This window comes from Sinorhizobium garamanticum (genome assembly GCF_029892065.1).
Lineage (GTDB): Bacteria > Pseudomonadota > Alphaproteobacteria > Rhizobiales > Rhizobiaceae > Sinorhizobium > Sinorhizobium garamanticum.
Genome location: NZ_CP120373.1, coordinates 789,002 through 902,890, shown reverse-complemented (window position 1 = coordinate 902,890; position 113,889 = coordinate 789,002). Strand labels below are relative to the sequence as shown.

Here is a 113,889-nt window from a genome sequence, read left to right as displayed (position 1 = left end):
GCCGTCCTTCAGGACCTCGTAGGGCGCTTCGAGCCCAAGTAGGACGACGCCACGGCAGAGCGGGTCGCGCGTTTCGATTACGGCGTCGATCGCCGCCCAGGCTCCTCGGCTCGCCTGTGGTTCCAGCTTCCACCAATCGGGCTTCAAACCGGCATCGTAAAGTTCGGCGAGCGCCCGTGGAACGGTCAAATCGTCGAGCGTGCCGTGTTTGCTGGCAATGATCTCGATCAAGATCTCGCGTCCGACCTTGCGCGCCGCTTCGAAGGCGGAGCGAAGCTTGGCGATCTGCGCGGCCTTGAGCTCGGCCGGATCATCGGGATGGAAGAACGAGAGCACCTTGATGCAGTGGTCGACCGGCCAGTCGATGAGGCGGCTGCCGAGGTCCTGGCTGAATTCGAACTGTAGCGGACGCGAGCCGGGAAGCTCGATCGGCTTGGCGATCCAGAAATCGCGGTAGGCGCCGGCGGCATAGAGCGCGTCGCGGCCATATTTGTCGTCGATCAGCATGCCGAAACCGGGCCGGCCAGCGGCGACCTGGGCGGCTGCCTTGACCGCCAGGACCTTGAAGGCCGGAATGCGTGCCAGAAGTTCCGGCTTGCCTTCCGCAATATCCTCCAACTGGCTGCGGTGATCGATGGCAAGCGCCATCAGGAGCGGGATGTCGCGGCGGCGGGTCGTCGCCCAGTGAACGTGGTTGATCGCCTCGTCCTTGCGGAGCGCTTTTTCCTTGCTGCCGTTTTCGAGGAAGAATGTGAGTTCGGTCCAGGTCGGGATTTCCGGCGCGCAGAGCAGGCGCGACACCGCGAAGGCGCCGCAGGCATTGGCCCAGGTGGCGGACGTCGCATGCGGTTCGCCGGTCAGCCAGCCGCGCAGGAAGCCGGACATGAAGGCATCACCCGCGCCGAGCACGTTATAGACCTCGATCGGAAAACCCTTGCCGACGATGCCGTCCTCGAGATTGTCGGAGATCGGGCCGTCATAGACGATGCAGCCCATCGGCCCGCGCTTCAGCACGATCGTGGCTTTGGACAGGGAGCGGATGGTTTTGAGCGCCTTGAGCAGATCGTCCTCGCCGGACGCGATCAGAACTTCTTCCTCAGTGCCGACGATGAGATCGCAGTCGCCGAGAACGGTCTTCAGGTGGGCGGAGACGCGGTCGGAGGCGATATAGCGGCTTTCGCCGGCGTCGTGGCCGGCAAGGCCCCAGAGATTGGGGCGATAATCGATGTCGAAGACGACCTTCGCGCCGCTCTCCTTGGCGATGCGTATCGCCTTGCGCTGGGCGGCATCGGTATTCGGCTTGGAGAAATGCGTCCCCGAAACAAGGATCGCGCGCGCCGAACGGATGAAATCGTCCGCGACATCGTCCTCGCAGAGCGCGTTGTCGGCGCAGTTGTCGCGATAGAAGAGCAGCGGGAAGGACTTGTCGTTTTCGACGGCGAGGATCGCGAGCGCCGTCAGCCGCTCGGGATCGGTGACGATGCCGCGGGTCTCAACACCCTCGCGTTGCAGCTGCTCGCGGATGAAACGGCCCATCTGCTCATCGCCGACACGCGTCAGCAGTGCCGATTTCAGCCCCAGGCGCGCGGTGCCGACCGAAATGTTGCAGGGGCAGCCGCCGACCGACTTGGCAAAGCTCCCCACATCCTCCAGCCGTGTGCCGATCTGCTGGCCGTAAAGATCGACCGAGGCGCGCCCGATCGTGATGAGGTCGAGGGGCTTGGCTCCCTTTGCCGACGGGCTTTGGGGCGATGGACTCTGGCTCACTGCTTCCTCCCCGCGGACGCCGCACCGGCGCCGACAATTATGATTATGTCATGGGCGATGAGGTTATGAAACATAAATTCCGTCGTTTCGTCAATATGGAATTTTCATTCTATTGAGCGCCGCCGTCCGCCACCCGCTGCCGCTTCTCGGCGATCGCCACCGTCAGTGCCATCGCAAAGGCCATGCTTGCGGAAAGGGAACGGAAACCGGCATGGTCGGCCTCGACCAGTTCGAACCAGATCTTCGACGATTCGGCGAGTGGCGAGAAAGCCGAATCGGTAAGCGACACGACCGGCACCTTGCGGCTGGCGAGGAATCGCGCCTGGCTGGCGCTTTCCGAGGCATAGGGCGAAAAGCTGACCGCGAAGGCTGCATCCTGCTTCGTCGCCATCGCCAGCATGTCGTCGTCTATGCCGGCCGCCGTCCCGACATGCTGATACTTCACTTTCAGCTTGCCGAAGGCGTATGCCATGTAACTGGAAATCGGGTAGGAGCGGCGCTTGGCGATGAGATAGATCGTGTCGGCCTTGGCGAGGATGTCGACGGCGCGCTCGAAGGCCTCCGGGTCGACGGATGTGGCAACATTATCCAGCGATCGATGCGCGGCGGCGACGAAGCCATTGAAGATCGAGCCGCTTTCGAGCTTGCTGTGTTCGTTCTGGCTCAGCGCTTTCAGCCGCTCTTCGTATCCGGGCGTGCGTTCCCTGAGCCGCGCTCGAAAAATCTGCTGCAGGCTCGAAAAACCCTCGAACCCGAAATGCTGCGCGAAGCGCACGAGCGTCGACGGCTGGACATCGGCGGACGTGGCGATGCTCGCTGCGGTGCCGAAGGCGATCTCGTCCGGATTGTCGAGCGAATAGGCGGCGACCTGTTTCAGCCGCTTCGGCAGCTGCGCCTTGCGCTCGAGGATGACGGCCTTCAGCGCCTCGAAGTCCTGAGGGACATCCATGGTCGTTTCCGGCGTTGGCATCATTCAGAATCTCCGGGTTTCGCGCGTTCTATTTGCCTCATTCTAATCGATTGATGACGATCGGGATAGAACGGACGTTCCATTTTCGCGTTCTTTGCTTCGGGCGGTTTTCGGTTACTCCGCCCCCAACTGCCGGCCACCTTCTCTCCGCAAACGGGGCGAAGGTGACTCGCGGCAAGCGCCGGCGCAAAGTCCCACTCGCCGCTTGCGGGGAGATGGTTAGGTGAGGAGCATTCCCCAAGTATCGACACCCTCAGCCGATTTCGACCCATTCGTTCGTCCGCGCCGATTGGTAGGTCGCCGACAGCACCTTCTGGACCTCGTAGCCCTCGCGGAAATCGGTTGCGGGCTTGCCGCCCTTGGCGATCGCGTCAAGAAATTCGTGGACTTCGATCGCCTTCAGATCGTTGAAACCGATCTGGTGGCCCGGCGCCACGCAAAAGGCGCCGTAGGGCGGGTGCTCGGGTCCGGCCCAGATCGTGCGGAAGCCACGGCTGCGAATGTCGTCACCTGCATAGTAGACCTTGATTTCGTTCAGCCGCTCCTGAGTGAAGACAATGCTGCCCTTCGATCCGTAGATTTCGAAGTCATGCTGCATCTTGCGGCCGGTGGCGATCCAGCTTGCCTCGAAGCTGCCGGTCGCGCCGTTCTCGAATCGCACGAAGGCGCGGGTGATGTCATCGACTTCGACGGTGCGCGTCTCGGCCGCGCCACGCGAGACCGGGCGCTGAGCGATCTGGATGACCGTTTCCGCGAGTACCGACCTGATCGGTCCGACAAGATGGCGCATGGAGGCTATGATGTGGCTGCCGATATCGGCGAGCGCACCGCCGCCGCTGCGCGGATCGAGTCGCCAGCTCCACGGAACGTTGGCATCGGCCATGAAGTCCTCGGCATGAATCCCGCGCATGGAGCGGATTTCGCCGATCTCGCCGCTTTCGATGATGTCCTTGGCGAGGAAGATCAGCGGGTTCTTGAGATAGTTGAAGCCGACCTGGGTGACGATGCCGGCCCTCTCGGCCGCGGCGACCATTTCCGCGCAATCGGCGACCGTCGGAGCCAGCGGCTTCTCGCAATAGACGTGCTTGCCGTGGGCGATCGCCGCAAGCGCCATCTCCTTGTGCAAAAGGTTGGGCGTGGTGATGTCGATGATGTGGATGTCCGGATCGGTCAACAGCTCGCGCCAGTCCGCCGTTGCCTTGCGGAAACCGAGGTGCGCTCGCGCGGTCTCGGCACTTTCTTCTGTCACGTCAGCGACGGAAACAAGGTCTAGTTCGAAGGGAAGATCGAACACGCGTGCTGCGATCGTGAAGCCGAGGGCGTGGGCCTTGCCCATGAAGCCCGTACCGATCAGGCCGACGCCCAGTTTGCGTTTGCCGCTCATGTCAATCCTCCCGGGCAAAAAGCCATTGCGTTCGGTGGAAATGAAATGAAATGTGCGAATGATGTCAATATGGAATATTTGTTCGAAATCTCCCTGGCACGGCAATGTGCCGCGAGAAACAACGCAGGTGCAGCGAATCCGCCACGAAGCAAGGAGAGGGGTGAATTTGTTAACGCATTTTTACCATGTTTCGTTGGAACATCCGGTAACGATGGTTAACGAATCGCCTCGAAAAGCCGGAGTGAAGGACGCATGTGCCGTTGGGCAGCCTACCGCGGAGAACCGCTTTATCTTGAGGAACTCGTAACCTCTCCGGCGCACTCGTTGATCGAACAGTCCCATTGTGCAACACGCGCGAAAACCGCGACCAACGGCGACGGGTTCGGTATTGCCTGGTACGGTGATCGTCCCGAGCCTGGCCGCTATCGCGACATCCTTCCCGCCTGGTCCGACTGCAATCTCAGGAGCATCGCCCGCCAGATCCGTTCTCCGCTGTTCCTTGCCCACGTCCGCGCAGCGACCGGCGGCGGCACGCGCCGCGACAATTGCCACCCCTTCGTATTCGGGCGCTGGTCCTTCATGCACAATGGCCAGGTCGGCGATTTCGAGCATCTGCGCCGGCCGATGGAAAACATGCTCGACGATGAGTTCTACGCTGCGCGCACCGGCACAACGGATTCGGAACTGCTTTTCCTCCTGGCCCTGCAATTTGGCCTTGACCGTGATCCGGTCGGCGCATGCGCTGAGGCGCTGGGCTTCGTCGAACGGCTTGCCGTGCACCTCGGCCGTCCGGTGCTCGTTCGCTTCACCGCCGCCTTCTCCAATGGCCATGATCTCTATGCTGTCCGCTACGCCTCCGACCGGAAGGCGCCGACGCTCTATGCCGCCCCAATGGGGCCGGATGGCGGTTATTGCCTTGTCTCCGAACCGCTCAATGACGACAACGCATGGGCGGAGATCCCGGACGGCTCGGCCGTTATCGTCGGCGAAAATGGCGTCGACGTTCGTCTTTTCGGCACCGCAGACGCTCCGATCCGGGAACACGTTCCCCTGACGTCGCTTCCTGCGGGTGCAGGAAAAGGTGCTCTACTCGCCTGATATTCAGTGTGCGCTGTTTAAGGGGCAAGCCTCGCGGCAATAAGCGCCGCGAGCTTTTCGGCCACTTCGTCCTTGCCCATCTCCGGCCAGTCCTCGGTGCTGTCGCGGCCGATCAGCTTCACTCGGTTGCGGTCGCCGCCCATGATACCGGTCGCGGGCGAGACGTCGTTCGCGAGAATGTAATCGGCGCCTTTCCTTTCAAGCTTTGCGCGGCCGTTCTCGGCGACGTTTTCCGTCTCGGCGGCAAAGCCGATCACGAGCTTTGGCCGGGATGGATGATGGCCGATCGTCTTCAGGATATCGGGGTTCTCCGCAAGCTGGAGCGGAGGAGGGGCTTCGCCCGGTTTCTTTTTGATCTTGTTGCCGGCGGCGGAGGCAACGCGCCAGTCCGCAACCGCCGCCACCATGACGGCAACGTCCGCCGGAAGCGCCGCAACCACCGCATCGCGCATTTCCTCGGCGCGCTCGATATGGACCACGCGAACGCCCGCGGGATCGGGAATCGTCACCGGACCGGAGACCAGCGTGACCTCCGCTCCAAGTTTCGCGAGGGCTGCGGCAATCGCGTGGCCTTGCTTGCCGGAAGAGCGGTTGGCGATGTAGCGCACAGGGTCGATCGGCTCGTGCGTTGGTCCGGAGGTGACGATGGCCTTTCGCCCCGCCAAGGGTTTTTGTCCGCCATTCAAGAGTTCCTCGACGGCGGCGACGATCTCGATCGGCTCGGCCATCCGGCCTTCGCCGGCTTCACCGATTTCGGCCATTTCGCCCGCGGCCGGCCCGACGAAACGAACGCCGTCGCTGCTTAAGGTCTTGCGGTTGCGGCGCGTCGCCGAATGCGCCCACATTTTCGGGTTCATCGCCGGAGCGAGCAACACGGGCCGGTCGGTCGCGAGAAGGATGGTCGAGGCGAGGTCGTTGGCGAGGCCGTTCGCCATCTTGGCCATCAGATCGGCGGTCGCCGGCGCAACGACGACCAGATCGCATTCGCGCGCCAGCCGGATATGGCCGACATCCTGCTCGTCCTCGCGCGAGAAAAGGTCGGTGAAGACATGGGAGGCGGAAAGGGCGCCGACGGCCAGCGGCGTCACGAACTCCTGCGCAGCCGCCGTCATCGCCGGCCGGACCTCGGCGCCGCGCTCGCGCAGACGGCGAATGAGGTCGAGGCTCTTGTAGGCGGCAATGCCGCCGGAAATGATGAGAAGTATGCGCTTGCCGGAAAGTGTCATTCCGCTTCGGCTCTTGGCCGCTCCTGGTTCTTTAACGGCGACCCTACCCGACGGGCCTGCCGTACGCAATTGGAGCGGTGCAGCCGCTATCTTGCCCGCTGAAGCTTCTGCCACGCGGCATAAAGCGGCACTTCATCTTGCGCTTCAAGACGTACATGGCGAAACCGCATGGCCTGTTCCGTGATCGGCTTGGCCAGTTCCGCGTAGATCGCCGAGGTCGACAGACCGTAAGGCTCCGCTTGCGCATTCGAATGGACGTAGGCGATCTCGTTGATGCCGGCCATGCGCATTGCGGCAAGGCACATTGGGCATGGCTGACCGCTGGCGTAGACGGCGCAGCCATCGAGCCGCAGCGACTGAAGAGCCTTGGCCGCCGCACGCAGCGCATTGAGTTCCGCATGCGAGGTCGGATCGCCTGTCCGACCCATCTCGTTAACGCCGGTCGCAATCACTTCGCCATCCTTGACCACGACGGCGCCGAAGGGGCGGCCGCCGCTTTCCATATTGCTGCGCGCGAGCGACACGGCCTCGCGTAGAAAGCGCTGTTCCTCTGGCATCATTCTCTCCGGTATCAGTGGCGCCGGCGGCGACAAGAGGGCGTTCGATCTCGCCGAAGCCACGCTTTTACCGTCGGCAAGCTTGACGTCAGCGCCGACCTCGACCATCAGCCTGACGATTTAAGGAAACATGCAGTAGCAACTCAAAGCATCGACCGGCTCAGACCGCCGTCGACCGGCAGCGCGATACCCGTGACATAGGCGGCCTGCCGGCTCGCAAGGAAGGCGGCGGCCGCGCCGAATTCCGCGGGCGTGCCATAGCGGCCGATCGGGATTTCGGACTGGCTGCGCGTGGCGACGGTTTCGACGCTGACCCCTTCGCTTTCGGCATCCATGCGGTCGAAGGAAAGCGTGCGATCAGTCGCCAGCCGCCCCGGCAGCAGCATGTTGACCGTGACGCCATCGGCCGCGACCTCGCCCGCGAGCGTCTTCATCCAGCCGGCAAGCGCGCTGCGCAAGGCGTTGGAGGCGGTGAGACCCGGGATCGGCTCGCGGATGCTGGTCGAGGCAACCGCGATGATGCGGCCGAAGCGGCGCTGTCGCATGGCCGGCAGCAGGCGGTGGGTGATGCGCATGCCAGCCAGCACCATCGCCTCGAATTGTGTCCGCCAGAAATCGGGATCGATGTCGGCGGCGCGCGTCGGCGGCGGTCCGCCGCCGTTTAGGAGCAGAATGTCGACGAAACCGAATTCGGCGGCCAGTCGATCCAGAAAAGCGTCGATCGTGTCCGGTTTCGTAAGGTCGAGCGAAAACCCCGCAGCGGTCGAGCCGATCTCGGCCGCGACTTTGCTGGCTGCCTGCGCGTCCCGGCCGGTCAGCGCGACGACAACACCTTCGGCGGCAAGCGCTTCGGCGATGCCGCGTCCAAGTCCCTTGCTCCCGCCAAGCACGAGCGCCCGTTTCCCTGCGATACCGAGATCCATGATCCGATCCTCCGTTCCCGTTGCTTCTGTTGGAACGCGCTTGCGCCGCGCGGTCAATAGGGAGGAAGGACCTTCCTCATTCATGGGCGCAGCCGCGCCATCGCCATTACGTCGGCAAGGACCCCATCGCGCAGCGCCCAGGATTTCAGCACGCCCTCGGTGACGAAACCCGCCTGGCGGTAAAGTCCGATCGCCGCTTCGTTATCGGTAAAGACCGTCAACTCGAGGCGGGAAATGCCAAGCCACCGGTCGGCCGCGTCGATCAGCGCCTCGAGCAGCGCCCTGCCGATGCCGCGCCGCCGGTAGTCGTCGTGCACCGACATGCCGAGATCGGCGGCATGCTGCCGCCGGCCCTGGTGGCGGTGCAGACCGGCCAGCCCGACGATCCGCCCTTCCAGCTCGGCGACGATGACCATGTCGGCTTCTGTGAGGTTTTCGAGCCATTTCCGCGTCTGTTCCGGTCGCGCGAAGGGCAACCGCAATGTGCCCGCCCGAACGCCGGGCAAGTCCCGCAAGGCGGCGAGCGCCTCCCAATCTGTGGCGGACGCGGCGCGGATCAGCAATTCGGGTTGGTTAGCGGTCATCGTTTCCTCTCTCGTCATGATGTAAGACCGAGGAAACAGAGCCAGAACCCTGCTTGCCTCGGCAGGGTTGGCGTGGAGACGGTCCGCTTAGCGCAACAGGCTCCCCGCACACCCTGGGGTCTGCGTGGTCACCATCATCACGAGCGCAAAACGACTGTCCATGGCTGGATGCTACTTCAGGATGCGAGGAATCGGAAGGGGGCGCAAAGTTTCCGCGGTAGGCCCCTCATCCCCGCAGGCGGGGCGAAGGAGACTCGCGACGCCCTCTCAGGTCCCATCGCCCCGCTTTGCGGGAAGAGGGTTAGGGTGAGGGGCAATTGCAACCAGTCACCCAAGCTGCCAGGCGATATAGATAAGCGTCGCCGCGATGATCCAGAGCGCAATGCGGCCGGAGCGCGTGTGGCGCGCCTCGGCCTTGCCGATCGCCTGCGCGGTTTCGGCATCGAAGCGCAGGCCGTTCTCGCTCATCGCCATGATTTCCGATGAGAAGCGCTCGGTCCGGGCGGCGATCTCTGGCACCGCCTCGGCAACTCTCAGCGCCGCATGCAGACCATCGCGAAGGTCCGCCACGATACGCTTCGGCCCGAGATTGTCCCTGATCCATTTGCCGACGACCGGTTCCGACGCCTTCCACATGTTGAAACGCGGGTTGAGCGTACGGGCAACACCTTCGACGACGACCATGGTCTTCTGCAGCATGACGAGCTCCGGGCGCGTCTGCATGTCGAAGAGCTCGGTCACCTCGAAGAGCAGTGTCAAGAGCTTCGCCATCGAGATGGTCTCGGCCGGCTGACCATGGATCGGCTCGCCGATCGCTCGGATCGCCTGGGCGAAGCTCGCGGCATCATGATGCCGGGGCACGTAGCCGGCCTCGAAATGCACGTCGGCGACGCGCTGGTAGTCGCGCATGATGAAGCCGTAGAGGATCTCGGCGAGAAAGCGGCGTTCCTTCTTGCCGAGCCGCCCGACGATGCCCATGTCGACGGCGACGATATGACCGGCGTCGTCGACGAACAGGTTGCCCTGATGCATGTCCGCGTGAAAGAAACCGTCGCGCAGTGTGTGGCGCAGGAAGGACTGGATCAGCGTTTCGGCGAGCCGGTTGAGATCGTGGCCGGCGGCTCTCAGACCGTCGATGTCCGACATCTTCACGCCGTCGATCCATTCCATGGTGACGACGTCGCGGCCGGTGCGTTCCCAGTCGACCTTGGGCACGCGGAAGCCGGAATCTTCCTTGGTGTTTTCTCCGAGTTCGGAAAGTGCTGCCGCCTCGAGCCTCAGGTCCATCTCGACCTTGGTCGTCTGCTCGATCGTCTTCGTCACCTCGACCGGCCTCAGCCGCCGCGTATAGGGAAGGAACCGCTCCTGCATGCGGGAGACCAGGTACATGGCCTCGATGTCGGCGGCAAAGCGCTGGCGCACGCCCGGCCGGATGACTTTGACGGCCACCTTTTCGCGCTTGCCGTCGCGCAGGACGACGGCGGGATGGACCTGTGCAATCGAGGCGGCCGCCATCGGCTCGGAAAATTCGGCAAAAAGCGCATCGACCGATCGGCCGAGCGAGCCTTCGATCGCGGCCCTGGCGTCGCTCTCGGGAAACGTCGCCATCCGGTCCTGCAAGAGCGAGAGATCGGCGGCGAGTTCGGCACCGACGACATCCGGGCGCGTCGCCAGGAACTGGCCGATCTTGACATAGGATGGACCGAGCCGTTCGACGGCCCGGGCAAGCCGGCCGCTGCGCGCCTCCAACCGGGCCCTGCGGCGGGCAAGCAATCCTGCGAGCCGCTGCACGAAACGCGCAAGCGGAGGAAGATGCTCGGAAGGGACGGCAGAAAAGGCATCCTCGCGCGCAAGGACCCAGCCGATCCGCACGAGGCGGAAATATGCTCCAGGCGTGCTCATTGCGTTCAGATTTTCCAGCCGGAATGAAGTGCTGCGATACCGCCGGTATAGTTGGTGAACGAGACGCGTGAAAAGCCGGCATCCTTGATCATCGCGGCGAAATTGCGCTGGTTCGGAAACCTCCGGATCGATTCGACCAGATACTGGTAGGGAGCATCGTCACCCGTGATCAGCTTGCCGAATTTGGGAATCGCGTTGAACGACCAGGCATCATAGAAACGGTCTAGGAGCGGTATCTCGACCTCGGAAAACTCGAGCACCAGCAGTCGTCCGCCGCGCTTCAATACGCGATAGGCCTCCTTGAGCGCCACGTCGATGCGCGGCACGTTGCGGATACCGAAGGCAATCGTGTAGGCGTCGAAGGAATTCGAAGCGAAAGGCAGTTCCTCGGCATTGGCCTCGACGAAGTCGAGATTGGGCGCAAGCTTCTTCTTTCTTGCCCGTTCGGCGCCGACGGCGAGCATCGAGCCATTGATATCGAGCACGGTCGCATGGGCCTTGCGATCGGAGGCTTCAACGATGCGAAACGCGATGTCGCCGGTGCCGCCGGCCACATCGAGCACTCGATAGCCTTCCCGTCGCGGCGGATTGAGCGCCGCGATCATCGCATCCTTCCAGACACGGTGAAGCCCGGCCGACATCACGTCGTTCATGATGTCGTAGCGCTTGGCGACCTTGTGGAAGACATCGTTGACAAGCGGCTGCTTTTCGCCCGTGCCGACCTCGCGAAAACCGAAGGAGGTTTCCATGCCCCCATTGGCCGATACGCGCTCATCCGTCATGCGAAAACTCCACTTCAACCAAATTTGCCGGCACCATAGCGAAATCGCCCCGTCCGCGCTATCTCAGCGGTGAGGATGGTTGCGGCCTACAGCGTTGTGCGTCTTTCGGACGCACAAGGGTCGCTGTAACACTTTAAATCGCTGCATCCCTATAGGACATCAATGCCGTGAAGGGAATGCCGTGCACGACCGGTGCGCGAGCGCAAGAAGGAAGACGAACAATGCCGGAATTGCCCGAGGTCGAGACGGTGAAGCGGGGGCTGGCGCCGACCATGGAGGGGGCGATTCTCGTGCGGGCCGAGTTGCGCAGACCGGACCTGCGCTTTCCCTTTCCCGACAATTTTTCAGCTTCCGTCTCAGGGCGCCGCATCGTTTCCCTGTCGCGCCGCGCCAAATATCTGATGATCGATCTCGAAGGCGGCGATGTGATCATCGCGCATCTCGGCATGTCCGGTTCTTTCCGGATCGAGGCCGGCGACGATCCCGCCGCACCGGGCACGTTCCATCATCCGCGCGGTAAGGACGAGAAGCATGATCACGTGATTTTTCATCTCAACGCCCGATCCGGCCCTGCGCGCGTGATCTACAACGACCCGCGCCGCTTCGGCTTCATGGATCTCGCCCGGCGCGACGGGATCGCCGATCACGTGTTCTTCCGCGACCTCGGCCAGGAGCCGACGGGCAACGCGCTCGATGCCGCCTATCTCGCCGCGCGCTTTGCCGGCAAGGCGCAGCCGCTCAAGGCAGCGCTTCTGGATCAGAAGATCGTTGCCGGCCTTGGCAATATCTATGTTTGCGAAGCGCTGTGGCGGTCGGACCTGTCGCCCTCCCGTCCGGCCGGCTCCCTGGTGGACAAGCGGGGGCACGCGAAGCAAGGCCTGGTGACGTTGACGCGGGCGATCCGCGACGTGATCGCCGACGCCATCGCCGCCGGCGGTTCGTCCTTGAAGGACCACATCCAGGCGGACGGCTCGCTCGGCTACTTCCAGCATTCCTTTTCGGTCTACGATCGTGAAGGCGAGACTTGCCGCAAGCCGGGCTGCGGCGGTACGGTCGCCCGCATCGTTCATGCCGGGCGTTCGACCTTCTACTGCCCGCGCTGCCAGAAATAGGGCGCTCGACCGGGCGCATCGCAATGGAGGAGATTTAGAATGAGTTACGAGACGTTGCTGGTCGAAACACGTGGACGCGTGGGCCTGATCACGCTCAACCGCCCGCAGGCGCTGAACGCGTTGAATTCGACCGTGATGCGGGAGCTCGATGCGGCGTTTAAGGGCTTCGATGCGAACAAGGACATCGGCGCGATCGTGCTGACCGGTTCGGAGCGCGCATTCGCGGCCGGCGCCGATATCAAGGAGATGCAGGCGCTCGATTTCGTCGATTCCTATCTTGGCGATTTTCTCGGCGGATGGGAGCGGGTCGCCGGCGCCCGCAAGCCAGTGATCGCCGCCGTTTCCGGCTTTGCGCTCGGTGGCGGCTGCGAGCTCGCGATGATGTGCGACATCATCATTGCGTCGGAGTCGGCGAAGTTCGGCCAGCCGGAGATTACCCTCGGCGTCATTCCGGGCATGGGCGGTTCGCAGCGCCTCACCCGCGCCGTTGGCAAGGCGAAGGCCATGGATCTGGTGCTGACCGGCCGGATGATGGATGCGGCGGAAGCCGAGCGGTCGGGACTCGTTTCGCGTGTGGTGGCGCCTGAAAAACTGATGGAAGAGGCGCTCGCCACCGCCGAAAAGATCGCCGCTTTCTCGCTGCCAGCGGTGGTGATGGCCAAGGAGGCGGTCAACCGCTCGCTGGAGGTTACCTTGGCCGAAGGTCTGCGCTTCGAGCGGCGGCTTTTCCAGTCGCTCTTTGCGACCGAGGATCAGAAGGAGGGGATGGCCGCCTTCGTCGGAAAGCGCAAAGCCGAATTCAGGCATAAGTGACGCGCAATGCGCGCAGTTTTCTCAAATTTGCGCGTTGACGAGAGGGCGGTTTCCAGCTATACGCCGCCCTCAGTTTGGAACGCCGCTTTCTGAGGCTTTCCGATAATGCTCCCGAATTGCTTTGGATGACAGGTCGCAGTGACCCGGCACGGCGAAGGCGGAGTTCATGTCAGTTTTCGAAGAGAGGCATCAATGGCCAATACAACTTCGGCGAAAAAGGCGACCCGCAAGATCGCACGCCGCACCGCAGTGAACAAGGCCCGTCGTTCGCGCGTCCGCAACTTCATCCGCAAGGTGGAAGAAGCCATCGCCTCCGGCGATCAGGCAGTCGCCGCCGCCGCCCTCAAGGCAGCGCAGCCGGAACTGATGCGCGCCGCCACCAAGGGCGTGCTGCATGCCAACACGGCTTCGCGCAAGGTTTCGCGCCTCGCACAGCGCGTGAAGGCCCTTTCGGCCTAACCCGGCTAAATAAAAATCTGTTGATGAAAGGCCCGGCCCTTGCGCCGGGCTTTTCGGATTCATACTTCTGTCACGGCAATGGACAAACAGCCGGGTTTTGGCTTGTGTCACTGCGATGACAAATTTTTTGAAGCAAGTTCAATGGCTTACGCGAGGTCTTTGCGCGAATGTCGTCGAAGATCGGGGACGAGCGGGGTCCGAAGCGAGTCAAGCGAATTTTTATTTTTTTTCTTTTTCGCCAGCTAAGCAAGCGCGTGAAAATCAAAACCCTTGATTCAAAAGCGATTCTTGATGGACTCAGAATGCGGCAAGCAAAAGGCGGCGAGAGAGTCAACCGGCGGCGTTTAACGGTCGGTAAAATTCGCGATTGATCTTGCGGATCGATCCTGCCTAAATGCCTCCCACAGGGGACACGGATCATATCTGTAAAGGGAAGAACAGGGCCATTTCGTTTGAGGTGGCCTCGAGCTTTCTGTTCTCTGTGGCGGGGTCATTCCACGTCGTTCAATCATACAAGTCGAGATAGAAAAACCGGGCCGATGCTTCGTTCCGGAACGAGGATTTTTCGTCTTGTGGTTGCGTAAGTGGGTGGGCAACGGGAGGACGCCGGAAGGCGTTTCCGGGAAAAGGAGAAAGGTGGGCTGTCCGCTTCGTACGAGGGTGCGGCGCAGCCGGTGAGGAATGCGACCCTAACGTGGCTTGAAAGCAGCCGGGTGGAGTCGGTAAAGGCGAGGCGCTAGGGGACATTCGCTCACGGAAGCGAGCGGATGAGCGCAGCGCGCACCGGAACGGGATATGAGGAGCCCGGTTTTCGGTGCGACAGGGCGCCCGTCGGACGCGGCATGGCTTTGAAGGCGGCCGTGGCAGACGGGCATAAGAGATGAGGCCGGCAGCAATGACGGCATCGGAGCGTGAATTTGGAAGGCGGCAACATGCAGATGAATTTGGCGACGGCACCTGACGCGCGTCAGGCCGGAAGCAATCAGTCTCAGGCGGCGGGGGAAAAACAGGACATGCGGCATGACGCACTTTTTGAGCGGGTAAGTGCGCGTTTGAAAGCTCAAGTCGGTCCGGATGTCTTCGCAAGCTGGTTTGGACGTCTCAAGCTCCATTCGATTTCCAAGAGCGTTGTACGTCTTTCGGTGCCCACGACGTTTTTGAAGTCCTGGATCAACAACCGATATCTCGATCTCATCACCAGCCTGTTCCAGCAGGAAGACGGCGAAATTCTGAAGGTGGAAATCCTCGTCCGCACCGCAACGCGCGGTGCGCGCCCGGTTGCCCACGAAGAAGCGATGCCGGCGGCAGCAGAAGCGGCTCCGGCCGCCCCGGCACGCCGTGCGGCAGCGGCCCAACCGATTGCCTCGGTCGCGGCGGCGGCGGTGGCAGCGGTCCAGAGACCGGCCCAGGCACCGCTTTTCGGCTCGCCGCTTGATCAGCGCTACAATTTCGACAGTTTCGTCGAAGGTTCGTCGAACCGGGTGGCGCTCGCAGCCGCGCGCACCATCGCCGAGGCTGGCGCCGGCGCGGTGCGCTTCAATCCGCTCTTCATCCATTCGAGCGTTGGGCTCGGCAAAACGCATCTCCTGCAGGCGGTCGCGATCGCCGCCCTGCAGAGCGCGCGGGCGCCACGCGTCGTCTATCTGACGGCGGAATACTTCATGTGGCGCTTCGCGACCGCGATCCGCGACAACGATGCTCTGTCTCTCAAGGAATCGCTGCGCAACATCGATCTTCTGGTGATCGATGACATGCAGTTCCTGCAGGGCAAGTCGATCCAGCACGAATTCTGCCATCTCCTGAACATGCTGCTCGACTCGGCCAAACAGGTCGTGGTCGCTGCCGACCGCGCGCCGTGGGAGCTGGAATCGCTCGACAGCCGCGTTCGCTCGCGGCTTCAGGGCGGTGTTGCGATCGAGATGGAAGGTCCGGATTACGACATGCGTCTGGAGATGCTGAAGCGGCGGCTCGAGGTCGCGCGCCAGGATGACGCATCGCTCGATATTCCGACCGATATCCTGTGCCATGTCGCGCGCAATGTCACGGCCAGCGGCCGCGAACTGGAGGGCGCTTTCAACCAGCTGCTCTTCCGCCGCTCCTTCGAGCCTCAGCTCTCGATCGAGCGCGTCGACGAACTGCTCGGTCACCTGGTCAACGCCGGTGAACCACGGCGAGTGCGTATCGAAGACATCCAGCGCGTCGTCGCCAAGCACTACAACGTTTCGCGCCAGGAACTGGTGTCGAACCGCCGCACGCGCGTCATCGTCAAGCCACGGCAGATCGCCATGTATCTGTCCAAGACCCTGACGCCGCGCTCCTTCCCGGAAATCGGCCGACGCTTTGGCGGTCGCGATCACACGACGGTACTGCATGCCGTGCGCAAGATCGAGGAGTTGATCGCGGCGGATACGAAGCTCAGCCATGAGATTGAGCTCTTGAAGCGGCTGATCAACGAATAAGCTATCCGTCGATTGGTAGGCTGAAGCTTACGAATTGGCCCGGCTGCGCCGGGCCTTTTTGTTGCGCGCATGCTGCAAGTTAGACTTCTTTGCTGCGCTGATTTTGGACCGGGTCGAACAGGATCGCGAACGCGAACTCGCCATAAGGATTGGAGCGGGATGCGGGCGCAAGACCATGCGCATTTTTGTTATCCGCAGGCGGGCCAATTCCGCAATCGATACATTTTTTTCGCCGCGCTTGTCGGCTATCACTAGCTCCATTCGTCTTCAAACCAGCCGAGGAGTTTTCAATGCTTTATGCGGTGCTTTGCTACAACGATGAAAGCGTCACGAGTGCCTGGAGCAAGGAGGAGGAGGATAGGGTCATGCGCGACCTCACCTCCGTCCAGCGCAAGTATGTCGAAGCCGGCAAGCTTGGGCCGGTTGCGCGCCTCCTGCCGACGACGGCGGCTACCACGCTGCGCCACGCCCCGGGCGAGACAATCGTCATCGACGGCCCCTTCGCCGAAACCAAGGAGCAACTGCTCGGCTTCTACCTGATCGATTGCGGATCGCTCGACGAAGCCCTCGACTTCGCCCGCGACCTGAGTACCGCCAATCCGAGCTCGGGCTCCTACGAGATCCGCCCGCTTGCTCTCTATAAGCCTGGTGAGCTTCCGTCATGACAGACACTGCCTGGATCGACCTCGCTCTGGTTTCCGCCCGGCCGCAGGCGATGGGCGCGCTTCTGCGCTATTTTCGCAATCTCGACATGGCCGAAGAAGCCTTCCAGGAGGCCTGCATCCGGGCATTGAAGACCTGGCCGAAAAGTGGCCCGCCGCGGGATCCCGCGGCCTGGCTGATCTTCGTCGGTCGCAACAGCGGCATCGACAAGGTGCGGCGCCAAGCGCGTGAAACGGTGCTGCCGCCGGAGGAGTTGCTGTCGGACCTCGAAGACAGGGAGAGCGAACTCGCCGACCGTCTCGACGGCTCGCATTACCGCGACGACATCCTGCGGCTGCTCTTCGTCTGCAGCAATCCGGCCCTGCCGGCGACCCAGCAGATCGCGCTGGCGCTCCGGGTCGTCTCCGGCCTCTCCGTCAGGCAGATCGCGCGCGCCTTTCTCGTCAGCGAAGCGGCGATGGAGCAGCGCATTACCCGCGCCAAGGCGCGCGTCGCGGCGGCCGGCATTCCCTTCGAGACGCCCGATGCCGCTGACCGCGCCGAGCGCCTCGCGGCCGTGGCGACGATGATTTATCTCGTCTTCAACGAAGGCTATTCGGCGATGAATGGTCCTGAGGGCGTGTCGGCGGATCTATGCGACGAGGCGATCCGGCTCGCCCGGCTGCTCCTCAGGCTGTTTCCGGCCGAACCGGAAATCATGGGCCTGACTGCCCTGTTGTTGCTTCAGCATTCGCGTGCCAGGGCGCGCTTCGATGCACATGGCGCCATCGTCCTGCTCGAAGATCAGGACCGGCGGCTGTGGAACAGGGGGATGATCACCGAGGCGCTCGCAATGATCGACAAGGCGATGCGGCACCGGCGTCCCGGCCCCTACCAGGTCCAGGCAGCCATTGCGGCGCTTCATGCGCGTGCCGAGCGTCCCGAACTGACGGACTGGGAGCAAATCGACCTGCTCTATCAGACGCTCGAACGTCTGCAACCGTCGCCCGTCGTCACCCTCAACCGCGCCGTCGCAGTGTCGAAGCGCGAGGGGCCGGAAGCGGCATTGGCGTTGGTCGAGCCGCTTGGCGAAAGACTCTCGGGCTATTTCTACTATCACGGTCTGCGCGGGGGGCTGCTCAAGCAGATGGGGCGCGCCCGCGAGGCGCGCGTTGCGTTCGACCGCGCCATTGCGCTTGCGACGAACGCGGCGGAGGCCGCCTATATCCGCATGCAGCTCGATCATCTTGCGGCGGAACCAGGCCGCGCGGACCTTGCCGAGGAAAAACAATAAAAATATCGGCTGTCGCTGTCGGACTCCGATTTTCCCGATCGTCCTCGGATTGAACCCACCACGGAGGAATTGGAAATGACTGCAGCACCCGACATCAAGCCCGCCGACGAGCGCGAACTGGTGCTCACCCGCCTCATCGATGCGCCGCGCGAAAAGGTTTATCGCGCCTTCACGGATGCGGAACTCCTGAAGCAATGGTTTGCACCCTTGCCGTGGACGATCACGGAAGCGGAGCTCGATGTGAGGTCAGGTGGTACCAACCGGTTCGTCATGCGCTCCCCGAAGGGCGAGCTCTATCCCAATCAGGGCGTCTATCTGGAGGTTGTTCCGAACGAGAAGCTGGTCCTGACCGATGCATACACAGAAGCTTGGAAGCCTTCGGAGAAACCCTTCATGACGGCGATCCTGACTTTCGAGGACGAAAACGGCAAGACCCGCTACACCGCCCGCGCCCGCCACTGGAGCTCGGCGGACCGGGAAGCGCACGAAAAGATGGGTTTTCATGAGGGCTGGGGGCAATGCGCCGACCAGCTCGCCGCGCTTGTCGCAAAACTCTGACACGAATGGGCGGTGGCCTACAGCGCCGTGCGTCTTTCAGGGGCACAAAGGTCGCTGTAGAACGTTGAATTTGCTGCATGTTTTGTCCCTTGAATCGGCTCCGATTCAAGGCAACGTGCAGTGGGCTTCCGCCTTCCCATTGATCAAGGAGATGAACCATGTCCGACATCGGAAAGAAAACCGCCGCCGTCGACGAGATTCGTGCGGTGATCGAGGATTGGGCAGGCGCCATGCGCGAGAAGGACGCGCGTCGCGTGCATGCCCACGGCTCGGAAGATTGCATTGTCTTTTCGTTGGCGCCGCCTCTCAAGGAGACAGCGGCGGGTGCCGAGGGCCTTGAGCAGTGGTTCTCGACCTGGAAGGGGCCGCTCGGCTACCGGCTTCAGGAACTGGAGATCTCGGCCGGCGGCGACGTCGCCTTCGCGACGGCGCTCACCCATCTCTCCGGCGAGAAACAGGATGGCGAAAAGGCGGCGCTCTGGTTTCGCCAGACGCTGGGTTTGAAGCGAACTGAGAAAGGATGGAAGATCGCCCATCAGCACGAGTCGGTGCCTTTCTACATGGATGGGAGCTTCAAGGCGGCAATCGACCTCGATCCGACATCAGAGGTCGATTGGCAGGCGCCGTCGCGCCCGCCGATGGCCGGCGTCATCGCCTATCTCAACGTCCAGGACGCGAATGCCACGGCGGAATTCTACGGCCGTGCCTTCGGCGCCAAGGAGGAGGATCGCAAATATGCCGAAGACGGCAAGCGCCTCATCCATTGCCACCTGACGATCAACGGCGGTGCGCTGATGTTGAACGATCCATTCCCGGAACACGGCATGCCCTATGCCGCGCCGCAGGGGATCGTGCTGCACCTGGTTGTCGATGACGCGGATTTCTGGTGGAAGCGTGCCGTCGCCGCGGGCGCGGAGGTGACGATGCCGTTGGAGGTCGCCTTCTGGGGCGATTATTACGGGCAGCTTCGCGATCCCTTTGGCATCAGTTGGGCGATTGTTGCGCCGGTCAAAAAGGATTGAGCGCACCTGACGGTATTTGCCGACGAGTAGCTAGAGCAATTCCAGGAAAAGTGTGTAACGGTTTTCCGTCCGGAATCGTGCACTTTCAAAGACTTAAATCATTTCACTGTTTCAATGAAACGATGAAATGATCTAGCGGGCGGAGCGAGGAGCGATCCCCCCGCAAGAAACAAACTTGCATGGGGGGCTCTGGATCAGAGCGCAATTTTCGCGGCTGATGCATTACGCTCGCGGTCAATTCAAAGACTGCGAGGTAAGATGATCCTCTACTACCAAACCCATTCGCCCTTCGCCCGAAAGGCGCTCGTTTTCGCCCACGAAGTTGGTATCGCGAACCGGCTGGAGGTCATTCACAATGAAACCAGCCCGACACAACGCAACGAGCGTGTCTACGCCGAAAACCCACTCGGGAAGGTACCGGTCTTGCTTCGGACGGACGGACCGGCGATCTTCGATTCTGACGTGATCTGCGCCTTCCTGGACACCGTTCACGACGGCAGGAAACTCATTCCAGAAAGTGGCGAGGCCCGTTGGCACGCCTTGGTTCTGCAATCCGTCGCGCAAGGGCTGGCGCAGACGGCTATTGGTCTCCGCTGGGAGACCGTCCGGCGACCGGAGCGACTGCGCTACCCGGCGCTTCGAGAGGGCTACACCGAAAAAATCGAGGCTACCTACGATTGGCTGGAAACCACGCTGGACCCGGCGGTTCCGTTGCACGTCGGCCATGTTGCGCTGGCGACGGCCCTCTCCTGGATCGAATTCCGCAACTTGCCGTCGTTCCGCTCGCGATCAAAACTGACGCGATGGTTCGACGAATTTGAGCAAAGGCCTTCGATGCTGGCGACGCCGCTCTTCGGCGAGACACATGATTGACCGCCGTTGCATCCCGGCCGTGTGTCAGCAAGCCAGATCGGCGACCACCGCGTCGAGGATCAGCATGCCGGCCGGCGTGCAGCGCAGCCGTGAATTGCCGAGCCGTTCTATGAAGCCGTGCTCGATCAGGAACTGTTCGCGGTCCGGATCGGGATCGCGGCCGGAAAGGCTCTGCCAGCGGGCCAGATCGACACCTTCCCTGAGCCGAAGGCCCATCAACAGCAGTTCGTCGGCCTGGGCCTCAAGGTCCAGTGGTTCGCGCTCGATCATGCCATGGCCGGTCTCTTCGACGAGGCGGAGCCATTCTTCCGGCTTGCGTTCCGTCGCCGTCGCCACCTTGGTGCCGGCGATTGTCAATCGCCCATGGGCGCCGGGACCGATGCCTGCATAGTCGCCATAGCGCCAATAGGTGAGATTGTGCCGGCTTTCCGCACCCGGCCGTGCGTGATTGGACACTTCATAGGCCGGCATGCCGATTGCCGCGGTGATCTCCTGCGTCGCCTCGTAGAGCACGGCCGACTGTTCGCCGTCCGGAACGACGAGCTTGCCGGCCTTGTGCAGCCCGTAGAAGGGCGTGCCTTCCTCGATGGTCAATTGATAGAGCGAGAGATGGTCGACCGCGTAGGAGACCGCCTCCTTCAGTTCGCGCTCCCAGTCCTCGACGGTCTGGTTCGGGCGGGCATAGATCAAGTCGAAGGACATGCGGGGAAAGATTTCCCGCGCCAACCGGACCGCCTTCAGCGCATCCTCGACATTGTGCAGCCGCCCCAGGAACTTGAGATCCCGGTCGTTCAACGCCTGGACGCCGAGCGAGACGCGGTTGACGCCGGCAGCACGATAGCCGTGGAAGCGTGTCGCCTCGACGCTCGAAGGGTTGGCCTCCATGGTGATCTCGATGCCATCCGGCACGTGCCAGTGATTGGCGATGCCGTTGAGGATTGCATCGACGGTCGCCGGATCCATCAGCGAAGGCGTGCCGCCACCCATGAAGATGCTGGTGACCGTCCGCGGACCGGAGAGTTCGCGGGCTTCCTCCATTTCCCGCAGGAAGGCCGTAACGAAGCGCGGCTGGTCCACGGGCTGATGGCGGACATGGCTGTTGAAGTCGCAATAGGGGCACTTTGCCGCACAAAACGGCCAGTGCACATAGATCCCGAAGCCGGGATCCATGCCGTCACCGATCGCCGAGAGCGGGCTCAAATGCATTGTCTTCGTCTTTCAGGCGCCGAGGCAGGTTTCGGCGAACAGCTTGAAGGCGCGGGCGCGGTGCGAAAGAGCCTGGCTGTCGCCGGGCTTCCAGCCGTGCTTCTCTTCCGCGCTCATCTCGCCAAAGGTGGTGTCGTAGCCCTTCGGTTGAAAGACCGGGTCATAGCCGAAACCGCTGGTTCCGCGCGGCGGCCAGACGACGCGGCCTTCGACCTCGCCGCGAAAGAGCTCGAAATGGCCGTCCGGCCAGGCGAGGCAGAGCACGGAGACGAAGCGCGCGGTTCGGCTCTCGGGCGTCACCGCGCCCTTCTCCTTAAGCGCCTTTTCCACCTTTTCCATCGCCATGGCGAAGTCGCGGCTGCCGTCCTCGCGTTCGGCCCAGTTGGCCGTGTAGACGCCCGGCGCGCCATCGAGGGCATCGATCGCAAGACCGGAATCGTCCGAAAGCGCCGGCAGGCCGGAGGCCCTTGCGGAGGCAAGCGCCTTGATCGTCGCGTTTTCCTCAAACGTCGTGCCGCTCTCCTCCGGCTCGATGAAGTTGAGATCGGCGGCCGACTTCGCCTCGAAGCCGAGCGGACCGATCAGGTCGCGGATTTCGCGGATCTTGCCGGCATTGTGGCTCGCGACGACGAGCGTCTTGTCATCTAGTTTGCGCATTCTCTTCTGTTCCATCCCGGCGGCTGGAGCCGCGTTCAATCAATCGCCCAAAGGCCCGGCTCCGCGCATTCCAGGCTGTTGCCGGCCGGGTCGCGGAAGTAGAAGGAGCGAGCGCCGTTGGGCCAGCGGATGTCCGCTTCGATCGCGACGCCAGCGGCTTCGAGTTTCTCCTTCCATGCGTCCAGTGCCTCAGCCGCGACCCGGAAGCACATGTGCCCGTTTCCCGTCGTCCCGTGCGGCGGCACGGGGAGCCCTCCCGGCGCAGGCGGTTTGACCGTCTCGGCGGGATTGAAGATCAGGAGTATGCCTGCGCCGCAGCGGAAGAACACGTGTCGATTGCCAGCACGGGCGATCCGCTGCAAGCCGAGCACCGTGCCATAGAAGTCCTCGGCGCGGTCGAGATCTTCCGCATAGAGCGCAGTTTCGAGAATGCCTTCCAGCGCCGGGGTCAAATCTCGTCCTTTCGATCAGCCGGCGATCGCCTGCTTCTGCAGCGCAATGAGCTCGGCGATACCGTTCTTGGCGAGCGACATCAGGCTTGCGAACTCCTCTTCGGTGAAGGGTTTTCCCTCGGCCGTCCCCTGGATCTCGACAAGGCCACCGCTGCCGGTCATGACGAAATTGGCATCCGTCTCGGCCGCGGAGTCTTCGAGATAGTCGAGGTCGATCACCGCCTGGCTGGCGAAGATGCCGCAGGAAATGGCGGCGACGTGGTCCTTGAGCACGCGTTCGACCTTAACCATGTTGCGCGCCTCCATCCACTTCAGACAGTCGTGGAGCGCGATCCACGCCCCGGTAATCGATGCCGTCCGCGTGCCGCCGTCCGCCTGGATGACGTCGCAATCGATCGAAATCTGGCGTTCCCCGAGTGCCGGCAGATCGACGACAGCCCTGAGCGACCGCCCGATCAGCCGCTGGATCTCCTGCGTGCGGCCGCTCTGCTTTCCGCTCGCCGCCTCGCGCTTCATCCGTTCGCCGGTCGCACGCGGCAGCATGCCGTATTCGGCGGTGACCCATCCCTTGCCGCCGTTGCGCAGCCAGGCGGGGACCTTTTCCTCGAGGCTCGCCGTGCACAGCACATGCGTGTCGCCGAAACGCACGAGGCAGGAACCTTCCGCATGCTTGGAAAAATTGCGCTCGAAGGAAACCTTGCGCATTTGGTCGGTTTTTCTGCCGGATGGCCGCATCGTCAACTCCTATTTTCTCTGCTGAGCCTTCTAGAGCATGGCGAACGCAAAGGGAACCGGCTGATATCGGCTGGGGGGATCGATTTTTCCCTTTTGCCATTGCCGGCTCGGGCCACTATATTTCCGCTGGATAGGAATGACTGCTGCACGGAGTGACATGGTACTGCGCAATTCCGAAGCGAAGGAGATCGCGGCGGCGCTGGATGAGCGTTCCGGTGAAATCTTTCGCCGCATTGTGGAGACCTACCTCGAGAGCGGTGAGCCGCTCGGGTCGCGCAACCTTTCACGGCTGCTGCCGATGTCGCTTTCGCCGGCTTCCGTGCGCAACGTGATGAGCGACCTCGAGCATCTTGGCCTCATCTATTCGCCCCATGTCAGCGCCGGCCGCCTTCCGACCCAGACGGGGCTGCGCTTCTTCGTCGACGCCTTCATGCAGGTCGGCAACCTTTCGGCGGAGGAGCGCGCTTCGATCGAACGCCAGGTTCGCCGGGGTGATCGCGACCAGACGGTGGAAAGCCTGCTTACCGAGGCGAGCCAGATGCTTTCGGGCATGTCGCGCGGCGCCGGCCTCGTCATCACCACCAAGAGCGATCCGGTGCTCAAGCACGTCGAGTTCATCCGCCTGGCGCCGACCAAGGCATTGGCCGTCCTCGTCGGCGAACACGACCAGGTCGAGAACCGCATCATCGAGCTTCCGGCGGGCGTCACGAGCGCGCAACTGACCGAGGCCGCCAATTTCTTGAATGCCCATCTTGGCGGGCAAACCATCGCCGAGGTGCGTGCGCAACTGCAAAAGCTCAAGGCGACCGTGCGCGGCGAGCTCGATGTCCTGTCGCAGGATCTGGTCGAGCGGGGGCTTGCGATCTGGTCAGGCAGCGAGGGCGACGAAAAGCCGACGCGCCTTATCGTTCGCGGCCGCGCCAACCTGCTCGAGGGGCTGGAAGGGGCCGAGGATATCGACCGTCTTCGGATGCTTTTCGACGACCTCGAAAAGAAGGATAGCCTGATCGAGCTTCTCGACCTCGCCGAGAGCGGCCCCGGCGTGCGCATCTTCATCGGATCGGAAAACAAGCTTTTTTCGCTCTCCGGCTCGTCGCTGATCGTCGCGCCTTATCGTGACAGCGACGACCGCATTGTTGGCGCGGTTGGCGTCATTGGCCCGACGCGGCTCAATTATTCGCGGATCGTTCCTATGGTCGATTACACCGCTCAGTTGATGTCGCGCCTGTCGCGTTGAAGCGGCAATTCCGGCGTAGCGGCATTCCGCCCTTGATTTTTCGGCCCCAAACCTCGATATCGGCTTCAAATCCAGACAAGACCAAGATCGAGCAAAGCGACTTGCGCTTGCTTGGCGATGTCGAAGACACAGAAAGACATTCCGGAGAACGTCATGACCGACGACACGAACAAACACGGACCTGAGGCGACTGCGGCAGAAGAACCTGTAAACACCGCTGCGCCGGAGGCTGCGGAAGCACAGGAGGTCGAGACTCCAGCGGCCGCGCCGGATCCGCTGGAGCTCGCTAAAGCGGAGAATGCTGAATTGCGCGACAAATATCTGCGCCTCGCGGCCGAGATGGACAATCTGCGCCGTCGCACCGAGCGTGACGTCAAGGATGCCAAGGCCTATTCGGTCGCCGGCTTCGCGCGCGACATGCTGGCCGTGTCCGACAACCTGCGTCGTGCCCTCGAGGCCATCCCGCCCGAAGCGAAAGAAGCCGGCGAGGCGGGTCTCAACGCCCTGATCGAAGGCGTGGAGATGACCGAGCGCTCGATGCTCGCAGCCCTGGAGCGTCACGGTGTGAAAAAAATCGAGCCGGTCGGTCAGAAGTTCGACCCGAACTTCCATCAGGCGATGTTCGAAGTTCCGAATGCCGACGTTCCGAACAACACGGTCGTTCAGGTCATCCAGGCCGGCTATGTCATCGGCGAGCGGGTGCTGCGTCCGGCAATGGTCGGCGTTTCCAAGGGCGGCCCGAAGGCTGCCGCGACGGAAAATGGGGCGCCGTCGGCCTGAGCGCTGCCGACACGGTAGAAGGACATTGAAACGCCGCGTCTCCAAGGGGAGGCGCGACGTTTTGTCGTTTGATCGATCAACTCAGGCAAAGAGCTGCCGGAGATGATCGTTCAGGAAGCGGCCTTCGGGATCGACCCGTGCGCGCAGCGCGCGAAAGTCGCCGGCGCGCGGATAAAGCGCCGTCACGTCCTCGGCGCCAAGGAAATGCAGCTTGCCCCAATGCGGGCGCGAGCCGTACTGACGCAGGATTGTGTCGACATCCTTCAGGTATTCCCAGTAGTCGGTGCCGGGCTCGCCCGAGACCGACAGCGTAATCGAATCCTGCTGATAGAACGGGCTGATCCAACCGGAATCGCCTGCCGTAAAGCGATACTCGATCGGATAGATGCAGGTCGGATGCTTTTCGAGCATCAACTTGCGCACCGCCTGGACGGCATCCTTGCCGTGGGCGACGGGGACCGCATATTCGAGTTCATGGAAGTTGGGTATGTATTCGATCGGGTAGATTTCGGAGGAATAGGCGATCTTTTCGAATGCCTGCTCCATTGGCGGCCGGTCGGTGATGTCGATCACCTTCATCTCGCAGACATCGGAAGTCTTGCTGGTGGTCGAAACCGCGGCCGTGTCCGGCAGGCAGTAGCAGTGACGGCTTTCGGGCACCGGGCACCAGAAAAAGCCGAAATGGCGGTGCTTGGCGGCGAGTTCGTCGTGCTGTTCCATGCACTCGTCGAAGTCACAGCGCCAAAGCTTTTCATGCAGATTGTAGGCGTCCATCGTCTGAAGGGTGATTTCGGAGATCACCCCGAGCATGCCGACGGAGACACGCGCGGCTTCCAAGAGGTCCGGCGTCGTCTCGTCGACGACGAGAATGCTGCCATCGGGCTGGATGAGGCGCATGCCGACGATCTGCGAGGCCATGTTGCCGAGTTTGGCGCCGGTGCCGTGCGTGCCGGTTGTCAGCGCACCGGCAAGGGCCTGGCTGTCGATATCGCCCTGGTTGATCAGTGATAGCCCGCTCGATTTCAAGACCTTGCCAAGCTGGTTGATCGTCGTCCCCGCCCTCACGGAGACCCGCTTGCGCGCCTGGTCGATATTGACCACGCCCTGCATGCCGGAAAGGGTGAGCAGGAGCCCGCTCGTTGCGACCACCGGGGTGAACGAATGGCCCGATCCGGCGCAGCGCACATTGAGCCCCAGGGCGGTCGCTTCCCGGACCATTTCAGCGAGCGCCGCTTCGCTGTCCGGTGCACCCTTGTGGCGCACGATGCATGATTGGTTCCCGACCCAGTTTCGCCAGTGGCCGCCCGAATCCAGCATTCCTGTCTCCCCCTCTTTCAGACTGCCGTGAAGCAATTGTCGACGAACAGATGCGTACCGTTGACGAAGCTCGCCTCGTCGCTTGCGAGGAACAGGGCAGCGTTGGCGACCTCCATCGGGTCGCACATTCGCCCCTGCTGGGCGGCGATCGCCGCGTCGGACACGTCAACGCCGTATTTGCTCAGGCCGGCGATCTCGCGCTTGCCGTGGTCGGTCGCGATGAAGCCGGGGCAGACGGCGTTGCAGCGGATGCCCCGGTCGCGGAATTCGACGGCGATCGCACGGGCGAACATGTGGCAGGCGCCCTTGGTGGTGTCATACAGCACCTCCATCGGAGTCGCGGCGACGGCGGAAATCGACGAGGTGCAGATGATGCTGCCGCCCCCCGCCTTGAGCATGCCGGGGAGAACCGCCCTGGTCATCAGGAACATGCTCTTCACGTTCACCGCCATCAGCCGATCCCACTCCTCCTCTTGTGTTTCGAGGAACGGCCCGACCGCAAGGATACCGGCGTGGTTGAAGAGCACGGTGATCGGGCCGAAGGCGCTCTCCACGGTATTGACCGCGGCGGTGACCTCGGCCGACACCGAAACATCGGCAGCGGCGAAGACCGCTTCGCCGCCCTCGGCGCGGATGGCTGCCGCGACCTCTTCGCCCTTGCTCTTCGGCAGGTCGACGATGCCGACCTTGGCGCCCTCGCGGGCGAAGAGTTGTGACGCCGCCAGCCCGCATCCGCCGGCGCCGCCGCTGATAAGCGCAATCTTGCCCGAAAGCCTGCCTGCCATCACGCTTCCCCTTTTCGCCCGTTTGAGGCCAAAAGGCCCACTGTATGCAGCAGGCCATTATCGCATGTTCCGGGAATTATTGTTGACGAAGCAGGGGCTGTCGATATCCCATGGGGGATACGGCGAAGGGGAACGCTTGAAGCAATGCTGGCAAGGGAATCGGCAGACATTTCCACGATGATCAGGTTTATCGGCACGCCCGATTTCGGCGCCGCACTCGACGCCATGCTGCGCGCGGTTGCCCCCTTCGACCTGTCGGTCGTTTTCGCCTTTCCCTACGATGCCCGCCCGATCCTGCTGCACGACGGCTACACGCATGGCGTCTCGCCGCAAGCGTTGAAGGCCTATCTTGGCGGCGCCTATCTGCTCGATCCGTTCTACGTCGCCTGCAACAACGGCCAGCCGGCAGGTCTGTGGCGGATGCGAGAGCTCGCGCCCGACCAATTCTTCCAGTCGAACTTTTCGTCGTCGAGCGAGGTCCATCCCTGCGTGTCTATGGAGTCCGGATCACTGATCGAGGAAGTGGGATTCGTCGTTCCGCTCGAGGAGGCGATGCAGGCGACCTATTCACTGATGCGCTGCCGCGATGGTGCGCCGTTCAGTGATCAGGAACTGGAGCGGCTGAGGCTCTACGAACCGATCGTGCGTGAGGCGATCCGGTCGAACTGGCGTCAAAGGGGCATGGCGGTCGCGAGCGCGACAGGAAACGGATCCGATGCCATGGAGGGGGCCTTCGACAGTCTTTGCGCCGACCGACTCACCGGGCAACAGCGCAAGATCGTCCGGCTGATCCTGCGCGGCCACAGCAACCTTTCGATCGGAAGGACGATGAACATCGCCGAAGGCACGGTTCGGATCCACCGCAAGAACATTTATCGTCGCCTCGGCATTTCCGGCCAAGGCGCATTGTTCCGGATTTTCATCGATCATTTGAATCGCCGTCAGCTTTATTGACGGCGGCCGTTCACGCCGCGTGCGAGGTCGTGTCGTCGTTGAGCAGCGTGTAGATCGCGCTGGCGGAATCGCTCGCCCTGATCTTTGCGACCATGTCGTGATCGCGAAGCACGCGGGCAATGCGTGACAGCGCCTTCAGATGATCGGCACCGGCACCTTCGGGCGCCAGCAGCAGGAATACGAGATCGACCGGCTGGTCGTCCAGCGCCTCGAAGTCGACGGGCGTGTCGAGTCGCGCGAAGATGCCGACAATCGAGGGAAGGTTGTTGAGCTTTCCGTGCGGAATGGCGATGCCGTTGCCGACGCCGGTGGAACCGAGCCGTTCCCGCTGGAGAATGACGTCGAAGATGTCACGCTCCGGAAGTCCGGTAAGTTTGGATGCTTTTGCCGCCAATTCCTGAAGGAGTTGTTTTTTCGAGTTGGCCCTCATGGCCGGGATAATTGCATTTTGATGCAGCAAACCTGCCAATGCCATTCTTTTGTCCTCGTTCGCCGGTTAGAGCCTGACAACATCATCACAAATGTGTCTTGATGGCTCTAACCATCTTTATATTGGCGGTTACCATGCACAGAAAAGTCGGGCTTTTCCGGCTGTCCGCGGATCTGAGCGGCGGGGGAATGCCGGCTTCCCCGACATTCCCCTGTCCCACTCATGCCTTGATATTGGCGGCGTCAATCCAGCCAATATTTCCATCGTTACGCCGATAGACGATGTTCAGGTCTTCCTTGCCGGGGCTGCGGAACATCAGCACCGGTTCGTCCGTCATGTCGAGTGCCATGACGGCGGTCGCGACGGACATCGTCCTCAACTGTTTCGTGCTTTCCGCAACGATGGTTGGTGCATAGTCCTCCGGGACCTCTTCGTCCACGTCAGGCACCGAGTCCATCACCGTGTAGGCCACTTCCGCGGCATTCTGTCCGTTGCCGTTGTGGTGATCCTTGAGCTTACGCTTGTAGCGCCGGAGCCGCTTCTCGATCCGATCCGATGCCGCATCAAAGGCCGCCTGCGGCTCATTCGCCTGGCCATTCGCCTGCAATACCACGCCCGTGTCGAGATGAAGTTTGCAGTCGGCGCTGAAACGCGATCCAGACTTTTCCACAGTGACCTGGCTTGAATATCCTCCATCGAAATATTTGGTAACCGCTTGGTCGATCTGCTCCCCGATTCGGGCGCGGAACGAATCGCCGATTTCCATATGTTTGCCGGATACACGCACACTCATGGAGTTTCCTCTCTCGTTCGTGATTTGCGCGTCCAGTCTATTCCAAGCGCCTTCGTCATCCAAGCTTTTCACGCAAGGGCGGCGCATCTGCACCGCGGATCGGCCGCTCGGGAACCGCCGAAGTGGAGTAGGTCCTCGGCAATTGCGGCGCGCTCATATCGCTTGTCTCGCAGGGAGTCAATTGCGGGTCGCAAAAAATCCGCATTCGCGGGCAAAAGGCGCTCTAAAAGCCGGCCGCCTTGGCAAGCGCTCGCTTTTCACGGCGCCGCCGGACCGAGGAGGGGATATTCATCGCCTCGCGATATTTGGCCACAGTGCGCCGGGCTATGTCGACGCCGGACTGCTTGAGCAGATCGACGATGTCGTCGTCGGAAAGCACCGCGTGTGCGCTCTCCTGCTGGATCATGGTGCGGATGCGGTGACGAACGGATTCCGCCGAATGGGCGTCGCCGTTCTCGGCCGAGCCGATCGAGACGGTGAAGAAGTATTTCAATTCGAAAAGCCCACGCGGCGTCAGCATGTACTTGTTCGAGGTGACGCGGCTGACGGTCGATTCATGCATCTTGATCGCGTCGGCGACCATCCTGAGATTGAGCGGGCGAAGATGATCGACACCGTTGACGAGAAAGGCGTCCTGCTGGCGGACGATCTCGCTCGCCACCTTCATGATCGTGCGGGCCCTTTGGTCGAGACTGCGCGTCAGCCAGTTGGCATTTTGCAGGCAATCACTGAGAAAAGCCTGGTCGGCGCTGTTCTTCCGGGTTCCGCGCGAGATCACGGCAAAATAGTCGTGGTTGACGAGAACCCGGGGCAGGGCGTCGGGATTGAGTTCGACCAGCCAGCTTCCATCAGGCCCGGCACGCACGACGACGTCCGGAACGATCGCCTCGATGACGCTCGTATCGAAGCTGGTGCCGGGCTTCGGATCGAGCTTGCGGATTTCGGCAAGCATATCGACGAGATCTTCCTCGTCGACGCCGCAGATCTTTTTGAGGCTTGCAAAGTCGCGGCGTGCCAGTAGTTCGAGATTGTCGATCAACGCCTCCATCGCCGGATCGAAACGATCGCGTGCGCGCAACTGGATGGCAAGGCATTCGCTGAGCGTGCGTGCGAAGACACCGGGGGGGTCGAATTGCTGTAGGCTGAGGAGCACGCGCATCACATCTTCGCTGGCCGTGCCGAGCCTGGCCGCCGTATCGTCGAGGTCTGCGTGAAGGTAACCTGCCCCGTCAAGCTGGTCGATAAGGTGCTGCGCGATAAGCCGGTCGCCGGGGGCGGTCAGCGCGAGGGGCAGCTGTTCCAGGAGAACGTCCCTCAAGGTTTTTCGGCCGGCGACGAAATCGTCGAGTTCGTAGTCCTCGCTGCTGTCACCTTCGCCGCCGGGCATCGACTTCCATTGACCGAGCAGTTCCGGCGCATCGGCGCGTTGCGGTGGCGTGTCGTCCGGAAAGACGTTGGCGAAATCGGCGTCGAGCTGTTCGCTGAGCCTCTCGCCCGGGCTCGACGTCGCGCTATCGTAAAGGTCGCCCTGGCCGGCAACCTCATCCGGCGCCGCCTCGCCGGATGCGAGTGCGGGATCCTCGTGTGCGGAGCGATCGTGGTCCGTGATCGTCTCGTCGCCCGCCTGAAATTCGAGCAGCGGGTTTTTTTCGACTTCCTGGGCGATGAACTGATTGAGCTCAAGGTGGGTCATCTGAAGCAGTTGGATCGACTGCATCAGTTGCGGCGTCATCACCAGCGACTGAGACTGGCGCAGATATAGGCTGGCGGACAAAGCCATGCTGGCGCGTAACCCCCGTCACGATCTCCGAAGGCCGTGTCGCCAGGTGGTCCAGACAGGCCTTTTTATTAGTTGGCCCAAAAATTGCTTATTAAGGAGTTTTGGTCAAGCGCGCTTGCGGGCGGAAGCAGCGGATTCGCCCGCAATGTCGCCTACAGGCTGAAATTATCGCCGAGATAGAGCCGGCGGACATCCGGGTTGGTAACGATGTCGTTGGCGCGGCCGTGCGTCAGAACTTCGCCGGCATGGATGATGTAGGCCCGGTCGATGAGACCTAGGGTCTCGCGGACATTGTGATCGGTGATGAGGACACCAATGCCGCGCGAGGTCAGGTGTCGCACGAGCGCCTGGATGTCGGCGACCGAGATCGGGTCGACGCCTGCGAAAGGCTCGTCGAGCAGCATGAAGGTCGGATCGGTGGCAAGCGCCCGCGCGATTTCCAGGCGCCGGCGCTCGCCGCCGGAAAGAGCGATGGCGGGCGATTTGCGTAAGTGCGTGATCGAAAATTCGCCAAGCAGGTCGTCGAGCTTGCTTTCGCGCCGGTCGAGGTTCTCGTCGTGGACCTCCAGCACTGCGCGGATGTTTTCCTCGACCGTCAGACCGCGGAAGATCGACGCTTCCTGCGGCAGATAGCCGACGCCGAGGCGGGCCCGGCGGTACATCGGCATCGTCGTGACGTCGTTGCCGTTGATCTCGATCGAGCCCTCGTCGACCGGCACAAGGCCGGTAATCATGTAGAAGCAGGTCGTCTTGCCGGCGCCGTTCGGACCGAGCAGGCCGACAGCTTCGCCGCGGCGCACGACGAGCGAGACCCCGTTGACGACGCAGCGCGAACGATAGGTTTTCGTCAAACCGCGTGCGATCAGGGTGCCGTCGTAGCGCGCCTTGTCGACCGCATGAACGGTACCGGGGTTCGCCGACGGCTTTTTGACCCGTTTGCGTTTGTGAAGAAAAGGAATCTGCACGAGCTGTCTACATCAGTTCTGCTTGCGGGACTGCGGGTCAAGTTGAATCTGCACGCGGCCGCCGCAGGCCTCGAGTTGTGCTTCGCCCGTATCCATCTGTACGTTCAACTGGCAGCCGACGAAGACGTTCTTGCCTTCCGACAGGACCACCTTCTCGCCCTTGAGCACGATCGTCTGCTCGGTCATGTTGACAAGGCCGCTGTCGCCCGTCGCCTGCTGCGCTCCAGAACTGAGGAACACCTTGTTACTGACTTCGATCCGGTCGATATCGGCATTGCCGCTCGTCACCGTGGCGCCGCCTTCCGTCTTGTAAAAGACGGTCATGTTGCCCGCCTGCAGCGTAGTCGTGCCCTGGACGACCTTCACGTTGCCGGTGAAGATCGCCTTGCTCTCGGGATCCTTGATCTCGAGCTTGTCGCTCTCGATCTGGATCGGCTTGTCGTTCGAAAGCTGAATGCCCCTCATCCGACTGGAGGTTGCCTGTGCCGAAGCGCTGGTGACAATCATCAACGCACCGAGCCCGGCCACAGCGAGACTGGCTGAAATTCTAAAAAACACGGCAGGTTTGACCGACATGGGTGCACCAGGTCCTATTTTGCGTTCTTGCGGATGGTGCTCGGGTCGACATTGACCTTGACCATGCCTTCAAATGTTACAATACGTCCCTTATCTGTCATTCGCAGCGTCTGCGCAATGATCGATCCGCCGTTCATGCTGATCGCGATCGGGCGCTTCGTTTCCATCTCGCCGGCATTGATGTCCAGATAGGCCGACTGAAAATCGGCGTTGACGCCATTATTCATGGAAATCGTGAACGGCGCGTTCATATCGAGCGTGTTGGCGCCGCGATCATAGATTCCGCTTGCCGCATCCACCGTGGCGATCAACGTGTCGTTCACCGGCATTTCGGCGTGAATGGTTTCGAGCGTGATGAGGTCCGGGTTGGCGATGTCCTGAAGCGCACGCTGCGCTTTCATGGAATAGCTGATGTCCTGCTTGTTGCGACCGGAGATCGCAGGATTCTGCATGACGATCTTGCCGTTCTCGATCGTCGCCGTCTCGAGTTGCAGCTCTTCCGGCAGGAAGGCGCGCACGAAGGAGACGGCCACGAAGATCATGGCTATGATGCTGGCGACGAGCGGCAAGAGGACCTTGAGGCGTCTCACCCGCGCAGAATGCCGCGCCGCCGAAGCATAGGCATCGGAAGAAGTCGCGCCCGCATCTGCAAAGATTCCGGGGAATCGTGCTTCGTTCAGCATGGAGAGGCCTGTCGGTTCCCTTGAGTCTTCGGCGGCCCCGGAGGATCCGCATTTACATACAATGGCGTAAGTCACGGCGAATATGGTTATTTTCCTGTCGTCCGACAATGGAACGACAAAAACTTTGAAAGGCTGCGAAAAAAACGGTTGCGGCTTTTAACGGCCGTCAACCGCCGCTATCTAATTTGCCGCGGCCCGCGCAGATAGCATGTTCCGTTGGAAACTGACAGAACCTCGAGCAAGAAAAACGGAGAGACCCATGGACGAACTTGCCATAGCCGATCGTCGCAGCCTGCGCCGCAAGTTGAGCTTCTGGCGCTGGGCGGCTGCCGCCATCCTCGTGGGCGTGGGCCTCGTGCTTTATGCCTTCTCGGGCTGGACCGAGGTGGCCGGGCGCGCGCGCCATCACGTTGCGCGCGTGGCCGTATCGGGCTTGATCCAGGACGACCGGGAGCTGGTCGAGCGCCTGGAGCGGATCGCCGACAACGATTCAGTCAGGGCGCTCATCGTGACGGTATCGTCGCCGGGCGGCACCACCTATGGCGGTGAGGTCATCTACAAGGCGATCCGCAAGGTCGCCGCGAAGAAGCCGGTCGTTTCGGACGTCCGCACGCTAGCCGCCTCGGCCGGTTACATGATCGCGCTTGCCGGGGATCACATCGTCGCCGGAGAAACCTCCATCACCGGCTCGATCGGCGTGATCTTCCAGTACCCGCAGGTCAAGAACCTGATGGACAAACTCGGCGTATCGCTCGAGTCGATAAAATCGCGACCGCTCAAGGCCGAACCCTCTCCTTTCCATCCACCGAGCGCGGAGGCGAGGGCGATGATCCAGGCGATGATCGATGACAGCTACGGCTGGTTCGTCGATGTTGTGGCCGAACGGCGCAAGATCCCGCGGCCGAACGCCCTCGCCCTTGCCGATGGCCGCATCTTCACCGGGCGGCAGGCGCTGAAGGACAGGCTCGTCGATACGCTGGGCGGCGACGAGGAGATCAGGGCATTCCTCGCCAGCCGCAACGTCCCGAAGGGCCTTCCGGTGGTGGATTGGGACGGGCCGAGCGGAACATTGCCTTTCGGCCTTGGCGGGGTCGTCTCCGAGTGGATCAAGGCTTTGGGATATGACGCTTTTCCGGCAATGAAGGGACTTGAAAAAATCGGTGGCGAGAAGTTGTTTCTTGACGGTCTTGTTTCGGTTTGGCAGGTTGATGCGCAATAGCAGACGGCGTCATATGTTGTCCTGAGCCAGAGGCTCGTTTGGCTCGGAGTGAGAGCGTTGTGACGCCTGTCGAAGCCACGAAACAGACAGAAAAAGCAAAAAACCAAGGGGGCGACAGTGATCAAGTCAGAACTGGTGCAGATTGTGGCCGCACGCAATCCGCATCTCTATCACCGCGACGTCGAAAATATCGTCAATGCGGTTCTTGATGAGATCACGGATGCACTGGCGGCGGGAAACCGTGTCGAGTTGCGCGGCTTCGGTGCCTTCTCGGTCAAGAACAGGCCGTCGCGCTCGGGTCGCAATCCGCGCACGGGCGACTCCGTCTTCGTCGAGGAGAAATGGGTGCCCTTCTTCAAAACCGGCAAGGAACTGCGCGAGCGCCTCAATCCCGGTATGAACGGCAACGACGACGACTAGAGCATCCCGCTTTCAAGTGGAAACACTGAAAGCGGATAAGATGCTTTAGAATCAAAGTGCTAGAGCGTCCTTTGTGCGTTCAAATGAACGTACGGCGCTCTAGATCACGATAAATCGGATCGATGGAGCGGGTGCGGTCTTTCCGGCGCACGAGAAAGGCTCCATACCCTTGAACCTGGGCGTCGGGCCTTGCGAAAATCGTCCCGATTTTTTCGGACCGACGCGACAGCCGGAGCGGATGCATGCTCAAGAGACTGATCAATATCGTTGTACTGGTGCCCTTGGGGATCATCCTGATCGTACTAAGCGTTGCCAATCGTCAGGCGGTAACCTTCGCCTTCAATCCGTTCAACCCGGCCGACAGCGTACTTTCCGTCTCGGCCCCCTTTTTCGTGTTCCTGTTTCTCGCCGTCATCGTAGGGCTGATCCTCGGGGCCGGGGCGACCTGGCTCAGACAGGGAAAATATCGTCGCCGCGCCCGCAACGAAGCCAACGAGGCATTGAAATGGCATCGTGAGGCGGAAAAGCAACGCAGCCAGGCGGAGAAACTGGCATCGCAAACAACGCTGCCTGCGCCGCAGAACTAACCCATCGCGTCTTGGTACCGTGTGCTCGGCGGGCTGCTCAGCTCGCCGCTTCAGCCTCTCCGCTGACCGCCAGGTTGAAGTCCGCGAAGAACTGCTGGGCGAGCTTTTTCGCTGTCGAATCGATCAGGCGCGAGCCGAGCTGGGCGATTTTGCCGCCGACCTCCGCCTTGACGTCATAGCGCAGCACCGTTTCATCGCCCTCCTCCACAATCGTGACGTCTGCCCCGCCCTTGGCAAAACCGGCAATGCCGCCCTTGCCTTCGCCCGATATCGTATAGCTCTGAGGCGGATTGAGGTTGGAAAGGACGACACTGCCGTTGAAGGTCGCCGAAACTGGTCCGATCTTCACCTTGACCACGGCCGTCAGCTCCGTCGGCGATTTCATCTCGAGCGACTGGCAACCCGGAATGCATCGCCTCAGGGTCTCCGGATCGTTCAAGTATTGCCAAACTGCGTCGCGTCGCGCCGCGATGCGTTCTTCGCCGGTCATCTCCATGCCTGTTCCTCCCGTTCTGCTCCCGGCTTCGATCTTGGCAAATCGGAAACGGCTTTGCCAAGAGCATCGGCAGTGCTATTTGCACGGTTTAAGCGTATCGCCCGCCCGACGGAGGGTGTGAAGGGCCGACTGGATGCGGCTTCGGCTCACGAGCGGATACGCCGAGTGGTTTGATTTGAGTCCAAGGATCAGCGCGTGAAAGAAAAAGATCGGCGGTCGAAGAACGCCTCGGTCACGGCGGCGAAAGGCCGGGGCGCTGAGGCCCGTGGCGGTCGCCACGAGCAACGGCACCCGCCCGTGAAGGGGCCTGGGGTCAAGGCCAGGAGCGGTGGACCGCCCGCAAAAGTCGCGCCGGAGAAGGGCGAGCGGCAGCGATCCGCCCAAGAGGCGCTCCCAACGCGTCCCGTGCGGCAACGAACTGGCGACAAGCCGGCCGAGACCGTGCCGCTCATCCTCGAGACGGCGGCGACGGCAGGCTATCATCTGATCGACAGCGGCAACGGCGAGAAGCTCGAACAATACGGACCCTATCGCATCGTCCGCCCCGAAGCGCAGGCGCTTTGGCCGAAGGCGCTGCCGCCCTCGGTTTGGGAGAATGCCGATGCGGTCTTCACAGGTGATACCGACGAAGACGGGATGGGGCGCTGGCGCTTCCCGCGGGAGGTGCTTGGCGAAACCTGGCCGATGCAGCTTCTCGATACCGATTTTCTCGGCCGCTTCACCTCGTTTCGCCACGTCGGCGTTTTCCCCGAGCAGCTTGCCCATTGGTCCTGGGTGAAGGATCAGGTGGCGACGGCCGGGCGGCCGCTTAAGGTTCTCAATCTCTTCGGGTACACTGGCGTCGCCTCGCTGATTGCCGCCAAGGCGGGCGCCGAGGTGACGCATGTCGACGCGTCCAAAAAGGCGATCGGCTGGGCGCGCGAAAACCAGACGCTGACGCGCGCCGAAAAGCTGCCGATCCGTTGGATCTGCGACGATGCGATGAAGTTCATTCAGCGCGAAGAACGGCGCGGCAGCCGTTATGACATCATCCTGACCGACCCGCCCAAGTTCGGCCGTGGCCCGAACGGCGAGGTTTGGCAGCTCTTCGACCATCTGGCAGCAATGCTCGACATCTGCCGTGAGATCCTGTCGGCTGACGCGCGCGGGCTTGTCCTTACGGCCTATTCCATCCGCGCGAGCTTCTATTCGATTCACGAGCTCATGCGCGAAACGATGCGCGGGCGCGGCGGCCGGGTCGAGTCGGGAGAGCTCATCATCCGCGAGGGCGGTCTCGACGGCAAGGAGCCGGGGCGGGCGCTTTCCACTTCCCTCTTCAGCCGCTGGGTACCCAAATGAACACTGACAGAAGCGATCACGGCACACCGCGTGTCGGTCACGTGAAGGAGGTGACCAGCCTCACCAATCCGATCATCAAGGACATCCGCTCGCTTGCGCAGAAGAAGCATCGCGACGAGACGCGTTCCTTCATGGCGGAGGGCCTGAAGCTGGTGATCGATGCGCTCGATCTCGGCTGGAAGATCAAGATCCTCGTCTACGCCAAGGCGGCAAAGGGCAAGCCGCAGGTCGAGCAGGTGGCGGCCAAGACCGTTGCCAAGGGCGGCCTGGTGCTCGAGGTCAGCGAGAAAGTGCTTTCGACGATCACCCGGCGCGACAATCCGCAGATGGTAGTTGGTATCTTCGAACAGCGTTATCGCGCGCTGAAGGACCTTCGACCCGAGGGAGGCGAGACCTATGTGGCGCTCGACCGCGTTCGCGATCCCGGCAATCTCGGCACGATCATCCGGACGGCGGACGCGGCCGGCGCCTCGGGCATCATCCTCGTCGGCGAGACCACCGATCCCTTCTCGCTCGAGACTGTGCGGGCGACGATGGGCTCTGTCTTCGCCATGCCCGTCGCGCGCGCGAGCGCCGAAGAGTTCGTCAAGTGGCAAAAGGCGGCCGGTGTCAGGGTCGTGGCAACGCATCTGGCAGGCTCGGTCGACTATCGGACCATCGATTACAAGTCGAAGCCTGTCGTGCTCCTGATGGGCAACGAACAGGCGGGCCTTCCCGAAGAGCTTGCCCGCGAAGCCGGCGCGCTCGCCCGCATCCCGCAGGCGGGCCGGGCGGACTCGCTCAATCTCGCGATCGCCACCGGGATCATGCTGTTCGAAGCGCGTCGCCACCTGTTGTCGTTGGATGCCGGCGCATGAGTGAGCGGCAGGTCCTGTTTTCGAGGCCGCTGCCGATTGCGGTCTTCATTCTGCTGGCGCTGGTTGCCGACCAGATCATCAAATATCTGGTCGAGACATTCCTGCCCTTTCAGCAGGCGGTCGCGGTCATTCCCATGCTTGCCCTCTACCGGACCTACAACTACGGCGTGGCCTTCTCCATGCTTTCCGGGATGGAAGACTGGTTCATCGTCGGCATGCGTCTGGCCGTCGTCGCCCTCGTGCTCTGGCTTTGGCGCCGTACGCCGAAGGATCGGTTCTTCGCTCACCTCGGCTATGCGATGATCATCGCCGGCGCCTTGGGCAACCTCGTCGACCGGCTGCTCTTCGGTTACGTCATCGACTATATCCTCTTCCATACCGCCAATTGGTCCTTTGCGGTTTTCAACCTCGCGGACAGCTTCATCACGGTCGGTGCGGGCGCGATCATCCTCGACGAGCTCATGCTGGCGAAAAGGCACGATCGCTAAAACTTTAGAAACGGGCTGAAGGCATTCGGAAGGCTTGCCATGCTATTTCGATGGCATGAGCGAAGCGTCACGACTTAAGCGGCGGATCGATTCCGGTTTCGGCACGGGAGCCCGCGCCGGCCGAGCCGCACCGTTGGCGGCCGATGCCAAAGGATATTGGCCGGCGCGCGTCGCCTGCGCCGTCGCCGGCATCGCCGCTGCGGCGATCCTTTTTGCGGCGGGCTCGGCGAACGGCCTTCCCCTGTTTTCGGCAATCGTCGCTGCCGGCGGCCTTGCCGGGGCCTTCCTGCTTCTCGCCGAGGGCGTCGAGACGCGTGACGGGCGAGGGGGAGCGTTGCGTGAGGTCGCCTGTGACGAAGACTGGCAGCGGTCTGAAACCTCGGCGCTGCTTTCAACAATTCATGACGGACTTGGCGATCTTGCCATCGTGCGCACCATGGACGGCCAGATCGTCTATGCGAACACCGTTTTTCACGAGGTCTGCGCCCGCGCCGACGTGCGCGGACTGACCTGCGCTGCGATGGGCTTAAGCTTCGAGCCGAAGCCTGAGCCAAACCATTATCTTGCGCGTATCTCAACGCCGAGGGGAATCCGTCTTTACGACTGGCATGACGTGATCACCCGTGAGCCGGCAACCGGCAGGCTGATGCGTCACAGCATCGCCCGCGACGTGACCGAGGAGGCGCGAGCCGCGCGCGAACGGGAAGAAGCCCGCCGCCGCGCCGAGGAGGCAAGCCGTGCGAAGTCGCGCCTTCTTGCCACTGTCAGCCACGAGGTCCGCACGCCACTTTCCGGTATTCTGGGTATGAGCCACCTGCTCGGCCAGACCCCGCTGTCGGCGGAGCAGAAAAACTACCTCGCCGGTATGCAGCAATCCGGTCATGCACTGGTTCAACTGGTCGAAGACCTGATCGACTTTTCCTCGCTTTCGGCCGGGCGGTTTCAGTTGCGCCCCTCGCAGCAGGACCTGCGCCTCGTCATCGAGAGCGTGGTGGAGATGCTCGCTCACCGCGCCCACGAGAAAGGCATCGAGATCGCCGCCACCGTTGCAGCCGACGTGCCGCCGGGGATGATGTTCGATGCCGCACGCCTCAGGCAGGTGCTCTTCAACGTGATCGGCAATGCCGTGAAATTCACTGAGGCCGGTGGCGTCCTTGTTGCAGCCGACATTGCCGATGGTGGTGTCAGAATCCGGATCGACGACACTGGCCCTGGCATGTCGGCCGATGAGCTCGGGCGCGTATTCGAGGAATTCGAGCAGGCCGGGGACGATAGTCAGCGCGCCAAGGGAACCGGCCTGGGTCTCGCGATTTCACGCAGGATCATGGAGGCCTTCGGCGGCAGCCTGACCGCTTCCAGCGCCTCCGGCCGGGGAAGCCGGTTCGAAGTCCGGTTTCCGTTGATCGGGGGTGGTCCATCGGCCGCTGCACGAGATGGCGTGCTATCTGGCGCCCACGTGCTGGCGCTGGCTCCTGATGGCCCCGTCCTGAACGCGCTCGCCGCGACGATTACGACCCTTGGCGGCGTGTGTCATCGCGCGCCGACACTTGCCGCCGCCGAAGCCATCGCCGCCGCCGTTTTGTCAAGCGGCCTGCCGCTGACTGACATCATCGTTGACCATCGCCATTCGGATGAGTTCCGCCGTCTCCTTGCACTGCAACCGGAACTCGCCAGCCTCAAGCTGCGCCGGACCTACCTTATCAACCCGGAGGAGCGCACCGCTCATCCGGTGAACCAGATCGATGGCTATGAGGCATGGCTTATCCGCCCCTTGCGCGAAAAGTCGCTGGTGGAGGTTCTACTCGGACGGCTGAAGGGCATCGAGAAGCGGGATGCGATCAACGACAACCGGCCGATGCTGCGGGAGGCATTGCCGCCGGGCGAGGCAGGCGAACAGGGCGATCACGATATTCTCCTTGCCGAGGACGATCCGGTCAATGCGCTCATCCTGCGGACGATACTTCGGCGCGCAGGCTACCTGGTTCGCCACGTTGAAGATTTCGCGAGCCTGGCTCGCGCGTTGCACGGGTCCGGCGAAGCTGCACATCAGACGCCGCGCCTGATCCTTACCGACCTTAACATGCCGCGCGGCGATGGCCTGACGATGCTGAGGCGCCTGCGCGAGCAGGAAACGGCCGGGTACCGCCGCCGCTTGCCCGTTATAGTGTTGACGTCCGATACACGTGGAGACCTGCACGAACTCCTGATCGCAGCCGGAGCGGACTCGGTATTGCCGAAGCCGACGGAACCAGGGCGCCTCACGGCAGAAATTGCACGCCTTCTCGAAGCCTGAAGAGCTGCTGCTTGTTTCCTTAAATCGTTGCCGATCTAAGGACAAAAACATGCAGCACTTCAAAGCGCTACAGCGTCGTCTGCGCGTCTGATTAAGTCGTGCTCCGCTGCAGGGGCCGGCGCGCGGGCCAACCCCGTTGTGCCGGGCTTGCAAGCCGCCTTCGTGTCACTATCTTGTTGCAGAAACGTGGTTTAAGCCCGGCAGGCACAAGCGATTCGGGATAACACGGGATGACGATCGAACTTCTGGATTCGGCGAACGTGGTTGACACTTCACAGCCTTGCATCCGCAAGACGATTGCGACCCCGGCAACCGAGGTTCTCGGGCGGATCGGCACTCTCGAGACGCGGCTTGCGCGCTCCGCTGCCGAGGTCGATGCTGCACAGGCGGTACGCTACAAGGTCTTCGTCGAGGAGATGAAGGCGCAGGCAGGGCCCGATGCCGAGCGGCGCAAGCGCGACGTCGACAGCTGGGATTCGATCTGCGACCATCTGCTCGTCCTCGACACATCGATCGAAGGCGACACGGAAGACCAGATCGTCGGCACATACCGGCTGTTGCGGCAGGAGGATGCGGAGCGGGCCGGCGGCTTCTACTCGGCTTCCGAGTTTGCGATCGGCGAATTGCTTCAGCGCCATGCGGGCAAGCGCTTCATGGAACTCGGCCGGTCCTGCGTGCTGCCGGAATATCGGACGAAGCGCACCGTCGAACTGCTCTGGCAGGGCAATTGGGCCTACGCGCTGAAGCATGGCGTCGACGCCATGTTCGGATGCGGCTCGTTCCCGGGCGTCGTTCCTGAAGAGCATGCATTGGCGCTCTCCTTCCTGCACCACAATGTTCTCGCTCAGGGGGAGTGGGCGGTTTCCGCCCGCCCGGAGCTTCATCGGACCATGGACCTGATGCCCTCGGAAGCGATCAATCCCAAGAAGGCGCTTTCTGCTCTTCCGCCGCTGATCAAAGGCTACATGCGGCTCGGTGCGATGGTCGGCGAAGGCGCTGTGGTCGATCACGCCTTCCGCACGACCGATGTGCTGATCGTGCTGCCGATCAGCAATATTTCCGGCCGCTACCTCAACTACTACGGCGCGGACGCCGGGCGATTTGCTTCGACCGTATCCTGAGCGGCGGACTTCAGTATTAACCAGTTGTTAAGGATGTGTTTGACTTTCCTTGGTGAAAGGACGAAGTGTATTTCCATGGTTGATCTGGATTTCATGACGAAGGAATGTAAAAAATAAAGGGAAAGATTCGCAATGCGTCTGGGGGCGCGTATATTGCAATCAATTTCCTCTCATTTTTATGACCTATGCGATGGATCTGCCATAATGTATTGAGCCCACTTCCTTTTCCTGAGAGGTGGGCTCTTGTTTTATTGAGAATATGTGTTCCGTTGCTGTACGTTCCGCCAAGCAATGTTTGCTGCCGGTGCAGCGCCTGTCTCGAAACGATACACCGCTTCTTGTTCGTCAGGTCCCGGCGTTGTAGGCGGCGATTGCCGCCATGTTGACGATATCCGAATCCTTGGCCGACATGGATGCGATTTGCACCGACTTGTCGAGGCCGACGAGCAGCGGGCCGATGACGGTCGAACCGCCGAGTTCCTGGAGCATCTTGGTCGAGATCGAGGCGGAGTGGAACGCCGGCATGACCAGCACGTTTGCGGTGCCGGAAAGTCGGCAGAACGGATATTGCTCCATCACGCGCTGATTAAGCGCCACGTCCGCCGCCATTTCGCCGTCGTATTCGAAATCGACGCGGCGCTTGTCGAGGATTTTCACCGCCTCGCGCACCCTCTCGGAGCGTTCGCCCGAGGGGTGGCCAAAGGTCGAATAGGCGAGCATCGCGACGCGCGGCACGTAGCCAAGGCGCTTGGCAAGTCCGGCGGCCTCCTCGGCGATGTCGGCCAATTCCTCGGCCGTCGGCATGTCGTGCACGGCGGTATCGGCGACGAGCACCGTGCGGCCACGGCAGAGCGCGATCGATACGCCGATGACGCGGTGGCCGGGCTTGGCGTCGATGCAGCGGCGCACGTCTTCGAGCGCCGTCGAATAATTGCGCGTCAGGCCTGTCACCATGCCGTCGGCGTCGCCGAGAGCCACCATGCAGGCGGCGAAGTGGTTGCGGTCGTTGTTGATCAGCCGCTGCACGTCGCGGAAAAGGTAACCCTTGCGCTGCAGCCGGGCGTAGAGGAAATCGGTATAGGCGCCGACGCGCTTGGAGAGGCGTGCGTTGACGATTTGGATGCCGGCGCGGTTGAGGTCGATGCCTTCCCGCTCGGCGGTTTCGCGCATCTGCTCCTCGCGCCCAAGCAGGATTGCCGTACCGAGTGCCTGGTTGGCATAGGCGATCGCGGAGCGCATCATCTGCACTTCCTCGCCTTCGGCAAAGACGATGCGCTTCGGCTGGCGGCGGACACGCTCGTAGATGCGCTGCAGTGTCGAGGCGATCGGGTCGCGCCGCGCCGAAAGCTGCTGCGCATAGTCGGAAAGATCGGTTATCGGCTTGCGCGCGACGCCTGTTTCCATGGCCGCTTTCGCGACGGCAATCGGGATCGCCGAGATGAGGCGCGGATCGAAGGGAACGGGAATGATGTATTGTGGCCCGAAGCGCGGCCGGTTGCCCTGGTAGGCGGCGGCAACGTCGTCCGGCACGTCTTCCTTTGCAAGGCTCGCAAGGGCCTCTGCCGCGGCGATCTTCATGGCGTCGTTGATCGTCGAGGCGCGCACGTCGAGTGCGCCGCGGAAGATATAGGGGAAGCCGAGAACGTTGTTGACCTGGTTCGGGTAGTCAGAGCGGCCGGTCGCGACGATGGCGTCGTCGCGGATGTGGGCGACTTCCTCCGGCGTGATTTCGGGATCCGGATTGGCCATGGCGAAGATGATCGGTTTCGGCGCCATGGAAAGCACCATCTCCGTCGAAAGCGCGCCCTTTGCAGAAAGGCCGAAGAAAACGTCAGCGCCCTCCAGTGCCTCGGTCAGGGTCCGGCGGTCGGTATCGACCGCGTGTGCGGACTTCCACTGGTTCATGCCATCGGTGCGGCCCTTGTAGATCACGCCCTTGGTGTCGCAGAGAATGACGTTTTCCCCGTTGAAACCCATCGCCTTGATGAGCTCGACACAGGCGATTGCCGCAGCGCCCGCGCCGTTGCAGACGAGCCTGGTCGTTTTGAAGTCACGCCCGGTCAGCGCCAGCGCATTGATGAGGCCCGCGGCGGCGATGATCGCGGTGCCATGCTGGTCATCATGGAACACCGGAATGTCCATGACCTCGCGCAACCGCTGCTCGATGATGAAACAGTCCGGCGCCCTGATGTCCTCAAGGTTGATGCCCCCGAAAGACGGGCCGAGAAAGCGCACGCAGTTGACGAATTCGTCGACATTCTCCGTATCGACTTCGAGGTCGATCGAATCGACGTCCGCAAATCGCTTGAACAGGACCGACTTGCCTTCCATGACCGGCTTCGAGGCAAGCGCACCGAGATTGCCGAGGCCGAGGATCGCCGTGCCGTTGGAAATCACCGCGACCATGTTGCCGCGCGTCGTGTAGTCATAGGCGGTTGCCGGGTCTTCGGCGATCGCCTTCACGGGCACGGCGACGCCGGGCGAGTAGGCGAGCGACAAGTCGCGCTGGGTCGCCATCGACTTTGTCGGGGAGATCTCCAGTTTTCCGGGCCGACCTTGTGAGTGGAAATCGAGCGCTTCCTGGGCGGTGACGCTTGTCATCGTGCGGTCGGTCTTGTCGGTAGCCGGCATGTTTCCTCAACCTCCTGTGGGCGACCGCCGAGGTCAGCCTCTTTGTTATTGTCGTCTATAAATGCTTGCGGATAGTGTGACATCTCTTTTTTTGGAACAATCATGAATTTCGTGACAGACCCATCGAGCCGCACGGGCGATGTCCTTTCCGTGTCCGATCTGGCAAGCGAGGAGAGCCGCTCCACCGCGACTCCGATGATGGAGCAGTACATCGAGATCAAGGCGAACAATCCGGATTCGCTGTTGTTCTACCGGATGGGCGACTTCTACGAGCTGTTCTTCCAGGATGCGGTCGAAGCCTCGCGCGCGCTCGGGATCACGTTGACGAAGCGCGGCCAGCACTTGGGCCAGGAGATCCCGATGTGCGGCGTGCCGGTTCACGCGGCCGACGACTATCTGCAGAAGCTGATAGCCCTCGGTTTCCGGGTCGCCGTCTGCGAGCAGGTCGAGGATCCGGCCGAAGCGAAGAAGCGCGGCAGCAAGTCGGTCGTGCGCCGCGACGTTGTCCGGCTGGTGACGCCGGGAACGATCACCGAGGACAAGCTGCTTTCTCCGGCAGAATCCAATTATCTGATGGCGCTTGCCCGTATCCGCAGCGGCTCGGAACCGGCCTATGCGCTCGCCTGGATCGACATATCGACCGGCATTTTCCGCCTTGCCGAGACGGCCGACGGCCGCTTGCTCGCCGATATATTGCGCATCGAGCCGCGTGAACTGATCCTGCCGGATACCGTCTTTCACGATCCTGAGCTCCGGCCGGTTTTCGACGTGCTCGGCCGGGTCGCGGTGCCGCAGCCGTCCGTGCTATTCGACAGTGCGACGGCGGAAGGCCGCATTGCCCGCTATTACGGCGTGAAGACCCTTGATGGCTTCGGCAGCTTTTCGCGCGCCGAGCTTGCGGCGGCCTCGGCGGCAATCTCCTATGTCGAGAAGACCCAGCTTGCCGAGCGCCCGGCGCTCGGGATTCCGGAGCGGGAAAGCGTCGCCTCGACGCTCTTCATCGACCCGGCGACCCGCGCCAACCTCGAACTGGTCAAGACGCTTTCCGGCGCGCGCGAGGGAACGTTGCTCAGAGCCCTCGACCGAACGGTAACGAGCGGCGGCGCGCGGCTTCTCGCGGAGCGGCTGATGTCGCCGCTGACCGATCCCGACCGGATCAACATGCGGCTCGATTCGATCGAGGTCCTGGCCGACCAGCAGCGTTTTGCGACGGATCTGCGCGACGCCTTGCGGCGCGCGCCCGATATGCCGCGCGCGCTGTCGCGGCTGGCGCTCGGCCGTGGCGGCCCGCGTGATCTTGGGGCGATAATGGCCGGGCTTCGCGCCGCGGCGACGATATCGGCGCTGTTGTCGCGCGGCAACCTCTCGACAGAACTGACCGAGGCGCATGCCGCGATCGAGGCATTGCCGGAGGCGTTGCTGGCGAGACTCGAGTCGATGCTCGCGGAAGAACTCCCGCTCTTGAAGCGCGACGGCGGCTTCGTGCGCGAAGGAGCGCATGGCGAACTCGATGAGATGCGAGCGTTGCGCGATCAGTCGCGCCGGGTAATTGCGGGCCTGCAACTGCAATATTGCGATGAAACCGGGATCAAATCGCTGAAAATCAAGCACAACAACGTGCTGGGTTATTTCATCGAGGTGACCGCGGGAAATGCCGGGGCGATGACCGACACCGACGCAGGGCGCGCGCGCTTCATTCACCGCCAGACCATGGCGAATGCGATGCGGTTCACGACGACCGAGCTCGCGGAGCTCGAAACCAAGATCGCCAATGCGGCGGATCGGGCCCTTGCGATCGAACTCGAAGCGTTCGAGGCGATGGTGGGCGAGGTCGTTGGGCATGCCGAGGCGATCAAGGCGGCGGCGCTGGCGCTCGCAACGCTCGATGTGTCGACCGGCCTCGCTGTCCTTGCCGAAGAGCAGAACTATGCACGCCCCGTGGTCGACCGCTCGCGGATGTTCGCGATCGACGGCGGACGTCATCCGGTCGTCGAGCAGGCGCTCCGGCGCCAGGCGGCCAACGCCTTCGTTGCCAACGGCTGCGACCTGTCGCCTCCGGAAGGTTACGAGGGCGGGGCGATCTGGTTGCTCACCGGTCCGAACATGGGCGGTAAATCGACCTTCCTGCGCCAGAATGCGCTGATTGCGATCATGGCACAGATGGGGTCGTTCGTCCCGGCAGCGGCGGCGCATGTCGGCATCGTCGACCGGCTTTTTTCCCGCGTCGGCGCGTCCGACGATCTCGCCCGCGGCCGCTCGACCTTCATGGTCGAGATGGTCGAAACCGCAGCGATCCTCAACCAGGCGACGGACCGCTCGCTGGTGATCCTCGACGAAATCGGCCGCGGTACCGCGACCTTCGACGGCCTGTCGATTGCCTGGGCCGCGGTCGAGCACCTGCACGAGGTCAATCGTTGCCGCGGGCTCTTCGCCACCCATTTCCATGAACTGACGGTGCTCTCCGAAAAGCTTGGCCGGCTCTCGAACGCGACGATGCGGGTCAAAGAATGGGACGGTGACGTGATCTTCCTGCACGAGGTCGGTCCCGGCGCCGCCGACCGGTCCTACGGGATCCAGGTGGCTCGACTTGCCGGTCTGCCGGCGTCGGTCGTCGCGCGGGCCAAGGATGTGCTTGCCAAGCTCGAGGACGCCGACCGCAAAAACCCGGCAAGCCAGCTGATCGACGACCTGCCGCTTTTCCAGGTGGCGATACGGCGCGAGGAGTCGGCGAGGGCCGGGCCGTCGAAGGTCGAGGAGGCGCTGAAGGCGCTCAATCCCGACGACATGACGCCGCGCGACGCCCTCGACGCCCTCTATTCGCTGAAGAAGCAACTTGGCGCCCGCTGATCTCCCGCGAGGGCGGAATCGACCGCGATGATGCTGCCTATTTTTCCTGTCATTTGAGGAATAGAAAGGCTATACAGCGCCGCGCGCCTTTCGAGGCCCAAAGGACGTGGCATTTTGAAATGCTGCATGTTTCCGGCCGGTCCACGGCGACATGCAGGAGCGCTGGCAGATGCAGCGGATTACTCAACCAGTCGGACAGGACGCCCCTCGGCACTTCATGGCCAGACACGAAACTTCCTTTCCCGAAATTCTCGATGTTGCGGCGCTGCGAGCGAAATGCAGCTTCATCGCCTCCGCTCATGCGGAGCAGCGAGAACCGATGCGTCAGGCCCTGCTTGCCGCATTCAAGCAGGCCAATCTTTCGGGCCGCGCCAAGGCGCGCGAGTTGCTTGCAGCCGACGGCGCCGGGATCAAATGCGCTGAACGCATCTCCTGGCTCCAGGACCAGCTCATCACCCTGCTGCATGATTTCGTGCTGAACGAGGTCTTCGACGCGGCGAAGGCGCCGCCGGCATCTCGCATCGCGGTGACGGCCGTCGGCGGCTACGGACGCGGAACTTTGGCGCCGGGGTCGGACATCGACCTTCTCTTCCTGCTGCCGGCAAAGAAAGCGGTCTGGGCGGAGCCGGCGATCGAGTTCATGCTCTATATCCTCTGGGACCTGGGCTTCAAGGTCGGTCACGCGACGCGCACGATCGAGGAATGCATCCGGCTGTCACGCGCCGACATGACAATTCGCACGGCGATCCTTGAATGCCGCTACATCTGCGGTTCCGAGGCACTGGCGAGCGAACTCGAAACGCGCTTCGACCGCGAGATCATCCGCAACACCGGTCCCGATTTCATTGCCGCCAAGCTTGCCGAGCGCGACCAGCGCCATCGCAAGGCGGGCGATACCCGCTATCTCGTCGAGCCGAACATCAAGGAGGGTAAGGGCGGGCTTCGCGACCTGCACACGCTGTTCTGGATCGCCAAGTATTTCTACCGGGTCAAGGACTCGGCCGATCTCGTCAAGCTCGGCGTCCTGTCGCGACAGGAATACAAGCTTTTCCAGAAATCGGAGGATTTCCTCTGGGCGGTGCGCTGCCACATGCATTTCCTGACGGGCAAGGCGGAAGAGCGACTCTCCTTCGACATACAGCGCGAGATCGCCGAGGCGCTTGGCTACCACGATCACCCCGGCCTTTCGGCTGTCGAGCGCTTCATGAAGCACTATTTCCTCGTCGCCAAGGACGTGGGTGATCTGACGCGCATCTTTTGCGCCGCGCTCGAGGACCAGCAGGCAAAGGATGCACCGGGGATTTCCGGGGTGATCAGTCGTTTCAAACACCGCACCCGCAAGATCGCCGGTACGCTCGACTTCGTCGATGATGGCGGGCGCATCACGCTGTCGAGCCCCGATGTCTTCAAGCGCGATCCGGTAAACCTTCTGCGGCTCTTCCACGTCGCCGACATAAACGGCCTGGAGTTCCATCCGGCCGCGCTGAAGCAGGTAACCCGCTCGCTGAGCCTGATCACGCCGCAACTGCGCGAAGATGAGGAAGCCAACAGGCTGTTCCTCTCGATCCTGACGTCGAGGCGCAATCCGGAGCTGATCCTGAGGCGCATGAACGAGTCCGGCGTCCTCGGCCGCTTCATCCCGGATTTCGGCAAGATCGTGTCGATGATGCAGTTCAACATGTATCATCACTATACGGTGGATGAGCATCTGCTGCGCACGGTCGATATTCTCTCGCGGGTCGAGCGCGGCATCGAGGAGGAGGCGCATCCGCTTTCGGCGACGCTGATGCCGGGCATCGAGGACCGCGAGGCACTCTATGTCGCCGTGCTGCTGCACGACATTGCCAAGGGCCGACCGGAGGACCACTCGGTCGCCGGCGCCAAGGTGGCCCGCAAGCTCTGCCCGCGTTTGGGGCTTTCTCCAAAGCAGACCGAAACCGTGGTCTGGCTGGTCGAGGAGCATCTCACCATGTCGATGGTGGCCCAGACGCGCGACCTCAACGATCGCAAGACCATCGTCGATTTCGCCGAGCGCGTGCAGTCGCTCGATCGCCTGAAAATGCTGCTCATCATGACGGTCTGCGATATCCGGGCGGTGGGGCCGGGCGTGTGGAACGGCTGGAAGGGGCAATTGCTGCGCACGCTCTACTACGAGACCGAGCTTCTGCTCTCCGGCGGCTTCTCGGAATTGTCGCGGAAGGAACGGGCAAAACATGCGGCCCGCATGCTGGAGGAGGCGCTGACCGATTGGTCCGAGGCGGACCGCGAGGCCTATGTGCGGCTACATTATCAGCCCTATCTTCTTTCGGTGGCGCTCGAGGATCAGGTCCGGCACGCGGAGTTCATTCGCGAGGCGGACCGGGCCGGCAAGACACTTGCGACCATGGTGCGCACGCACCAGTTCCACGCCATCACCGAAATCACCGTGCTTTCCCCGGACCATCCGCGCCTGCTGACGGTGATTGCAGGAGCCTGCGCCGCGGCGGGTGCCAACATCGTCGACGCACAGATCTTTACGACGTCCGATGGGCGGGCGCTGGACACGATTCTGGTCAACCGGGAATTTCCGGTCGACGAGGACGAGATGCGCCGGGCGGCGAGCATCGGCAAGCTGATCGAGGATGTGCTTTCCGGCCGCAAGCGCCTGCCCGAAGTGATCGCCAGCCGCACGCGCGTGAAGAAGCGCAGCAAGGCCTTCACGGTCACGCCGGAAGTGACGATCAGCAACACGCTGTCGAACAAGTTCACCGTTATCGAGGTCGAGGGCCTCGACCGGCCCGGTCTCCTTTCCGAGGTGACGGCAGTGCTTTCCGACCTCTCGCTCGACATCGCCTCGGCCCATATCACCACCTTCGGCGAGAAGGTCATCGATACTTTCTATGTCACCGATCTGGTCGGCTCGAAGATCACCAGCGAGAACCGGCAGACGAACATCGCGGCGCGCCTCAAGGCGGTGTTGGCCGACGAAGTGGACGAGGCTCGCGACCGCATGCCCTCGGGTATCATCGCACCGGCGCATGCGCCGCGCGCATCACATGGTTCCAAAGCGACAAAAGCCGAAACATGAGCCTCGTCAAGAAATTTGCAACCGTCGGCGGTGCGACGCTTGGAAGCCGCATCTTCGGCTTCGTCCGCGAAACCTTCATGGCGGCGGCGCTCGGCACCGGACCGGTTGCCGACGCCTTCAACACCGCCTTCCGGCTGCCCAACACCTTCCGCCGGCTTTTTGCCGAAGGCGCCTTCAACTCCGCCTTCGTGCCGCTTTTCGCCAAGGAGATCGAAGCACGCGGCATGGATGGCGCGCGTCGCTTTTCAGAAGAGGTTTTCGGTGTGCTCTTCACCGTTCTCCTGTTTCTGACGATCGCCATGGAGCTGGCGATGCCGTTCATCGTCCGGGAGTTGATAGCCCCGGGCTTTGCCGGCGATCCGCCGAAATTCGCAAGCACCGTATCCTTCGCGACGATCATGTTCCCCTATCTCGCCTGCATGTCGCTGGCGGCGATGATGGCGGGCATGCTGAATTCGCTGCACCGCTACTTCGCGGCGGCGATCGCGCCGGTGTTTCTGAACGTCATCCTGATCGGCGTTCTTGCCTATGCCTGGCATAGTGGCCACGACGCGGTTGCGGTCGGCTATGGCCTTTCCTGGGGCGTCCTGGCTGCAGGGCTGGTGCAGCTCGCGATCGTCTGGTTCGCCGTGCGCAACGCCGGGATCCGGATCGGGCTTCGCCGGCCGCGGCTGACGGCGAATGTCAGACGGCTTCTCGTGTTGGCGCTGCCGGCGGCGATCACCGGCGGCATCACCCAGATCAACCTTCTGATCAACACCAATATCGCCTCCGCTAAGGCGGGGGCCGTGTCGTCGCTCGTCTATGCCGACCGCATCTACCAGCTCCCGCTCGGCGTGGTTGGCATCGCGGTCGCGACCGTGCTGCTGCCGGAGCTTGCGCGGGCGCTTCGCGCCGGCAATATCAACGAAGCGTCGAACCTGCAGAACCGCTCCGTCGAATTTACGCTGTTCCTGACGCTGCCGGCCGCCGCCGCACTGCTCGTCATGTCGGAACCGATCGTCCGGCTGCTCTTCGAGCGCGGCAAGTTCCTGCCCGAATCGACCGTCGTGGTCGGCCATATCCTGGCGATCTACGGCCTTGGCCTGCCGGCCTTCGTGCTGATCAAGGCCTTCATTCCGGGTTTCTTCGCACGCGAGGACACCCGCACGCCGATGATCTTCGCCGCAATTTCCGTGGCAGTGAACGTGTCGCTGGCCTTGACGCTGTTTCCGACGCTCGCCGCGAGCGGCATCGCAATAGCGGAGATCGTCGCCGGCTGGGTGAATGCCGTGCTGTTATTCGCAACCCTCGTCTGGCGTGGCCATTGGGGACGCGACATCCCACTGTTGACCCGGATTCCGCGCCTGGTGATCGCCGCGGCGATCATGGCGGTTGCGCTGCATTTTGCGGTCCAGTGGCTGGCGTTCCCGCTTTCGTCCGCTGCCCCGCTTTTGACGCGGGCTTTAACCCTCTGCGGCCTGGTGGCGGCGGCGATGGTGATCTATTTCGCCTTCGCCTTCGGGCTTGGCGGCGCAAGCCTCGGCATGATCCGCCGCAATCTGCGGCGCAGGGGCGCCAGCGGTCCGGTCGAAGCTGCGGCGAGCCAGGAGCCCGATGCGCCATGAAGCAGACGATCGCCCGCGTCGCCATCGTCGTGCCGGATTACGACGACGGCATCGCCTTCTATTGCGGCAAGCTCGGGTTCGACCTGATCGAGGACACGGACCTCGGCAGCGGCAAGCGCTGGGTGCTCGTTCGGCCGAAAGGTGCCGCGGAGACGGCCTTGCTTCTCGCCAGGGCGGCGGACGAACGGCAGCGGGCCGCGATCGGTAACCAGACCGGCGGCCGAGTCGGCTTCTTCCTGTTCACCGACAATTTTGCCCGTGATCACGCTGCGATGCTGGCGGCCGGCGTCGAATTCCGCGAGGCGCCCCGCCACGAGGCCTACGGTTCGGTCGCGGTGTTTGCCGACCCGTTCGGCAACCTTTGGGATCTGTTGCAACCGGCGTCGTGATCCGTCACACGCCCGCACCCCCTTGATTGCACTTTGCCTGCCGTGCATAAGCGCGGCGGATATCAACTGGAGACGGGCCCTCCACAAGCCCGATTGAGGACGACATGAACGAATTCAAGCCGCTCGTATTTTCCGGCGTACAACCGACCGGCAACCTGCATCTCGGCAATTATCTCGGCGCGATCCGCAAGTTCGTTGCACTGCAGGAAAACAACGACTGCATCTATTGCGTCGTCGACCTGCACTCGCTCACCGCGCAGCTCGTGCACGAGGATCTGCCGGGCCAGATCCGCTCGATAGCGGCCGCCTTCATCGCCTCCGGCATCGATCAGGAAAAGCATATCGTCTTCAACCAGTCGGCGGTGCCGCAGCACGCCGAGCTTGCCTGGATCTTCAACTGTGTCGCCCGCATCGGCTGGATGAACCGGATGACCCAGTTCAAGGACAAGGCCGGCAAGGATCGCGAAAACGCCTCGCTCGGCCTGCTCGCCTATCCAAGCCTGATGGCAGCCGACATCCTCGTGTACCGTGCCACGCATGTTCCGGTCGGCGACGACCAGAAGCAGCACCTGGAGCTGACGCGCGACATTGCCCAGAAGTTCAACATCGACTTCATGGAGCATATCCGGGCGCGCGGTTACGGCGTCGATATCGTCGTCGGTGAAGAGCCGATCCATGCCTATTTCCCGCCCGTCGAGCCCTTGATCGGTGGGCCGGCGCCGCGCGTCATGTCTCTGCGTGACGGCACGAAGAAGATGTCGAAGTCCGATCCTTCCGATCTGTCACGCATCAATCTGATGGATGATGCCGAGACGATCTCGAAGAAGATCCGCAAGGCCAAGACCGACCCCGACGCGCTTCCGAGCGAAGTAGACGGCCTCGCCGGCCGGCCGGAGGCGGAAAACCTCGTCGGCATCTATGCGGCGCTTTCCGACAAGACGAAGGATGAGGTTCTCGCCGAGTTCGGGGGCCAGCAGTTCTCGATCTTCAAGCCGGCTCTGGTCGATCTCGCCGTCAACGTGCTGTCGCCGATCACCGGTGAGATGCGCCGCCTGATGGATGATACCGCGCACATCGACACAATCCTGAGGCGTGGCGGCGAGCGGGCGCGCGCGCGCGCCGAAAAGACAATGCGCGAGGTTCGCGAAATCATCGGGTTTTTGCAGTAGCGCGCAAAAATGAGACCTTGCGGGCGGCGAACGGCAATGTAATGTTCGCCGCATGGTTTCCACCCGACTCTCACGACTGGAAGGTCATCGCCGCAAGTTCATGGCGGTGATCGACGATACGCCCGAATGCGGCCGCGCCGTGCACTATGCCGGCATGCGCGCGAAGAACTCCAACGGCGGCCTGGTGCTGCTCTACGTGATCGCCGATGGCGACTTCCAGCAGTGGCTGGGGGTCGAGGAGATCATGCGGGCGGAAGCGCGTGAAGAGGCCGAGGCGACGCTGGCAAAGGTGGCTCAGACGGTGCGCGAAAGCATCGGCATCGAACCGGAAATCGTCATTCGCGAAGGGATCGCCACGGAGCAGATCCACGCCGTCATCGAGGACGACCGCGACATCGCCATTCTGGTGCTCGCAGCGGGATCGGCGAAGGAAGGGCCGGGGCCGCTGGTGTCGTCCATCGCCGGAAAGGCCGCGGCCTTTCCGATTCCCGTGACCGTCATTCCCGATATGCTGACTGACGAGGAAATAGACGCGCTGAGCTAGAGCCCTATTTCCGTGCGGCATCGCGCCGTTTCCAAGTCGGGAAGAGGCGGTCTTCCGCACGCTCCCCCGTCCCGATCACAGCGGTTCACGTGCGACGGGATGCGCCCTTGCGAGGGCGGGGCGAAACACCTATATTTTTGAACAATTCTAAAGAGCCGGTCGGGAAGCTTCCGGCGAAACGGAGAGAAAGATGTTCATCCAGACGGAAGCCACGCCAAATCCGGCCACGCTCAAGTTCCTGCCGGGCAAGGTGGTGATGGAGAACGGTACGGCCGAATTCCGGAGCGAAGAAGAGGCCCGTGCAGAATCGCCTTTGGCGGCGCGGCTCTTCTCGATCCCGGGCGTCACCGGCGTCTATTTCGGTTACGACTTCATCACGGTCAGCAAGGAAGCGCAGGAGTGGCAGCACCTGAAGCCCGCCATCCTTGGCTCGATCATGGAACATTTCATGTCCGGCCAGCCGGTCATGTCGGGTGCCGGGCGCGCCGAGGAGGCGGACCAGGAAGGTGAGTTCTTCGACGAGGGCGACGAAGCCATCGTTGCCACAATCAAGGAATTGCTTGAAACCCGCGTTCGTCCGGCCGTTGCCCAGGACGGTGGCGACATCACCTTCCGCGGCTTCAAGGATGGCACCGTGTTCCTGAACATGAAGGGCGCATGCTCCGGCTGCCCATCCTCGACTGCGACGTTGAGGCACGGAGTCCAGAACCTGCTGCGCCACTTCGTTCCAGAAGTCGAAGCAGTCGAATCCGTCTGATCCGGGCGCCACTGCATGTTCCCTTAAATCCTAGCCGATTTAAGAATAAAAACATGCAGCACTTCAAAGTGCTACAGCGTCCCTTTGCGCGTCTGATAAGGCGCGCGGCGCTGTAGAGCACTTCGCGCCGGATCTGCGCGCGAAGCAATGGAGGGAGGCCATTGCGGCTGATATGTTAGTGCTTGCCATCGATACATCGGGGAGCGGTTGCTCCGCTGCGGTTTATGACAGCGCCTCCGCCGAGCTTCTGGCCCGCGCGGGTGCGAACATTGGACGCGGCCACGCCGAGCGTCTGATGGAGTTCGTCGACGAGGCGCTGCTCGCCGCCGACAGGCAACTTGCAGACATCGACCGTATCGCAGTCACAGTCGGCCCCGGATCCTTTACCGGCATTCGTGTCGGGGTTGCGGCCGCACGTGGCCTCGCGCTTGCCCTCTGCAAGCCGGCCGTCGGGATCACCACGCTTGAGGTCGCCGCCGAAGGTGCCAGGCTGGCGACACCCGGCCAGCCGGTTCTCGTCGTCATCGACGCGAAGCGGGACGAAGTCTATACCCAGCTTTTCGACGCCTCCGGTGGGGCAAGGGGCGAGCCCGAGGTTCTGCCGGTGACAGAGGCGCGCGAGCGGTTTTCCGGGTTCAAAGGCACGGTTTGCGGCTCCGGCGCTTCCCTCGTCGGCCATTTGCAGGCGGGTGGAATGCCGGACAACATCGACATTGCTGTCGTTGGCCGGTTGGGTGCCGGCGCCGATCCAGCCTCAGCCAAGCCGAAACCGCTATACTTGCGTGGACCGGATGCGAAGCCTCAGGCAGGCTTTGCCGTAACCCGAGCCTAGACCGCGATGAGTTTGACCGATTATTTCACCCGTCGGACGGAGTTCGATATCTTCCCGCTCGAGGAGGGCGACCTCGTTGCCGCCGCGGCGCTGCATCGCCAACGCTTCGCTTCTCCTTGGAGCGACGGTGAAATTCACGCATTGCTGTCGCAGGATACCGTCTTCGGTTTTGTGGCGCGCCAGACGAACGGTGCCTTTCGGCCTGCATTTGGCGGTTTTGTGCTCTCGCGCGCCGTGGCCGGAGAGGCCGAAATCCTGACGATCGGCGTCGATCCGCGTTTCGCCCGGTCCGGCCTCGGTTGGCGCCTGATGCAGGCGGCCATGCGTGAGGCATTCGTCAAAGGTTCCGAGGCGCTTTTCCTCGAAGTCGATGAAACGAACCAGGCCGCGCTCGGTCTCTATCAGAAGCTCGGCTTCCTCAAGGTTGGCGAACGCCGCGCATACTACCAGGGCTCGACAGGAGCGCGCACGGCGGCGCTTGTCATGCGACTCGATCTTCGCTAGTCCGATTCACCACATGGTCTGTGTTTGCGCGTCTCCCGTTCGGATGCGTCTGGCCGCGTTTCGAAAGTGGCGCGCTTGCACGCGGGGCCGAACGATGAAGGAAAGTTGAGCGGGTTGGAAAGCCTTCGCGGATGATCAATTGGGTCCGGGTTGCCCTGTGCGGCGCGCTGCTGGTGCTGGTCTCGCTGGTGCTGATGCCGGTGCAGATCTTTTGCCTGTGGCTGGATTTGAAGCCCCGACGGTGGCTGCCACGTTTCTGGCACCGCGTGGCATGCCTGCTGCTCGGTCTTCGCGTTCGCGTTCATGGCGAGCCAGATCGCCGGCGTCCGTTGCTGCTCAGCGCCAATCACGTGTCCTGGAAGGATATTCTGGTCCTGTCCTCCGTGGCCGACGTCGTCTTCGTCGCTAAATCCGAGGTGAAGACCTGGCCCGTTTTCGGGCTTCTCGCCCGCCTGCAGGCCTCCGTTTTCATCGAGCGCGACCAGAAGCGCTCGACTGGCCATCAGGTGAACGAGATCGGTCGAAGGCTCGCCGATGGAGAGATCGTCGTGCTCTTCCCGGAAGGGACGACCTCGGACGGCAACCGGCTGCTTGACATCAAGACCTCGCTGTTCGGTGCTGCCGCTTCTGCGGTTCCGCACTCGCCGACCGGGGTGGTCCATGTTCAACCATTGGCCATCTCCTACACCGGAATCCACGGCATGCCGATGGGGCGCTACAATAGGCCGATTGCCGCATGGCCCGGCGACACCGGACTGCTGCCACACCTTCTTGGCGTGCTGCGGGAAGGCGCGCTGGACGTGGATGTCGATTTCGGCGAGGCGGTGGACTATGACCGCCATGCCAATCGGAAAGACGTGAGCCGCACGATCGAGCAGCGCATTCGCAGCATGCTGTCGGACCGCCTGAGAGGGCGGCCGAGGTTGGATCGGGCCGTGGCGCGGGCCGAAGGATAGCGATCTGCGCCGAAAATGCTTCAACTTTGGGCCGCCATGCACTAAAGAACCGCGCATGACCCAGGAAACAGCTCTTTTGTCGAAAACGCCGGTGCCGGGCGAGGAACACACACCCTCGCGCAAGGTCTTCGTCAAGACCTATGGCTGCCAGATGAACGTCTATGATTCCGACCGCATGTCGGATGCGCTTTCGCGCGACGGCTACGTTTCGACCGACGTCCTGGAGGAAGCGGATTTCGTCCTGCTCAACACCTGTCATATCCGCGAGAAGGCGGCGGAAAAGGTCTATTCCGAGCTTGGCCGGCTGCGCGAACTGAAGAAGGAGAAGGCGCGCGAAGGCCGCGAAATGGTCATCGGCGTCGCCGGCTGCGTCGCGCAGGCTGAAGGCGACGAAATCCTTCGCCGCGCGCCGGCGGTCGACCTCGTCATCGGCCCGCAGACCTATCACCGTCTTCCCGAGGCGTTGAAGCGAGCGCGGGGCGGCGAGCGCGTCGTCGAGACCGACTATGCGATCGAGGACAAGTTTGAGCATTTGCCCGCACCAGACAGGGCGAAGACACGCGCCCGCGGCGTAACCGCCTTCCTGACGGTGCAGGAGGGATGCGACAAGTTCTGCACCTTCTGTGTTGTGCCCTATACCCGCGGCTCGGAAGTGTCGCGACCGGTGGCTCAGATCGTTGCCGAGGCCGAAAGGCTGGTCGAAGGCGGGGTGCGCGAAATCACCCTGCTCGGGCAGAATGTCAACGCCTGGCATGGCACCGGCCCGGACGGCCGCGACTGGGGATTGGGCAATCTTCTCGTCCGCCTTGCCGAAATCGACGGCCTTGCGCGCCTGCGTTATACGACCAGCCATCCGCGCGACATGGATGACAACCTGATCGAGGCGCATCGGTCGATGGCGAAGCTGATGCCCTATCTGCATCTGCCGGTCCAATCGGGATCCGACCGCATCCTGAAGGCGATGAACCGGCGTCATACGGCAGCCGAGTATCTCGCCCTGATAGATCGCATCCGCGCGGCTCAGCCCGACCTTGCCCTATCCGGCGATTTCATCGTAGGCTTCCCGGGTGAAACCGACGAGGACTTCGAGGATACCCTGCGTCTCGTGGAGGCGGTGGGTTATGCACAGGCATTTTCCTTCAAGTATTCGACCCGTCCCGGCACGCCGGGGGCCGAACTCAAGGATCAGGTATCCGAGGACGTGAAGGCCAAGCGTTTGGAAAGATTGCAGACTTTGCTCATGAAGCAGCAGCGCGACTTTGCTCAAGCCTGCATTGGGCGCGAGATCGATCTGCTTCTGGAAAAACCCGGCCGTATGCCCGGCCAGCTCGTCGGTCGTTCACCTTGGCTGCAGCCGGTGAATGTTGATGCAAAAGCATCGCAAATCGGTGACATTATCAAAGTACGAATCATCAAAGCGGGCTCCAATAGCCTCTTTGCCGAGATGATCGGGTAGCGCATGGCCCCGAAAATCGGAATCGATTTTCAGAAAGGCTTATGCGCAGTAAGACGTTACAGCGTCTTTTGCGTGTCAATTCTGACGCGCGGCGCAGTAAAGCGAGAGCGAGGAGCCTAACCGCTTGAACGGACACGAATTGATTTCTTCATCATCGCGCCAGTCAAAAACATCTGCGACAGACGCCAATCACTTCGTGCTTACTTTCGAGAACAACCGCTTTGCCAGCGAGCTCTTCGGCCAATTCGACCAGAATCTGAAGTTGCTTGAAGAACGCCTGCGCATCGATGCGAGGCCGCGCGGAAATTCCGTTGCGATCTCGGGCGACGTGGTGGCGACAAACCAGGCGCGGCGCGCCCTCGACTATCTCTACGGAAGATTGCAGAGTGGCGGATCGATCGATACGTCCGATGTCGAGGGAGCGATCCGTATGGCGGTCGCTGCTGACGACCAGTTGCAGTTGCCGACCATGGAGCGCAAAGCCAAGTTGACGATGGCGCAGATTTCGACGCGCAAGAAGACCATCGCTGCGCGGACGCCCATGCAGGATGCCTATATCCGCGCGATGGAGCGGGCGGAACTCGTCTTCGGCATCGGCCCGGCCGGCACCGGCAAGACCTATCTTGCCGTTGCTCATGCCGCTCAGCTTCTTGAGCGCGGCGCGGTCGATCGTATCGTTCTTTCGAGACCGGCGGTCGAAGCCGGCGAGCGCCTGGGCTTCCTGCCGGGCGACATGAAGGAAAAGGTCGACCCCTACTTGAGGCCGCTCTACGACGCGCTCTACGACATGATGCCCGGCGACAAGGTCGAGCGGGCGATCACCGCGGGCGTGATCGAGATCGCGCCGCTCGCTTTCATGCGTGGGCGAACGCTCGCCAATGCCGCCGTAATCCTCGACGAGGCGCAGAACACGACATCGATGCAGATGAAGATGTTCCTGACCCGCCTCGGCGAAAACGGCCGGATGATCGTCACCGGCGACCCCAGCCAGATCGACCTGCCGCGCGGCGTCAAGTCGGGCCTCGTGGAGGCGCTGCAGATACTCAATGGCGTGGAAGGCGTTTCGGTAATCCGCTTCAAGGATGTCGATGTCGTCCGTCATCCGATGGTGGCGAGGATCGTCAGGGCCTATGAAGCCCACACCGCGGTTCACGACGAGAGCGAGCAGAGCGATCGTTAGTCCTTGTTTATCGCGTGATCTGTTCGAAAACCGGTTCCCACTTCTTGGATCACGCTTTAGAGCGGGAGGAGGAAAAGCGTATGCGGTTTTCCGCCCGCGTCCCGCTCTATTTTGTTGGAATCGATCAGGTTTATGATTTTCGGTCGAATCGACCCAAAATCATCGTGATCTAACGGCGTTTCGTTGCGACCATGACGGCTTTGGACATTCAGATCAGCGTCGAAGAGGGCGATTGGCCATCGGAAGATGAGCTGCAATCCTTCTCGGCGCGTATTCTCGAGGCGACGGCCGACTTCCTCGCGCGCGAGGAAAAACAGCCTTTTCCGCCGGAGGCGCCGGAAGTTTCTCTGGTCTTCACTGATGATGCTTCGATGCGAGCGATCAACGCGGAATGGCGAAGCCAGGACAAGCCGACCAATGTGCTGTCTTTCCCCGCCTTTCCCGTGACCCCCGGCAAGATGCCGGGACCGATGCTCGGCGATATCGTCGTTGCCTATGAAACGCTGAAGCGCGAGGCGACCGAGATGGAAAAGCCGTTTGACGCGCACCTGACGCATCTTCTCGTACATGGATTCCTCCATCTTTTCGGGTATGATCATCTGGAAGACGACGAGGCGGAAAGAATGGAAGGCCTTGAGACTCGCATTTTGGCGCGTCTTGGCCTATCTGATCCATACGGGGACCGATCCCCGGATTGATAGTTTGGAACGATGAGCGACACCAACACACAGCCGGCTGCCGTTGCAGCCGAGGAAGCGGAAGCTTCCGGAGAGGCCGAGGCGGGCAGTAGTAGTACCGCCGCTCCCCGACAGGAGAGCAGCAAATCCACAACCTCCTTCTGGAGCCGTGCCGCGCGCCTTTTGCGCGGGGCAAGTCCGTCGAGCCTGCGCGAAGATCTTGCCGACGCTCTGCTGACGGACGCGGATAGCAACGCCGCGTTCTCGCCCGAAGAGCGGGCAATGCTCAACAACATCCTGCGTTTCCGAGAGGTTCGCGTCGAGGACGTGATGGTGCCGCGCGCCGATATCGAGGCCGTGGACCAGAGCATCACGATCGGCGAGCTCATGGTCATTTTCGAGGAGTCGGGACGCTCGCGCATGCCGGTCTACAACGAGGGCCTGGATGACCCACGCGGCATGGTGCATATCCGCGATCTGCTCGCCTATGTCACCAAGCAGGCGCGCAACCGGCGCCGCAACGGCAAGGCACAGCCCACGGCCCCGGCCGTGGTGGAAAAGATGCCGCGCCAGCAACGGGCGGGTTTCGACCTTTCGCGCGTCGATCTCGGCAAGACGGTGGAAGAGGCCGGCATCGTTCGCCAGCTCCTGTTCGTGCCGCCGTCCATGCTGGCCTCGGACCTGATGCAGCGGATGCAGGCGGCGCGCATCCAGATGGCCCTCGTCATCGATGAATACGGCGGCACGGACGGTCTGGTGTCGCTGGAGGACATCGTCGAGATGGTCGTCGGCGATATCGAGGACGAGCATGATGATGAAGAGGTCATGTTCGCGCGCAGTTCCGATGACGTCTTCGTCGCCGATGCCCGTGTCGAACTCGAGGAGATCGCCGAAGCGATTGGCCCGGATTTCGACGTGCGCGAGCAGCTCGAGGATGTCGACACGCTCGGCGGGCTGGTTTTCGCTTCGCTCGGACGCATTCCGGTTCGCGGCGAGGTGGTCCAGGCCATCCCCGGTTTTGAGTTTCAGATCCTTGATGCCGACCCACGGCGCGTCAAACGGGTGCGCATCATGCGCAAGCGCCCGCTGGCCCGTCGCCGCGTGTTGAAGACGGAGCGGGAGGCGCCCGCCGGTCGCGACGCCGAGGTCGGCGCCGGATCACCGCCGACATCCGAACAATAGCCGTACCGGCGGCCGCCTTCCCTATTTCAAGCAGTGAGAGCCCTTCAGGGTCAAATGGAAACAGTTCTGTTGGCTCAAACGGAGTCGGATGGTCGACCGGCCGGCGCGCGGCGTAGCCAACGCATACGTCCAAGCCGGCCGGTCGATCAGGCGGCCCGTTTCAGCCAACCCGAAGGGCCGGGCATCTTTCCGCCAGGCGCAGAGGCGATCGGCTCGGACGTACATCCGGGTACGCCCCTTCGCCAATCGCCTCTGCCCTGACGAAAACCTGCTCCGGCAGAACTGCTTCCATTTAACCCTGAAGGGCTCTGGGATCGTTTCACCGTATCGGCGAAACCGGTGAAACGATCTGGGATAGCCCAAGAACCTCTTCCGATTCCTTGCGCGATGCCATGGCGTGCAACGTATGCGATCGGGACAAGCAGCCGCTTTTTTGGAACACTGCCGCGGAATGATTCGGTCGTTTTTCCTGCGCAGGGGTCGAGCGGTGATCCCGCGTCTATTGGAGGCTGTATGGCAAGGCTGGCAGGCAGGATTATGCTCCTCTCCGGGGTGTCGCGGGTATTTATCGCCTTCCTCGCGGGGCTCTTGACAGTTCTCACCCAGCCGCCCCTCGGCATCTTCGCGGCCGCTTTCGTCTCGTTTCCTGTCCTCGTCTGGCTGATCGATGGCGCGCCGGGTGATCCTGAAAAAGGCCGGCTCGCAAGGCTTTGGCCGGCCTTGTCGATCGGCTGGAGCTTCGGCTTCGGCTACTTCCTTGGCGGCCTCTGGTGGCTTGGCAACGCCTTGCTGATCGAGGCGGATCTTTTTGCCTGGGCGCTGCCGCTCGCCGTCGTCGGCCTGCCCGCCGCTCTCGCGCTTTTTTACGCCCTTGCAGTCGCGCTGGCGCGTTGTCTCTGGTCTGACGGCCTGGGCAGGATCGCAGCCCTTGCATTCGGCTTCGGCGTCGCGGAATGGCTCCGCGGGTTTCTGTTCACGGGCTTTCCCTGGAATGCCATCGGCTATGCCTTGATGCCGATGCCTCTGATGATGCAGTCGGCGAGCGTCGTGAACCTTGCAACGATCAACATGCTCGCGGTCTTCGTGTTTGCGGCACCTGCTCTCATAGCCACCGGCAAGGGCGCGCGTGCGGGCCTCGCAATTGCCGTCGCGCTCTTTGCCGCGCATCTGGCTTTCGGCTTCTATCGTCTTGCCCAGCCGGCGCCTCAACCGCTGGCGCCTGAGTTGACGGTGCGCCTGGTTCAGCCGGTGGTCGACCAGGCGAAAAAGCTCGATGACCGCGAACGCTCATCGGTCTTCGAGGAGCATCTCGTTCTCACGACCGCACCGGCGATGGACGGCGGAAAACGTCCGGACATCATTGTTTGGCCGGAAACGTCGATCCCATTCATACTCACCGACAACCCGGACGCGCTGGCCCGCATCGCAGAGGTCTTGGAGGACGGGCAGGTCCTCATTGCCGGTGCCGTGCGCGTCGAAGATGCCGGGGCCGGCCTGCCGCGGCGCTATTACAACTCGATCTATGTTATCGACGATCGCGGCCAGATCGTCGGTGCGGCAGACAAGGTTCACCTTGTCCCCTTCGGCGAATATCTGCCGTTCGAAGACGTTCTTGCCTCCTGGGGGCTAAGCGCTATCGCGGCCTCGATGCCCGGCGGCTTTTCGCCTGCCCAGAGCCGTGCGCTTCTTACCCTGCCGGGCGGCAAGACGGCCTATCCGCTTATCTGCTATGAAGCGATCTTCCCCGACGAGATCGATGGCAACGGCCCTTTGGCCGATTTCCTGCTCAACATCACGAACGACGCCTGGTTCGGCGACACTCCCGGTCCGCGCCAGCATTTTCACCAGGCGCAGTTGCGCGCAGTCGAGACCGGAACGCCGATGATCCGGGCAGCCAACAACGGTATATCAGCAATTGTTGATGCACGTGGTGTTTTAGTGGTAGGATTGGGATACAATTACAAGGGGGTTACAGACACAATTCTGCCGGGAAAAATGCTTAACGTAACCAATACCGCGACGCGCGGTCGAATCTTCTGGTTGACAGCCGGAATACTCTTTTTGGTTGCAGCATTTTCGCGCGTTGGTTTCAATATTAGGAAGAATTGACCTAAAACCCCTAAAATTGCATAGTGGCCGAATCCCTCAACCTTCACCCGCGGGTGGGGCTCTTGGTTGCCGGTAAGGTTGCGACGGAGCGATCTGCGCGATGCCAGGTTGCGGGCACCCGAAACAGCGTGTTTAGGAACGCGGACATGATTGAAAACAAGAAGAAGCCGAACCCGATCGACATCCATGTCGGGAGCAGGATTCGCCTCCGCCGGACGATGCTCGGCATGAGCCAGGAAAAGCTCGGCGAAGCCCTGGGGATCACCTTCCAGCAGATCCAGAAATACGAGAAGGGAACGAACCGCGTCGGCGCGAGCCGGTTGCAGAACATTTCTTCAATTCTCAACGTCCCGGTATCGTTCTTCTTCGAGGATGCTCCTGGGGAAGGCGCCGGCGGCGTATCCGGCATGGCTGAGACCTCAAGTTCCAACTACGTGGTTGATTTCCTGTCGTCCTCCGAAGGACTTCAGCTCAACCGCGCCTTCGTCAAGATTTCCGACCCTAAGGTGCGCCGGAAGCTGGTGGATCTGGTAAAGGCATTGGCCGCCGAGGCTGAAGCCGAATAATCGGGGTAGTTCACTGACCACAAAAACAAAGCGGCCCGAGTGCCGCTTTTTTTGCGCGCTTTCCCTTCAGCCGCTCCACTTTATCGGACACGCAAAGGACGCTGCCGCACTCTCAAATCGCGTACGATTTAAGGAAACGTGCAGGTGGACCGTTCAGGTGGCAATATCGATATAAAGATATATTTATGTCGTTGTTCGCTTGTTTTTCGACGGCAAAACCACTAACACGTTCGCACCGCTTCTTTCATTGAGGGGACTTCCCGCATGCGCGCAAACTACCTGTTCACGAGTGAATCCGTAGCCGAAGGTCATCCGGACAAAGTGTGTGACCGTATTTCCGACGAGATCGTCGATCTGGTCTACCGCGAAGCGGCGAAGACGGGCGTTGATCCCTGGGGTGTGCGCATTGCCTGTGAGACACTGGCAACGACGAACCGCGTCGTGATCGCCGGCGAAGTCCGCCTGCCTCCGAGCCTCCTGAAGAAGGACAAGAACGGCAACGAAGTCATCAATCCGTCGAAGTTCAAGTCCGCCGCCCGCAAGGCGATCCGCGACATCGGCTATGAGCAGGACGGTTTCCACTGGAAGACGGCGAAGATCGACGTGCTCTTGCACTTCCAGTCGGCTCACATCGCGCAAGGCGTCGACAACGCTTCCGACAAGCAGGGCGAGGAAGGTGCCGGCGACCAGGGCATCATGTTCGGCTATGCCTGCCGCGAGACGGCCGAATTGATGCCGGCGCCGCTTTACTACTCGCACCGTATCCTGCAGACGCTTGCGGCCGCCCGCAAGAAGGGCGAAGGCGAAGTTGCCAAGCTCGGACCTGACGCCAAGAGCCAGGTGACCGTGCGCTATGTCGATGGCAAGCCGGCCGAAGTCACCTCGATCGTGCTTTCGACGCAGCATCTCGATGAGAGCTGGGACTCCGCCAAGGTCCGCTCCGTCGTCGAACCCTATATCCGCGAAGCACTCGCCGATCTGAAGATCTCCGACGATTGCTCCTGGTACATCAACCCGACCGGCAAGTTCGTCATCGGCGGACCCGACGGCGACGCCGGCTTGACCGGTCGCAAAATCATCGTCGACACCTATGGTGGCGCAGCCCCGCATGGCGGCGGCGCATTCTCGGGCAAAGACACGACCAAGGTCGACCGCTCGGCGGCTTACGCCGCGCGCTATCTGGCGAAGAATGTCGTCGCCGCCGGCCTTTCCGACCGCTGCACGATCCAGCTTTCCTATGCGATCGGCGTTGCCCAGCCGCTGTCGATCTATGTGGATCTGCACGGCACCGGCAAGGTCACGGAAGACCAAGTCGAAAATGCCATCCGCAAGACGATGGATCTCTCGCCGTCGGGCATCCGTCGCCACCTCGACCTCAACAAGCCGATCTATGCCAAGACCGCCGCTTACGGCCATTTCGGCCGCAAGGCCGGCCGCGATGGTTCATTCTCCTGGGAGAAGCTCGATCTCGTCAAGCCGCTGAAGGAAGCGATCGAGCTTGACGCGGCTGCCTACTCCGAACCGAGAGCATCCGGCCGCGCTGCCTGACGCTGCTGTTGACTTGCTTCCACAGCGCCTCGCGTCTTTTCAGACACGCAAAGGACGCTGTAGCACTTTGAGTTGCTGCATGTTTTATCCTTAAATCGGCTAGGATTTACGGAACCATGCAGTAGCGAAGCCACGGGCGTTGAAAAATATTGCAATGGTCCGGTGCGCTGCTATTCAGGCGCACCACATTGCGGGATCAAGAGCGGATGCTCCCGGTGGAGTGTCCGCTTTGCTGTTTGAAGGAAGATCGTGATGACCGAACCGCGCCGCGCCAGAGCCACGGAGGCCTTCTTTGGCCGCCGCAAGGGCAAGCCCTTGCGCGAGCGCCAGGCTGGCCATCTTGCGCATCTGCTGCCCGCGCTCCGGCTCGATCTCGCTGAGCCGGCGCCAGCTGACCTGACGACGCTCTTCCCGCAGCCGGTGAAGCGCATTCGCCTGGAAATCGGGTTTGGTGGCGGGGAGCATCTCGTTCACCGCGCCGCGGAGGATCCCGCAACCGGCTTCATCGGCGTCGAGCCCTTCGTCAACTCGATGGCGAAGTTGCTCGGACAGATCGAGGCGCGAGAGATCGCCAATATCCGGCTCTATGACGACGACGCGACGCAGGTGCTGGACTGGCTGCCGGAGGCTTCCGTCGACCAGATCGACCTGCTCTATCCCGATCCCTGGCCGAAGCGGAAGCACTGGAAGCGGCGCTTCGTTTCCAAGGTCAACCTGGATCGGTTTGCGCGCATCCTGAAGCCCGGCGGCCTCTTCTGCTTCGCCTCGGACATCGACACCTATGTCAATTGGACGCTGCTTCACTGCCGCGATCACGCGGCCTTCGAGTGGACGGCGGAAAAATCAGCCGACTGGCTTACGCCTTTCACGGGTTGGCCGAGCACGCGCTACGAGGCCAAGGCGCGCCGGGAAGGGCGGAGCTCCGCCTATCTCACCTTCCGGCGCGTTTAGGACCCTTGGATTTTGTCCTTCACGCTACAGCGTTCTTTGCACGTCCGGCTACGACTTAAGGAACATGCAGTGGCCCACTCCCGCTCGCCGGGAGGGGGCTGAGGCGGCTCCGCGAGTCACCTTCTCCCCGCTGGCGGGGAGAAGGTGGCCGGCAGGCCGGATAAGGGCGACTCACGCCGCGTCGATGATAGCGCTCGTAGGCCTGGACAAAGAGAATATTCGCCAGCCGCTCAATGCAGGCTGACGGTACGAAGATCGTCCTCGGCTGCCTTGAAGAAGGTGCTGGACCGATTGTCGGTCAAAAGGATCGGTGTGCCGTCGGCGCCGAACAGGGCCCACAGGTCGATTCCGGGTCCCATCTCGGGAGCTTCCGGGAAACAGCGGGAGACCTCCTCCGAACGCATCTTGCGGATATAGCCGACTTCGCCCTCGCCGAGATGCGCAAGGTCGTTCTTCGACAGCGATGTGTTGATGGCTTTCAGTCCCATGGTGACACTCCGTGGTCGCCGGACAGGGGAGAATCCCGCCGGTTATCCTACTCTGGGACGGAAATGTTAATTTTCTTTACCATACGGACCGGTTCGGGCCGCACGAGGTCGACTGAGAGAAGACCGTTGCGCAACTCGGCCCCGAGGACCTTCATGCCGTCTGCGAGAACAAAGGTGCGCTGGAACTGCCGGGCGGCAATGCCGCGGTGCAGGTAATCCCGCTCGCCCGTATCGACCTGGCGGCCGCGAATGACCAGCTGGTTTTCTTCCGTCGTGACGTCCAGGTCCTCCTCGGAGAAGCCGGCGACGGCGAGCGTGATCCGCAGCCGTTCCGGCGCATCCGAAGATGCGTCGCCGCGAATGCGCTCGATATTATAGGGTGGATATCCGTCATTGCCCTTGGCGATGCGCTCAAGGGTCTTTTCCATCGTGTCAAAGCCCAGCAGTAGCGGGCTGGTAAAGGGCGTGATCCTGCTCATTTCCCAAGTCCTTGCAGCTCAAGCGACCATCTTTGCGGACCTGCCAAGCAGCATCCACGCCGCAATATGGTAGCTGTGAGCAACGAGTGCAAGCCGCTTGCCTCGGCTGCGCACGCAAATCATAGTTCGCTGCGCCAGATCAGAGCGGGAAGAGGAAGTGCCAAGCGGTTTCCGTCTGAATCCTACTTCGATATCTTAGAGAATTGGCCATGTTCTCGGATCAAAGAGATCAGCTATCATCGTGGCCCAGGAGGATCGAGAAAGTGTCAAACGCGAGAAAGATTATCATCGACACCGATCCTGGGCAGGACGACGCAGCCGCCATCATGCTCGCCTTCGGTAGTCCGGAGGAGATCGACCTCCTTGGCATCACCACTGTCGCCGGTAACGTTCCGCTTTCGCTGACAGCCCGCAACGCACGCATCATTTGCGAGCTTTGCAACAGAACGGATGTGAAGGTCTTCGCGGGGGCGGAGCGGCCGGTCGCGCGCCCGCTGGTCACGGCGGAGCATGTCCATGGCAAGACGGGGCTCGACGGGCCGGTGCTGGCGGAGCCGACGATGCCGCTGCAGGAACAGGCCGCCGTCGATTTCATCATCGAGACGCTCCTCGCCGAGGACGCGGGCACGGTCACGCTCTGCACTCTCGGCCCCTTGACCAACATCGCGCTTGCCCTGACGAAGGCGCCGGAGATCGCACCGCGGGTGCGCGAGTTGGTGATGATGGGCGGCGGGTTTTTCGAGGGCGGCAACATCACGCCGGCGGCGGAATTCAATATTTACGTCGATCCGGAAGCCGCCGAAATCGTTTTCCGCTCCGGCATCCCGATCGTGATGATGCCGCTCGACGTCACGCATCGCGTCCTGACCCACAAGGCCCGCGTCCAGAAGATTCGCGCGATCGGCAGTCCCGCGGCGATCGCGATGGCCGAAATGCTGGAGTTCTTCGAGCGCTTCGACATCGAAAAATATGGCACAGACGGCGGGCCGCTGCATGACCCGACGGTGATCGCCTACCTGCTGCGCCCGGAACTGTTCACCGGGCGCGACTGCAACGTCGAGATCGAGACGACGTCCGCCCTGACGGCCGGCATGACCGTCGTCGACTGGTGGCAGGTCACCGGCCGCGAGCACAATGCCAAGGTGATGCGCCACATCGACGACGAGGGCTTTTTTGATCTCCTGACGGAGCGCCTGGCGCGTATCTGACCTCCCGTTAGAGCAATTCCAGGAACAGTGTGTAACGGTTTTTCCGTCCGGAATTGCGTCATCTCAAAGGGTTAGATCATTTCACGGTTTCAATGAAACAAGGAAATGATCTATCGGCCCCCTCCGCGGGTAACCCGTTACTTCATACGAAGACGGCGCCTCTCGGGCGCCGTCTTGTTGTCCATTTCCATCGTGGGCTCAGAACTCTTCCCAATTGTCGTGGGCGAGCGCGTTGGCACCGGATGTCTGGGCAAGGACGCGCTGCGTCGATGTCGAATAGCTGCCGGTGCGTGCCGTGGCGGTCCGGCTGTCTTTAGCGGCAGGCGGAGGAGAGGCGGGACGTTCCGCCGCGCGCATCCGCTCGGCTGCACCGCGCAACATCTCGGACGAGGATTGCGCCGGCGCCTGCTGAGCGACACGGAACCGGGAGACCAGCGCGCTCAATGCGCCGGCTTCGTCGTTCAGCGCCATGCTGGCGGCCGTCGTTTCTTCGACCATCGCCGCGTTCTGCTGGGTCACCTGATCCATCTGGTTGACGGCGGAATTGATCTCCTTCAGGCCGACCGCCTGTTCCGAGGCGGAACTTGAGATCTGGCGGATCAGGCTGTTGATCTGCACCACCTGCTCGGCGATCTTCTCGAGCGCGCTGCCCGCCTTGCCAACAAGGTCTACGCCCTCGCGGACCTGGCCTGCGGAGGTGTTGATCAGCGTCTTGATCTCCTTCGCAGCGTTTGCCGAGCGCTGTGCAAGCTCGCGGACCTCCTGGGCGACGACCGCGAAACCCTTGCCGGCGTCACCGGCGCGCGCAGCCTCGACGCCTGCGTTAAGCGCCAGCAGGTTCGTCTGGAAGGCGATCTCATCGATAACGCCGATGATCCGGCTGACTTCGTGGGAGGATTGCTCGATACCCCGCATGGCCGCGATTGCCTTCTGCACGACCTCGCCGGACCGCCCGGCGTCGCTGCTAGCCACCTCGACCGATTTTGCCGCGACCTTGGCGTTCTCGGCGCTGGCGTTCACCTGGGAGGTGAGCTGGTCGAGGGCGGCTGCGGTTTCTTCGAGGCTCGCGGCCTGCTGTTCCGTCCGGTGCGACAGGTCGTTGGCGGCATTGCTGATCTCGGAGGTACCGCTGCCGATGTTGACGACCGAGTGATTGACGGTCCGGATGGTCTCCTCGAGGCTCTCCATGGTCGCGTTGAAGTCACGCTTCAGCTGCGCGTATTCACCAGGGAATTCGTCGGTGATGCGGAAGGCGAGGTCGCCGGATGCAAGATGCGACAGGCCGTTGCCGAGGCGGGCGACGATATCGCGCTGCAGGGCACCGCTCTCGGCGCGCTCGGTTTCCGAGCGGCTGCGTTGCAATTCCGCCTGCTCGCGCTGGTGGCGGGCTTCTCCTTCGAGGCGCTTGGTGTCAGCGAGCTGATGGCGGAAGCCTTCCAGCGCCTTGGCAACGGAACCGGTTTCGTCCGAGCGATCCTGGCCGGCGATCGGCCGGGTATAGTCGCCGTTGCTGAGCGTCTGAACGTCGCTGACAAGGCCTGCCAGCGGTTTCTGCACGAAGCCGCGAACTGCGAAATAGAGGCCGGCGAGCACGGCGCCGAGGACGACAAGACCGCCGAGGATCATCATATAGGTCTGATCGCGGACCGGCGCGTTGATTGCCGTGTGCGGCACATCGACGAGCACGACCCAGTTGGCATTCACGTTGGGCAGCTTGAAGGGATAGACGACGCGATCGAAGGGCTCGTTTCCGTCATAAGTGAGGTTCTTGATCATGCCGGACGTCGCCGACGACAGGGCGTCCTTGACGATATCGGCGCCTTCGCCGTCATAGTCTTTCGTCAACAGATCGGGGATCGGCGACACGAGCCATTTGCCGCTCTGTGACAGAAGGTAGACCCGGCCCGTGCCGAAAGGCTTGAGCTTTGCGAGGTCATCGGCGAGCGAGGCGAGCGAAATGTCGACGCCGGAGACGCCGATCAGCTTGCCGTCGGACATCACCGGATAGGCGATCGAGCTCATCGTGGTGGGGACGTCGGTCCCTTCGGCGAGGTAGGGCTGGGTGATTGCACCCTTGCCGCTCTTGGCAGCCAGGCTGTACCACTCGGCGGCATAGTCCGCCTTGAAGGTCGAGAACTGCGCTTCGCCGTTGCGGTCCTTCGACCAATAGGGCGTGAAGACGCCTTCCTCGTTGCCGCCAAGTTCCTTGTTGTTGACCACGTCTTCCTGGCGCCCATCATATGCCTTCGGCTCTTCCGCGAACCAACTGCCGAACGCAAAGCTGTGCTGCTCGAGATTGGCCTTGAGGAGGTTGATCGCGCCGACGCGATCGGTCGATTTTCCGGCGTGACCGCGGCCAAGCACTCCCGACATGGTGCGCGCGGCGGCGGCGAGTTCGCCGACGCTTCCCGCAATGTCGGAGGCGATGGCTCGTGCTTCGGCCTGAGCTCCATCGAAGACCAGCGTCTCGACGCGATCCTGTGTCTGGGAGATGAGAACGAAATTCGAGGCGAGCAGCACGAGTGCGATCGTACCGCCTGTCACAGCGATCAGTTTGGTCGCCAGTGATTTGGCTTGGAACTTGAACATGAAATCCTCACATACTGAGAGGTCCGCGGGTTTGCCGCCCACGGCGTGACGCATTCCGAATTGTGGGGTGAAACTCCGTCATGGAGCGCCAGATGCCAACCGGCACGAAGGAGGCAGCCAAACCTTACTGCATGTTTCCTTAAATCGTACCCGATTTAAGGATAAAACATGCAGCACTTCAAAGTGCTAAAGCGTCCTTTGCGCGTCTGATTAGACTCGTGGCGCTGTAGGTGCGGTCGACCTTCTCATGCGTCTGAATAGAGGATCAAATCTTAAGATCCAGCCAACGCCGAGGCTAAATCATAGTCGCGGCACGCAAGTTTTGCCCGCCGAGTTTAATCGGCGCGACGTAAACTGTCGGGTTTGCGAAGCGGGCGCAAATGGGAGGCGAAAGGAGGCGTTGTCTCACAGACGGGCCGCGACCTCGGATGCCAGCGGTATTGCCGGTTGGGCACCGGGCTTGAGGCATGCAAGCGATCCGGCGACCGCCGCTTGCCGCAGCGCATCGGGGAAGGGGAGGCCAGCGTCGAGGCCCGCGGCCAGATAGCCGCAGAAAGTGTCGCCGGCGCCGACCGTGTCGACGGGTTCGATGGTCAGGCCCTTGGCGCGATGAACGGCACCGTCGTGAATGGCGATCACGCCGTCGGCGCCAAGCGTGACGATCACGGTCCGGCCGGTCTCGTCGTGGAGCCGCTTCATCGCCGCCTCGCGCTCGGCGCCGTCGATGCCGCTCTTGCCGGCCAAGAGTTCGAATTCGGTTTCGTTGGCAATCACGATATCGGCCATCCGGCCGAGACGGGCGGCTTCGGGCGTCAGCGGGGCGATGTTGATGATCGAGCGGATACCGCGGCGTTTGGCTTCCACAAGCGCCTTCTCGACCGAAGCGGCGGGAATTTCGAGCTGTAGCATCAGCGTATCGCCGGGCGACATCTGATCGAGCGCCGCCGTTGCGTCGCTTTCGCTCATGGTCGCGTTGGCGCTGGCGACGACCACGATGACGTTTTCGCCATCGCCGCCGACGATGATATGCGCCGTGCCGGTGGGGGAATCGACGGTCTTGATGAGGCTAAGGTCGGCGCCGGCCGCTTTCAACAGCGCCAGCGCGCCTTCGGCGAAGCTGTCCCAGCCGACCGCGCCGGCCATGCGCACCGACGCACCGGCGCGGCGGGCGGCCAGCGCCTGGTTTGCACCCTTGCCGCCGGCGGCGGTGGAAAAGCCGGTCCCGGCAACGGTTTCGCCAGGCTTCGGCAGGCGCGCGGTCGTGGCGATTAGGTCCATGTTGATGGACCCAAGGACAGTGATCATGTGGAGATGCCCCGTCGGATTATTGACTTTCGCGAAGAGTGCCCGACCGCGTCAGTCCTCGTCAACCACCCGAAGCTTCAATTGCCCCATCCGGTTGTCGAGGGGCCGTCCGCCTTGCTCGCCGTCTCCGGGCACGGCTTCGGCCGCGAGTTCCAGCGCCTCGATCTTGGCGCCGCGCCTCGTAAGCTTGTCCGACGAGATGAGGATGTCCTCGACATCCTTCTGCGTCATGGCGAAATGACCCTGGAGCTTGCGCACACGTTCGTCGAGCCGTGAAAGGTCGTCCATCAGGCGCGCGACTTCGCCCTGGATCAGGTGCGCCTGCTCGCGCATGCGGGCATCCTTCAGGATCGCCTGGATCACCTGGATCGACAAAAGCAGCAGTGACGGCGAGACGATGACGATGCGCTGGCGATGCGCCTTCTGCACGATCGCCTCGAAGTGTTCGTGGATCTCGGCGAAGATCGACTCGGAAGGAACAAAGAGGAAGGCCGTCTCCTGCGTTTCTCCCGGCAAGAGATACTTGCTGGCGATATCGCGGATATGCACTTCCATGTCGCGGCGGAAGGCCTGCGCCGCCTGCTGCCGCCGCTCGGCCGTCGCCGCGTCGCGCATTGCGTTCCATCCTTCGAGCGGAAACTTCGCGTCGATGACAAGCGGCGGCTGGCCGTTCGGCATGCGGATCGTGCAATCCGGACGGGCGCCGTTCGAAAGTGTTGCCTGGAAGGCGAAAGCGCCCATCGGCAACCCGTCGGCAACGATCGCTTCCATGCGCGACTGGCCGAAGGCCCCGCGCGTCTGCTTGTTTGCCAGAATGTTCTGCAGCCCGGCCATGTCCTTGGCCAGCGATTGAATGTTGTTCTGGGCGTTGTCGATCACGGCAAGCCGTTCCTGCAGGCGCCGAAGGTTCTCATGGGTCGCTTTCGTCTGCTCGCTGATCGAGGCGCCGATCCGGTGCGTCATTCCGTCGATGCGCTGGCTGATGGACTGGTTGAGTTCCGCCTGGCGGGTGCCGAAAACATCCGTCATCGCGGCGATGCGGCCCTGCAATTCCGTCTGCGCGGCAAGAAGCGTCGCCATCTGCTCGTCTCGCTCTCCGATGCGGGCAGAGCTCGCCCGGCGCGCGAACATCAGGCACGCAAGCGTCATGAGAAGCGCGGCAGCCGTGGCGAGATGACCGGCCGTGACGGGCAGGGCGCCGAGCTGCAACAAGGGCTGGTCGAAGGAAAAGTCGATGGGCTCCATGGCGGCAGCCTAACAGATTCGCGCCCGAAGACCAGATCAAAACAAGAACAAACATATGGCGGCTTGGCAAGCCGCAAGTACCGCGTGTGCGGTCTTGACGAGAGGCAATGTTCTTGCGCGCAAGCGGAAAGATCGGCTATGGGATCAGCATGACGATCAAGCCACTAATCATCCTTCCCGATCCGGTTCTGCGCCAGGTGTCCAAACCGGTGGATACCGTTGACGACGACATCCGCCGCCTCGCCGACGACATGTTGGAAACCATGTACGACGCGCCGGGCATTGGCCTTGCAGCAATACAGATCGGCGTACCGAAGCGCCTGCTGGTGCTCGACGTATCGAAGGAAGGCGACGAGAAGACGCCGCTCGTCTTCATCAACCCGAAAATCGTCAGATCCTCCGATGAGCGCTCGGTCTACGAGGAAGGCTGCCTGTCGATCCCGGACTACTACGCCGAAGTCGAGCGCCCAGCGGCCGTCACCGTCGAATATGTCGACCGCCACGGCAAGGAGCAGACGCTCGAGGCGGACGGCCTGCTTGCCACCTGCCTGCAGCACGAGATCGATCATCTGAACGGCGTTCTGTTCATCGACCATATCTCCAAGCTCAAGCGGGACATGGTGATCCGCAAGTTCACCAAGGCGGCCAAGACCCGCGGCGCCAAGGCGATCTGACATCCACTGCATGTTTCCTTAGATCCTGGCCGATTTAAGGATAAAAACATGCAGCAATTCAAAGCGCTGCAGCGTCCCTTGCGCGTCTGACAGACGCGCGGCGCTGTAGAGCGGGATGAGGAAAGTGTGTGCGGTTTTCCGCCCGCATCCCGCGTCTCAACCTATTTAGAATCGATCACGTTTGTGATTTGGGCCGTTCGACCGACATCATCGTGATCCAGAGCGCCGCGTCGGTGCGGGAAATCCCGGGGCGCAGCCTGATTTCAAGAGACGGAGTTTGCCGCCTTGCCGCTTCGCATCATTTTCATGGGAACGCCGGAATTCTCGGTGCCGACGCTGGTCGCCCTCGCCGAGGCAGGCCATGAGATCGTCGCTGTTTACACGCAGCCGCCGCGTCCTGGCGGGCGGCGCGGTCTCGACCTGCAGAAGTCGCCGGTCCACCAGGCGGCCGAGCTTCTCGGCATCCCCGTCCTGACCCCGCCGAACTTCAAGGACGCCGGCGATCGCGAGACCTTCGCCAAGTTCAATGCCGACGTCGCCGTCGTCGTCGCCTACGGCCTGCTCCTGCCCGAGGAGATTCTCCAGGGGACAAGGCATGGCTGCTACAACGGACACGCGTCGCTCCTGCCGCGCTGGCGGGGGGCGGCGCCCATCCAGCGCGCGATCATGGCCGGCGACCGCGAGACCGGCATGATGGTGATGAAGATGGACAAGGGGCTCGACACCGGCCCGGTCGCGCTCACCAAGGCCGTTGCGATCGGCGAAACGATGACGGCTGGCGAGCTGCACGACAAGCTGATGCAGGTCGGAGCGGCTTTGATGAAAGAGGCGATGGCGAAGCTCGAAGCGGGCGACCTGCCGCTGACGCCTCAGCCGGAAGAGGGCGCGGTCTATGCTGCCAAGATCAGCAAGGCGGAAACCCGGATCGATTTCACCAAGCCGGCGGGCGAGGTTCACAATCACATTCGCGGTCTTTCGCCTTTTCCCGGAGCCTGGTTCGAACTGGCGATCGCCGGAAAGCCGGAACGGATAAAGGTGCTGAATTCCGAGAAAGCCGCCGGGGCTGGCGAAGCCGGCACCATTCTGGACGAGGCGTTGACCATTGCCTGCGGCGAGGGTGCGGTGCGGCCGACCCGACTGCAGAAGGCCGGCGGCAAGCCGCTCGCTGTCGCCGAGTTCCTGCGCGGAACGCCCGTCGCCCGCGGCACGAGGATCGCCTGATGCCGCGTTATCGCCTCACCGTCGAATACGACGGCTCAGACTATGTCGGCTGGCAGCGACAGGAAAACGGTCCGTCCGTCCAGGGCGCGATCGAGAAGGCGATCTTGTCGCTGACCGGAGAGACGGTGTCCGTCCGCGGGGCGGGACGCACCGATTCCGGCGTCCACGCCATGGGCCAGGTCGCGCATGCGGATCTCACGCGCGAATGGAAGACGCACACGTTGCGCAATGCGCTCAATGCCCACCTGGCGCTTGCCGGCGAACGTGTCTCGATTCTCGACGCAGCTGAGGCGCCGCCGGGTTTTGACGCGCGTTTCTCCGCGGTTCGCCGCCACTATCTCTATCGCATCATCTCCCGCCGCTCGCCGCTGGCGCTCGAAGCAAGGCGTGCCTGGTGGGTGCCGAAGACGCTCGACCATGAGGCCATGCATGTGGCCGCACAACGGCTGGTCGGCCACCACGACTTCACGACGTTCCGCTCGGCCCATTGCCAGGCGACAAGCCCGCTGCGCACGCTTGATCGGCTAGACGTGACGCGAGCCGGGGATCTCATAGAGATCCGCGCGACGGCCCAGAGCTTTCTGCACAACCAGATTCGCTCCTTCGCCGGCTCGCTGAAGTTGGTGGGCGAGGGCAAGTGGACGCCGGACGATTTGCAGGCGGCGCTCGAAGCGCGCGATCGAAAGGCCTGCGGGCCGGTCGCGCCTCCGGACGGCCTCTACTTCATGCAGGTCGATTATTGAGTTGCGCGAGGCGCGGCCTGCAGGACTCGCTTTTTCCCAGAGCCCTTCAGGGTTAAATGGAAGCAGTTCTGCCGGAGCAGGTTTTCGTCAGGGCAGAGGCGATCGGTGAAGGGGCGTACCCGGATGTACGTCCGAGCCGATTGCCTCTGAGCCTGGCGGAAAGATGCCCGGCCCTCCGGGTTGGCTGAAACGGGCCGCCTGATCGACCGGCCGGCTTGGCCGTATGCTTTGGCTACGCCGCGCGCCGGCCGGTCGACCATCCGACTCCGTTTGAGCCAACAGAACTGTTTCCATTTAACCCTGAAGGGCTCTAACTTGGAACAAGACCAAAGAAGCGCTGCAGTAACTCGCCGATCATCATCGACGGCAGCAGGAAGAGTGTCGTCAGCGCGGCCGCCAGCAAGGTCTGGTTGCCGGTGACGGTGCGCAGAAGCCGGAAGAGCAAGCCGACGCTGACGACCAGCAGCAGGAGCCAGATCAGGCTGGTCAGCCCCTGACTGCCCGGGATCAGCAGACGGATCGCGGCAGGCAGCGCCATGGCGTAGGAAAGCGGCACCGAGAGCCAATTGGTGGTAACGATCACCGGCACCACAAAAATCGCAAAACCCAGCGGCCGGGACAGGATGACGATCAGGATGATCGGCAGCAGCCAGCTGGCGAGATCGACGACAAGCAGCTTCACGATGAAGCCGAAGCCGATTGTCGTGCCGGCCGGCATGGCCGCAAGGTAGTAGAGCCGCCAGGATGCCCAGGTCACGGCGATCGCCGGCAGAGACCAGAGTATTGCCGCGAACGAGCGCCACAGGCCGCTTTCGCTGATGTCCAGCCAGCGAAAGCCCTCGCGGTTGCCCTGGATGAGCAACCACAGTCCCTTGACGTAGGTGAGGACCTCCTCAAGCAGCGGCATGACCGAACCAGCGGGCTATGAAGGTCTCGTAGATCCCGGTCAAGGTTTCGAGATCGGCAACGGCAACGCGCTCGTCGACCATGTGCATCGTCTGCCCGACCAGGCCGAATTCGACGACGGGGCAATAGTCCTTGATGAAGCGCGCATCCGAGGTGCCGCCGGTGGTCGAGAGCTTCGGCTGGCGTCCGACGACAGCCTCCACCGCGCCGGAAAGCGAATCGATGAGGGCGTTGTTGCGCGTGAGGAACACGTGGCTCGGACGCTCGTTCCAGACGATGTCGTAGCGGACCGGCGCGCGGTTGGGCCTGAGCTTGTCGCTCGCGGCGGCGCCATCAAGCCGCGCGACAATCTCCGCCATGAGGCTTTCGGCGGTCCAATTGTCGTTGAAGCGGATGTTGAAGCTGGCGCTCGCCTTCGCCGCAATGACGTTGACGGCCGGGTTGCCGACATCGATGGTCGTGACCTCGAGGTTCGATGGCTGGAAGCTCTCGGTGCCGCTATCGAAGGGCGGGTCCATCAGCGCCTCGGTGAGCTGCAGGATGCCGCGCACCGGATTGTCGGCGAGATGCGGATAGGCCGCATGTCCCTGGACGCCGTGAACGGTGATCCGGCCGGAGAGCGAGCCGCGCCGGCCGATCTTGATCATGTCGCCGAGCGTATCGGGATTGGTAGGCTCGCCGACGAGGCAGGCATCCCAGCGTTCGCCTTTCGCCGCCTCCCACTGAAGAAGCTTCACCGTACCGTTGATCGCCGGGCCTTCCTCGTCGCCGGTGATCAGAAACGAGATCGAACCTTTCGGCGCTCCGTGCTTTTCGATGTGGCGCGCGACCGCAGCCACGAAGCAGGCGATGCCGCCCTTCATGTCGACGGCGCCGCGGCCATACATTTCGCCACCTGCGATCGTTGCGGAGAAGGGCGGGTGGGTCCAGGCGGCTTCGTCGCCGACCGGCACAACGTCGGTATGCCCGGCGAACATCAAGTGCGGGCCATCGCTTCCAAGGCGCGCGTAGAGGTTTTCGATGTCCGGGGTCCCGGTGTCCTTCGCCACCACGCGGTCCACGATGAAGCCGAGCGGCTTCAGCATCGCTTCGAGAGCGGCAAGCGCGCCGCCTTCGGCGGGGGTGACGGAGGGGCAGCGAATAAGGGTGGCAAGATTGGTAATCGGATCGGTGGACGTCATCTATCGGAATGCCATCTGCGGGGCACGCAGGCCTGTGAGGTCGGAGGTTGCTGGTTTATCCGATCGAGTGCCGGCTGTCACGCGTGATGGCGGCGCTACAGCCCCGCGCTACGGCCCAAAACGTGAGCGGGCCGGACGATTTCTCGTCCGGCCCGCTTGAGGCGCCGTCGGGCAGGGGAATCCCGTTCACTCGCCGGGGGCGAGGTGAGGCGCTTCGATGTGCGCTCCGGCGTGCTTCAGCGGCCGCTCGCCGGCGAGCTTGCGGATCAGCACGTAGAACACCGGCGTCATGAAGATGCCGAAGGCGGTGACGCCGATCATGCCGGCAAACACCGCCACACCCATGGCCGAGCGCATTTCCGCACCGGCACCGGTGGAGGTCACAAGCGGCACGACACCCATGATGAAGGCCATCGAGGTCATCAGGATCGGCCTCAGACGCAGCCGGCTCGCCTCGATCGCGGCAGCGACCGGACTGCTGCCGGAAAGTTCGAGCTCGCGGGCGAACTCGACGATCAGGATCGCGTTCTTGGCGGACAGGCCGACGAGCACGATCAGGCCAATCTGGGTGAAGACGTTGTTGTCCCCGCCGGTCAGCCAGACGCCCGTGAGCGCGGCCATGAGGCCCATCGGCACGATGAGGACGATCGCGATCGGCAGCAGCAGGCTTTCATACTGGGCTGCCAACACGAGATAGACCAGCAGCAGCGCCAACGGGAAGACCAGGATGCCCGAGTTGCCGGCGAGGATCTGCTGATAGGTCAGGTCCGTCCACTCGAAGCCGATGCCGGGCGGCAGCGTCTCGGCGGCGATCTTTTCGATCGCGGCCTGCGCCTGGCCGGACGAATAACCCGGTGCCGGACCGCCATTGATATCGGCGGACAGGAAGCCGTTGTACCGGATCGCCCGCTCCGCGCCGACGGTCTGATCGACCTTCAATAGCGCCGAAAGCGGAATCATTTCGCCCGACTGCGAGCGGACCTTCAGCCGGCCAATGTCGTCGGCATGGCTGCGGTAGCTCGCATCGGCCTGTACGCGCACGCTGTAGGTTCGGCCGAAGGCGTTGAAGTCGTTGACATAGAGCGAGCCCAGATAGATCTGCAGCGTTTCGAACACGTCGGTCACCGCCACGCCGAGCTGGCGCGCCTTGACGCGGTCGAGGTCGGCATAAAGCTGCGGCACATTGATCTGAAAGCTCGAATAGAGCCCCGCGAGTTCCGGTGTTGCCATCGCTTTCGCGAGGAATGCCTTGGCCGCATCGTCGAGTGTCCGGTAGCCAAGCCCGTTCCGATCTTCGATCTGCAGCTTGAAGCCGCCGGTCGTACCGAGGCCCTGAACAGGCGGCGGCGGGAACATGGCGATGAACGCGTCCTGGATCGCGCCGAACTCCTGGTTCAGTTGCATGGCGATCGCCCCGCCGGAGAGTTCCGGCGTCGTGCGCTCCTCGAACGGCTTCAGCGACACGAAGACGATGCCGGAGTTCGATGAGTTGGTGAAGCCGTTGATCGACAGGCCCGGGAAGGCGATGGCATGTTCGACGCCCGGATGCTTGAGCGCGATCTCGCTCATGCGCCGGATGACGTCTTCCGAGCGGTCGAGCGTCGCCGCGTCCGGCAATTGCGCAAAGCCGATCAGGTATTGCTTGTCCTGGGCCGGCACGAAGCCGCCGGGGACGGCACGAAACAGGACGAAGGTGACACCCAGCAGGACGACGTAGACGCCCATGACCAGCGACTTGCGCGACAGGATGCCGCCGACGCTCCGGCCGTAGGCTTCCGAGCTTTTTCCGAAGAAGCGGTTGAAGCCGCGGAAGAACCAGCCAAAGAGCTTGTCCATCACGCGCGTCAATAAATCCTTCGGCGCGTGGTGATCCTTGAGAAGAAGCGCGGCCAGCGCCGGCGACAGCGTCAGCGAGTTTATGGCTGAGATCACCGTCGAGATCGCAATCGTCAGAGCGAACTGGCGGTAGAACTGACCGGTGAGGCCGGTGATGAAGGCGAGCGGCACGAAGACCGCGACCAGCACCAGCGCGATCGCGATGATCGGGCCGGAAACTTCCGACATGGCGCGATAGGTCGCCTGCACGGGCGAGAGACCCTGCGCGATGTTGCGCTCGACGTTCTCGACGACGACGATGGCGTCGTCGACGACGATGCCGATCGCCAGCACGAGGCCGAAGAGGCTGAGCGCATTGATCGAGAAGCCGAAGACATACATCACCGCGAACGTGCCGACGATCGAGACGGGCACGGCGACGAGCGGGATGATCGAGGCGCGCCAGGTCTGCAGGAAGACGATGACGACGAGCACCACCAGCGCGATCGCCTCGAGCAGCGTATGAACGACCGACTCGATCGAGGCTCTGACGAACTGCGTCGTGTCGTAGACGATCTCGTAATCGACGCCCTCCGGCATGGTCTGCTTCAGCTCGGCCATGGCCTTGTGTACGTTCTCGGAAATCTCAATGGCGTTGGAGCCGGGTGCCTGGAAGACGCCCATGCCGACGGCTGCCTTGTTGTCGAGGAGCGAGCGCAGCGAGTAGTCCGCCGCTCCCATTTCGACGCGCGCGACGTCGCCAAGGCGCGTGATCTCGCCGTCGGTCCCCGATTTGACGACGATGTCGGCAAAATCTTCGGGTGTCCTCAACCGGCCTTGGGCATTGACAGAGAGTTGCAGGTCGAGCCCCGCCACTGAGGGCGATGCGCCGATGACGCCGGCGGCAGCCTGGACGTTTTGTCCGCGAATGGCATTGGCGATGTCGCTTGCCGCAAGCCCGCGCTCGGCAGCCTTTTCAGGGTCGATCCAGACACGCATCGAATAGTCGCCGCCGCCGAAGATCTGCACCTGGCCGACGCCGTCGACGCGCGCTAGCCGGTCTTTGACGTTCAAGACGCCGTAGTTGCGCAGATAATTGATGTCATATTGGCCGTTCGGCGAAATCAAATGCACGACGAGCGTAAGATCGGGCGAGCTCTTGACCGTCGTGACGCCGAGACGTCGCACCTCTTCCGGCAAGCGGGGTTCTGCCTGCGAGACGCGGTTCTGCACGAGCTGCTGGGCCTGGTCCGGATCGGTCCCGAGTTCGAAGGTGACGGTCAGCGTCATCAGGCCGTCGGCGGTCGCCTGGCTCTGCATGTAGAGCATGCCTTCGACGCCGTTGATCTGTTCTTCAAGCGGGGTCGCAACAGTCTCGGCGATCACCGACGGGTTGGCGCCGGGGTACTGGGCGCGCACGACGATCTGCGGCGGCACGACTTCCGGATATTCGGAGATCGGCAGACCGGTCATGCCGATCAGGCCCGCGACGAATATGAATACTGAAAGAACGCCCGCAAAGACCGGGCGGTCGACAAAAAAGCGAGAGAAATTCATAACGATCCCCCTTGGGACAAAAAGTCAGGCATCCGCGGCGAGGATGTTCGCGGCGAGCGTGGAAGCATGCTTAGGTGTTCGGTCGGCGCCGCCACGGGTCCCCTCAAGGAAGGCGAGGCGGCGCGTTCGACTATCGCTTGGCGATCGAGGCGGTGGCCTCTTCGGCCGGCTGCGGAGCAACGAGGACGCCGGGCCGGACGCGCTGCAGCCCGTTGACGACGATGCTCTCGCCCGGCTTCAGCCCGGCGTCAACGATCCGCAGGCCATCGGCAGTCGGTCCGAGAGTCACCTGGCGGTACTCGACCTTGTTATCGGCGCCGACGACCAGCACGAATTTCTTGTCCTGGTCCGAGCCGATCGCGCGATCGCTGATTACAAGCTTCTCGGTCGGAGCCGGATCGCCGATGCGGATACGGACGAACTGACCGGGGATCAGCCGGCCGTCGGCGTTGTTGAGCGCCGCCCGTACGCGGATCGTGCCGGTCGTGGCGTCGACCTCGTTGTTGATGAGCTGGATATGTCCGGTGATCGGCGTGCCCGCGTCGGCGGCGGTGCCGATCTCGACGGGAATGCGCTCGATTGCGTTGCTGCCGGCGGAGGCGGAAAGCTTCGCCAAAGCCGCGGCGACCACCTCCTCATTGACGTTGAAACTCGCATAGATCGGATCGATCGAGACGAGCGTCGTCAGGACTGGCGAGGCGGAGCCGGCAGCCACCAGGTTGCCGGCCGTCACCTCGAGCCTGCCGACACGCCCCGAGATCGGCGCACGGACCTCGGTATATTGAAGGTCCAGTCGGGCCGAACGCAGCGCCGCCTTCGCGGAGCGGACGTTCGCCTGCGCTTCGTCGTAGACGCTCAGGCGCTGATCGACTCCGCTTTGCGGGATCGCGCTGGTGGTGACCAGCTTGCGGCCCCGTTCGAGCTCGGTTTTCGCCAGCGCGACGCGCGCTTCGGCCGCCGTAACCTGCGCCTCTGCGCGATCGACGGCAGCGGCATAGGGTTCGGGATCGATGGTGACAAGGAGGTCACCCTTCTCCACCAGCGCGCCTTCGCGGAAATGCGCTTGGAGAATGGCGCCGCCGACACGGGGACGCACCTCGACGCGCTCGATCGCTTCGAGACGTCCGGAGAAGTTCTCCCAGGTCGTGATCCGGCGCGATTCAGCCTTCGCAACGGAAACAGGGACGGCGGGCGGCGGCGCGGCCGCGTCGGTCGCGGCATCAGCCGTGAACCGATAGGGCACGCCGAGGAAAACAGCGGTTCCGCCGGCAATGGACAATAAGATACTCAGGCCGGCGCCCCAAAGGACCCGGCGGGTAACGGTCGATGTCATATTTTCTCCTTGCCGGTTGGGAGCCGGCCTAGTTCGTTTTCATCTGCGATTTTGGCTTCGCCCCCGCTTCCTGGAAGAAGCGGGAGAAAATGCCGGAAATGGTCTGTTCCTGCGCGGGCCAGTTTTCCTGCCACGAGGTGTTGGCAGGTAGCCAGGCGGCGCCCCCCGGCAGCACGTGCATTTTTACCGGGACGCCGGCCTTGCGAAGCCGCTCTGCATAGGCCTCGGTTTCGTCGCGCATCGGACATTGCTCGCTAGTGATAACGAGGGCGGGAACGAGCCCGCCCAGTCGCGTACAATGGCCGGGCGCCGCGTAGGGATGGGTCAGTCCGCTCCGTTCGCCGAGGTAGCGTTGCCAGCCGTCGGCGATCGACTCCACCGAAGTCTGCGGGCAGTACTTCCGGAACGATGCGGTCGCCATGCAGGGATCGAGCAAAGGCGACAGCAGGATCTGCCCTTTGAGATCCGGGAGGAACTGGTCGCGCGCCATCAGCGCGAGGCCGGCTGCGAGGTTCCCGCCCGCTTCCTCGCCGGCAACGAACAGCATGGACTTCTTGTGCGCGAACTGCGGACAGCGGCTGCGCATCGACGACAGCATGGCGTATGACGCCTCAAGCGCCGCCGGAAACGGGCTGAGGCATGCCGAAGGGTATTCCGGCGAAATGACCACGGCCCCAGCGGCCGCAAGCGCGCTCGCAACTTTCTCGCCGGCCGCGACCGATTCCCCGACGAAAGAACCGCCGTGAAAATGAAGCACGACCGGAGGCGGAACGAGCAACGACGCGCCGCGGTAGACGCGCGCGCGGCACGCCCCGTGGGCCGTCTGCATCGTCTCTTCGGTAAAATGCGCGTTCATCTCTCTTGTCTCAGCCATAGGGCAATCCCTAGATGAGGGACAGCCCGCGATGTTTGCAGCATAACATTGTCTTTCGTCTGGAATAGTCGGCGGGATCTGATTACACTATTCGACATTTCGAACAATCCGGTATTGAAAATGGACCAGCTCACGGCCATGCGCGCCTTTCTTCGTGTTGTGGAGACCGGCAATTTCACCCGGGCATCCGCATCGCTCAACATGCCGAAAGCAACGGTGACCAACCTTATCCAGGGGTTGGAGGCGCACCTGAGTACCAAATTGCTCAATCGCACGACGCGGCGAGTCCTGGTGACGCCAGACGGCGCACTCTATTACGAGCGTGCCGCACGGCTCGTTTCCGATCTCGACGAACTGGATGGCAGCCTGTCGAGCGCGCAGAGCCTGCCGAAGGGGCGGCTGCGGGTCGAAATGGCGAGTGCGATCGCCAATCTCATCATCATTCCCGCGCTGCCCGAGTTCCACAAGAAATATCCCGACATCCAGATCGATCTCGGCGTTTCGGACCGGACAATCGACTATGTCGCCGAAAACGTCGATTGCGCGATCCGCGGGGGCACGCTGACCGATCAGTCGCTGATTGCCCGGCGCATCACGGAGATGAGCTTCATCGCCTGCGCGTCGCCGGCCTATCTCGAGCGCCACTCGATGCCGCAGCATCCCGCCGACCTCGAGAGGAATTGCTATGTCGTCGGCTATTTCCGGCCGCAGACCGGACAACCGATGCCGTTCTATTTCAAGCGTGGAAGCGAGGAGATCGAGGTCAAAGGCCGCTACGCTGTGGCAGCAAACGAAGCGACGACCTATCTTGCCGCCGCGCGGGCCGGGCTCGGGGTCATCCAGGCGCCACGCTTCATGGTGCGAGACGATTTGCGGACCGGCGCGATGAGGCCGGTGCTCAATGATTGGCAGATCGAGCCGATGCCGATCTATCTCGTCTATCCGCCCAACCGGCACCTGAGCAGCCGGCTGCGGGTTTTCGCTGACTGGGCGGTGAAAGTGGTTTCGCAGTCGCAGATGGACGGAGATTGATCGGCAGGGGGCGCTGAACTGGTCCGCGTGGTTCAGCCGCCGTGCTCCGCGTCGTAACGCTCGCGCGCCGCATCGAGTTCGCCGAAATGGGTTTCGGCCCAGTGGTCGAGAATCACGAGCGTCTCGCTCAGCGACCGCCCGACCGCGCTCAGGCGATATTCGACATGCGGCGGCACGGTCTGCTTGTCGTCGCGGATCACCAGTCCGTTGCGCTCCAGTTCTTTGAGCGTCTGTGTCAGCATCTTCTGCGATACGTCGCCGAGCTTGCGGATCAGCGCGGCGTTGCGCATGGGCCCCTCATCGAGGGCGGAGATGATCAGCATCGCCCATTTGCTGGCGACAAGCTCCAGTGCATGACGCGAGGAACATGTCGGGTCGAAGACGCTCGGGCGCGAATCCGCGGATTTCTTTGCCGACTCTGTAGACATTTTTATAGTTACCAAAAGGTGCGTAATTGTCCGTTGGTGCCTACCCTACCAGATTGGATCCAGAGTTCAAAAATCTGGATGGAGATGCCAATGGCATGGATCACTTTGCTGGCAGCGAGCGCCGTCGAAATCGCCATGGGGCTTGCCCTCAAATATGCCGAGGGCTGGACGCGGCTTGTTCCAAGTATCATCGGTGTGGTCGCGGCACTCGCCAGCGTCTATCTTTTGACGATCGCAATGCGGGAGCTGCCCGCCGGCACCGCCTATGCTGCCTGGACCGGCATCGGGTCGGTGGGCATCACCGTGCTCGGCATCGTTCTTTTCGGCGATCCGGTGTCCTCGCTTCGCCTCGTCTGCATCGCCATGATCATCGTCGCTGTGGCAGGGCTGCGGTTTCTGGAGGCTTGAGCCCGGCCGTCTTCAACAAAAGCCGGCGACCCATGAAGCGCCAGGTGAACGCTTCATGGGTCACTTGTTCAACGCCGCTGCGAGTTGCAGGTGTTACGCCGTCGGCTGCTTCGTCTTCCGGAGATAGGGCAGGACCGTTTCGAAGGAACCGAAGCGCTGGATCGCATCCTCGTTGGATACGGCAGCGGTGATGATGACGTCCTCGCCCTGCTGCCAGTTCGCGGGTGTCGCGACCTGGTGCTTGGCGGTCAGTTGGATCGAATCGATCGCACGCAGGATCTCGTCGAAATTGCGGCCGGTCGTCATCGGGTAGGTGAGGATCAGTTTGATCTTCTTGTCCGGACCAATGACGTAGACCGAGCGCACGGTGGCGTTGTCGGCCGGCGTGCGGCCCTCCGCCGTATCACCGGCGTCGGCCGGCAACATGTCGTAGAGCTTGGCCACCTTGAGGTCCTTGTCGCCGATCAGCGGATATTCGACGTCGAAACCGGTTGCGACCTTGATGTCGTTCTTCCACTTGCTGTGGCTTTCGACCGGATCGACCGAGATGCCGATGATCTTGACGCCGCGCTTGCGGAATTCATTCTCGATCCCGGCCATGGCGCCAAGTTCGGTGGTGCACACGGGTGTGAAATTCTTCGGATGGGAGAAGAGAACGGCCCAGCCGTCGCCGATCCATTCATGGAAATTGATCGTGCCTTGCGTGGTTTCGGCGGTGAAGTCTGGGGCGGTTTGGTTGATACGGAGGCCCATGGTCTGCTCCTTTGCGGCTATGCGACTGTTTCGCGCAGAATAGCGCAATCGTGGCGCTTTTCGAGGAGGAAACGTGCAGGAACGATCCGCAAAAAGGATGTCAGCGCCGTGATATACCGCTTTTGGAGAAAAATATCGCTCAGGTACACGCAGTGCTGGTATTCATCGAATGATGCTCGAATAAAAGGAAAGGCCTTTCGCACTGCGGGGAGGTGCCCGGTCGTGTCACTCGAAGGCGTCCGGGCGAGCCGGACGCGCTTCCGCCGAAGGCGACGGCAGGCAAGAACGCGAGCGCATCAACGAAGGCATCAGTAGAGCGGGATGAGTGAACGGTTTTCCGTCCGCATCCCGCATCTCAATTTATTAGAATCGATCGCGTTTACGATTTTGGGTCGATTCGACCCAAAATCATCGTGATTAGTATTGCTTGTTCTTGGCGTTGGCGCGTTTCGTTTTGGGCTTAAAGCCGCCAGCGTCCTTTTGGGCTCCTGGCTTGCCCTTCTTGCTCCGGGGTTTGTCGTTCCCCTTCTCTGGACGTGCACCCTCGGCGAAGGCCGGCTTCTTTTCGAACTTGCGCTTCGGTTTGAAATCCTCGCGTGCTGCGTCGGGCGTCTGCTTCTTCGCGAAGGCGGGTTTCTCCTGTCGCGGCTGGGAGAGATCCGGGGTACCCGCGAGCGCCTTGACGCGAATGCCCTTTTCGAGCGTCCGGTTTGGACCGATTGCCGAGAGGAAGCGTTCGGCGCCTTCGGCCGTCAGTTCGACATAGGTCTCCTCCGGCTGCATCCGGATCGCGCCGATATCGCGCTTGGAAAGCTTGCCGTGGCGGCACAGCATCGGGATCAGCCAGCGCGGCTCCGCATTCTGCTTGCGGCCGACGGAGAGCGAAAACCAGCTGCCGTCGGTGAAGTCGGCGCGCGGTGCGTCAAAATCGTCGCGCGGCATGGCGGCAGTATCGCGCCGACCCTTCTTGCGGTCGTCGGCGAACGAGACATCGGCGAGGTCTTCCGGGGCGGAGCGACCGGAGCGGAATTGCCGCACGAAGGCCGCTGCCAGCTTCTCTGCGCCGTGGTGATCGATCAGAGCCCGCACGATCGCCTGCTCGTCCTCGCGCAGCGGCTCATCGAATGCCGGATCGGCGACGATGCGCTCGTCGTCGCGGCTCGTAACCTCGTCCGCTGACGGCGGTTTCGCCCAGGTCGCGGTGATGCGCGCATTTTCCAAAAGCCTTTCGGCCTTGCGGCGCGCATTGACGGGGACGATCAGCGCGCTGACGCCCTTCTGGCCCGCACGCCCCGTGCGTCCGCTTCGATGCAGCAAGGTGTCGGGGTTGGTCGGCAGATCGGCGTGGATCACGAGTTCCAGTCCGGGCAGGTCGATGCCCCGTGCTGCAACGTCCGTCGCGATGCAGACGCGGGCGCGGCCGTCGCGCATCGCCTGCAGCGCGTGGGTGCGTTCGTTCTGGCTGAGTTCGCCGGATAGCGCCACAACCGAGAAGCCGCGATTGTTGAAGCGAGCCGTCAGGTGATTGACCGCCGCACGGGTGGAGCAGAAGACGATCGCGTTTCGCGCCTCGTAGTAGCGAAGCACGTTGATGATTGCGTTCTCGCGGTCGCTCGGCGTGACAACGAGCGATCGATACTCGATATCGCCGTGCTGCTTCTGTTCGGATGCGGTGCTGATGCGTATGGCATCCCGCTGGTAATTCTTCGCAAGCGTTGCGATCGAGCGCGGCACGGTCGCCGAGAACATCAGCGTGCGCCGGTCGGCGGGCGCCGCTTCGAGGATGAACTCCAGATCCTCGCGAAAGCCAAGGTCCAGCATCTCGTCCGCCTCGTCCAGTACGACGGCGCGGAGTGCCGATATGTCGAGCGAATGCCGACGGATGTGGTCGCAGAGACGTCCCGGCGTACCGACGACGATATGGGCACCGCGTTCGAGCGCGCGCCGTTCGGTGCGCATATCCATGCCGCCGACGCAGGAGGTGATGGTGGCGCCCGCCACCTCGTAAAGCCATTCGAGTTCGCGCTTGACCTGCAGCGCGAGTTCACGCGTCGGAGCAATGACAAGCGCGAGCGGTGCGCCGGCCGCGCCGAAACGTTCTGTGCCGCCCAGCAGCGTCGGCGCAAGCGCCAGGCCGAAGGCCACTGTCTTGCCGGACCCGGTCTGGGCGGAAACCAGCGCGTCGGCGCCATCGAGCGCCGGATCGAGCATCGCCTTCTGCACCGGCGTCAGCTCGTTGTAACCGCGTCTTGCCAACGCCTCGGCGATCGGGGGCGCGATCCCTTGGAACTCAGTCATATCTTGTCTTTCGGATATCGGTCTTCACGCCGACGGACGAGCGGACTTGGATCAGGTCGTCATCAGGCGTCGATTGCCGCGGCCAACACGTCGCGGGCCTGTTCATGGCGCGCTACATACGCGGCGGGAACGCTAATGTACAGGCGGAATCTTTATCGACCAGGGCCGCTGTCGGGGCCGCCGAACTCGTTCTCGCCCTTCGTGCCCGGCCACAGACAGAGCGCGATGAAAACGATCGGGCTCAGCACCGGAATGAAAAGACAGAGCGCCAGCGGGCCTGGATAGCCGATGTCATGCAGGCGCTTGATTGCCAGCATGGCGATGGAAACGGTCGAAAGGACGCCGGAGACGACGAGCGCCAGTGTCCAGAGCGCCAATGCGGTGTCCTCGTTTTCGTTCTTCAGCATCTGCATGAGGAAGACGCAGCCGACGAGGAACCAGAAAAGCCAGGAAAGGAAGAAGGGCAGGCGGCCAATGCGGCCAGAGGGGCTGAAGAACAGCCAGGTCATGCTCGGCTGCCGCCCCTCCTGCGCCATCGCATCAGTCTCTGAGCAGTTCGTTGATGCCGGTCTTGGCGCGCGTCTTCTCGTCGACACGCTTGACGATAACCGCGCAATAGAGGTTCGGCGCCGGCTGGCCGTTTGCCATGGTCGAGGCGGACGGCATCGAGCCTGCCACGACGACGGAATAGGGCGGCACTTCGCCGTACGTCACTTCGCCTGTCGCGCGATCGACGATCTTGGTCGACTTGCCGATGAAGACGCCCATGCCGAGAACCGAGCCTTCGCGCACGATGCAGCCTTCGACGACCTCCGAGCGGGCGCCGATGAAGCAATTGTCCTCGATGATCGTCGGTCCCGCCTGCATCGGCTCCAGCACGCCGCCGATACCGACGCCACCGGAAAGGTGCACGTTCTTGCCGATCTGGGCGCAGGAACCGACGGTTGCCCAGGTATCGACCATCGTGCCCTCGCCGACATAGGCGCCGAGATTGACGAAGGACGGCATCAGGATCGCGTTCGGCGCAATATAGGCCGAGCGGCGGACGACGCAGTTCGGGACAGCGCGGAAGCCGGCCTTTTCGAATTCGTTAACGCTCCAGCCGTCGAACTTGGAGGCAACCTTGTCCCACCAGACGGACTCGCCGGGGCCGCCCTTGACGAGCTCCATCGGGTTCAGGCGGAAGGACAGAAGAACGGCCTTCTTCAGCCATTGATTGACGGTCCAGGTGCCGTCCTCACCGCGTTCGGCGACGCGGGCCTTGCCGCTGTCGAGCAGGTTCAGCGCCGCTTCGACCGCTTCGCGGACCGCGCCGCGGGTGCCGGTGTTGACGGCTTCGCGATCGTCGAAGGCGGTCTCGATGGTCTGCGACAGAGAGGCAAGATCGTGGGTCGTCATCGGAATTCCTTGTGTTCGGCGTTGTCGTGCAAGCTCTACTGCATAATTCCTTAAATCGGAACCGATTTGAGGACAAAGTTATGCAGCAACTCAAAGGCTACAGCGACCTCACGCGTCTCGATGACGCCCCGCGCTGTAGAGGCATAAATCTGAAAAGTTGAAGCGCTTTTTGGTTCGACCTCTCAGCAGGACTTGGCAAACTTCCGTGTTTCCGGCAGTAGGGGACGCCTCTATGACCGAGGAAACACGACAAGGCGCGTCCGGACGAGATGCCGTCTGTTCGAAACGCGACGGGAAGATGAAATATGGCACGCATGAAGAAGCGCAATCTGCGCCGCAAGGATGGGGTCTGGGATCCGCTGGCCGACAGCTCGCAGAGCAGGCTGCGTGCCTCGACCGTGCCGCTGACGCCGCAGTCGACCTCGCCGACCTATCGTCTCGCCTATGTCGACGATGATTTTCTCTGCCGCGAAGAATTGAGGCCGGTGCGCCTGCAACTCGAGCTCCTGAAGACGGAGATGATGCTCGAGGAGCGGGGGATCAATTCGACCGTGGTGATGTTCGGCGGCGCGCGCATCCCCGAGCCGGGCGGCGAGGCTTGGGCCGCCAAGAACGATACGCAGCGCAAGAACCTCGAAGCGGCATCGATCTACTACGACGAAGCACGCAAATTCGCGCGGATCTGCTCGGAGCAGTCCGCCAAGCTTGGCCACAAGGAATATGTCATTGTCACCGGCGGCGGCCCGGGGGTGATGGAGGCGGGAAACCGCGGCGCGGCGGATGCCGGCGCGCCTTCGATCGGGCTCAACATCGTGCTGCCGCACGAGCAGGCGCCGAACCGCTTCGTGACGCCGGAGCTATCGTTCAATTTCCACTATTTCGCCATTCGCAAGATGCACTTCCTGCTGCGCGCCAAGGCGGTCACGGTGTTTCCGGGCGGCTTCGGCACGCTCGACGAATTGTTCGAAACGCTAACGCTGATGCAGACGGGCCGTCTGGCCCTGGTGCCGCTCATCCTCTTCGGCGAAAAGTTCTGGCGCACCATCATCAACTTCGAGGCATTGGCCGAATTCGGCACGATCGCGCCGAACGACGTCGATCTCGTGCATTTCGTCGAGACCGCGGAAGAGGCCTGGGAGATCATCGCCCGGTTCTACGAAACCATCGATCCGCGGTCGATACCGATGGCGTCGGGCCGGCGCTAGAGCATCCCGCTTTCAAGTGGAAACGCTGAAAGCGGATAAGATGCTCTAGCACTTTGAATTGCTGCACGTTTTTGGGCGTCTCGCCCTCCTCCATGGCAAAGAGGGCGAGACGGGTCGCATCAGACCTTCCTGGTAAAGTCGGCGACGTCGATCATTCCGTCGCCATTGCGGTCGCGGCGCTTGAACATCCTTTCCGTGGCAGCAGCCACTTCGGCTGCATTGAGAGCGCCGTTGCCGTCTGCATCGATGCGCGCGAAGGCACGCGGCCGCATCCCTGGCAGCATAGCAGGGCGAGCTTCGCGGAGCTTGGCGAGCGCCTGGTTCCGCTCTGCGCCGGTCTTCGCCCGGGCGTCGCGCCATGCTTTGCGCGCCTCGCGGAATGCCTGGCGCTTTGCCTCTATCTCGTCGCGGCTGATCTCGCCATTGCCGTTGGTGTCGAAGCTCTTGAAATTGGTTGAAACTCGCGCCTGGAGCTCCTGAAGGGAGACCTTGGAATCGCCGCTCGTGTCGAGGCGCTTGATCATGCGCTCCGCGCGCTGTTCGGGCGTAGGTTTGCTTTTGGCTGCAAATGAAGGTGCTGAAAGACCGGTCAGTGCCACGGCGAGGGCGGTGGCGCCGAGAATGAAAGTCCTGCTGCGCATCATGCTTCCTTTCGATCAGTTATCCTGAACAAAGGATAGGCAAGTGCGGGCACGGCACCAGTTAAACATTGGTAATTTAAGCCTCTGCAGCGCCGCGCGTTGTATCAGACGCGCAAAGGACGCTGTAGTACTTTGATTGCTGCATGTTTTCATCCTTAAATCCTAGGATTTAAGGAAACATGCAGTAGCGGAAAAGCGGATTTTCAGTGCGTCAGGCCTGCGCCACGATCCGCTGCAGGAACCCGGTGAGGTTCTCGGTGACGTAGTCGATCTGCTCGTCCGCGTCGCTCGACGTCTCCCAGGCTTCGGCGAATTCGTATTCGAGGTTGTGCGGCACGAGCAGCACGGTCTTCATGCCGAGCGCCTTCGGGACCAGGAGGTTGCGCGGCAAGTCCTCGAACATGACCGCGTTGCGGGTGTCGACGCGGTGAAGGCTCATGAACTTGTCATAGGTGTCGCCGGCCGGCTTCGGGACGAAATTGGCAGCGACAATGTCGAAGATGTCGTCGAAGTGGTCGAGAATGCCGAGTGCGCGCGCCGTCATCTCAGCATGGTGGACGCTGCCATTGGTGAAGATGAATTTGCGGCCCGGCAGCGCCTTGATCGCCTCGCCAAGCGCGGGGTCGGCCGGAACCACGCTGTAGTCGATCGCGTGCGCCCGCTGCAGGAAGTCGTTCGGATCGACGCCATGGTGGATCATCAGCCCCTGCAGCGTCGTGCCGTGGTCGCGGTAATATTCCTTCTGCAGCTTTTTCGCTTCTGCCGGCTCGAGCGACAGGAGTTCGGCGACATAGGCCGTCATGTTGCGGTCGATCTGCGCGAACAGATTGACGTGGTGCGGATAGAGCGTGTTGTCGAGATCGAAGACCCAGTCTGTGACATGGGCGAATTCGGCATGGGTCGGAAGGCGATCGAGCTTTTTCATGGCCGGGTTATGACATGGCAGGCTTACGAAGGAAAACGGATTTATTTCATCTCGCGCCGCGCGCACCAATGGATTGTCCGTCACGCGCGTGCTAGCTCGCGAAAATGGAAACCTGGGTTCTCATCACCGTTGCCGCGGCCTTCCTTCAGAATGTCCGCTCCGCCATGCAGAAGCACCTGAAGGGTGTCATGGGCACCACCGGCGCGACCTTCGTGCGCTTCGGCTTCGGCCTGCCTTTCGCGCTCTTCTACCTCGTGGTTCTTTGGCGTGGCGCCGGGCATCCGCTGCCGGTCCCGAACGCCACCTTTTTTCTCTGGGCGGTTATCGGCGGACTGGCGCAGATCGCCGCGACCTTCCTGCTCGTCCATCTCTTCTCCTTCCGAAACTTCGCCGTCGGCACGGCCTATTCTCGCACCGAACCGGCGCAGGCAGCTCTCTTCGGCCTGATCTTCCTGGGCGAGAAGGCGAGCCAGGGCACGCTGGTGGCGATCGCCATTTCGGTGGTCGGCGTCATGCTTATCTCCGTTGCCCGCACCACGCTCAGCCCGCGATCCCTGGTAACCTCGGTTTTCAGCCGCACCGCCGCGATAGGCCTTATGTCCGGCACGTTCTTCGGCCTGTCGGCGGTTTCCTATCGCTCCGCCTCGCTGGCGCTGGCGCCCAGCCTGCCGGCGCCGGATTACATGATGCAGGCGAGTTTCACGCTCGGCTTCGTCATCCTGCTTCAAACCGTCGTGATGCTTGCCTGGATCGTGGTCCGCGAGCCGGAGGAACTGCAACGGATCGGCGCCGCCTGGCGACCGGCCTTCGTCGTCGGCTTCGTCGGCGCTTCCGCATCCTTCGGCTGGTTCATGGCGATGACTTTGCAGCAGGCCGCGATCGTCAAGGTCGTGGCGCAGGTCGAGATGCTTTTCACCTTCGCCTCGTCCTTCTTCGTCTTTCGCGAGTGGATCAACCGCCTCGAATTGCTCGGCTGCCTGCTGATCGTGCTCGGAGTCGTGATGCTCATCATTCTCTAAAGGCTCCCGAAAATAGACGCCCGAATTTCGGCGGACGAGTCGTCCGTCGGATGTTACAACTGCGGCATGCTTTTCGATTTGCCGAACGACGACATCCTCTATGACGCGCTTCTTGCCCGAAGTGTCGATTACGAAGGCCAGGCCTTCGTCTGCGTCAAGAGCACCGGCGTATTCTGCCGGCTCTCCTGCCCTGCCCGCAAACCAAAGCGGGAGAATACGCTGTTTTTCGACAGCATTGCCGCCTGTATCAACTCCGGCTTCCGGCCTTGCGAGCGTTGCCGCCCGCTGGACCAGCCTTCCGGCAAGGAACCGCTGGTCAACGACCTTCTGAAGCTGCTTGACCGCGCCCCGGATCGTCGCTGGACCGAGGACGACATTGTCCGGCGCGGGTTCGATCCGTCGACGGTGCGTCGCGCCTTCAAGCGGGCGTTTGGCGTCACATTTCTCGACCTCGCGCGTCAGCGGCGGATGGGCGAGGCAGCTCGTCAGCTGTCGGCTGGCGCCAGCGTCATCGAAGCGCAGATCGATGCCGGTTATGATTCGCCAAGCGGATTTCGCGCCGCCTTCGCGAAGCTGATCGGGGAGGCGCCTGCCATGTCGCAGGGCCGCCAGTTGCTCTTTGCCGATACGATCGAAACACCGCTCGGGCCGATGGTGGCGGTCGCTGACAAGACGCATCTTCATCTGCTCGAATTCCACGACCGCAAGGCCCTGCCGACAGAAATGGAAAGCCTGAAACGCAAGACGCGATCCGCAGTGGCGCCGGGCAGGGCGCCACCGATCGACCAGATCGAGGCGGAATTGAAAGCCTATTTTTCCGGCGAGTTGAGCGAATTCCGGACGCCCATGGCGCTGGACGGCAGCGCCTTCGAGCGGGAGGTGTGGGCGAAGCTTTTAAAAATACCGGTAGGCGAGACGCGGTCTTACAGTGATATCGCGCGGGAGGTTGCTACGCTGCAGGCGGTGCGTGCCGTCGCCAAGGCAAATGGCGCCAATCGCATCGCAATCGTCATTCCTTGTCACCGTTGCATCGGCTCGGACGGATCGCTGACCGGCTATGGCGGTGGCCTTTGGCGAAAGCAGTGGCTGCTACGGCACGAGGGGAAGATGAAACCCGTTGGATTGTTTGCGGAGGATGTTCGATGAATCAGCAGGAAAAGGCGCTTGCCTTTGGGGCCTTGCATCGCAAGGGCAACCCGATCGTTCTGTACAATATCTGGGATGCCGGCAGCGCCCGCTGCGTGGCCGAGGCTGGCGCAAAGGCGCTTGCCACCGGAAGCTGGTCGGTGGCCGCGGCGCAGGGTTTTGGCGATGGCGAAAAAATACCGCTCGCCCTCCTGCTCGAAATCGTCCGGCTGATCGCCGGCGCCACGGATCTTCCGCTCTCGGTGGATTTCGAGGGTGCCTATTCCGAGGATCCTGCTGGCGGCGCGATGAACGTCGCGCAGCTCATCGATGCCGGGGCGATCGGTATCAATCTTGAAGATCAGGTGATGGGCAAGGGCGGTGTCCACACAATAGACAAGCAGGCGTCACGCATCCGGGCGATCCGCGAGATGGCGGAGCGGCGTGGCCTAGCGCTTTTCATCAACGCTCGAACCGACCTCTTCCTCCAGGAAAGCGATGCCACGCGTCACACTGGCTTGCTCGACGAGGCGATCGCCCGCGCCAAGGCCTATGCCGAGGCCGGTGCCAGCGGCTTCTTTGCGCCCGGACTGGCCGATGCCGAGTTGATTGGCAGGCTTTGCGCGGCGTCGCCCTTGCCGGTGAACGTGATGATGAAGCCAGGCGCGCCGGATCTCGCGACGCTTGCGGCAGCTGGTGTCGGTCGCGTCAGCTACGGGCCGTTTCCCTACCGGGCGATGATCGCCTGGCTCCGCGGTGAGGCGGAGAAAGTTTACGAGAGCGCCGCCATATAATGATCACGGCGCTCTCGCGCCAAATCACGGCACGATCAGCGTGCCGGCGCCGCGTTCGGTGAAGATCTCGAGCAGGACCGAATGGGCGGTCTTGCCGTTCAGAATGACCACGCCCTGCACACCGGCCTTGATGGCGTCGATGCAGGTCTCGACCTTCGGGATCATGCCACCGGAAATCGTGCCGTCGGCAATCAGCGCGCGCGCCTGAGCCACCGACAGTTCCTTGATCAGTTCACCCTGCTTGTTGAGCACGCCCGGCACGTCGGTGAGGAAGAGCAGGCGGGTGGCATTCAGCGCTCCGGCGATGGCGCCGGCAAATGTATCGGCATTAATGTTGTAGGTGTGACCATCGCGGCCGGGCGCCACCGGCGCGATCACCGGAATCATCTCAGAACGCGCAAGCAGATCGAGCAGGGTGCGGTCCACCTCGACCACGTCGCCGACAAAACCGAGATCGAGAACACGTTCGATGTTGGAGTCCGGATCGCGAACGGTTTTCTTGGCCTTTTCGGCAAACACCATGTTGCCGTCCTTGCCGCAAAGCCCGATCGCCCATTCGCCGGTCTGATTGATAAGCGCGACGATTTCCTTATTGATCGAGCCGGCGAGCACCATCTCGACGATCTCGACCGTCTTCTCGTCGGTGACGCGCAACCCGCCTTCGAATTTCGATTCGATGCCCATCTTCGAGAGCATGGCCCCGATCTGCGGTCCGCCGCCATGCACGACGATCGGGTTAACGCCGGACTGTTTCAGGAGCGCGATGTCGCTGGCGAACGCACGCCCCAGTTCCGGATTGCCCATGGCATGGCCGCCGTATTTGACGACAATCGTTTTGTTCTCGTAGCGCTGCATGTAGGGCAGTGCTTGCGCGAGCAGACGTGCCTGGATTTCACTCTCTGATGCGGACATGGCGGACCCTCGAAGAATATCGGCTGCTGTTTAGAGCCTTTCATGGCGAAAACGCAAGTTCCGAAAGGATGGAATGATCGGGGCGCAACATAAAGCCCTAATGACACTGCTGGTTCTGGCGGTCTCTCTATCCTATGGTGATGCTTTGAAGCCGTAAGGGGCGCAATCGCCATGGCCGATGAGGAGATCTCCGCGCTGCTCGGCCGCGTGGTCCTTAGAGACCGCGATGCCTTCGCGGCGCTCTATCGCCAGACGAGCCCGAAACTATTCGGCGTCTGTCTGCGTATTCTCAAGGATCGCAGCGAAGCGGAAGAAGCGCTACAGGAAATTTACGTCAAGATCTGGCAGCGCGCCGACCGTTTCGTGACAGGCCAGGCAAGCCCCACGTCCTGGCTGACGGCAATCGCACGCAACCATGCAATCGATCTCATCCGGGCGCGAAAACCAGTCGCAAACGCGATTGACGAGGCCTATGATTTGGCTGATCCTGCTCCAGATCCGGAACGATCGGCGGCAGTTCGATCGGAAGGCAGGCGGATCGACGCTTGCATGGAGGAGCTCGAGAAGGATCGCGCCGAGGCGGTGCGCCGAGCCTATGTCGAAGGATTGAGCTACCAAGAACTGGCCGAGATGTTCGCGGTACCGCTCAATACAATGCGGACCTGGTTGAGACGCAGCCTCCTGAAACTGAGAGAGTGCATGGAGCGATGACGACGCAGAATCCCGAAAGCGGAGATTTTCGCCGCGACGAGGTGATCGCGGGAGAATACGTGTTGGGCGTTCTGTCCGCCGAGGACCGCCGCAAGGTCGAGGCGCGCATGGCATCGGACCGGAATTTTGCCGCCATGGTCGATCGCTGGCAGCACAATCTCGCCTCTTTCGACGATGCCTATGAAGCGGTGAGCCCACCGGCCCACGTGCTTGCGGCCGTCGAGCGCAGCCTCTTTCCGCCGTCGCCGGCGGTCAGCCCTCGGGTCGGATTCTGGAACTCGCTTCTTCTCTGGCGCAGCCTGGCCGTCGCTTCGCTCACTGCCGTCGCAATCATGGGAGCGTCCATGGCTGGCCTCTTCAGCGAGCCGCAAAGACAGCCGCTGGTGGCGGAACTCTCCGGCGAAGGCAATACCATCAATCTCGTGGCCCGCTTCGACAGAGCGTCCGGGAGCCTGAAGCTGACGCCGGTGGCGGCGCGGCAGACGGAGGAGAAGTCTCTCGAACTCTGGCTGATCGAGGGCGACAATCCGGCAGTCTCGCTGGGCGTACTGCCACAGTCCGGCGAAGGTGAAATCCTGGTGCCGCCCGGGATGCGGACGAGATTCGACGAAGGTTCGACCCTTGCCGTCAGCGTCGAGCCGCTTGGCGGTTCGCCGACCGGCGCGCCCACCGGCGCGGTTGTCGCGCAGGGTACGGCCCGCCATCTCTAAGACGGCCGCCAGCGAATCCAAAAAAGATACCATCTTTTCAAAAGGTTACAGGCAAAGCGCGTGACCTGAAACTCTTCCCCCGCGCCTCCCGTTGCTTGTGATGTTCCCAGGGAGGAACAGCAATCGCCCGAGCGGACACTTTCAAGGTGGTCTCAGAGGGCAAGCGCAACAGGAAGGAAGAGAGATGTTCAAGTTTGTGATCCGTTCGGCACTTGTCGCCTCAATGTTTACGACAGGTGCGGTCATCGCCTACGCCGAGAACCCGATGGTCGGCGGCGCGCCGATGTATGCCGACAAGAATATCGTCGAAAATGCCATAAACTCGAAGGACCACACGACGCTGGTTGTGGCCGTGAAGGCTGCCGGTCTCGTCGAGACCCTTGAGGGCAAGGGGCCATTCACCGTCTTCGCACCGACCAACGAAGCCTTCGCGGCCCTGCCGGCCGGCACAGTCGACACACTGTTGAAGCCCGAGAACAAGGACAAGCTCACGACTGTGCTGACCTGCCATGTCGTAGCAGCCGACGCGATGTCGTCGGCGATCGCCGAGATGATCAAGGATGACGGCGGAGAACACGACGTCAAGACGGTCGGCGGGTGCATCCTGAAGGCTAAGGCCGACGGCGGCAAGATCAGCCTGACCGATGAGACGGGCGGCACGGCCTGGGTGACGATTGCCGACGTGAAGCAGTCGAACGGCGTCATCCATGTCATCAACAGGGTGCTGCTGCCGAAGGGGTGATCCGGTTGCGGGCGGCGGGCGTCGGCCCGCCGCCTAAGCGGCGGGTGGCGCTTTCACGGCGGTTTGATGGACTTTGTTTTGTCCTGGTTCTGCCGGACCGCTAAGCTCCAATCGAGCACACGTGCCTACTGCATGTTTCCTTAAATCCTAGCCGATCCAAGGACAAAACATGCAGCAATTCAAAGTGCTACAGCGTCCTTTGCACGTCTGATAAGATGCGCGGCGCTGTAGTACCGGAGGTTCCCATGACGAACCGTCGCAATTTCCTGATGGCGGGCGCCGCGCTTGCTGCCTGTGCGGCGATACGTGGCTTTGCGCCCGCCGCGCGTGCAGCCGGCGGTGAAAGCTTCGAGGTCGTGAAGACGGATGAGGAGTGGCGAGAGATCCTGAGCCCGGAGCAATACAGCATCTTGCGGCAGGAGGACACGGAGCGGCCATTCACCAGCGCGCTCAACAACGAGAAACGCAAGGGGATATTCCACTGCGCAGGATGTGGGCTCGCCCTCTATTCCTCGGAGGCGAAATATGACAGCGGCACCGGCTGGCCGAGCTTCTGGCAATCGCTTCCGGATGCAGTCCGCACACGCGAGGACAACACCCTGTTCATGACCAGGATCGAATGCCACTGCCGCCGCTGCGGCGGGCATCTCGGCCACATTTTCGACGACGGCCCGCCGCCGACCGGCAAGCGGCACTGCATCAACGGGCTGGCGCTGACATTTGCGCCAGCCGCCGCATGACGGCAGACGAGGCTTTTGCCCACCAACTTAATCCCTTCTCCCCATCAAATGGGGAGAAGGTGGCCGGCTGTCCGGGTTAGGGGCTATCCGGGATCTAGAGCAATTCCAGGAAAAGTGTGTAACGGTTTTCCGTCCGGAATTGCGAAGTTTCAAAGAGTTAGATTATTTCACTGTTTCAATGAAACAATGAAATGATCTAGGACGCGGTGGCCTGCGGCGAAGCCTGTACGTCGGAGAGCGCAGCCTGCAGTCGCTGCTCCTGCTCGGGCGAGAGCGACGTTTTCAGCACGCGGCCGCGCAGCCCCGAAAACTCAGCGAGTACCCTTTCCGGTTGCACCTTGCGCACCAGAACAAAGAGTGCAGAGGAGTTGTTCGGGATCGTATTGCCGAGCGACTTGATGAACTCGTCGTCGATGCCGTAGTCGGTAAGCGAGCCGGAGAGCGCCCCGGCGCCCGCGCCGAGTGCCCCGCCGATCGCGAAGCCTGCAAGCGGATTGAGGAAGAGCAGGCCGACGAGCCCGCCCCAGAGCGAACCCGAAAGAAGGCCCGAGGTTGCACCGACGGCGGTGAGATTGAGGCTCTGCTTCAGGTGCACCTTGCCTTCGCTGTCGCGCACGACCACGACCGCATCCTCAAGGTCGATCAGATATTCTTTCTTAAGGCTGTTCAGCTTCAAGAGGACCTTGTCGGCCTCTTCCGTCGAATCGAATCCTACGACAATCAAATCGGACATGTCTCTCTCCTGCATCTTGGCCCGGCCGGCAAGGAATGCGGCCGCTCGCAGAAATAGAGCGCTTTGCGTGTCAGGGTAGTGACGAAGATCAAAGACTTTTGTCTCCGGGTGGGAGACGCAGCCGTCTCAGCGGGCGAGAGCGAGATCGATCGCTGCCCGAAGCTCTTCGATGCCGGCGCCCTTTTCCGAGGAAGTCGACAGCACTTCGGGAAAGGCGGCCGGGCGCTTCTTGATCTTCTCGATGGTTTCGGCGATCAGCCGCGGCACGCCCGCCGCTTTGATCTTGTCCGTCTTGGTAAGCACGATCTGATAGGAAACGGCGGCCTTGTCGAGCAGCGCGAGCACCTCTTCGTCATTCTTCTTGATGCCGTGACGGGCGTCGATCAGCACATAGACGCGCTTCAGCGTGGAGCGGCCGCGCAGATAGTCGAAAACGAGCTTCGTCCAGGCGTCGACCTGTTCTTTCGGTGCCTGTGCATAGCCGTAGCCCGGCATGTCGACGAGCGCCATCGGCGGCAGGTCGCCGGCCTCGCCGGAATAGCCGTCCGGCACGAAATAGTTGAGTTCCTGGGTGCGGCCCGGCGTGTTCGATGTGCGCGCGAGACCTTTCTGTCCGACAAGGGCGTTGATCAGCGACGACTTGCCGACATTCGAGCGGCCGGCAAAGGCGATCTCCAGAGGACCCTCGGGCGGCAGGAACTTCATGGCCGGAACGCCGCGGATGAAGATCCACGGGCGGCCGAAGGCGGAGGATTCGTTCTGGTCTTTCTTCTTCGCGGTCATCGCTCGCTTTCCCGTTGCCCGGTCGGCTTCAATGTTTTGCGCCGTCTTGTCAAGCGCGACGCGGATTTGCACCAGCTTCAGCGCGCAGCCGGCGTTGCCGCCAGAGTTCGACGGCGAGATAGGCAAAGAGGGCGAAGAGCACGATCGACCCGCCGAGGATGGTATTCGTGCGGGGAATTTCGTCGTGGATGACGGCAACCCAAAGGGGCGCGAGAACGGTTTCGACCGTGCCGAATAATGCTGCGAGCGCCGAAGGAAGCAGCCTTGCACCGGTGACGAACAGAGCCAGTCCGAGGCCGAAATTCAGCGCCCCGAAGGCTATGAGAATACCGAGTTCGGAAGCGGTGACAGAAAATCCCGACGCCTGCGTCGCGGCGATCGTTGCAGCAATGAGTGTGCCAAGGCAGGCCGCGGGGGTCATGCGGACATCGGCGTAGCGCCGGGTGATGACCGTGGCACAGGCGAAGGCAAACGCGATCAGGAGAGCGAGCGCATCCCCGACTGGCGAGACTGCGCCGGTAATCGAATCCGAAACCATCACCAGCACGCCGGCGATGACTGCGGCGATTGCCAGCCACGTAAGTTGCGAGACGCCTTCTCGGAATAGGACCCAGCCGATGAGGGCGGCAATCAGTGGCACGCCCGCTTGAACGAGCAGGATATTGGCGACGGTCGTATAGGCAAGCGCGAGCACGAAGCTTGTCGACGCGGTGGCGAAACAGCAACCGACCGCCACGCCCGGCCAGCCCATGTCGCGGAAGAGCCGCGCCATGTTCGAGGCGCCGTCGCGCACGAGCATGAAGCCGAGCAGGAAAAGCGCGGCGAAGATCGACCGCCAGAATACGACGATCCAGCTGTCGTCGATGTCAAGGAAACGCGCCAACGTGCCGCCGAAGCTCCACACGACCGCAGAGCCGAGAACAAGCGCGATGCCGGTCGCGCGGCCTTGCGCCGGCATTGCGGAATTCGGCAGGACGGTTGGCTGCGACATGATCGGACCCCGGATCGAAGCGGGCAAACAGTAGAACGCTTGGCGGTTGCGGGCGCGGGTGTCTGCGACAGATGGTTGTCGTAAAGCGGAACGACAAAGAAAAAGCCCCGGATCGTTTGATCCGGGGCTTTTGAAGCGGACGAGAGCCGGCGGCTATTCCGCCGGTTTGGGTTTCTTCGCGAACAGCGATTTCAGGTTGTCGAAGAGCTCGATCTTCACGCCCTGGCGCTTCATGATGATCCCCTGCTGGAGGATCGACAGCGTGTTGTTCCAGGCCCAATAGATCACGAGACCTGCCGGGAAGGACGCCAGCATGAAGGTGAAGACCACCGGCATCCAGGTAAACAGCATCGCCTGGGTCGGATCCGGCGGCGTCGGATTCATGCGCATCTGCAGGAACATGGTGATGCCCATGATGAGCGGCCAGACACCAAGGTGCAGGAACACCGGTACGTCGAAAGGCAGCAGTCCGAACAGGTTGAAGATCGTCGTCGGATCCGGAGCAGAAAGGTCCTGGATCCAGCCGAAGAACGGCGCATGGCGCATCTCGATGGTGATGTAGATCACCTTGTAGAGCGCGAAGAACACCGGGATCTGGATGATGATCGGCCAGCAGCCCGCCAGCGGGTTGATCTTCTCGTCCTTGTAGAGCTGCATCATCGCCTGCTGCAGACCCATGCGGTCGTCGCCGAACTTCTTCTTCAGTTCCTCCATCTTCGGCTGAACTTTCTTCATGTTCGCCATCGACGCATATTGCTTGTTGGCGAGCGGGAAGAAGATAAGCTTGACGACGATCGTGGTGATCAGGATCGCGACGCCGAAATTGCCGACGAGACGGAAGAAGAAATCCATCATTTTGAACATCGGCTTGGTGATGAAGTAGAACCAGCCCCAGTCGATCAGCTTGTCGAAGTTCGGGATCGAGTAGGCTATTTCGTAGTTGTCGACGACAGGAACTTCCTTGGCGCCGGCGAAGACGAGGTTCTTGACCTCCGAGGTCTGGCCGGGTGCGATGGTGATCGCATCGGCCTTGTAGTCGCTCTGATAGCGGGCGCGACCATCGGTGAAGTGTGAGAAGCGGGTGTCGAAGGGCGTCTCCTGCGGCGGAACGACTGCGGTCGCCCAGTATTTGTCTGTTATGCCGAGCCAGCCGCCGGTCGCTTTGCCGGGTTCTACGGTCTTCTCATCCTCGACATCCGAGTATCCGTATTCCTGGAGGCCATTGTCGCCGGTAACGCCGATGAAGCCCTCGTGCAGGACATAGATGCTCGGAGTGGTCGGCTTATTGAAGCGGGTGACGCGGCCGTAGGAGGAGAGCGAAATCGGTGCCGCGGTTTCGTTCTTGATGCTGTCGACCACCTGGAACATGTAGCGGTCGTCGACCGAGATCGTCCGGGTGAAGGTGATCCCCTTGTCGTTCGTGTAGGTCAGCGTCACCGGCGTGGAAGTGGTGAGCTTGTCGCCGCCCGAAAGCGTCCACACGGTCTGCGGCCCGGGTACCGTTCCGGTCGCATCGGAGCCGATATAGCCGATTTCGGTGAAATAGCCCTCGGCGGCATCCGCCGGGCTCAAGAGGGTGATGATGGGGCTCTTCGGGTCGACGGTCTCGTGGTAGCCCTTGAGCTTCAGGTCGTCGAAGCGTGCGCCGGTCAGGTTGATGGAGCCAGAAAGCGCCGGCGTATCGATTGCCACGCGTGCAGACTTGGCGATTGCCTGGTCGCGGTTTTCGCCGGCGCCGGGGATGGCACCGCCGCCAGGCGCCTGGCCCGGTGTCGCCTGCTGCGTACCGCCCTGAGGTTGAGCCTGTTGCGTCTGCTGGGCTTGTTCCGCAGCGATGCGGTCCTTCTCGATCCTCGGGTTGACATAGAAAAATTGCCAAGCGACGAGGATTAGCACGGACAGTGCAATCGCCACGAAATAATTGCGGTTGTTTTCCATCATGGTTTCCTGGAACCGGCCGAAGGCCGCTTCTGTTTCGGCTTGTTTTCGATGCGATCGCAGAGCGCCCGGGTCAATGTGTCGAAGGGGGCATGCAGCAGATCGCGTCGCGCGACAATCACATAGTCGTGTCCGGGTTTCATTGCAAACCCGGCTGAAAGCCGCACTGCTTCTTTGAGGCGTCGACGCATTCGGTTGCGCTCTACGGCATTGCCGTGCTTCTTGGTGACTGTGAAGCCGACGCGGGCATCACCTTCCAGATCCTTGCGGTCGAGCACTTCGAGGAGAAATAGTGGGCCTTTGCGGCTTTCTCCAGCTCTGACGGCCAAAAACTGCGGACGGCTTTTTAGCCGCCCGACAGTCGTCTTGTCTTTATCTGACGTCATATGCCCGGACATAGCTTTCGGGCAAGCTCGGCTTAGGCCGAGAGACGTTTGCGGCCACGAGCCCGGCGGGCTGCGAGGACCTTCTGGCCACCCTTGGTGGACATGCGTGCACGGAAGCCGTGACGGCGCTTGCGAACAAGCTTGGACGGTTGGTAGGTACGCTTCATTTATTTAAACACCGCGGTGTGCGGCCCTTCTTGAGTTTGCATATTGCAAGAGCGTTTACGTAACCGGGCACAGCTCCGCCTTGCGGGCAGGGTGGCTTGACCGGACGTGCGCGGCTTATAAGGACAAAAGTCCGGCAAAGTCAATTCCCGACGGGCTTTGCGCTGTGCAGGCGGCTCGGACGGCCGGGCTCAACCGCGTGCCTTCGAGATCATGCACCCGGATCTGCAACTTGCTGACGCCCTGCGCCGCGACAACTCGACAGCCGAGCCGACAGCGTTCCATCAGGCGGCTGCGCGTACTGCTAGAAGTGGGTCGGATCGGTGAGGTCTTTGTTAACCACACGTATTTTAGAATTTAATCAAATACGTGTGAAGCGCGAGATACTTCCCGTTTTGGGCGAGTACGCGGTGGGGGCAGGAAATGAAAATTCGTGGGAAAATCTACTTGATCGTTGGCATCATGAGCCTGCTTGCGATCGTCATTACCGGCATGTCGTTGTTGATCGTCTCGGAGTACAACGACAAGCTACATCAATTCCAGAACGCGTCCGACCGGGCGTTCAAGGGCGAACGGCTCAACCGCCTGGTGACCGGTGTCGTCATGGAATCGCGCGGTATCTATGCCGCGCCGACGATCGAAAAAGCAAAGCCCTTCGCAGAGGGCCTCCTCAAGAACCTCGACAAGATCGACGCATTGCTCAAAGACTGGCGTCCGCTTGTTCCTGCCGACAAGCTGTCGTCCTTCGATGCGCTGGCGAGGCGTGCGGAAGAATTCAAGACTTTCCGCACCGAGACGGCCCGTCTCGGCCGAGAGGTTTCGCCGCAGGCTGCCAACGAGCAGGGCAACAACGACGCCAATCGCGCCAATCGCAAGGCTTTCCAGGCCGAGATAGACGTGGTCGTGGACGCCAATCTCGAATCGCTTGAGGCGATTACGGGTGAGATCGCGGCCTTTGAGCGCTCCATTATTCTCGTTGTGCTCGGCATTGCCGGCCTCGGCCTTGTCGCCGGCATCGGTACGGCCTTCTACATCGGCACCAACCAGCTCAGCCGGCCGATCCTCGACCTGACGGGCGTTATGAAACAGCTTGCCGGAGGTGACCTCTCCGTCGACGTGCCCTTCGCCGGCCGCAAGGACGAAATCGGCGACATGGCTGCCGCCGTCGGCATCTTCAAGCAGAACGGTCTCGCGGTGCGTGAACTCAACGCCCAGGAAGCGGCGCTCAGAGAAAAAAGCGCCGATCTCCAGTCGAGCATCGGCGTCGTCGTTTCGGCGGCCGCCGCGGGCGATTTTACCAAGCGCATCAGCAAGGACTACGGCAACGAGGACCTCAATCGCTTTGCCGCGAGCGTCAACGAGCTCGTCGGCAGCGTCGACAGCGGGATTTCCGAAACGCGGCGGGTAATCGCGAGCCTTGCAGCCGGCGACCTGACGCAAAGCATGAACGGCCAATTCCAGGGCGCCTTCGCGGAGTTGCAGAAGAACGTCAACGACACACTCACGACCTTGCAGAGAACCCTGCGCGAAGTGCGCACAACGACCGACTCGATCAATGGCAACGCATCCGAATTGCGCTCTGCCGCGGACGACCTGTCGAAACGCACGGAGCAGCAGGCGGCCTCGCTCGAGGAGACCTCGGCCGCGCTCGACGAGATCACAGCCGCCGTCCGCAGTTCGACCGAGAGGGCACAGGAAGCTTCGGTCATGGTCACCGAGGCCAATCACAGCGCTGCCGAGTCCGCTTCCGTCGTGCGCAGCGCGGTCGAGGCGATGGGCCGCATCGAACAGGCCTCGAACGAGATCGGCCAGATCACCAACGTCATCGATGAAATCGCCTTCCAGACCAACCTTTTGGCTCTCAACGCGGGCGTCGAGGCGGCGCGCGCGGGTGACGCCGGCAAGGGGTTTGCAGTCGTGGCACAGGAGGTGCGTGAACTCGCTCAACGCGCCGCCAGTGCCGCCAAGGACATCAAGGCGCTGATTTCGAAGTCGGGCAGCGAAGTCGCGACCGGCGTCAAACTTGTCCAGGCGACCGGAACCGCCCTCGGCGAGATCGAAACGCGCGTCCTGAAGATCAACGACCATATCCACTCGATCGCGACGGCTGCACGCGAGCAGTCGACGGGGCTTGCAGAGGTCAGCACGGCCGTCAACCAGATGGACCAGGTCACCCAGCGCAATGCCGCAATGGTCGAGGAGGCGAACGCCGCGACCCACAAGCTTTCAGCCGAGACCGGCAACCTTGCGGACCTGATCGCCTACTTCAAGGTCGACCGCGATGCCGCCGGGGCAATCGCGCCGGTAAAGGAAACGAGCCGTCCCGTTGCTTCGCCCGCCCGGCGTATGATGGGTAGCGTCGCTCGAGCCTTCGGCGGCAGTGCTGCCGTGGCGCGGGACGATTGGGAGGAATTCTGAGCCTACAGCGCCGCGCGTCTTATTAGACGCGCAAAGGACGCTGTAGCACTTTGAAATGCTGCATGTTCTTATCCTTAAATCGGCAACGATTTAAGGGAACATGCAGGAGCGCCGCGCGTCTACCGGAAGCGCAAAGGACGCTGTAGCACGTTGAATTTGCTGCCTGTTTCCTTAAAAGCTACGATTTAAGGAAGAGGCAGCAGGGCATCCGGCGTCACGATGTTTTCTCGCGGAGGGCCCTCTACGTTCTCCGCGAGGAAAAACCTTGGGGCAACTGCCCCAACAATGCCAAGGACGATGGCTCTCCTTTTCACGGCAACGTGAGTTGTCAGGGAGAACCGTTCACGGGGACGTTTGATGGCGCGACCATTCGTTATTGGTTCCGGGTCCGGATTCCCTCTAACTCAGGGGTAGATCTCGCCGAAAGCAAAGCCGCATGAACAATGGTGTCAGAAACGGGGCGGAAGGAGCAGCCCCGAACCCTTCGTCAAGGCGCAGTGACGCTGACCATGCGCCACGCCGTTCGCCGTGGCGGTTCGTGCCGTTCGCTCTTCTCGTTGTCGGTGGTGCCGCTTGTTATGCTTTTGGCCTGCCGGACTATCTTTCGTTGACGGCGCTTGTCCATCACCGCGAGACCCTCAGCACCTATGTCGATTCCTATCCGCTCAGAGCCGGTTCCGCCTTCTTTGCGGTCTATGTCGCGGTGGTTGTCTTCTCGATCCCGGCTGCGTCGGTGCTGACGATATTTTCCGGATTCCTGTTCGGCTGCATCACGGGCGGTGTTATTGCGATCGTCGCGGCGACACTGGGATCCTGCCTTCTGTTTCTTGCCGCGCGCGGGGTTCTCGGCGACCTTCTGCGCCCGCGTGCCGGGCGCTTTCTGGAGCGGCTCGCGAAAGGATTCCAGCGCAATGCGTTCCTTTACCTTCTGATCTTGCGGCTGGCGCCGATCTTTCCCTTCTTCATCGTCAATATCGCACCCGCATTCTTTGACGTGCGGCTGCGCACTTTCGCTGCCGCGACGCTGATCGGCATCGTGCCGGGCACACTCGCCTATGCCTGGCTCGGTCGCAGCCTCGACGATGTGATCGCCCGCTCGGCGGCGACCGGCGGCGAGCTTACGCTTTCGGATTTCGCGACGAGGGACATTTCGCTAGGGCTTGCGGCGCTGGCGCTCATCGCGGCATTGCCTCTGGCGTTCAAGCTAATACAGTCGCGCCGCAAGACGGTCTGACGGGGCGGGAAGCGGCGTGGTCCTCAATCCGGATATCTGCGTAATCGGCGGTGGTGCGGCCGGCCTGTCGGTGGCCGCGGGCGCCGCAGCCTTCGGCGTGCCGGTCGTTCTGATCGAACGCGGCCGAATGGGCGGGGATTGCCTGAACTTCGGCTGCGTGCCGTCGAAAGCGTTGATCGCGGCCGCGAAACACGCGCAGGGAATCCGCGCTGCGGAGGAATTCGGTATCGTCACGGGCGAGCCGATCGTCGACTACGAACGATTGCAGGCGCGGGTCCATGCGGTCATCGGCGCAATCGCGCCGCATGATTCGGCCGAACGCTTCGAGAGCCTTGGCGTGAAAGTCATCGCCGATGCGGCCCGTTTCGTCGACGACAGGACGGTCGCAGCCGGCGATCATCTCATCCGGGCGCGGCGCTTCGTGATCGCCACCGGCTCGTCGCCGGCCGTTCCAGCAATTCCCGGGCTCGCCGATACGCCGTATCTCACCAATGAAACGCTCTTCGATCTCAAGCGGCTGCCGGAACACCTCGTCATTATCGGTGCCGGACCCGTCGGGCTGGAAATGGCCCAGGCTTATCGCCGGCTCGGCGCACGCGTGACGGTCGTTGAGAGCGGCAAAGCGCTTTCGAGCGGCGATCCGGAACTGGTGGCGATCGTTCTGGACGCGATCCGTGATGAGGGCACTGTTCTTCACCAGGAAACCGCCATCCTGTCCGTAGAGCGGCACGCGGGCGGCGTGCGGCTGCATTGCGAAAACATTCAAGGGCGGTTTTTCATCGATGGCAGCGACCTGCTGCTGGCCGCCGGACGTGCTCCCAATCACGCTTCTCTCGATCTCGACGTCGCCGGTATTCGCCACGACGCGAAGGGGATCGCCGTTGGCACGGACCTTCGTACAAGCAATCGCCGCGTCTATGCGATCGGTGATGCCGTAGGTGGCCTGCAGTTCACCCATGTCGCGAACTATCACGCGCGGCTCGTGCTGCAGCACATCCTGTTCCGCCTCCCGGCGAGCGAAAACCGCGACATCGTCCCGAGGGTCACGTTTACGGATCCGGAACTCGCACAGGTCGGTGCCGGCGAGGCGGAGGCGCGGGAAAAGTCGGGCCGGGTCGACGTCGTCCGCTGGGACTTTTCCGCCAACGACCGCGCCCGCACCGATGGGCTCGGCCGGGGCCTGATCAAGATCATAGTCGGTCGGCGCGGACGGATCCTGGGTGCTGCGATCGCCGGAGCCGGTGCCGGAGAGATGATCAACGGCTTTGCTTTCGCCGTCGCCAATCGGCTGACGCTCAAGCATTTTCGCGGCTATGTGGCGCCCTATCCGACCTTGTCCGAGATTGGAAAACAGGCATCGATCTCCTATTATGCCCCCGTGGCGCGAAATCCGCTCGTTCGATCCGTGATCGGAATGCTGCGGTATTTCGGCTAGGTCACGATGATTTCGGGTCGAATCGACCTAGGATCATAAACGTGATCGATTCTAATAAGTTGGTACGGGATGCGGGCGGAAAACCGCGCACACTTTTCCTCATCCCGCTCTACTGCATGATTCCTTAAGTCGGAATCGATTTAAGGACAAAATCATGCAGCAGTTCATAGTGTTGCAGCGACCTTAGCGCGTCCGATTGGACGCGCGGCGCTGTAAGTTGCAGGGAATGTTCTAGGTTTATGGTGGAAGACGCGCGTCCGGCCAATGCGAGTGCGAAGCCCCGAGCGGCCGTGGGGTTCCTTCGCGGGCTCTCCGGCAAGCTGCTGCTTTTGACCGTGGCATTCGTCATGCTGGCGGAAGTGCTGATCTTCGTGCCTTCGGTCGCCAACATGCGGATCCGCTGGCTTCAGGATCGATTGAACACGGTGGCCGCTGCGGCCGTCGTGGTCGACGGGCTGCAGAACGTCGAGCTTCCGCGGGCAGTGCAGCGCGACACGTTGATGGCCACCGGAACCAAGGCCATCGTCATTCGCCGCAAGGATGCGTCGCGGATGATCGCCACTGTCGACATGCCGCCGGCAATCGACGGCGAATACGACATCGCTAACTTCACCCCCGTCGCTGCAATACGCGATGCCTTCGACACGCTGCTCTTCGGCGGCAAGCGGATCGTGCGCGTCTATGGCCCGCTCGGCGAAAGCGATGCGACGATCGAACTGGTGATGAAGGACGCCGGCCTGCGCAAGGCGATGCTCGTCTATTCGCGCAACGTTTTCCTTCTGTCGATCGCGATTTCGTTGATTACGGCGGCACTGATCTTTCTCGCCATCAACCGCATGCTGATCGTGCCGATCAGGCGGATGACGACGAGCATGCAGGAGTTTTCCGAAGAGCCGTCCAGCCCGGAGCGACTCCTCGTTCCGCCGGAGGGCGGCGATGAACTGGCGGTCGCCGGTCAGCACCTCGCGAGCATGCAGCGCGAACTGCAGAAAACCTTGAAACAGCAGAAGAGCCTCGCCGAACTCGGCCTCGCTGTTTCGAAGATCAACCACGACATGCGCAACATTCTCTCGTCCGCGCAACTCATCTCCGACCGGCTCGCCGATGTCGATGATCCGGTGGTCAAGCGCTTCGCGCCGACGCTGCTGAGGACAATAGACCGCGCCGTCGGCTATACGCAGGAGGTTCTCTCCTACGGGCGCACGGCGGAGGCAGAGCCGCATCGCCGCTTTGTCGCGCTGCGTCCGCTCGTCGAGGATGTCGCCGAACTTCTCGCCATCGATCGCCAGAGCGGCATCGATTTCGAGATCCAGATACGGGACGACGTCGTGGTCGACGCCGACAGCGAGCAGCTTTTCCGCGTCGTCCACAATATCTGCCGCAACGCCGTCGAGGCGCTGACGAACCACGAGCCGGAGGACGGCCGCAGCAGGTCGATCTCCGTTTCGGCCATGCGAACCGGAAGCGTGGTTACGATTTCCATCGACGACACGGGGCCGGGCATGCCGGCCAAGGCGCGCGAAAACCTGTTTGCCGCCTTTCGCGGCTCGGCGCGCTCCGGCGGCACGGGCCTCGGGCTCGCCATCGCCCGCGAACTGGTGCTCGCCCACGGCGGTACGATCGCACTCGTCGAAAAGCCGACGCCCGGTACGCTGTTCCGCATCGAACTGCCGGATCGCCCAGTGCCGTTGGACGCTTTCCGCTCGAAAGCGCGGCCCTGATATTCGGTCCTCGGGCCGCCGGCGTTCCTATCGCCGGGCCGTGATCGCTCCTTCCGAGCCTTATCCACTGTCGTCGCAAAAATGAAATTTTTCCCGAAAGGCGCTTGCAATCGCCGAAAGGACCCAGTAGAGGATCGCCACGCAAGCGGTTTTCATCGCTTCAGGCAAGCACCCGTAGCTCAGCTGGATAGAGCACCAGACTACGAATCTGGGGGTCAGGAGTTCGAATCTCTTCGGGTGCGCCATTTCCTTCGAAATGCTTGTTTTCCAACAGTTCCGTGGCGTCAGGACAGAGCCGGGAAGAGCGATTCGCTGCCGAATGACGTGCTGGATCTACTGCATGTTTCCTGAAATCGGGTACGAAGGAAACAGTAAACCGGAACGGGCAACTCCTCGAGGCGATGCCCAAATAGCGCCCGGCGCAGCGGGGAACTTCATCGCTTCTCGCCAATGACCACGAGATACTCGCGCCTGATGTGGAGCCCGGCCTCGACCTGGTAGTGCGCGTGATAGGCATCGACGTCGCGCTTCAGCGCGGCCCGTTCGCCCTCGTTCAAACCTTCGTAAAGCATCCGCAACGGCCCGAAGCCGCGCAGGTACCAGTTCCAGATCGCTTCGACGCTTTCATGGTAGGCGTTGTTGGTTCCGGGTTCGAAAGTGAGTGTGAATTCCCGCCCGAGCAGGTCTTCGACATAGGCCGGATCGCCCCAAGAGAGCGGCGATTCCTTCGGTGGCGGCGCGTGAGCGCCGATCACAGCGAAGAAGCGGGCAACAGCGCCCGTCGGCGACCAAGCCGACATGCAGAGCCGTCCTCCTTTGCGGCAGACCCGCGCCAGTTCGCTCGCCGCACGGCGATGGTCCCCGGCGAATATCACGCCGAAGGTCGAGAGCACCTTGTCGAAGCTTTCGTCCGGGAAGGGCAGGTTCTCGGCATCGGCGACACGATAGTCGATCGCCGGCTCGACACCGGTCGAAAGCCGCCGGGCCGCGTCGATCAGATCCGCCGATATGTCGATCGCTTTGACGTCTGCGCCGAAGCGCGCTGCATTGCGCGCGCTCC

106 protein-coding genes, 1 tRNA gene and 1 pseudogene (2 of these 108 only partly in view) are annotated in these 113,889 nt (G+C 62.2%); 60 read left to right on the top strand and 48 right to left on the bottom strand.

Translation table 11 applies throughout. From position 1 onward, the window contains the following. From PZN02_RS04315 to PZN02_RS04305, 3 genes are all read right to left on the bottom strand, one after another. Positions 1-1,767, bottom strand: partial view of a bifunctional 5-dehydro-2-deoxygluconokinase/5-dehydro-2-deoxyphosphogluconate aldolase gene (locus PZN02_RS04315; RefSeq protein ID WP_280660380.1) — the 5' portion only. 186 nt of this gene lie to the left of the window's left edge; only the first 1,767 of its 1,953 coding nucleotides appear in the window; the start codon lies at positions 1,765-1,767; its stop codon lies off the left edge, out of view. A 109-nt stretch (positions 1,768-1,876) separates the two neighbouring features. Beyond that, on the bottom strand, positions 1,877-2,737 hold the full coding sequence (locus tag PZN02_RS04310; protein ID WP_280661383.1) for a MurR/RpiR family transcriptional regulator: 861 nt from the start codon (positions 2,735-2,737) through the stop codon (positions 1,877-1,879). A 253-nt stretch (positions 2,738-2,990) separates the two neighbouring features. Further along, complete coding sequence (locus PZN02_RS04305) at positions 2,991-4,121, bottom strand: Gfo/Idh/MocA family protein (RefSeq protein WP_280660379.1); 1,131 nt, start codon at positions 4,119-4,121, stop codon at positions 2,991-2,993. 252 nt (positions 4,122-4,373) lie between these two features. Here PZN02_RS04305 and PZN02_RS04300 point away from each other — a divergent pair, with 252 nt between their 5' ends. Next, on the top strand, positions 4,374-5,219 hold the full coding sequence (locus PZN02_RS04300) for a class II glutamine amidotransferase (protein ID WP_280660378.1): 846 nt from the start codon (positions 4,374-4,376) through the stop codon (positions 5,217-5,219). Positions 5,220-5,236: 17 nt separating this feature from the next. On the opposite strand, the gene coaBC is transcribed toward PZN02_RS04300, so the two are convergent. From coaBC to ubiE, 6 genes are all read right to left on the bottom strand, one after another. After that, positions 5,237-6,445, bottom strand: coding sequence for a bifunctional phosphopantothenoylcysteine decarboxylase/phosphopantothenate--cysteine ligase CoaBC (gene coaBC / locus PZN02_RS04295; RefSeq protein ID WP_280660377.1), 1,209 nt, complete (start codon positions 6,443-6,445; stop codon positions 5,237-5,239). An 86-nt stretch (positions 6,446-6,531) separates the two neighbouring features. Further along, positions 6,532-7,002 carry a nucleoside deaminase gene (locus PZN02_RS04290; RefSeq protein WP_280661382.1) on the bottom strand — a complete coding sequence of 157 codons (471 nt, stop codon included), beginning with the start codon at positions 7,000-7,002 and terminating at the stop codon, positions 6,532-6,534. Positions 7,003-7,145: 143 nt separating this feature from the next. After that, positions 7,146-7,925: an SDR family oxidoreductase gene (locus tag PZN02_RS04285; RefSeq protein ID WP_280660376.1), complete on the bottom strand. Its 780-nt coding sequence runs from the start codon at positions 7,923-7,925 to the stop codon at positions 7,146-7,148. Between the two features lie 80 nt (positions 7,926-8,005). Next, on the bottom strand, positions 8,006-8,509 hold the full coding sequence (locus PZN02_RS04280; protein WP_280660375.1) for a GNAT family N-acetyltransferase: 504 nt from the start codon (positions 8,507-8,509) through the stop codon (positions 8,006-8,008). Between the two features lie 327 nt (positions 8,510-8,836). Further along, complete coding sequence (ubiB, locus tag PZN02_RS04275; protein WP_280660374.1) at positions 8,837-10,411, bottom strand: 2-polyprenylphenol 6-hydroxylase; 1,575 nt, start codon at positions 10,409-10,411, stop codon at positions 8,837-8,839. 5 nt (positions 10,412-10,416) lie between these two features. Then, complete coding sequence (gene ubiE / locus PZN02_RS04270) at positions 10,417-11,193, bottom strand: bifunctional demethylmenaquinone methyltransferase/2-methoxy-6-polyprenyl-1,4-benzoquinol methylase UbiE (RefSeq protein WP_280660373.1); 777 nt, start codon at positions 11,191-11,193, stop codon at positions 10,417-10,419. A 221-nt stretch (positions 11,194-11,414) separates the two neighbouring features. On the opposite strand from ubiE, the gene mutM reads away from it, so the two are divergent. The 10 genes from mutM (at position 11,415) to PZN02_RS04220 (ending at position 20,425) form a co-directional block, all read left to right on the top strand. Continuing rightward, the gene (gene mutM / locus PZN02_RS04265) at positions 11,415-12,305 is read left to right on the top strand and encodes a bifunctional DNA-formamidopyrimidine glycosylase/DNA-(apurinic or apyrimidinic site) lyase (RefSeq protein ID WP_280660372.1); all 891 of its coding nucleotides are present in this window, start codon (positions 11,415-11,417) and stop codon (positions 12,303-12,305) included. Between the two features lie 39 nt (positions 12,306-12,344). Next, positions 12,345-13,118, top strand: coding sequence for an enoyl-CoA hydratase (locus PZN02_RS04260; RefSeq protein ID WP_280660371.1), 774 nt, complete (start codon positions 12,345-12,347; stop codon positions 13,116-13,118). A 192-nt stretch (positions 13,119-13,310) separates the two neighbouring features. Continuing rightward, positions 13,311-13,577 carry a 30S ribosomal protein S20 gene (rpsT, locus tag PZN02_RS04255; protein WP_136506717.1) on the top strand — a complete coding sequence of 89 codons (267 nt, stop codon included), beginning with the start codon at positions 13,311-13,313 and terminating at the stop codon, positions 13,575-13,577. 167 nt (positions 13,578-13,744) lie between these two features. Next, positions 13,745-13,948 carry a hypothetical protein gene (locus PZN02_RS04250; RefSeq protein WP_280660370.1) on the top strand — a complete coding sequence of 68 codons (204 nt, stop codon included), beginning with the start codon at positions 13,745-13,747 and terminating at the stop codon, positions 13,946-13,948. A 642-nt stretch (positions 13,949-14,590) separates the two neighbouring features. Further along, entirely contained in the window at positions 14,591-16,036 is a 1,446-nt protein-coding gene (gene dnaA / locus PZN02_RS04245) for a chromosomal replication initiator protein DnaA (RefSeq protein ID WP_280661381.1), read from the top strand. Positions 16,037-16,326: 290 nt separating this feature from the next. Then, the gene (locus PZN02_RS04240) at positions 16,327-16,701 is read left to right on the top strand and encodes a YciI family protein (protein ID WP_280660369.1); all 375 of its coding nucleotides are present in this window, start codon (positions 16,327-16,329) and stop codon (positions 16,699-16,701) included. Then, entirely contained in the window at positions 16,698-17,972 is a 1,275-nt protein-coding gene (locus tag PZN02_RS04235; protein WP_280660368.1) for an RNA polymerase sigma factor, read from the top strand. The genes PZN02_RS04240 and PZN02_RS04235 overlap by 4 nt, the downstream gene beginning before the upstream one ends. A gap of 75 nt (positions 17,973-18,047) precedes the next feature. Next, positions 18,048-18,530: an SRPBCC family protein gene (locus PZN02_RS04230; protein ID WP_280660367.1), complete on the top strand. Its 483-nt coding sequence runs from the start codon at positions 18,048-18,050 to the stop codon at positions 18,528-18,530. Positions 18,531-18,688: 158 nt separating this feature from the next. Then, the gene (locus PZN02_RS04225) at positions 18,689-19,552 is read left to right on the top strand and encodes a nuclear transport factor 2 family protein (protein ID WP_280660366.1); all 864 of its coding nucleotides are present in this window, start codon (positions 18,689-18,691) and stop codon (positions 19,550-19,552) included. A 258-nt stretch (positions 19,553-19,810) separates the two neighbouring features. Continuing rightward, a complete protein-coding gene (locus PZN02_RS04220; RefSeq protein ID WP_280660365.1) occupies positions 19,811-20,425 on the top strand; it encodes a glutathione S-transferase family protein in 615 nt (204 codons plus the stop codon). A gap of 24 nt (positions 20,426-20,449) precedes the next feature. On the opposite strand, the gene hemW is transcribed toward PZN02_RS04220, so the two are convergent. The 4 genes from hemW to rph are packed head-to-tail and all read right to left on the bottom strand — an operon-like array spanning position 20,450 to position 23,475. Next, entirely contained in the window at positions 20,450-21,631 is a 1,182-nt protein-coding gene (gene hemW, locus PZN02_RS04215) for a radical SAM family heme chaperone HemW (RefSeq protein WP_280660364.1), read from the bottom strand. A 12-nt stretch (positions 21,632-21,643) separates the two neighbouring features. After that, positions 21,644-22,288 (bottom strand): RdgB/HAM1 family non-canonical purine NTP pyrophosphatase, encoded by a 645-nt coding sequence (rdgB, locus tag PZN02_RS04210; RefSeq protein ID WP_280660363.1) that lies wholly within the window; start codon positions 22,286-22,288, stop codon positions 21,644-21,646. 35 nt (positions 22,289-22,323) lie between these two features. Next, on the bottom strand, positions 22,324-22,740 hold the full coding sequence (locus PZN02_RS04205) for a VOC family protein (protein ID WP_280660362.1): 417 nt from the start codon (positions 22,738-22,740) through the stop codon (positions 22,324-22,326). A 15-nt stretch (positions 22,741-22,755) separates the two neighbouring features. Beyond that, positions 22,756-23,475: a ribonuclease PH gene (rph, locus tag PZN02_RS04200; protein WP_280660361.1), complete on the bottom strand. Its 720-nt coding sequence runs from the start codon at positions 23,473-23,475 to the stop codon at positions 22,756-22,758. A 157-nt stretch (positions 23,476-23,632) separates the two neighbouring features. Here rph and hrcA point away from each other — a divergent pair, with 157 nt between their 5' ends. Continuing rightward, positions 23,633-24,712 carry a heat-inducible transcriptional repressor HrcA gene (hrcA, locus tag PZN02_RS04195; RefSeq protein WP_280661380.1) on the top strand — a complete coding sequence of 360 codons (1,080 nt, stop codon included), beginning with the start codon at positions 23,633-23,635 and terminating at the stop codon, positions 24,710-24,712. Positions 24,713-24,865: 153 nt separating this feature from the next. After that, positions 24,866-25,492, top strand: coding sequence for a nucleotide exchange factor GrpE (grpE, locus tag PZN02_RS04190; RefSeq protein WP_280660360.1), 627 nt, complete (start codon positions 24,866-24,868; stop codon positions 25,490-25,492). 81 nt (positions 25,493-25,573) lie between these two features. Here grpE and PZN02_RS04185 read toward each other — a convergent pair whose 3' ends face one another. Both PZN02_RS04185 and PZN02_RS04180 read right to left on the bottom strand, forming a co-directional pair. Further along, on the bottom strand, positions 25,574-26,809 hold the full coding sequence (locus PZN02_RS04185; RefSeq protein WP_280660359.1) for a D-arabinono-1,4-lactone oxidase: 1,236 nt from the start codon (positions 26,807-26,809) through the stop codon (positions 25,574-25,576). Positions 26,810-26,826: 17 nt separating this feature from the next. Continuing rightward, positions 26,827-27,594: an SDR family NAD(P)-dependent oxidoreductase gene (locus PZN02_RS04180; RefSeq protein ID WP_280660358.1), complete on the bottom strand. Its 768-nt coding sequence runs from the start codon at positions 27,592-27,594 to the stop codon at positions 26,827-26,829. Between the two features lie 144 nt (positions 27,595-27,738). Here PZN02_RS04180 and PZN02_RS04175 point away from each other — a divergent pair, with 144 nt between their 5' ends. Next, positions 27,739-28,548, top strand: coding sequence for a response regulator transcription factor (locus tag PZN02_RS04175; protein ID WP_280660357.1), 810 nt, complete (start codon positions 27,739-27,741; stop codon positions 28,546-28,548). 10 nt (positions 28,549-28,558) lie between these two features. Here the strand turns inward: PZN02_RS04175 and ptsN are convergent, their stop codons facing one another. The 6 genes from ptsN to lptC form a co-directional block, all read right to left on the bottom strand. Then, positions 28,559-29,023, bottom strand: coding sequence for a PTS IIA-like nitrogen regulatory protein PtsN (gene ptsN, locus PZN02_RS04170; RefSeq protein WP_136506730.1), 465 nt, complete (start codon positions 29,021-29,023; stop codon positions 28,559-28,561). 175 nt (positions 29,024-29,198) lie between these two features. Next, positions 29,199-29,771 carry a ribosome hibernation-promoting factor, HPF/YfiA family gene (gene hpf, locus PZN02_RS04165; protein ID WP_280661379.1) on the bottom strand — a complete coding sequence of 191 codons (573 nt, stop codon included), beginning with the start codon at positions 29,769-29,771 and terminating at the stop codon, positions 29,199-29,201. A 223-nt stretch (positions 29,772-29,994) separates the two neighbouring features. After that, positions 29,995-31,551, bottom strand: coding sequence for an RNA polymerase factor sigma-54 (gene rpoN, locus PZN02_RS04160; protein ID WP_280660356.1), 1,557 nt, complete (start codon positions 31,549-31,551; stop codon positions 29,995-29,997). Between the two features lie 152 nt (positions 31,552-31,703). Beyond that, positions 31,704-32,516 (bottom strand): LPS export ABC transporter ATP-binding protein, encoded by an 813-nt coding sequence (lptB, locus tag PZN02_RS04155; RefSeq protein ID WP_280660355.1) that lies wholly within the window; start codon positions 32,514-32,516, stop codon positions 31,704-31,706. A gap of 12 nt (positions 32,517-32,528) precedes the next feature. Continuing rightward, on the bottom strand, positions 32,529-33,092 hold the full coding sequence (locus tag PZN02_RS04150; protein WP_280660354.1) for an LptA/OstA family protein: 564 nt from the start codon (positions 33,090-33,092) through the stop codon (positions 32,529-32,531). A 14-nt stretch (positions 33,093-33,106) separates the two neighbouring features. Next, positions 33,107-33,775: an LPS export ABC transporter periplasmic protein LptC gene (gene lptC, locus PZN02_RS04145; RefSeq protein ID WP_280660353.1), complete on the bottom strand. Its 669-nt coding sequence runs from the start codon at positions 33,773-33,775 to the stop codon at positions 33,107-33,109. Positions 33,776-34,034: 259 nt separating this feature from the next. On the opposite strand from lptC, the gene sppA reads away from it, so the two are divergent. The 3 genes from sppA (at position 34,035) to PZN02_RS04130 (ending at position 36,001) form a co-directional block, all read left to right on the top strand. Then, positions 34,035-34,994 carry a signal peptide peptidase SppA gene (sppA, locus tag PZN02_RS04140; RefSeq protein WP_280660352.1) on the top strand — a complete coding sequence of 320 codons (960 nt, stop codon included), beginning with the start codon at positions 34,035-34,037 and terminating at the stop codon, positions 34,992-34,994. Between the two features lie 117 nt (positions 34,995-35,111). After that, positions 35,112-35,414, top strand: coding sequence for an integration host factor subunit beta (locus PZN02_RS04135; protein ID WP_136506735.1), 303 nt, complete (start codon positions 35,112-35,114; stop codon positions 35,412-35,414). Positions 35,415-35,656: 242 nt separating this feature from the next. Continuing rightward, complete coding sequence (locus tag PZN02_RS04130; RefSeq protein WP_280660351.1) at positions 35,657-36,001, top strand: DUF1049 domain-containing protein; 345 nt, start codon at positions 35,657-35,659, stop codon at positions 35,999-36,001. A gap of 37 nt (positions 36,002-36,038) precedes the next feature. Here the strand turns inward: PZN02_RS04130 and PZN02_RS04125 are convergent, their stop codons facing one another. Continuing rightward, complete coding sequence (locus tag PZN02_RS04125; RefSeq protein WP_280660350.1) at positions 36,039-36,497, bottom strand: SRPBCC family protein; 459 nt, start codon at positions 36,495-36,497, stop codon at positions 36,039-36,041. A 195-nt stretch (positions 36,498-36,692) separates the two neighbouring features. On the opposite strand from PZN02_RS04125, the gene PZN02_RS04120 reads away from it, so the two are divergent. The 5 genes from PZN02_RS04120 to olsB all read left to right on the top strand — a co-directional run bounded on the left by PZN02_RS04120 (position 36,693) and on the right by olsB (position 42,594). Continuing rightward, entirely contained in the window at positions 36,693-37,835 is a 1,143-nt protein-coding gene (locus PZN02_RS04120) for a class I SAM-dependent methyltransferase (RefSeq protein WP_280660349.1), read from the top strand. Then, positions 37,832-38,692: a TrmH family RNA methyltransferase gene (locus tag PZN02_RS04115; RefSeq protein ID WP_280660348.1), complete on the top strand. Its 861-nt coding sequence runs from the start codon at positions 37,832-37,834 to the stop codon at positions 38,690-38,692. Before PZN02_RS04120 ends, PZN02_RS04115 begins: the two co-directional genes overlap by 4 nt. Then, positions 38,689-39,180 (top strand): signal peptidase II, encoded by a 492-nt coding sequence (lspA, locus tag PZN02_RS04110; RefSeq protein ID WP_280660347.1) that lies wholly within the window; start codon positions 38,689-38,691, stop codon positions 39,178-39,180. The genes PZN02_RS04115 and lspA overlap by 4 nt, the downstream gene beginning before the upstream one ends. Before the next feature lie 55 nt (positions 39,181-39,235). Then, positions 39,236-41,473 carry a hybrid sensor histidine kinase/response regulator gene (locus tag PZN02_RS04105; RefSeq protein ID WP_280660346.1) on the top strand — a complete coding sequence of 746 codons (2,238 nt, stop codon included), beginning with the start codon at positions 39,236-39,238 and terminating at the stop codon, positions 41,471-41,473. 230 nt (positions 41,474-41,703) lie between these two features. Continuing rightward, positions 41,704-42,594 (top strand): l-ornithine N(alpha)-acyltransferase, encoded by an 891-nt coding sequence (olsB, locus tag PZN02_RS04100; protein ID WP_280660345.1) that lies wholly within the window; start codon positions 41,704-41,706, stop codon positions 42,592-42,594. A 345-nt stretch (positions 42,595-42,939) separates the two neighbouring features. On the opposite strand, the gene PZN02_RS04095 is transcribed toward olsB, so the two are convergent. After that, positions 42,940-45,225 (bottom strand): NADP-dependent malic enzyme, encoded by a 2,286-nt coding sequence (locus PZN02_RS04095; RefSeq protein ID WP_280660344.1) that lies wholly within the window; start codon positions 45,223-45,225, stop codon positions 42,940-42,942. 102 nt (positions 45,226-45,327) lie between these two features. Between PZN02_RS04095 and mutS the strand changes: the two genes are divergently transcribed. The 18 genes from mutS (at position 45,328) to trmB (ending at position 67,566) form a co-directional block, all read left to right on the top strand. Beyond that, the gene (gene mutS / locus PZN02_RS04090; RefSeq protein ID WP_280660343.1) at positions 45,328-48,072 is read left to right on the top strand and encodes a DNA mismatch repair protein MutS; all 2,745 of its coding nucleotides are present in this window, start codon (positions 45,328-45,330) and stop codon (positions 48,070-48,072) included. Positions 48,073-48,289: 217 nt separating this feature from the next. Next, positions 48,290-51,139, top strand: coding sequence for a [protein-PII] uridylyltransferase (locus PZN02_RS04085; protein ID WP_280660342.1), 2,850 nt, complete (start codon positions 48,290-48,292; stop codon positions 51,137-51,139). Then, complete coding sequence (gene murJ, locus PZN02_RS04080) at positions 51,136-52,746, top strand: murein biosynthesis integral membrane protein MurJ (protein WP_280660341.1); 1,611 nt, start codon at positions 51,136-51,138, stop codon at positions 52,744-52,746. The genes PZN02_RS04085 and murJ overlap by 4 nt, the downstream gene beginning before the upstream one ends. After that, positions 52,743-53,135 carry a VOC family protein gene (locus PZN02_RS04075; RefSeq protein ID WP_280660340.1) on the top strand — a complete coding sequence of 131 codons (393 nt, stop codon included), beginning with the start codon at positions 52,743-52,745 and terminating at the stop codon, positions 53,133-53,135. Before murJ ends, PZN02_RS04075 begins: the two co-directional genes overlap by 4 nt. Before the next feature lie 104 nt (positions 53,136-53,239). After that, a complete protein-coding gene (trpS, locus tag PZN02_RS04070; RefSeq protein ID WP_280660339.1) occupies positions 53,240-54,304 on the top strand; it encodes a tryptophan--tRNA ligase in 1,065 nt (354 codons plus the stop codon). Between the two features lie 52 nt (positions 54,305-54,356). Continuing rightward, entirely contained in the window at positions 54,357-54,848 is a 492-nt protein-coding gene (locus PZN02_RS04065; RefSeq protein ID WP_180939957.1) for a universal stress protein, read from the top strand. Between the two features lie 190 nt (positions 54,849-55,038). After that, on the top strand, positions 55,039-55,605 hold the full coding sequence (locus PZN02_RS04060; RefSeq protein ID WP_280660336.1) for a NifU family protein: 567 nt from the start codon (positions 55,039-55,041) through the stop codon (positions 55,603-55,605). A gap of 172 nt (positions 55,606-55,777) precedes the next feature. After that, on the top strand, positions 55,778-56,437 hold the full coding sequence (gene tsaB / locus PZN02_RS04055) for a tRNA (adenosine(37)-N6)-threonylcarbamoyltransferase complex dimerization subunit type 1 TsaB (RefSeq protein ID WP_280660335.1): 660 nt from the start codon (positions 55,778-55,780) through the stop codon (positions 56,435-56,437). Positions 56,438-56,443: 6 nt separating this feature from the next. Beyond that, positions 56,444-56,941: a GNAT family N-acetyltransferase gene (locus PZN02_RS04050; RefSeq protein ID WP_280660334.1), complete on the top strand. Its 498-nt coding sequence runs from the start codon at positions 56,444-56,446 to the stop codon at positions 56,939-56,941. 131 nt (positions 56,942-57,072) lie between these two features. After that, complete coding sequence (gene olsA / locus PZN02_RS04045) at positions 57,073-57,897, top strand: lyso-ornithine lipid O-acyltransferase (protein WP_280660333.1); 825 nt, start codon at positions 57,073-57,075, stop codon at positions 57,895-57,897. A gap of 55 nt (positions 57,898-57,952) precedes the next feature. Next, positions 57,953-59,353: a tRNA (N6-isopentenyl adenosine(37)-C2)-methylthiotransferase MiaB gene (gene miaB / locus PZN02_RS04040; protein WP_280660332.1), complete on the top strand. Its 1,401-nt coding sequence runs from the start codon at positions 57,953-57,955 to the stop codon at positions 59,351-59,353. A gap of 124 nt (positions 59,354-59,477) precedes the next feature. Beyond that, positions 59,478-60,533: a PhoH family protein gene (locus PZN02_RS04035; RefSeq protein WP_280660331.1), complete on the top strand. Its 1,056-nt coding sequence runs from the start codon at positions 59,478-59,480 to the stop codon at positions 60,531-60,533. A gap of 191 nt (positions 60,534-60,724) precedes the next feature. Continuing rightward, positions 60,725-61,231, top strand: coding sequence for an rRNA maturation RNase YbeY (gene ybeY / locus PZN02_RS04030; RefSeq protein WP_280660330.1), 507 nt, complete (start codon positions 60,725-60,727; stop codon positions 61,229-61,231). Positions 61,232-61,243: 12 nt separating this feature from the next. Beyond that, complete coding sequence (locus PZN02_RS04025; protein ID WP_280660329.1) at positions 61,244-62,392, top strand: hemolysin family protein; 1,149 nt, start codon at positions 61,244-61,246, stop codon at positions 62,390-62,392. A gap of 513 nt (positions 62,393-62,905) precedes the next feature. After that, positions 62,906-64,501, top strand: a complete 1,596-nt coding sequence (gene lnt / locus PZN02_RS04020; RefSeq protein ID WP_280660328.1) for an apolipoprotein N-acyltransferase — start codon at positions 62,906-62,908, stop codon at positions 64,499-64,501. Between the two features lie 146 nt (positions 64,502-64,647). After that, on the top strand, positions 64,648-65,067 hold the full coding sequence (locus PZN02_RS04015; RefSeq protein ID WP_280660327.1) for a helix-turn-helix domain-containing protein: 420 nt from the start codon (positions 64,648-64,650) through the stop codon (positions 65,065-65,067). Between the two features lie 264 nt (positions 65,068-65,331). Further along, positions 65,332-66,615: a methionine adenosyltransferase gene (gene metK, locus PZN02_RS04010; RefSeq protein ID WP_280660326.1), complete on the top strand. Its 1,284-nt coding sequence runs from the start codon at positions 65,332-65,334 to the stop codon at positions 66,613-66,615. Positions 66,616-66,867: 252 nt separating this feature from the next. Continuing rightward, on the top strand, positions 66,868-67,566 hold the full coding sequence (trmB, locus tag PZN02_RS04005; RefSeq protein WP_280660325.1) for a tRNA (guanine(46)-N(7))-methyltransferase TrmB: 699 nt from the start codon (positions 66,868-66,870) through the stop codon (positions 67,564-67,566). A gap of 230 nt (positions 67,567-67,796) precedes the next feature. On the opposite strand, the gene PZN02_RS04000 is transcribed toward trmB, so the two are convergent. Both PZN02_RS04000 and PZN02_RS03995 read right to left on the bottom strand, forming a co-directional pair. Next, complete coding sequence (locus PZN02_RS04000) at positions 67,797-68,054, bottom strand: BQ00720 family protein (protein ID WP_136506763.1); 258 nt, start codon at positions 68,052-68,054, stop codon at positions 67,797-67,799. Positions 68,055-68,101: 47 nt separating this feature from the next. Then, a complete protein-coding gene (locus PZN02_RS03995; protein ID WP_280660324.1) occupies positions 68,102-68,533 on the bottom strand; it encodes an Hsp20 family protein in 432 nt (143 codons plus the stop codon). A gap of 263 nt (positions 68,534-68,796) precedes the next feature. On the opposite strand from PZN02_RS03995, the gene PZN02_RS03990 reads away from it, so the two are divergent. After that, positions 68,797-69,741 (top strand): nucleoside hydrolase, encoded by a 945-nt coding sequence (locus PZN02_RS03990; protein WP_280660323.1) that lies wholly within the window; start codon positions 68,797-68,799, stop codon positions 69,739-69,741. 198 nt (positions 69,742-69,939) lie between these two features. Here PZN02_RS03990 and PZN02_RS03985 read toward each other — a convergent pair whose 3' ends face one another. From PZN02_RS03985 to PZN02_RS03975, 3 genes are all read right to left on the bottom strand, one after another. Further along, on the bottom strand, positions 69,940-72,330 hold the full coding sequence (locus PZN02_RS03985) for a methyl-accepting chemotaxis protein (protein WP_280660322.1): 2,391 nt from the start codon (positions 72,328-72,330) through the stop codon (positions 69,940-69,942). A 405-nt stretch (positions 72,331-72,735) separates the two neighbouring features. Next, the gene (locus PZN02_RS03980) at positions 72,736-73,635 is read right to left on the bottom strand and encodes a ribokinase (RefSeq protein ID WP_280660321.1); all 900 of its coding nucleotides are present in this window, start codon (positions 73,633-73,635) and stop codon (positions 72,736-72,738) included. Between the two features lie 51 nt (positions 73,636-73,686). Further along, positions 73,687-74,880 carry a DNA recombination protein RmuC gene (locus PZN02_RS03975; protein ID WP_280660320.1) on the bottom strand — a complete coding sequence of 398 codons (1,194 nt, stop codon included), beginning with the start codon at positions 74,878-74,880 and terminating at the stop codon, positions 73,687-73,689. A gap of 149 nt (positions 74,881-75,029) precedes the next feature. Between PZN02_RS03975 and def the strand changes: the two genes are divergently transcribed. The 3 genes from def (at position 75,030) to truA (ending at position 77,518) form a co-directional block, all read left to right on the top strand. Next, positions 75,030-75,554, top strand: a complete 525-nt coding sequence (def, locus tag PZN02_RS03970; RefSeq protein ID WP_280661377.1) for a peptide deformylase — start codon at positions 75,030-75,032, stop codon at positions 75,552-75,554. Positions 75,555-75,839: 285 nt separating this feature from the next. Then, a complete protein-coding gene (gene fmt / locus PZN02_RS03965) occupies positions 75,840-76,775 on the top strand; it encodes a methionyl-tRNA formyltransferase (protein WP_280660319.1) in 936 nt (311 codons plus the stop codon). Continuing rightward, positions 76,775-77,518 carry a tRNA pseudouridine(38-40) synthase TruA gene (gene truA / locus PZN02_RS03960; RefSeq protein ID WP_280660318.1) on the top strand — a complete coding sequence of 248 codons (744 nt, stop codon included), beginning with the start codon at positions 76,775-76,777 and terminating at the stop codon, positions 77,516-77,518. Before fmt ends, truA begins: the two co-directional genes overlap by 1 nt. A gap of 310 nt (positions 77,519-77,828) precedes the next feature. Here the strand turns inward: truA and PZN02_RS03955 are convergent, their stop codons facing one another. The 5 genes from PZN02_RS03955 to PZN02_RS03935 all read right to left on the bottom strand — a co-directional run bounded on the left by PZN02_RS03955 (position 77,829) and on the right by PZN02_RS03935 (position 85,166). Continuing rightward, entirely contained in the window at positions 77,829-78,425 is a 597-nt protein-coding gene (locus PZN02_RS03955) for a hypothetical protein (RefSeq protein WP_280660317.1), read from the bottom strand. After that, a complete protein-coding gene (gene dapE, locus PZN02_RS03950) occupies positions 78,412-79,605 on the bottom strand; it encodes a succinyl-diaminopimelate desuccinylase (protein ID WP_280660316.1) in 1,194 nt (397 codons plus the stop codon). The genes PZN02_RS03955 and dapE overlap by 14 nt, the downstream gene beginning before the upstream one ends. A gap of 186 nt (positions 79,606-79,791) precedes the next feature. Continuing rightward, positions 79,792-82,977 carry an efflux RND transporter permease subunit gene (locus PZN02_RS03945; protein WP_280660315.1) on the bottom strand — a complete coding sequence of 1,062 codons (3,186 nt, stop codon included), beginning with the start codon at positions 82,975-82,977 and terminating at the stop codon, positions 79,792-79,794. Positions 82,978-83,107: 130 nt separating this feature from the next. Then, positions 83,108-84,310 carry an efflux RND transporter periplasmic adaptor subunit gene (locus PZN02_RS03940; protein WP_280660314.1) on the bottom strand — a complete coding sequence of 401 codons (1,203 nt, stop codon included), beginning with the start codon at positions 84,308-84,310 and terminating at the stop codon, positions 83,108-83,110. Positions 84,311-84,338: 28 nt separating this feature from the next. Continuing rightward, entirely contained in the window at positions 84,339-85,166 is an 828-nt protein-coding gene (locus PZN02_RS03935; protein WP_280661376.1) for an alpha/beta hydrolase, read from the bottom strand. 138 nt (positions 85,167-85,304) lie between these two features. Here PZN02_RS03935 and PZN02_RS03930 point away from each other — a divergent pair, with 138 nt between their 5' ends. After that, positions 85,305-86,216 (top strand): LysR family transcriptional regulator, encoded by a 912-nt coding sequence (locus PZN02_RS03930; protein ID WP_280660313.1) that lies wholly within the window; start codon positions 85,305-85,307, stop codon positions 86,214-86,216. A 32-nt stretch (positions 86,217-86,248) separates the two neighbouring features. On the opposite strand, the gene PZN02_RS03925 is transcribed toward PZN02_RS03930, so the two are convergent. Continuing rightward, positions 86,249-86,644, bottom strand: a complete 396-nt coding sequence (locus PZN02_RS03925; RefSeq protein WP_280660312.1) for a winged helix-turn-helix transcriptional regulator — start codon at positions 86,642-86,644, stop codon at positions 86,249-86,251. A 90-nt stretch (positions 86,645-86,734) separates the two neighbouring features. Between PZN02_RS03925 and PZN02_RS03920 the strand changes: the two genes are divergently transcribed. Then, on the top strand, positions 86,735-87,052 hold the full coding sequence (locus PZN02_RS03920) for a DMT family transporter (protein ID WP_280660311.1): 318 nt from the start codon (positions 86,735-86,737) through the stop codon (positions 87,050-87,052). A 93-nt stretch (positions 87,053-87,145) separates the two neighbouring features. On the opposite strand, the gene PZN02_RS03915 is transcribed toward PZN02_RS03920, so the two are convergent. The 4 genes from PZN02_RS03915 to dapD form a co-directional block, all read right to left on the bottom strand. Further along, the gene (locus tag PZN02_RS03915; protein ID WP_280660310.1) at positions 87,146-87,805 is read right to left on the bottom strand and encodes a peroxiredoxin; all 660 of its coding nucleotides are present in this window, start codon (positions 87,803-87,805) and stop codon (positions 87,146-87,148) included. Positions 87,806-88,222: 417 nt separating this feature from the next. Beyond that, positions 88,223-90,103: a DEAD/DEAH box helicase gene (locus PZN02_RS03910; protein WP_280660309.1), complete on the bottom strand. Its 1,881-nt coding sequence runs from the start codon at positions 90,101-90,103 to the stop codon at positions 88,223-88,225. Positions 90,104-90,255: 152 nt separating this feature from the next. Next, positions 90,256-90,639 carry a DUF805 domain-containing protein gene (locus PZN02_RS03905; RefSeq protein WP_280660308.1) on the bottom strand — a complete coding sequence of 128 codons (384 nt, stop codon included), beginning with the start codon at positions 90,637-90,639 and terminating at the stop codon, positions 90,256-90,258. Positions 90,640-90,643: 4 nt separating this feature from the next. Then, positions 90,644-91,501 carry a 2,3,4,5-tetrahydropyridine-2,6-dicarboxylate N-succinyltransferase gene (dapD, locus tag PZN02_RS03900; protein WP_280660307.1) on the bottom strand — a complete coding sequence of 286 codons (858 nt, stop codon included), beginning with the start codon at positions 91,499-91,501 and terminating at the stop codon, positions 90,644-90,646. 305 nt (positions 91,502-91,806) lie between these two features. Here dapD and PZN02_RS03895 point away from each other — a divergent pair, with 305 nt between their 5' ends. Then, the gene (locus tag PZN02_RS03895) at positions 91,807-92,706 is read left to right on the top strand and encodes an LOG family protein (RefSeq protein WP_280660306.1); all 900 of its coding nucleotides are present in this window, start codon (positions 91,807-91,809) and stop codon (positions 92,704-92,706) included. A gap of 119 nt (positions 92,707-92,825) precedes the next feature. Here the strand turns inward: PZN02_RS03895 and PZN02_RS03890 are convergent, their stop codons facing one another. Together PZN02_RS03890 and PZN02_RS03885 are read right to left on the bottom strand one after the other, a co-directional pair. Continuing rightward, on the bottom strand, positions 92,826-93,350 hold the full coding sequence (locus tag PZN02_RS03890; protein ID WP_280660305.1) for a hypothetical protein: 525 nt from the start codon (positions 93,348-93,350) through the stop codon (positions 92,826-92,828). 208 nt (positions 93,351-93,558) lie between these two features. Beyond that, a complete protein-coding gene (locus PZN02_RS03885) occupies positions 93,559-94,272 on the bottom strand; it encodes a pyrimidine 5'-nucleotidase (RefSeq protein ID WP_280660304.1) in 714 nt (237 codons plus the stop codon). Between the two features lie 104 nt (positions 94,273-94,376). Here PZN02_RS03885 and PZN02_RS03880 point away from each other — a divergent pair, with 104 nt between their 5' ends. The 4 genes from PZN02_RS03880 (at position 94,377) to larC (ending at position 97,418) form a co-directional block, all read left to right on the top strand. Further along, on the top strand, positions 94,377-95,291 hold the full coding sequence (locus PZN02_RS03880; RefSeq protein WP_280660303.1) for a DMT family transporter: 915 nt from the start codon (positions 94,377-94,379) through the stop codon (positions 95,289-95,291). 66 nt (positions 95,292-95,357) lie between these two features. After that, a complete protein-coding gene (locus tag PZN02_RS03875; RefSeq protein WP_280660302.1) occupies positions 95,358-96,437 on the top strand; it encodes a bifunctional transcriptional activator/DNA repair enzyme AdaA in 1,080 nt (359 codons plus the stop codon). Beyond that, complete coding sequence (locus PZN02_RS03870; protein WP_280660301.1) at positions 96,434-97,210, top strand: isocitrate lyase/PEP mutase family protein; 777 nt, start codon at positions 96,434-96,436, stop codon at positions 97,208-97,210. Before PZN02_RS03875 ends, PZN02_RS03870 begins: the two co-directional genes overlap by 4 nt. Beyond that, positions 97,173-97,418, top strand: coding sequence for a nickel insertion protein (gene larC, locus PZN02_RS32220; protein ID WP_425336268.1), 246 nt, complete (start codon positions 97,173-97,175; stop codon positions 97,416-97,418). Before PZN02_RS03870 ends, larC begins: the two co-directional genes overlap by 38 nt. Here the strand turns inward: larC and argB are convergent. Continuing rightward, positions 97,367-98,014, bottom strand: a pseudogene (gene argB, locus PZN02_RS03865) (acetylglutamate kinase); the annotation flags it as partial. The gene larC and the pseudogene argB sit on opposite strands and share 52 nt — an antisense overlap. 279 nt (positions 98,015-98,293) lie before the next feature. Here argB and PZN02_RS03860 point away from each other — a divergent pair. From PZN02_RS03860 to msrB, 4 genes are all read left to right on the top strand, one after another. Continuing rightward, entirely contained in the window at positions 98,294-98,833 is a 540-nt protein-coding gene (locus PZN02_RS03860) for a sigma-70 family RNA polymerase sigma factor (protein WP_280660299.1), read from the top strand. After that, the gene (locus PZN02_RS03855; RefSeq protein ID WP_280660298.1) at positions 98,830-99,543 is read left to right on the top strand and encodes an anti-sigma factor; all 714 of its coding nucleotides are present in this window, start codon (positions 98,830-98,832) and stop codon (positions 99,541-99,543) included. Before PZN02_RS03860 ends, PZN02_RS03855 begins: the two co-directional genes overlap by 4 nt. A 184-nt stretch (positions 99,544-99,727) precedes the next feature. Next, complete coding sequence (locus PZN02_RS03850) at positions 99,728-100,285, top strand: fasciclin domain-containing protein (RefSeq protein WP_280660297.1); 558 nt, start codon at positions 99,728-99,730, stop codon at positions 100,283-100,285. Positions 100,286-100,530: 245 nt separating this feature from the next. Further along, on the top strand, positions 100,531-101,025 hold the full coding sequence (gene msrB / locus PZN02_RS03845) for a peptide-methionine (R)-S-oxide reductase MsrB (RefSeq protein WP_280660296.1): 495 nt from the start codon (positions 100,531-100,533) through the stop codon (positions 101,023-101,025). A gap of 196 nt (positions 101,026-101,221) precedes the next feature. Here the strand turns inward: msrB and PZN02_RS03840 are convergent, their stop codons facing one another. From PZN02_RS03840 to rpmH, 6 genes are all read right to left on the bottom strand, one after another. Then, complete coding sequence (locus PZN02_RS03840) at positions 101,222-101,758, bottom strand: DUF1269 domain-containing protein (RefSeq protein ID WP_280660295.1); 537 nt, start codon at positions 101,756-101,758, stop codon at positions 101,222-101,224. Positions 101,759-101,884: 126 nt separating this feature from the next. Then, complete coding sequence (gene yihA / locus PZN02_RS03835; protein ID WP_280660294.1) at positions 101,885-102,541, bottom strand: ribosome biogenesis GTP-binding protein YihA/YsxC; 657 nt, start codon at positions 102,539-102,541, stop codon at positions 101,885-101,887. A 49-nt stretch (positions 102,542-102,590) separates the two neighbouring features. Continuing rightward, a complete protein-coding gene (locus PZN02_RS03830; RefSeq protein WP_280660292.1) occupies positions 102,591-103,532 on the bottom strand; it encodes a DMT family transporter in 942 nt (313 codons plus the stop codon). 153 nt (positions 103,533-103,685) lie between these two features. Beyond that, positions 103,686-105,470 (bottom strand): membrane protein insertase YidC, encoded by a 1,785-nt coding sequence (gene yidC, locus PZN02_RS03825; RefSeq protein ID WP_280661375.1) that lies wholly within the window; start codon positions 105,468-105,470, stop codon positions 103,686-103,688. Next, positions 105,470-105,868 (bottom strand): ribonuclease P protein component, encoded by a 399-nt coding sequence (gene rnpA / locus PZN02_RS03820; protein ID WP_280660290.1) that lies wholly within the window; start codon positions 105,866-105,868, stop codon positions 105,470-105,472. Before rnpA ends, yidC begins: the two co-directional genes overlap by 1 nt. Before the next feature lie 20 nt (positions 105,869-105,888). After that, positions 105,889-106,023 carry a 50S ribosomal protein L34 gene (gene rpmH / locus PZN02_RS03815; protein WP_012706673.1) on the bottom strand — a complete coding sequence of 45 codons (135 nt, stop codon included), beginning with the start codon at positions 106,021-106,023 and terminating at the stop codon, positions 105,889-105,891. Positions 106,024-106,444: 421 nt separating this feature from the next. Here rpmH and PZN02_RS03810 point away from each other — a divergent pair, with 421 nt between their 5' ends. The 5 genes from PZN02_RS03810 (at position 106,445) to PZN02_RS03790 (ending at position 113,074) form a co-directional block, all read left to right on the top strand. Then, a complete protein-coding gene (locus PZN02_RS03810) occupies positions 106,445-108,439 on the top strand; it encodes a methyl-accepting chemotaxis protein (RefSeq protein ID WP_280660289.1) in 1,995 nt (664 codons plus the stop codon). Positions 108,440-108,875: 436 nt separating this feature from the next. Continuing rightward, positions 108,876-109,673 carry a TVP38/TMEM64 family protein gene (locus tag PZN02_RS03805; protein ID WP_280660288.1) on the top strand — a complete coding sequence of 266 codons (798 nt, stop codon included), beginning with the start codon at positions 108,876-108,878 and terminating at the stop codon, positions 109,671-109,673. Between the two features lie 16 nt (positions 109,674-109,689). Continuing rightward, positions 109,690-111,108 carry a dihydrolipoyl dehydrogenase family protein gene (locus PZN02_RS03800; RefSeq protein ID WP_280660287.1) on the top strand — a complete coding sequence of 473 codons (1,419 nt, stop codon included), beginning with the start codon at positions 109,690-109,692 and terminating at the stop codon, positions 111,106-111,108. Between the two features lie 239 nt (positions 111,109-111,347). Further along, positions 111,348-112,829: a sensor histidine kinase gene (locus PZN02_RS03795; RefSeq protein ID WP_280660286.1), complete on the top strand. Its 1,482-nt coding sequence runs from the start codon at positions 111,348-111,350 to the stop codon at positions 112,827-112,829. A 168-nt stretch (positions 112,830-112,997) separates the two neighbouring features. After that, positions 112,998-113,074 (top strand) — tRNA-Arg (locus PZN02_RS03790). A 189-nt stretch (positions 113,075-113,263) separates the two neighbouring features. On the opposite strand, the gene PZN02_RS03785 is transcribed toward PZN02_RS03790, so the two are convergent. Beyond that, on the bottom strand, positions 113,264-113,889 hold the 3' portion of the coding sequence (locus PZN02_RS03785) for a class I SAM-dependent methyltransferase (RefSeq protein WP_280660285.1). The gene runs 184 nt beyond the window's last position; only the last 626 of its 810 coding nucleotides appear in the window; its start codon lies off the right edge, out of view — the gene reads right to left on this strand; its stop codon occupies positions 113,264-113,266.

Coding starts and splice junctions, on each gene's coding strand:
- PZN02_RS04065 (WP_180939957.1), top strand. CDS start 54,357: ATGGTTTCCACCCGACTCTCACGACTGGAAGGTCATCGCCGCAAGTTC.
- PZN02_RS03925 (WP_280660312.1), bottom strand. CDS start 86,644: ATGTCTACAGAGTCGGCAAAGAAATCCGCGGATTCGCGCCCGAGCGTC.
- hrcA (WP_280661380.1), top strand. CDS start 23,633: ATGGTACTGCGCAATTCCGAAGCGAAGGAGATCGCGGCGGCGCTGGAT.
- PZN02_RS03855 (WP_280660298.1), top strand. CDS start 98,830: ATGACGACGCAGAATCCCGAAAGCGGAGATTTTCGCCGCGACGAGGTG.
- yidC (WP_280661375.1), bottom strand. CDS start 105,470: ATGGAAAACAACCGCAATTATTTCGTGGCGATTGCACTGTCCGTGCTA.
- ubiE (WP_280660373.1), bottom strand. CDS start 11,193: ATGACGGATGAGCGCGTATCGGCCAATGGGGGCATGGAAACCTCCTTC.
- PZN02_RS04230 (WP_280660367.1), top strand. CDS start 18,048: ATGACTGCAGCACCCGACATCAAGCCCGCCGACGAGCGCGAACTGGTG.
- PZN02_RS03890 (WP_280660305.1), bottom strand. CDS start 93,350: ATGATGCGCAGCAGGACTTTCATTCTCGGCGCCACCGCCCTCGCCGTG.
- PZN02_RS03795 (WP_280660286.1), top strand. CDS start 111,348: ATGGTGGAAGACGCGCGTCCGGCCAATGCGAGTGCGAAGCCCCGAGCG.
- trpS (WP_280660339.1), top strand. CDS start 53,240: ATGAACGAATTCAAGCCGCTCGTATTTTCCGGCGTACAACCGACCGGC.
- olsA (WP_280660333.1), top strand. CDS start 57,073: ATGATCAATTGGGTCCGGGTTGCCCTGTGCGGCGCGCTGCTGGTGCTG.
- lnt (WP_280660328.1), top strand. CDS start 62,906: ATGGCAAGGCTGGCAGGCAGGATTATGCTCCTCTCCGGGGTGTCGCGG.
- PZN02_RS03870 (WP_280660301.1), top strand. CDS start 96,434: ATGAATCAGCAGGAAAAGGCGCTTGCCTTTGGGGCCTTGCATCGCAAG.
- PZN02_RS04260 (WP_280660371.1), top strand. CDS start 12,345: ATGAGTTACGAGACGTTGCTGGTCGAAACACGTGGACGCGTGGGCCTG.
- PZN02_RS04000 (WP_136506763.1), bottom strand. CDS start 68,054: ATGGGACTGAAAGCCATCAACACATCGCTGTCGAAGAACGACCTTGCG.
- PZN02_RS04125 (WP_280660350.1), bottom strand. CDS start 36,497: ATGGAGATGACCGGCGAAGAACGCATCGCGGCGCGACGCGACGCAGTT.
- PZN02_RS03840 (WP_280660295.1), bottom strand. CDS start 101,758: ATGTCCGATTTGATTGTCGTAGGATTCGATTCGACGGAAGAGGCCGAC.
- PZN02_RS03895 (WP_280660306.1), top strand. CDS start 91,807: ATGGCACGCATGAAGAAGCGCAATCTGCGCCGCAAGGATGGGGTCTGG.
- PZN02_RS04050 (WP_280660334.1), top strand. CDS start 56,444: ATGAGTTTGACCGATTATTTCACCCGTCGGACGGAGTTCGATATCTTC.
- trmB (WP_280660325.1), top strand. CDS start 66,868: ATGACCGAACCGCGCCGCGCCAGAGCCACGGAGGCCTTCTTTGGCCGC.
- PZN02_RS04220 (WP_280660365.1), top strand. CDS start 19,811: ATGATCCTCTACTACCAAACCCATTCGCCCTTCGCCCGAAAGGCGCTC.
- rpsT (WP_136506717.1), top strand. CDS start 13,311: ATGGCCAATACAACTTCGGCGAAAAAGGCGACCCGCAAGATCGCACGC.
- hpf (WP_280661379.1), bottom strand. CDS start 29,771: ATGAGTGTGCGTGTATCCGGCAAACATATGGAAATCGGCGATTCGTTC.
- truA (WP_280660318.1), top strand. CDS start 76,775: ATGCCGCGTTATCGCCTCACCGTCGAATACGACGGCTCAGACTATGTC.
- PZN02_RS04180 (WP_280660358.1), bottom strand. CDS start 27,594: ATGGCAGGCAGGCTTTCGGGCAAGATTGCGCTTATCAGCGGCGGCGCC.
- PZN02_RS04095 (WP_280660344.1), bottom strand. CDS start 45,225: ATGCCGGCTACCGACAAGACCGACCGCACGATGACAAGCGTCACCGCC.
- PZN02_RS03915 (WP_280660310.1), bottom strand. CDS start 87,805: ATGGGCCTCCGTATCAACCAAACCGCCCCAGACTTCACCGCCGAAACC.
- PZN02_RS03875 (WP_280660302.1), top strand. CDS start 95,358: ATGCTTTTCGATTTGCCGAACGACGACATCCTCTATGACGCGCTTCTT.
- lspA (WP_280660347.1), top strand. CDS start 38,689: ATGAGTGAGCGGCAGGTCCTGTTTTCGAGGCCGCTGCCGATTGCGGTC.
- sppA (WP_280660352.1), top strand. CDS start 34,035: ATGGACGAACTTGCCATAGCCGATCGTCGCAGCCTGCGCCGCAAGTTG.
- PZN02_RS04185 (WP_280660359.1), bottom strand. CDS start 26,809: ATGCTGGATTCGGGCGGCCACTGGCGAAACTGGGTCGGGAACCAATCA.
- PZN02_RS04250 (WP_280660370.1), top strand. CDS start 13,745: ATGTCGTCGAAGATCGGGGACGAGCGGGGTCCGAAGCGAGTCAAGCGA.
- mutS (WP_280660343.1), top strand. CDS start 45,328: ATGAATTTCGTGACAGACCCATCGAGCCGCACGGGCGATGTCCTTTCC.
- PZN02_RS03935 (WP_280661376.1), bottom strand. CDS start 85,166: ATGAACGCGCATTTTACCGAAGAGACGATGCAGACGGCCCACGGGGCG.
- PZN02_RS04310 (WP_280661383.1), bottom strand. CDS start 2,737: ATGCCAACGCCGGAAACGACCATGGATGTCCCTCAGGACTTCGAGGCG.
- PZN02_RS04150 (WP_280660354.1), bottom strand. CDS start 33,092: ATGTCGGTCAAACCTGCCGTGTTTTTTAGAATTTCAGCCAGTCTCGCT.
- PZN02_RS03980 (WP_280660321.1), bottom strand. CDS start 73,635: ATGATCACTGTCCTTGGGTCCATCAACATGGACCTAATCGCCACGACC.
- PZN02_RS04105 (WP_280660346.1), top strand. CDS start 39,236: ATGAGCGAAGCGTCACGACTTAAGCGGCGGATCGATTCCGGTTTCGGC.
- def (WP_280661377.1), top strand. CDS start 75,030: ATGACGATCAAGCCACTAATCATCCTTCCCGATCCGGTTCTGCGCCAG.
- mutM (WP_280660372.1), top strand. CDS start 11,415: ATGCCGGAATTGCCCGAGGTCGAGACGGTGAAGCGGGGGCTGGCGCCG.
- PZN02_RS04300 (WP_280660378.1), top strand. CDS start 4,374: ATGTGCCGTTGGGCAGCCTACCGCGGAGAACCGCTTTATCTTGAGGAA.
- PZN02_RS04075 (WP_280660340.1), top strand. CDS start 52,743: ATGAAGCAGACGATCGCCCGCGTCGCCATCGTCGTGCCGGATTACGAC.
- ubiB (WP_280660374.1), bottom strand. CDS start 10,411: ATGAGCACGCCTGGAGCATATTTCCGCCTCGTGCGGATCGGCTGGGTC.
- metK (WP_280660326.1), top strand. CDS start 65,332: ATGCGCGCAAACTACCTGTTCACGAGTGAATCCGTAGCCGAAGGTCAT.
- PZN02_RS03955 (WP_280660317.1), bottom strand. CDS start 78,425: ATGCCGCTGCTTGAGGAGGTCCTCACCTACGTCAAGGGACTGTGGTTG.
- olsB (WP_280660345.1), top strand. CDS start 41,704: ATGACGATCGAACTTCTGGATTCGGCGAACGTGGTTGACACTTCACAG.
- PZN02_RS03910 (WP_280660309.1), bottom strand. CDS start 90,103: ATGACTGAGTTCCAAGGGATCGCGCCCCCGATCGCCGAGGCGTTGGCA.
- PZN02_RS03945 (WP_280660315.1), bottom strand. CDS start 82,977: ATGAATTTCTCTCGCTTTTTTGTCGACCGCCCGGTCTTTGCGGGCGTT.
- dapE (WP_280660316.1), bottom strand. CDS start 79,605: ATGACGTCCACCGATCCGATTACCAATCTTGCCACCCTTATTCGCTGC.
- PZN02_RS03830 (WP_280660292.1), bottom strand. CDS start 103,532: ATGTCGCAGCCAACCGTCCTGCCGAATTCCGCAATGCCGGCGCAAGGC.
- PZN02_RS04240 (WP_280660369.1), top strand. CDS start 16,327: ATGCTTTATGCGGTGCTTTGCTACAACGATGAAAGCGTCACGAGTGCC.
- PZN02_RS03920 (WP_280660311.1), top strand. CDS start 86,735: ATGGCATGGATCACTTTGCTGGCAGCGAGCGCCGTCGAAATCGCCATG.
- murJ (WP_280660341.1), top strand. CDS start 51,136: ATGAGCCTCGTCAAGAAATTTGCAACCGTCGGCGGTGCGACGCTTGGA.
- hemW (WP_280660364.1), bottom strand. CDS start 21,631: ATGCATTTGAGCCCGCTCTCGGCGATCGGTGACGGCATGGATCCCGGC.
- PZN02_RS04175 (WP_280660357.1), top strand. CDS start 27,739: ATGCTGGCAAGGGAATCGGCAGACATTTCCACGATGATCAGGTTTATC.
- rnpA (WP_280660290.1), bottom strand. CDS start 105,868: ATGTCCGGGCATATGACGTCAGATAAAGACAAGACGACTGTCGGGCGG.
- tsaB (WP_280660335.1), top strand. CDS start 55,778: ATGTTAGTGCTTGCCATCGATACATCGGGGAGCGGTTGCTCCGCTGCG.
- PZN02_RS04130 (WP_280660351.1), top strand. CDS start 35,657: ATGCTCAAGAGACTGATCAATATCGTTGTACTGGTGCCCTTGGGGATC.
- ptsN (WP_136506730.1), bottom strand. CDS start 29,023: ATGGCATTGGCAGGTTTGCTGCATCAAAATGCAATTATCCCGGCCATG.
- PZN02_RS03995 (WP_280660324.1), bottom strand. CDS start 68,533: ATGAGCAGGATCACGCCCTTTACCAGCCCGCTACTGCTGGGCTTTGAC.
- yihA (WP_280660294.1), bottom strand. CDS start 102,541: ATGACCGCGAAGAAGAAAGACCAGAACGAATCCTCCGCCTTCGGCCGC.
- PZN02_RS03860 (WP_280660299.1), top strand. CDS start 98,294: ATGGCCGATGAGGAGATCTCCGCGCTGCTCGGCCGCGTGGTCCTTAGA.
- PZN02_RS04280 (WP_280660375.1), bottom strand. CDS start 8,509: ATGACCGCTAACCAACCCGAATTGCTGATCCGCGCCGCGTCCGCCACA.
- miaB (WP_280660332.1), top strand. CDS start 57,953: ATGACCCAGGAAACAGCTCTTTTGTCGAAAACGCCGGTGCCGGGCGAG.
- PZN02_RS03905 (WP_280660308.1), bottom strand. CDS start 90,639: ATGGCGCAGGAGGGGCGGCAGCCGAGCATGACCTGGCTGTTCTTCAGC.
- PZN02_RS04060 (WP_280660336.1), top strand. CDS start 55,039: ATGTTCATCCAGACGGAAGCCACGCCAAATCCGGCCACGCTCAAGTTC.
- PZN02_RS03985 (WP_280660322.1), bottom strand. CDS start 72,330: ATGTTCAAGTTCCAAGCCAAATCACTGGCGACCAAACTGATCGCTGTG.
- rpmH (WP_012706673.1), bottom strand. CDS start 106,023: ATGAAGCGTACCTACCAACCGTCCAAGCTTGTTCGCAAGCGCCGTCAC.
- PZN02_RS04285 (WP_280660376.1), bottom strand. CDS start 7,925: ATGGATCTCGGTATCGCAGGGAAACGGGCGCTCGTGCTTGGCGGGAGC.
- rph (WP_280660361.1), bottom strand. CDS start 23,475: ATGCGGCCATCCGGCAGAAAAACCGACCAAATGCGCAAGGTTTCCTTC.
- msrB (WP_280660296.1), top strand. CDS start 100,531: ATGACGAACCGTCGCAATTTCCTGATGGCGGGCGCCGCGCTTGCTGCC.
- PZN02_RS04115 (WP_280660348.1), top strand. CDS start 37,832: ATGAACACTGACAGAAGCGATCACGGCACACCGCGTGTCGGTCACGTG.
- PZN02_RS04225 (WP_280660366.1), top strand. CDS start 18,689: ATGTCCGACATCGGAAAGAAAACCGCCGCCGTCGACGAGATTCGTGCG.
- PZN02_RS03850 (WP_280660297.1), top strand. CDS start 99,728: ATGTTCAAGTTTGTGATCCGTTCGGCACTTGTCGCCTCAATGTTTACG.
- PZN02_RS03975 (WP_280660320.1), bottom strand. CDS start 74,880: ATGGAGCCCATCGACTTTTCCTTCGACCAGCCCTTGTTGCAGCTCGGC.
- PZN02_RS03880 (WP_280660303.1), top strand. CDS start 94,377: ATGGAAACCTGGGTTCTCATCACCGTTGCCGCGGCCTTCCTTCAGAAT.
- coaBC (WP_280660377.1), bottom strand. CDS start 6,445: ATGACACTTTCCGGCAAGCGCATACTTCTCATCATTTCCGGCGGCATT.
- PZN02_RS04305 (WP_280660379.1), bottom strand. CDS start 4,121: ATGAGCGGCAAACGCAAACTGGGCGTCGGCCTGATCGGTACGGGCTTC.
- PZN02_RS04290 (WP_280661382.1), bottom strand. CDS start 7,002: ATGCCAGAGGAACAGCGCTTTCTACGCGAGGCCGTGTCGCTCGCGCGC.
- PZN02_RS04025 (WP_280660329.1), top strand. CDS start 61,244: ATGAGCGACACCAACACACAGCCGGCTGCCGTTGCAGCCGAGGAAGCG.
- grpE (WP_280660360.1), top strand. CDS start 24,866: ATGACCGACGACACGAACAAACACGGACCTGAGGCGACTGCGGCAGAA.
- PZN02_RS03930 (WP_280660313.1), top strand. CDS start 85,305: ATGGACCAGCTCACGGCCATGCGCGCCTTTCTTCGTGTTGTGGAGACC.
- PZN02_RS03805 (WP_280660288.1), top strand. CDS start 108,876: ATGAACAATGGTGTCAGAAACGGGGCGGAAGGAGCAGCCCCGAACCCT.
- dnaA (WP_280661381.1), top strand. CDS start 14,591: ATGCGGCATGACGCACTTTTTGAGCGGGTAAGTGCGCGTTTGAAAGCT.
- PZN02_RS04085 (WP_280660342.1), top strand. CDS start 48,290: ATGGCCAGACACGAAACTTCCTTTCCCGAAATTCTCGATGTTGCGGCG.
- ybeY (WP_280660330.1), top strand. CDS start 60,725: ATGACGGCTTTGGACATTCAGATCAGCGTCGAAGAGGGCGATTGGCCA.
- PZN02_RS04235 (WP_280660368.1), top strand. CDS start 16,698: ATGACAGACACTGCCTGGATCGACCTCGCTCTGGTTTCCGCCCGGCCG.
- PZN02_RS04015 (WP_280660327.1), top strand. CDS start 64,648: ATGATTGAAAACAAGAAGAAGCCGAACCCGATCGACATCCATGTCGGG.
- rdgB (WP_280660363.1), bottom strand. CDS start 22,288: ATGCGCAAACTAGATGACAAGACGCTCGTCGTCGCGAGCCACAATGCC.
- lptC (WP_280660353.1), bottom strand. CDS start 33,775: ATGCTGAACGAAGCACGATTCCCCGGAATCTTTGCAGATGCGGGCGCG.
- rpoN (WP_280660356.1), bottom strand. CDS start 31,551: ATGGCTTTGTCCGCCAGCCTATATCTGCGCCAGTCTCAGTCGCTGGTG.
- PZN02_RS03885 (WP_280660304.1), bottom strand. CDS start 94,272: ATGAAAAAGCTCGATCGCCTTCCGACCCATGCCGAATTCGCCCATGTC.
- PZN02_RS03810 (WP_280660289.1), top strand. CDS start 106,445: ATGAAAATTCGTGGGAAAATCTACTTGATCGTTGGCATCATGAGCCTG.
- PZN02_RS03940 (WP_280660314.1), bottom strand. CDS start 84,310: ATGACATCGACCGTTACCCGCCGGGTCCTTTGGGGCGCCGGCCTGAGT.
- dapD (WP_280660307.1), bottom strand. CDS start 91,501: ATGACGACCCACGATCTTGCCTCTCTGTCGCAGACCATCGAGACCGCC.